Source organism: Gemmatimonas aurantiaca (assembly GCF_037190085.1).
GTDB lineage: Bacteria > Gemmatimonadota > Gemmatimonadetes > Gemmatimonadales > Gemmatimonadaceae > Gemmatimonas > Gemmatimonas aurantiaca_A.
Genome location: NZ_JBBCJO010000012.1, coordinates 229471 through 344813, shown reverse-complemented (window position 1 = coordinate 344813; position 115343 = coordinate 229471). Strand labels below are relative to the sequence as shown.

The 115343-nt window shown below is 65.2% G+C and carries 87 protein-coding genes, 2 tRNA genes and 1 riboswitch (2 of these 90 only partly in view); of the genes, 53 read left to right on the top strand and 36 right to left on the bottom strand.

Annotation, left to right across the window (positions count from 1 at the left end; all coding sequences use genetic code 11):
* From WG208_RS16120 to WG208_RS16110, 3 genes are all read left to right on the top strand, one after another.
* Window positions 1-491, top strand: the 3' end of a protein-coding gene (locus WG208_RS16120; RefSeq protein WP_337172403.1) for an ATP-binding cassette domain-containing protein. It extends 1408 nt beyond the left edge of the window; the window shows 491 of its 1899 coding nt (coding positions 1409-1899); its start codon lies off the left edge, out of view; the stop codon is at window positions 489-491.
* A gap of 89 nt (window positions 492-580) precedes the next feature.
* The gene (locus tag WG208_RS16115) at window positions 581-2569 is read left to right on the top strand and encodes a DUF885 family protein (protein ID WP_337172402.1); all 1989 of its coding nucleotides are present in this window, start codon (window positions 581-583) and stop codon (window positions 2567-2569) included.
* 75 nt (window positions 2570-2644) lie between these two features.
* Complete coding sequence (locus tag WG208_RS16110; RefSeq protein ID WP_337172401.1) at window positions 2645-3010, top strand: GxxExxY protein; 366 nt, start codon at window positions 2645-2647, stop codon at window positions 3008-3010.
* Window positions 3011-3334: 324 nt separating this feature from the next.
* Here WG208_RS16110 and WG208_RS16105 read toward each other — a convergent pair whose 3' ends face one another.
* Window positions 3335-5443, bottom strand: a complete 2109-nt coding sequence (locus WG208_RS16105) for a prolyl oligopeptidase family serine peptidase (RefSeq protein WP_337172400.1) — start codon at window positions 5441-5443, stop codon at window positions 3335-3337.
* 336 nt (window positions 5444-5779) lie between these two features.
* On the opposite strand from WG208_RS16105, the gene rplS reads away from it, so the two are divergent.
* The 10 genes from rplS (at window position 5780) to WG208_RS16055 (ending at window position 16292) form a co-directional block, all read left to right on the top strand.
* Window positions 5780-6142 (top strand): 50S ribosomal protein L19, encoded by a 363-nt coding sequence (gene rplS / locus WG208_RS16100; protein ID WP_337172399.1) that lies wholly within the window; start codon window positions 5780-5782, stop codon window positions 6140-6142.
* Between the two features lie 34 nt (window positions 6143-6176).
* Window positions 6177-6848: a ribonuclease HII gene (locus WG208_RS16095; RefSeq protein WP_337172398.1), complete on the top strand. Its 672-nt coding sequence runs from the start codon at window positions 6177-6179 to the stop codon at window positions 6846-6848.
* Complete coding sequence (locus WG208_RS16090; protein ID WP_337172397.1) at window positions 6841-7698, top strand: SDR family oxidoreductase; 858 nt, start codon at window positions 6841-6843, stop codon at window positions 7696-7698. The genes WG208_RS16095 and WG208_RS16090 overlap by 8 nt, the downstream gene beginning before the upstream one ends.
* A gap of 544 nt (window positions 7699-8242) precedes the next feature.
* Complete coding sequence (locus WG208_RS16085; RefSeq protein WP_337172396.1) at window positions 8243-8908, top strand: OmpA family protein; 666 nt, start codon at window positions 8243-8245, stop codon at window positions 8906-8908.
* A 224-nt stretch (window positions 8909-9132) separates the two neighbouring features.
* Window positions 9133-9205: transfer RNA gene (locus WG208_RS16080), tRNA-Lys, on the top strand.
* A 24-nt stretch (window positions 9206-9229) separates the two neighbouring features.
* Window positions 9230-10936 (top strand): mechanosensitive ion channel family protein, encoded by a 1707-nt coding sequence (locus WG208_RS16075; protein WP_337172395.1) that lies wholly within the window; start codon window positions 9230-9232, stop codon window positions 10934-10936.
* A gap of 48 nt (window positions 10937-10984) precedes the next feature.
* Window positions 10985-12916 carry a histidine kinase gene (locus WG208_RS16070; RefSeq protein WP_337172394.1) on the top strand — a complete coding sequence of 644 codons (1932 nt, stop codon included), beginning with the start codon at window positions 10985-10987 and terminating at the stop codon, window positions 12914-12916.
* A gap of 76 nt (window positions 12917-12992) precedes the next feature.
* Window positions 12993-13640, top strand: a complete 648-nt coding sequence (locus WG208_RS16065) for a response regulator transcription factor (protein WP_337172393.1) — start codon at window positions 12993-12995, stop codon at window positions 13638-13640.
* Window positions 13641-13829: 189 nt separating this feature from the next.
* On the top strand, window positions 13830-14342 hold the full coding sequence (locus WG208_RS16060; protein WP_337172392.1) for a hypothetical protein: 513 nt from the start codon (window positions 13830-13832) through the stop codon (window positions 14340-14342).
* Window positions 14343-14510: 168 nt separating this feature from the next.
* Window positions 14511-16292 (top strand): transglycosylase SLT domain-containing protein, encoded by a 1782-nt coding sequence (locus WG208_RS16055; RefSeq protein WP_337172391.1) that lies wholly within the window; start codon window positions 14511-14513, stop codon window positions 16290-16292.
* Between the two features lie 30 nt (window positions 16293-16322).
* Here the strand turns inward: WG208_RS16055 and WG208_RS16050 are convergent, their stop codons facing one another.
* The 3 genes from WG208_RS16050 to WG208_RS16040 all read right to left on the bottom strand — a co-directional run bounded on the left by WG208_RS16050 (window position 16323) and on the right by WG208_RS16040 (window position 18794).
* The gene (locus tag WG208_RS16050; protein WP_337172390.1) at window positions 16323-17045 is read right to left on the bottom strand and encodes a transglycosylase SLT domain-containing protein; all 723 of its coding nucleotides are present in this window, start codon (window positions 17043-17045) and stop codon (window positions 16323-16325) included.
* 133 nt (window positions 17046-17178) lie between these two features.
* Window positions 17179-17694, bottom strand: a complete 516-nt coding sequence (moaC, locus tag WG208_RS16045; protein ID WP_337172389.1) for a cyclic pyranopterin monophosphate synthase MoaC — start codon at window positions 17692-17694, stop codon at window positions 17179-17181.
* A gap of 8 nt (window positions 17695-17702) precedes the next feature.
* Window positions 17703-18794, bottom strand: coding sequence for a hypothetical protein (locus WG208_RS16040; protein WP_337172388.1), 1092 nt, complete (start codon window positions 18792-18794; stop codon window positions 17703-17705).
* 153 nt (window positions 18795-18947) lie between these two features.
* Between WG208_RS16040 and WG208_RS16035 the strand changes: the two genes are divergently transcribed.
* Entirely contained in the window at window positions 18948-20117 is a 1170-nt protein-coding gene (locus WG208_RS16035; RefSeq protein WP_345787015.1) for a P1 family peptidase, read from the top strand.
* 133 nt (window positions 20118-20250) lie between these two features.
* Here the strand turns inward: WG208_RS16035 and WG208_RS16030 are convergent, their stop codons facing one another.
* From WG208_RS16030 to WG208_RS16000, 7 genes are all read right to left on the bottom strand, one after another.
* A complete protein-coding gene (locus WG208_RS16030; protein WP_337172386.1) occupies window positions 20251-22428 on the bottom strand; it encodes a homoserine dehydrogenase in 2178 nt (725 codons plus the stop codon).
* Complete coding sequence (locus tag WG208_RS16025; RefSeq protein WP_337172385.1) at window positions 22425-23798, bottom strand: O-acetylhomoserine aminocarboxypropyltransferase/cysteine synthase family protein; 1374 nt, start codon at window positions 23796-23798, stop codon at window positions 22425-22427. Before WG208_RS16025 ends, WG208_RS16030 begins: the two co-directional genes overlap by 4 nt.
* Before the next feature lie 62 nt (window positions 23799-23860).
* Window positions 23861-23936, bottom strand: a riboswitch (SAM riboswitch).
* A 268-nt stretch (window positions 23937-24204) separates the two neighbouring features.
* Window positions 24205-25452 carry an acetate kinase gene (locus WG208_RS16020; protein ID WP_337172384.1) on the bottom strand — a complete coding sequence of 416 codons (1248 nt, stop codon included), beginning with the start codon at window positions 25450-25452 and terminating at the stop codon, window positions 24205-24207.
* 60 nt (window positions 25453-25512) lie between these two features.
* On the bottom strand, window positions 25513-25890 hold the full coding sequence (locus WG208_RS16015; protein WP_337172383.1) for a hypothetical protein: 378 nt from the start codon (window positions 25888-25890) through the stop codon (window positions 25513-25515).
* Between the two features lie 81 nt (window positions 25891-25971).
* Window positions 25972-27174, bottom strand: coding sequence for a 5-(carboxyamino)imidazole ribonucleotide synthase (gene purK / locus WG208_RS16010; RefSeq protein ID WP_337172382.1), 1203 nt, complete (start codon window positions 27172-27174; stop codon window positions 25972-25974).
* 25 nt (window positions 27175-27199) lie between these two features.
* Window positions 27200-27679: a 5-(carboxyamino)imidazole ribonucleotide mutase gene (purE, locus tag WG208_RS16005; protein WP_345787014.1), complete on the bottom strand. Its 480-nt coding sequence runs from the start codon at window positions 27677-27679 to the stop codon at window positions 27200-27202.
* 94 nt (window positions 27680-27773) lie between these two features.
* Window positions 27774-28532: a hypothetical protein gene (locus tag WG208_RS16000; RefSeq protein ID WP_337172380.1), complete on the bottom strand. Its 759-nt coding sequence runs from the start codon at window positions 28530-28532 to the stop codon at window positions 27774-27776.
* A 232-nt stretch (window positions 28533-28764) separates the two neighbouring features.
* Here WG208_RS16000 and WG208_RS15995 point away from each other — a divergent pair, with 232 nt between their 5' ends.
* Both WG208_RS15995 and WG208_RS15990 read left to right on the top strand, forming a co-directional pair.
* Window positions 28765-34098 carry an RHS repeat-associated core domain-containing protein gene (locus tag WG208_RS15995; RefSeq protein WP_337172379.1) on the top strand — a complete coding sequence of 1778 codons (5334 nt, stop codon included), beginning with the start codon at window positions 28765-28767 and terminating at the stop codon, window positions 34096-34098.
* Window positions 34098-34736: a hypothetical protein gene (locus WG208_RS15990; protein ID WP_337172378.1), complete on the top strand. Its 639-nt coding sequence runs from the start codon at window positions 34098-34100 to the stop codon at window positions 34734-34736. Before WG208_RS15995 ends, WG208_RS15990 begins: the two co-directional genes overlap by 1 nt.
* Window positions 34737-34881: 145 nt before the next feature.
* Here WG208_RS15990 and WG208_RS15985 read toward each other — a convergent pair whose 3' ends face one another.
* Window positions 34882-35250 carry a bifunctional ornithine acetyltransferase/N-acetylglutamate synthase gene (locus tag WG208_RS15985; RefSeq protein WP_337172377.1) on the bottom strand — a complete coding sequence of 123 codons (369 nt, stop codon included), beginning with the start codon at window positions 35248-35250 and terminating at the stop codon, window positions 34882-34884.
* A gap of 95 nt (window positions 35251-35345) precedes the next feature.
* On the opposite strand from WG208_RS15985, the gene WG208_RS15980 reads away from it, so the two are divergent.
* Together WG208_RS15980 and WG208_RS15975 are read left to right on the top strand one after the other, a co-directional pair.
* The gene (locus WG208_RS15980) at window positions 35346-35945 is read left to right on the top strand and encodes an RHS repeat-associated core domain-containing protein (protein WP_337172376.1); all 600 of its coding nucleotides are present in this window, start codon (window positions 35346-35348) and stop codon (window positions 35943-35945) included.
* A 162-nt stretch (window positions 35946-36107) separates the two neighbouring features.
* The gene (locus WG208_RS15975; RefSeq protein ID WP_337172375.1) at window positions 36108-36383 is read left to right on the top strand and encodes a hypothetical protein; all 276 of its coding nucleotides are present in this window, start codon (window positions 36108-36110) and stop codon (window positions 36381-36383) included.
* 748 nt (window positions 36384-37131) lie between these two features.
* On the opposite strand, the gene WG208_RS15970 is transcribed toward WG208_RS15975, so the two are convergent.
* The gene (locus WG208_RS15970) at window positions 37132-38121 is read right to left on the bottom strand and encodes a serine hydrolase (protein ID WP_337172374.1); all 990 of its coding nucleotides are present in this window, start codon (window positions 38119-38121) and stop codon (window positions 37132-37134) included.
* 516 nt (window positions 38122-38637) lie between these two features.
* Between WG208_RS15970 and WG208_RS15965 the strand changes: the two genes are divergently transcribed.
* From WG208_RS15965 to WG208_RS15920, 10 genes are all read left to right on the top strand, one after another.
* Window positions 38638-38985, top strand: a complete 348-nt coding sequence (locus tag WG208_RS15965; RefSeq protein ID WP_337172373.1) for a hypothetical protein — start codon at window positions 38638-38640, stop codon at window positions 38983-38985.
* Between the two features lie 628 nt (window positions 38986-39613).
* The gene (locus tag WG208_RS15960; protein WP_337172372.1) at window positions 39614-40171 is read left to right on the top strand and encodes a hypothetical protein; all 558 of its coding nucleotides are present in this window, start codon (window positions 39614-39616) and stop codon (window positions 40169-40171) included.
* Between the two features lie 129 nt (window positions 40172-40300).
* Window positions 40301-40576 (top strand): hypothetical protein, encoded by a 276-nt coding sequence (locus tag WG208_RS15955; RefSeq protein ID WP_337172371.1) that lies wholly within the window; start codon window positions 40301-40303, stop codon window positions 40574-40576.
* Between the two features lie 220 nt (window positions 40577-40796).
* On the top strand, window positions 40797-41075 hold the full coding sequence (locus WG208_RS15950; protein WP_337172370.1) for a hypothetical protein: 279 nt from the start codon (window positions 40797-40799) through the stop codon (window positions 41073-41075).
* Window positions 41076-41211: 136 nt separating this feature from the next.
* Window positions 41212-41556 (top strand): hypothetical protein, encoded by a 345-nt coding sequence (locus WG208_RS15945; protein ID WP_337172369.1) that lies wholly within the window; start codon window positions 41212-41214, stop codon window positions 41554-41556.
* 7 nt (window positions 41557-41563) lie between these two features.
* A complete protein-coding gene (locus WG208_RS15940; RefSeq protein ID WP_337172368.1) occupies window positions 41564-42049 on the top strand; it encodes a hypothetical protein in 486 nt (161 codons plus the stop codon).
* Window positions 42050-42106: 57 nt separating this feature from the next.
* Window positions 42107-42511 (top strand): hypothetical protein, encoded by a 405-nt coding sequence (locus WG208_RS15935; protein ID WP_337172367.1) that lies wholly within the window; start codon window positions 42107-42109, stop codon window positions 42509-42511.
* Window positions 42512-42883: 372 nt separating this feature from the next.
* Window positions 42884-43336 (top strand): hypothetical protein, encoded by a 453-nt coding sequence (locus WG208_RS15930; RefSeq protein WP_337172366.1) that lies wholly within the window; start codon window positions 42884-42886, stop codon window positions 43334-43336.
* Entirely contained in the window at window positions 43296-43850 is a 555-nt protein-coding gene (locus tag WG208_RS15925) for a hypothetical protein (RefSeq protein ID WP_337172365.1), read from the top strand. The genes WG208_RS15930 and WG208_RS15925 overlap by 41 nt, the downstream gene beginning before the upstream one ends.
* Window positions 43851-44165: 315 nt before the next feature.
* Window positions 44166-44759, top strand: coding sequence for a hypothetical protein (locus tag WG208_RS15920; RefSeq protein ID WP_337172364.1), 594 nt, complete (start codon window positions 44166-44168; stop codon window positions 44757-44759).
* Between the two features lie 26 nt (window positions 44760-44785).
* On the opposite strand, the gene WG208_RS15915 is transcribed toward WG208_RS15920, so the two are convergent.
* Window positions 44786-46267, bottom strand: coding sequence for a pitrilysin family protein (locus tag WG208_RS15915; RefSeq protein WP_337172363.1), 1482 nt, complete (start codon window positions 46265-46267; stop codon window positions 44786-44788).
* Window positions 46267-47694: a pitrilysin family protein gene (locus tag WG208_RS15910; RefSeq protein WP_337172362.1), complete on the bottom strand. Its 1428-nt coding sequence runs from the start codon at window positions 47692-47694 to the stop codon at window positions 46267-46269. The genes WG208_RS15915 and WG208_RS15910 overlap by 1 nt, the downstream gene beginning before the upstream one ends.
* 64 nt (window positions 47695-47758) lie before the next feature.
* Between WG208_RS15910 and WG208_RS15905 the strand changes: the two genes are divergently transcribed.
* Window positions 47759-49174 carry an amino acid permease gene (locus WG208_RS15905; protein ID WP_337172361.1) on the top strand — a complete coding sequence of 472 codons (1416 nt, stop codon included), beginning with the start codon at window positions 47759-47761 and terminating at the stop codon, window positions 49172-49174.
* Complete coding sequence (locus WG208_RS15900) at window positions 49171-50067, top strand: MOSC N-terminal beta barrel domain-containing protein (protein WP_337172360.1); 897 nt, start codon at window positions 49171-49173, stop codon at window positions 50065-50067. The genes WG208_RS15905 and WG208_RS15900 overlap by 4 nt, the downstream gene beginning before the upstream one ends.
* A 36-nt stretch (window positions 50068-50103) precedes the next feature.
* Here the strand turns inward: WG208_RS15900 and WG208_RS15895 are convergent, their stop codons facing one another.
* Window positions 50104-50955, bottom strand: coding sequence for an alpha/beta fold hydrolase (locus WG208_RS15895; protein ID WP_337172359.1), 852 nt, complete (start codon window positions 50953-50955; stop codon window positions 50104-50106).
* A gap of 129 nt (window positions 50956-51084) precedes the next feature.
* On the opposite strand from WG208_RS15895, the gene WG208_RS15890 reads away from it, so the two are divergent.
* Complete coding sequence (locus WG208_RS15890; protein WP_337172358.1) at window positions 51085-51975, top strand: SRPBCC domain-containing protein; 891 nt, start codon at window positions 51085-51087, stop codon at window positions 51973-51975.
* A 35-nt stretch (window positions 51976-52010) separates the two neighbouring features.
* Here WG208_RS15890 and WG208_RS15885 read toward each other — a convergent pair whose 3' ends face one another.
* The gene (locus WG208_RS15885) at window positions 52011-53495 is read right to left on the bottom strand and encodes a S41 family peptidase (RefSeq protein WP_337172357.1); all 1485 of its coding nucleotides are present in this window, start codon (window positions 53493-53495) and stop codon (window positions 52011-52013) included.
* Window positions 53496-53891: 396 nt separating this feature from the next.
* The gene (locus WG208_RS15880) at window positions 53892-54224 is read right to left on the bottom strand and encodes a YegP family protein (RefSeq protein ID WP_337172356.1); all 333 of its coding nucleotides are present in this window, start codon (window positions 54222-54224) and stop codon (window positions 53892-53894) included.
* Between the two features lie 254 nt (window positions 54225-54478).
* On the opposite strand from WG208_RS15880, the gene WG208_RS15875 reads away from it, so the two are divergent.
* From WG208_RS15875 to WG208_RS15865, 3 genes are all read left to right on the top strand, one after another.
* A complete protein-coding gene (locus tag WG208_RS15875; RefSeq protein WP_337172355.1) occupies window positions 54479-55627 on the top strand; it encodes an NAD-dependent epimerase/dehydratase family protein in 1149 nt (382 codons plus the stop codon).
* 8 nt (window positions 55628-55635) lie between these two features.
* Window positions 55636-56370 (top strand): DUF305 domain-containing protein, encoded by a 735-nt coding sequence (locus tag WG208_RS15870; RefSeq protein WP_337172354.1) that lies wholly within the window; start codon window positions 55636-55638, stop codon window positions 56368-56370.
* A 65-nt stretch (window positions 56371-56435) separates the two neighbouring features.
* Entirely contained in the window at window positions 56436-58202 is a 1767-nt protein-coding gene (locus WG208_RS15865; RefSeq protein WP_337172353.1) for a hypothetical protein, read from the top strand.
* Between the two features lie 92 nt (window positions 58203-58294).
* Here the strand turns inward: WG208_RS15865 and WG208_RS15860 are convergent, their stop codons facing one another.
* From WG208_RS15860 to WG208_RS15840, 5 genes are all read right to left on the bottom strand, one after another.
* Window positions 58295-59686 (bottom strand): RagB/SusD family nutrient uptake outer membrane protein, encoded by a 1392-nt coding sequence (locus WG208_RS15860; protein WP_337172352.1) that lies wholly within the window; start codon window positions 59684-59686, stop codon window positions 58295-58297.
* A gap of 2 nt (window positions 59687-59688) precedes the next feature.
* The gene (locus WG208_RS15855) at window positions 59689-62673 is read right to left on the bottom strand and encodes a SusC/RagA family TonB-linked outer membrane protein (RefSeq protein ID WP_337172351.1); all 2985 of its coding nucleotides are present in this window, start codon (window positions 62671-62673) and stop codon (window positions 59689-59691) included.
* A gap of 55 nt (window positions 62674-62728) precedes the next feature.
* Window positions 62729-64633, bottom strand: a complete 1905-nt coding sequence (locus tag WG208_RS15850; protein WP_337172350.1) for a CocE/NonD family hydrolase — start codon at window positions 64631-64633, stop codon at window positions 62729-62731.
* A gap of 170 nt (window positions 64634-64803) precedes the next feature.
* Complete coding sequence (locus tag WG208_RS15845) at window positions 64804-67422, bottom strand: serine/threonine-protein kinase (protein WP_337172349.1); 2619 nt, start codon at window positions 67420-67422, stop codon at window positions 64804-64806.
* A 151-nt stretch (window positions 67423-67573) separates the two neighbouring features.
* Window positions 67574-68200 carry an ECF-type sigma factor gene (locus tag WG208_RS15840; protein WP_337172348.1) on the bottom strand — a complete coding sequence of 209 codons (627 nt, stop codon included), beginning with the start codon at window positions 68198-68200 and terminating at the stop codon, window positions 67574-67576.
* Between the two features lie 129 nt (window positions 68201-68329).
* Here WG208_RS15840 and WG208_RS15835 point away from each other — a divergent pair, with 129 nt between their 5' ends.
* Both WG208_RS15835 and WG208_RS15830 read left to right on the top strand, forming a co-directional pair.
* A complete protein-coding gene (locus WG208_RS15835) occupies window positions 68330-69553 on the top strand; it encodes an FIST N-terminal domain-containing protein (RefSeq protein WP_337172347.1) in 1224 nt (407 codons plus the stop codon).
* Between the two features lie 13 nt (window positions 69554-69566).
* Window positions 69567-71489: an EAL domain-containing protein gene (locus WG208_RS15830; protein WP_337172346.1), complete on the top strand. Its 1923-nt coding sequence runs from the start codon at window positions 69567-69569 to the stop codon at window positions 71487-71489.
* Window positions 71490-71534: 45 nt separating this feature from the next.
* On the opposite strand, the gene coaBC is transcribed toward WG208_RS15830, so the two are convergent.
* The 7 genes from coaBC to WG208_RS15795 form a co-directional block, all read right to left on the bottom strand.
* Window positions 71535-72746 carry a bifunctional phosphopantothenoylcysteine decarboxylase/phosphopantothenate--cysteine ligase CoaBC gene (coaBC, locus tag WG208_RS15825; RefSeq protein ID WP_337172345.1) on the bottom strand — a complete coding sequence of 404 codons (1212 nt, stop codon included), beginning with the start codon at window positions 72744-72746 and terminating at the stop codon, window positions 71535-71537.
* Window positions 72747-72889: 143 nt separating this feature from the next.
* Entirely contained in the window at window positions 72890-73273 is a 384-nt protein-coding gene (locus tag WG208_RS15820; RefSeq protein WP_337172344.1) for a cupin domain-containing protein, read from the bottom strand.
* A gap of 46 nt (window positions 73274-73319) precedes the next feature.
* A complete protein-coding gene (locus WG208_RS15815) occupies window positions 73320-73859 on the bottom strand; it encodes a DUF2249 domain-containing protein (RefSeq protein WP_337172343.1) in 540 nt (179 codons plus the stop codon).
* The gene (locus WG208_RS15810) at window positions 73823-74122 is read right to left on the bottom strand and encodes a metal-sulfur cluster assembly factor (protein WP_337172342.1); all 300 of its coding nucleotides are present in this window, start codon (window positions 74120-74122) and stop codon (window positions 73823-73825) included. The genes WG208_RS15815 and WG208_RS15810 overlap by 37 nt, the downstream gene beginning before the upstream one ends.
* Window positions 74119-75354, bottom strand: coding sequence for a hypothetical protein (locus WG208_RS15805; protein ID WP_337172341.1), 1236 nt, complete (start codon window positions 75352-75354; stop codon window positions 74119-74121). Before WG208_RS15805 ends, WG208_RS15810 begins: the two co-directional genes overlap by 4 nt.
* The gene (locus WG208_RS15800; protein ID WP_337172340.1) at window positions 75345-75989 is read right to left on the bottom strand and encodes a hypothetical protein; all 645 of its coding nucleotides are present in this window, start codon (window positions 75987-75989) and stop codon (window positions 75345-75347) included. The genes WG208_RS15805 and WG208_RS15800 overlap by 10 nt, the downstream gene beginning before the upstream one ends.
* A 185-nt stretch (window positions 75990-76174) precedes the next feature.
* Complete coding sequence (locus tag WG208_RS15795; RefSeq protein WP_337172339.1) at window positions 76175-79453, bottom strand: BTAD domain-containing putative transcriptional regulator; 3279 nt, start codon at window positions 79451-79453, stop codon at window positions 76175-76177.
* A gap of 226 nt (window positions 79454-79679) precedes the next feature.
* Here WG208_RS15795 and WG208_RS15790 point away from each other — a divergent pair, with 226 nt between their 5' ends.
* The 5 genes from WG208_RS15790 to WG208_RS15770 are packed head-to-tail and all read left to right on the top strand — an operon-like array spanning window position 79680 to window position 86960.
* Complete coding sequence (locus tag WG208_RS15790; protein ID WP_337172338.1) at window positions 79680-82289, top strand: TonB-dependent receptor; 2610 nt, start codon at window positions 79680-79682, stop codon at window positions 82287-82289.
* Window positions 82286-83854 carry a class I adenylate-forming enzyme family protein gene (locus tag WG208_RS15785; RefSeq protein WP_337172337.1) on the top strand — a complete coding sequence of 523 codons (1569 nt, stop codon included), beginning with the start codon at window positions 82286-82288 and terminating at the stop codon, window positions 83852-83854. The genes WG208_RS15790 and WG208_RS15785 overlap by 4 nt, the downstream gene beginning before the upstream one ends.
* Entirely contained in the window at window positions 83851-84714 is an 864-nt protein-coding gene (locus WG208_RS15780) for an alpha/beta hydrolase (protein WP_337172336.1), read from the top strand. The genes WG208_RS15785 and WG208_RS15780 overlap by 4 nt, the downstream gene beginning before the upstream one ends.
* Window positions 84711-86087, top strand: a complete 1377-nt coding sequence (locus WG208_RS15775) for an MFS transporter (protein WP_337172335.1) — start codon at window positions 84711-84713, stop codon at window positions 86085-86087. The genes WG208_RS15780 and WG208_RS15775 overlap by 4 nt, the downstream gene beginning before the upstream one ends.
* A 45-nt stretch (window positions 86088-86132) precedes the next feature.
* Window positions 86133-86960 carry an SDR family oxidoreductase gene (locus WG208_RS15770; RefSeq protein WP_345787013.1) on the top strand — a complete coding sequence of 276 codons (828 nt, stop codon included), beginning with the start codon at window positions 86133-86135 and terminating at the stop codon, window positions 86958-86960.
* Between the two features lie 173 nt (window positions 86961-87133).
* Here the strand turns inward: WG208_RS15770 and WG208_RS15765 are convergent, their stop codons facing one another.
* The 3 genes from WG208_RS15765 to WG208_RS15755 are packed head-to-tail and all read right to left on the bottom strand — an operon-like array spanning window position 87134 to window position 92207.
* Complete coding sequence (locus WG208_RS15765; RefSeq protein ID WP_337172333.1) at window positions 87134-89818, bottom strand: DUF5916 domain-containing protein; 2685 nt, start codon at window positions 89816-89818, stop codon at window positions 87134-87136.
* Between the two features lie 23 nt (window positions 89819-89841).
* Window positions 89842-91815 (bottom strand): M56 family metallopeptidase, encoded by a 1974-nt coding sequence (locus WG208_RS15760; RefSeq protein WP_337172332.1) that lies wholly within the window; start codon window positions 91813-91815, stop codon window positions 89842-89844.
* The gene (locus tag WG208_RS15755; protein ID WP_337172331.1) at window positions 91815-92207 is read right to left on the bottom strand and encodes a BlaI/MecI/CopY family transcriptional regulator; all 393 of its coding nucleotides are present in this window, start codon (window positions 92205-92207) and stop codon (window positions 91815-91817) included. Before WG208_RS15755 ends, WG208_RS15760 begins: the two co-directional genes overlap by 1 nt.
* 233 nt (window positions 92208-92440) lie before the next feature.
* Here WG208_RS15755 and WG208_RS15750 point away from each other — a divergent pair, with 233 nt between their 5' ends.
* Window positions 92441-92869 carry a hypothetical protein gene (locus WG208_RS15750; RefSeq protein ID WP_337172330.1) on the top strand — a complete coding sequence of 143 codons (429 nt, stop codon included), beginning with the start codon at window positions 92441-92443 and terminating at the stop codon, window positions 92867-92869.
* Between the two features lie 67 nt (window positions 92870-92936).
* Here WG208_RS15750 and WG208_RS15745 read toward each other — a convergent pair whose 3' ends face one another.
* A complete protein-coding gene (locus WG208_RS15745) occupies window positions 92937-93791 on the bottom strand; it encodes a class I SAM-dependent methyltransferase (protein ID WP_345787007.1) in 855 nt (284 codons plus the stop codon).
* A 167-nt stretch (window positions 93792-93958) separates the two neighbouring features.
* On the opposite strand from WG208_RS15745, the gene WG208_RS15740 reads away from it, so the two are divergent.
* From WG208_RS15740 to WG208_RS15695, 10 genes are all read left to right on the top strand, one after another.
* Entirely contained in the window at window positions 93959-95941 is a 1983-nt protein-coding gene (locus tag WG208_RS15740; protein WP_337172328.1) for a pyrroloquinoline quinone-dependent dehydrogenase, read from the top strand.
* 1 nt (window position 95942) lies between these two features.
* Complete coding sequence (locus tag WG208_RS15735) at window positions 95943-97100, top strand: histidine kinase (RefSeq protein ID WP_337172327.1); 1158 nt, start codon at window positions 95943-95945, stop codon at window positions 97098-97100.
* Window positions 97097-97894: a LytTR family DNA-binding domain-containing protein gene (locus tag WG208_RS15730; protein WP_337172326.1), complete on the top strand. Its 798-nt coding sequence runs from the start codon at window positions 97097-97099 to the stop codon at window positions 97892-97894. Before WG208_RS15735 ends, WG208_RS15730 begins: the two co-directional genes overlap by 4 nt.
* A gap of 474 nt (window positions 97895-98368) precedes the next feature.
* Window positions 98369-101536, top strand: a complete 3168-nt coding sequence (locus WG208_RS15725) for a protein kinase (protein WP_337172325.1) — start codon at window positions 98369-98371, stop codon at window positions 101534-101536.
* A gap of 283 nt (window positions 101537-101819) precedes the next feature.
* Complete coding sequence (locus WG208_RS15720) at window positions 101820-104918, top strand: metallophosphoesterase (RefSeq protein WP_337172324.1); 3099 nt, start codon at window positions 101820-101822, stop codon at window positions 104916-104918.
* Window positions 104919-105056: 138 nt separating this feature from the next.
* Window positions 105057-105209 carry a hypothetical protein gene (locus WG208_RS15715; protein WP_337172323.1) on the top strand — a complete coding sequence of 51 codons (153 nt, stop codon included), beginning with the start codon at window positions 105057-105059 and terminating at the stop codon, window positions 105207-105209.
* Window positions 105210-105475: 266 nt separating this feature from the next.
* On the top strand, window positions 105476-105841 hold the full coding sequence (locus WG208_RS15710; RefSeq protein WP_337172322.1) for a hypothetical protein: 366 nt from the start codon (window positions 105476-105478) through the stop codon (window positions 105839-105841).
* A gap of 211 nt (window positions 105842-106052) precedes the next feature.
* On the top strand, window positions 106053-108242 hold the full coding sequence (locus tag WG208_RS15705; RefSeq protein ID WP_337172321.1) for a TonB-dependent receptor: 2190 nt from the start codon (window positions 106053-106055) through the stop codon (window positions 108240-108242).
* Window positions 108243-108292: 50 nt separating this feature from the next.
* A complete protein-coding gene (locus tag WG208_RS15700; protein WP_337172320.1) occupies window positions 108293-109156 on the top strand; it encodes an MbnP family copper-binding protein in 864 nt (287 codons plus the stop codon).
* Entirely contained in the window at window positions 109156-110355 is a 1200-nt protein-coding gene (locus WG208_RS15695; RefSeq protein ID WP_337172319.1) for an MbnH family di-heme enzyme, read from the top strand. Before WG208_RS15700 ends, WG208_RS15695 begins: the two co-directional genes overlap by 1 nt.
* A gap of 155 nt (window positions 110356-110510) precedes the next feature.
* Here WG208_RS15695 and WG208_RS15690 read toward each other — a convergent pair.
* Together WG208_RS15690 and uvrA are read right to left on the bottom strand one after the other, a co-directional pair.
* A tRNA-Asn gene (locus WG208_RS15690) sits at window positions 110511-110583 on the bottom strand.
* A 101-nt stretch (window positions 110584-110684) separates the two neighbouring features.
* The gene (uvrA, locus tag WG208_RS15685) at window positions 110685-113609 is read right to left on the bottom strand and encodes an excinuclease ABC subunit UvrA (RefSeq protein WP_337172318.1); all 2925 of its coding nucleotides are present in this window, start codon (window positions 113607-113609) and stop codon (window positions 110685-110687) included.
* 43 nt (window positions 113610-113652) lie between these two features.
* Here uvrA and WG208_RS15680 point away from each other — a divergent pair, with 43 nt between their 5' ends.
* A protein-coding gene (locus tag WG208_RS15680; RefSeq protein WP_337172317.1) for an ABC transporter ATP-binding protein crosses the window boundary here: on the top strand, window positions 113653-115343 show its 5' portion. 262 nt of this gene lie beyond the right edge of the window; 1691 of the gene's 1953 nt are visible here — the first part of the coding sequence; the start codon lies at window positions 113653-113655; the stop codon falls past the right edge of the window.

The window sequence follows — 115343 nt, the reverse complement described above, 5'->3', positions numbered from 1 at the left end:
ATCTCGACATGGAGACGCTGGACGTGCTCGAGTCGCTGTTGCTGGGGTTCGGTGGCACGCTGCTGCTGGTGTCGCACGACCGTGCCTTTCTCGATGCCGTGGTGACGAGCACCCTGGTGTTCGAAGGACGGGGAGAGGTGCACGAGTACGTCGGTGGGTACTCCGACTGGATCCGTCAGCGTCCGGTGCCCGCGGAGGCGGTGCTGGCGCCCGCCCGCGCATCGGAAGCCGCCCCGGCACGGCCATCCGCCGCACCAGTCAAAGAGAAGAGGCGCAAACTCTCATTCAAGGAGTCCGCCGAACTCGATGGACTTCCCGACCGGATCGCCGCCGCCGAGGAGGAGCGTGACGGGTGTTATGCGCAACTGGCCGATCCAATGGTCCTGCGCGATGGTGCGCGCGTGGTGGCGTTGCAGGCGCGGGCGGCGCAGTTAGACGAGGAGGTGCTGGCGATGATGGAGCGGTGGGAGGTGTTGGAAGCGCTGCGGTGATCGTTGCCGCTGGTGCAACGCCGGATGGCGCGACAAGTTCATCGCCACTCGCTTGGTCGTTCCCTTCCGTGATGCCGGAGTTCTCCGCAATGTCTGCTCGCTCGACCGTCGCTTTTCCCGTGACCGTACTGGCAACGGTTTCCATGCTCCTTGCGCATCCGGACGTCGCGACGGCACAGAGCGCCGGCATCCCGCCCACCACGCGACAGATCTTCCCCGCCGATCCCAAGGCCAGTGTACCGGTGCTGGGCTCGGTCATGACCAGCACCACGAGCGAACTGGCGGACATCGTGGTGCGCTATTCTGCCGATGCGGGGTCGCTGCAACGTCGTTATGACACGCCGGATTCGCCTTCGCGTCGTGCGCGTCTGAAGAACTTCTACGGCACATGGCGTCAGCGGCTGGCCGAGTTCGATTTTGGCAAGCTGTCGCAGGAAGGAAAGGTGGACTATGTCCTGTTGGACAACCATCTGCGATATCAGCTCGAGCTGATGGGCCGCGAGGACCAGCAACTGCGTGAGACGGCGGCGCTCACTCCCTTTGCGCCGACGCTGCTCAAGTTGCAGGAAGACCGTCGTGAGTTGCTGTCGGTGGATGGTCAGAAATCGGCCCGTCTGCTGGCCGATGTGACGAAGCAGGTGGACAGTCTGCGCGCGCTGCTCGAACCGGCGCCCGCGCGGCCGGCCGGGGACACGGCCACGCGAGCGCGTCCCGCCGTGCCGCGGGTGTCGCGCACGGCGGCCAATCGTGCGGCCGATGAGGTCGATCAGGTGCGGTCGGTGGTGACGAACTGGTATCGCTACTACAACGGCTACGATCCGCTCTTTTCGTGGTGGGTGACGAATCCCTGGCAGCGTCTCGACGAGTCATTGCGGCGCTATGCGCAGACGGTACGCCAGCGACTCGTGGGGATCCAGGTGGCAAACGCCGCGCCGGCCGGTCAGGGTGGGACGCCCGGTGCACCGGCAGGAGGGCAGCAGGGCGGTGGCGCTCCGGGCGGTGGCGGAGCGCGCAACGCAGCGGCGGCCAATGAACCGATCATCGGGGATCCCATCGGTGCCGAGGGGCTGGCGATGGATCTGCGTCACGCCATGATTCCGTATTCGGCCGAGGAACTGATCGCGATCGCGGAGAAGGAGTATGCGTTCAGCGAAGCCGAGGCGAAGAAGGCGGCGCGGCAGATGGGGTTTGGTGACGATTGGAAGGCCGCGATGGAGAAGATCAAGGATGCGTATGTGGAGCCGGGTAAGCAGCCGGATCTCATTCGTGATCTCGCCAATGAAGCCGAGTCTTTTTTCGACAAACACGACTGGGTGACCATCCCTGCACTGGCGCGCGAGGACTGGCGCATGGAGATGCTCTCGCCCGAGCGACAGCGGGTGAGTCCGTTCTTCCTCGGGGGCGAGAACATTCTCGTGTCCTATCCCACGGCGGATATGACGGAAGAAGAGAAGCTCATGAGTTTGCGGGGAAACAATCCGTACTTCTCCCGGGCGGTGGTGTTTCACGAGCTCAATCCCGGGCATCATCTGCAGGGGTTCATGTCGGCGCGTTACAATCCGCATCGCCGGATGTTCTCGACGCCGTTCTGGAACGAGGGGCAGTCGTTGTACTGGGAGATGTTCCTCTGGGACCGGGACTTCCATGTGCGTCCCGAAGACCGGCTCGGTGCGCTGGCGTGGCGCATGCATCGCAGCGCGCGCATCGTCTTCTCGCTCAGCTTCCACCTGGGCAAGATGACGCCGGAGCAGTGCATCGAGTATCTGGTGGACAAGGTGCCGTTCGAACGCGCGAACTCCGAAGCCGAAGTGCGGCGTTCTTTCAATGGCAGCTATTCGCCCATTTATCAGGCGGCCTACATGCTGGGCGGGCTGCAGCTGCGGGCGCTGTACAAGGAACTGGTGATGTCCCGGAAGATGACGGACCGGCAGTTCCATGATGCGATTCTGCAGGGTGGTCCGATGCCCATCGCGATGGTCAGAGCGCGTCTGGCGAAGGTGCCTCTCACGCGCGATGGCGCGGCTCCCTGGCGTTTTGCGGACGAACTGCCGGCGCCGAGGCCGTTCCCGGTGAAATGATGAAGCGCGCGTCGATTCGATGACACGTTCCGGGGGCAGTGTGCCGACTTTGTGGCACCTGTCCCCGGAGTGTTCATGACGCTGCCTTCCGATGAAATCACGGGCGTCATCATCAACGCCTACTATGTCGTGTATAACCTGCTCCCTCGCGGTCTCACGGAGGTGCTGTATCAGCGGGCGCTCGCCATCGAGCTGGCGGAGTACGGTCTGCTGCTCGAGCGGGAGCGTCCGTTTGAAGTGCGATACCGTGATCAGTGCATCGGGATCTATCGCGCGGATCTGATGGTGAACGACCTCGTGCTCATCGAAACGAAGTGTGCGGAGAGACTGGGGCAGGCGCATCGGGAGCAGGTCACGCGGTATCTCCGCGTGTCGGGACTGCCGATCGGGTTACTGCTCAATTTTGGTGACCGGGCGGAGGTGCGGCGGATCTCTCCGTGAGGGTGAGCTTGCGGCTGGCATTCGGGCGAGCCGAGGGTGTTTGGGGGCCGCCTGCGGCGGCGATACCGGCAGGATGAACTGCGGGATAACTGCAGGATATTCCTGCGAATGGGGCAAACGATTTCGCGTGACGGACAGGTGGGGTTTTTGTAGTTGAACAGCGGGAGGAACAACGGTCGTGTGGGGACCGCACGATCTTTGTCTCCGTAGTTCATTTCAAAAAATGGGACTGTCCCCAGCGCGACGTCCTCATCGCCTGCACGGGACAAATCCTGCAGTTATCCCGCAGTTCATCCTGCCGGTATCGCCGCCGCAGGCGGCCCCTCAGACTTGCCGAACGCCCAGATCCATCACGCCAGCCTCGCCAAACGTCGGCACCACACCCATCTGATCGAACAGGAACGCGTACACGTCGGCTGTCTCTTCGATCTGCTTGCCGAGTGACGAACTGCCGTGCCCGGACTTTGTTTCGATGCGGATGAGCACCGGGCGGTCACCGGCATGCGCTTCCTGCAGCCGAGCCGCGAACTTGAAGGAGTGCGCGGGCACCACGCGGTCGTCGTGATCGGCGGTGGTGATCAGAGTGGCCGGGTAATGCACGCCGTCGCGCAGATTGTGCAGCGGCGAGTAGGCGTGGAGATACCGGAACGCCTCGGGATCGTCGCTCGATCCATAGTCCGCGATCCAGTTCCAGCCGATCGTGAAGGTGTGGAAGCGCAGCATGTCCATCACCCCGACGGCCGGCAGTGCCACCGCGGCCAGCGTGGGACGCTGTGTCATGATCGCCCCCACGAGCAGACCACCGTTCGATCCGCCCTGAATGGCCAGGCGTTCGCTGCGCGTATACCCGTTCGCGATGAGCCACTCGGCCACGGCCACGAAGTCGTCGAAGACGTTCTGCTTGCGCTCCTTCATGCCGGCCTGATGCCACGCTTCGCCGTACTCGCCGCCGCCACGCAGATTGGCCTGCACGTACACGCCACCCTGTTCCAGGAATGCCACACGCAGCGCACTGAAGGCGGGCGGCAACGAGACATTGAACCCACCGTAGCCGTACAACAACGTCGGATTGTTGCCGTCGAGCACCAGCCCCTTCTTCGCCACGATGAAGGCGGGCACGCGCGTGCCGTCCCTGCTGGTCACGAACACCTGTCGCGTCTCGAAGCGTGACGGATCGAATGGCAACGTCACCGCGCGATAGACCGTGCTCACACCCGTGTCGATCGCATAGCGATACACCGTGGCCGGCGCGGTGAACGACGTGAACGTGTAGAACACCACCCCGGCTCCACGTTCTCCGTCGAAGCCGACCGCGGTACCCAGCCCCGGGAGTTCCACATCGCGCTCGTGACGACCGTCGTAGGTGTACACGGACACACGCGAGGTGACATCGCGGAGATATTGCGCGAAGAGCCGTCCTCCCCCGGCGTGCACGGCTTCGAGCGGCTCGTCACGTTCGGGGATCACCGTCTGCCAATGGGTCTCGTCGGGCCGCCGCGGATCGATGCGCACCACGCGCTGATTGGGCGCGCCGCGATTGGTCAGGACGAGCAGGGTGTCGTCATCGTTGTCCAGCACGTGCATCTGATCGTCGAACGCCGACCAGATGGATTGCCACCCGACTTCGGGACGCCGGGCGTCCAGCAGGCGGACCGCGTTGCCATCCCTCCCCTGTCCACGGTCGCTGATCTCGAGAATCGCGAAACGCTCGTCTTCGGTGGTGCAGAGCACATGGAAACGCAGCGGATGCGCCGGATCGTGATAGACGAGACGGTCTTCCGACTGATCTGTGCCGAGGGTGTGATAGTAGACCTGGTGATCCCCGTTCTTCGACGAAAACGCACCCTCGTCTTCGCGTGGCTCGGGATAACGGCTGTAGTAGAACCCGTCGCCCTGCCAGGCAATCGCGGAGACTTTCACCCAGTCGACCACGTCGGGCAGGAGGGAGCGACTCTCCAGGTCCAGCACGCGGATCTGCTGCCAGTCGGATCCGGCATGGCTCACCATGTAGGCGATGCGCCGGGCGGTGCCGTCGAACGTGAGCCCGGCCACCCGGGTGGTGCCGTCCGCCGAGAGGCCATTGGGGTCGATGAGCACCTCGGCGGGGCCGTCCTCGCCCCGCTGCAGGTAGTACACCGGCTGGTTCTGCAGCCCCTCATTGCGGGCGAAGAGCAGCCAGGGGCCCCGTTGCTCGGGCGCCGAGGTGCGCTGGTAGTCCACCAGCGCAGTCAACCGGTCCCGCAGGGCCTCGCGGAAAGGGATGCCGGCCAGATGGGCAAAGGTGACGGCGTTCTGGGCCTCCACCCAGGCGGCCGTTTCGTCGGACCGGTCGTCTTCCAGCCACCGGAAGGGGTCGTGGACCCGGGTCCCGTGGTAGTCGTCGACCGTCTGGTCTTTTCGCGAGACGGGGTAGTTGAACCGGCTTGCCATCATATGGACAAATCATAAAGGAGGGCCACGGAAACAGGGTGTGAGACCTTGGCCTACGGGGAATTGCCGACCACTGGCTTTTCTTCCCCTGTCCGGGCTATTTTTTCAAGCTCCCCCGGAATTGGGGGATCGGTTACAGTCCTGGGCGCTTCTCACGGCCCGGTGGCGATGCCACGATGATCCGGTCCGGAAGACTTCGCTTCCGGGTGCCGCGTCGATGGCCTCTCGCAACGAAGTCTCTCGTCATTCATCGGTGCGGTGGTGTTGCGATCGATGGGGCGGAACCTCGCAGTCGAAGGACCTGAGTGGGCCCGCGGTGTCGGTGCCCTGGAGCGTACGATGCATCCGTTTATCGAAACCCAGAAGGAGTGGTTGAAGGAAGTGCCGCCGTTTCGTCCCGGCGACACGGTGCGTGTCAATGTCCGCGTGAAGGAAGGCGACAAGGAGCGCATCCAGGCCTTCGAAGGGATCTGCATCGCGCGTCGTGGCGGCGGTGTCAGCGAGACCTTCACGGTCCGCAAGGTGTCGAACGGTGTCGGGGTCGAGCGTATCTTCCCGCTCCACAGCCCGCTGCTGGCCAGCATCGTGGTGGTGCGCCGTGGCGCCGTGCGCCGCGCCAAGCTGTACTACCTGCGCGACGTGACGGGCAAGGCTGCCCGCATCAAGGAGCGCAAGGTCGTTCGTCCGACGTCCGCGAAGTAATTCGCGACGTCTGTATCGAGAGTCTGGCGGCGCGATGGCGCGCTGGAGCCCGATCGAACGCAACCTGCGTGCAACGTATGGTCCGCTTCTCGTCGGAGTGGATGAAGTGGGACGGGGCCCCCTCGCGGGCCCCGTCGTCGCATGTGCCATTGTCATGCCCCCAGACCGGCGGGCCATTGCCGGTGTCGACGATTCCAAACGCCTCGATCCCGCCACACGGGTGATCCTGGCGGCGCGCATCCGCGAACAGGCGCTCGCGCTGTCGCTGGGCGCCGCGAGCGTGCGCGAAGTCGACCGTCTCAACATCTATCACGCCACCGTGCTGGCCATGCAGCGCGCGCTGGCGCGCATTCCCTCGCGCCTCGCGACACCGCCGGACCACGTGGTGGTCGATGGCAAACCGCTGCGCACACTCGGCGTGCCGCACACCGCCGTCGTGAAGGGAGACGCCAAGTGTTACGCCATCGCCTGCGCGTCGATCGTCGCCAAAGTCACGCGCGACCGGCTCATGACGGCGCTGGCCGAACGGTATGGGCAGTACGCGTGGGAGCGGAATGCGGGGTATGGGACGACCCAGCACCGGTCGGGCATTGTCGATCATGGGCTGACGGCGCATCATCGACGGAGTTTCTGTCTCAACGTGCAGACGTCGCTGGCACTGGACGACGTCGCGCTCACGCTTCACGCCGAGGGGGCCGATGATTGATCCGCACCAGGTGTCCGTGTTTCGTCCCGGGTTGCTCGACGGTCAGGTGGTGTTCATCACCGGAGGCGGGACGGGTATCGGTTTTGGCATCTCGGAACTGTTGGCCGAGCTTGGCGCGCATGTGGTGATCGCGAGCCGCAAGGCCGATCATGTGGAGCACGCCGTGCAGACGCTCGCGGCGCGTGGTCACCGCGCGAGTGCCGCCGTGCTCGATGTGCGCAACGCGGAACAGGTGAAGGCCGTGGTGCAGGAGATCGCCGACCGGCACGGCCGCATCGATGTGCTGGTGAACAACGCGGCCGGCAACTTCTATGCGCCCAGCGCGACACTCTCGCCGAATGCCTGGAAGAGTGTGGTGGAGATCGATCTCTACGGCACGTTTCATTGCTCCCAGGCCGTGTATCCGGTCATGGCGGCACAGGGTGGCGGGCGCATCGTCAGCACGTCGATGACGCTGCACTACCGTGGCTGGCCGCTGATGGCTCACGCCACGGCCGCGAAGGCGGGTGTGGACGCGCTGACGCGTACCCTGGCGGTGGAGTGGGCGCCGCAGCGCATCCGTGTGAACGCGATCGCACCGGGCCCGATCCCCACCGAAGGCGTGAAGAAGGCGTTCACGCCCCCCGCCGACAGCGGTGCGGCGGATGTGTTTGCCACCGCCGAGGAGAAGATGGCGGAGTATGCACGCACCGGGATCCCGTTGGGTCGGTGGGGGACGCCGCGCGACATCGCGAACATGGTGGCGTTTCTCGCGTCGCCGGCCGGCGATTGGATCACCGGCGCGATCTTCGTGGTGGACGGCGGCGAATGGCTGTCGAAGGGCGGGCGGCAGGGGATGGGGGACGGGTGACGGCACTCCTGGGTGCAAAGGCGACTGAGCGCGCCATGGCTATTGATCTCCTCCCTGAGCAACTCCGGCCTGCTTCCTCTTGATATCGTGAGGCCGGGGCGCCGAGTGTGTCCGGATGACGCACGGGGCCTGTCAGATATCAGACGTCGGATATCAGATCATCTGATTTCAGACTTCTGATCGTCTCGGGCATCCGGACAGGACCGGTTCCACGGCGTCAATATTTCAAGAGGAAGCAGGTGGGAGCTGGTCAGGGGGGAGTTCAATGGAACGACCGTGAAGCGAGTGTGAAACGCGCGTCACCATTCGGGAGATCGACTGAAAAATTCCCGGCTTCTCCCCGTGACTGGTGTCACGAATGACACAAAAAAGTGGAAAATTGGTGATTTGAGGCACTTCGCGACCCCCCTCATTCTGATGACCTTCACCTCGTGGTTCGCACCCGACCGAGCGCGCGAATGCGCGAGCGATGCCGGCACGAACCAGGTCACACCAGAGCACTGAGTCGGTGTGCAGGTCTTACACGAAACGAGGAGGAAGTCACATGCGGCACGTCAAGTTTGTGGCCACGGCGATTCTGGCGGCGAGCACGCTGAGCGCGTGTGCCACGAAGGGCTTTGTCCGTAAGGGACTGGAAGAGCAGCGCGTCGCGCTGTCGTCGGAGCGTACCGAACGCGTGGCGGGCGACGATGCCCTGCGTGGGGATGTGAACGGCTTGCGTGGGCGCGTGGACAGTCTGCGCACGGACCTCAACGCACTGCGCACCGATCTGCAGACGCTCCGTACGGAATACGGCGCGAAGATCTCGGCGCTCGAAGGCGCCGTGAAGTTCGCGATGCCGGTGCACTTCGGCTTCGATGACGCCGCGGTGCGGCAGGAAGATCAGGCGGCTCTCGAGAAGTTCGCCGAAGTGGCGCGCCAGCACTATCCGGGCGCCACGATCACCGTGGAAGGTTTCGCCGACCCGGCGGGCAGCGCGGCCTACAACCTCCGCCTCTCGCGCGAACGCGCCGATGCGGTGCGCGACTTCCTGGTGACCAAGGGGCTGGATGGCACGCAGCTTCGCACCGTGGGATATGGCAAGACGCGTCTCGTGCGTCCCGGCGCCAAGGGCAGTGAAGACGGCGCGGAACTCAATCGTCGCGTGACGTTCGTGATCGAAACGCCGGCCACGGCGGCCACGGTCGCGGTCATGTCCTCGAACGACTGAGACGCACGGTAGCAGAGGCGTACCAGCACGACCTGCGGATTAACAGTCCGTTGCTCCCTCCGGCCAAGTCCGGAGGAAATCCGAACGGCGCGAGAGGGGCCAGCCTCCCGCGCCGTTCGGATTTTTTGCACCGGTTCCCGCCCGTGTTCTCCGCAGACAGTTGACCCCCACCGGCAAACCGGTGATCCTTCCTCGGCGCATAGGCCACATGTCGCGCGCCGTACGACCGGGTAGCTCAGTCGGTAGAGCAGCGGACTTTTAATCCGTAGGTCGTGGGTTCGATCCCCACCCCGGTCACGGTCGCGGCGCCATTTTCTCCCCATGTCCATGCCAATGTTTCGCCGGTCGTTCCGGGTGCTGATCGCGGCAGCCCCCGCGGTACTGCTCGCGGCACTGCACATGGTCGCCGCCCGCCCCGCGGCGGCCCAGCTCGGCCTCGGCAAGATGGCCGGGCCCGCCGACTCCGCCTCGGCCGTCTCACCGGCTTCGCCTCGCGCCGCCGTCCGCGATTTCCTGCGTCTCGCCAATGGCGGGGACTGGACCGCCGCGGGCGACTACCTCGCGGTGCCCCCGGCCGAACGTGAGCGCGCGCCCGTGCTGGCCCGCCGCCTCAAGGCGGTCATGGATCAGCGGCTGGCGCTCGATCTCAACAGTCTGTCGCCTCTGGTGGTCGGAGACACCACCGACGGGGACGCCAATGGCGACCGGATTGGCGTGATCGGCAGCCCCAGTGGCCACGAAGAGCCGGTGCGGCTCGTGCGGATCACGGGAACGCCCACCCGCTGGGTTTTTTCCCAGGCAACGGTGGCCAACATCGATGCCTGGTTCGACGCGCTGGGCGCGCCCTGGGTGCGCGAACGTGTGCCGGCGTCGCTGATGCGGGAAGGCCCGCTCAATGTGTACTGGTGGCAGTGGATCGGGATCGGGGTCGCACTGCCGATCCTGGTCCTCATCGCCTGGTTGCTGGGGGCACTCCTGCGACAGGTGCTGGCGCGTATCGCCTCGCACACGGTCACCACGTGGGACGATCAACTGCTCGAACATCTCCGCGGTCCGTTTCGCCTGTGGGCGGCGGCCGTGGTGGCCGAGCCCCTGCTGTCGGTGCTGGATCTGAATGCCCGCGTGGCGGGGTTTCTGGGTGCGGTCACGCGGGGCATGGTGCTGCTGTCGTTCTTCTGGGCGCTGCTGCAGATCATCCGCATCGCGCAGTCGCGTATCGAGAACGCCGCCTGGGAAACGGGGCAGGGTGCGCAGGCACGCACGCTGGTACCGCTGCTCGGCAACTTCCTGCGTGTGGCCCTCACCGTCATCGCCCTGCTGGTGGCGCTGTCGCAGTTCGGGTATCCCGTGGGCACGCTGCTGGCCGGTCTTGGCATCGGCGGTATCGCGGTGGCGCTCGCGGCACAGAAGACCATGGAGCATCTCTTCGGCAGTGTGAGTCTCGCCGCCGACAAGGTGATGCGCCTGGGCGACTGGGTGAAGACCGGGACGACCGAAGGGGCGGTGGAGCGCATCGGACTCCGTTCGACGAGTATCCGCACGATGGACCGCACCGTGGTGAAGGTGCCCAACGGGCGACTCGCCGACGACCGGATCGAAATCGTCAGTGAGCGCGACCGCATTCTGTTCCGCACCGATCTCGATCTCACATACGATACGAGCCGCGAGGAGCTGACCCGCATCCGCGACGAAGTCGAAGCGCTGATACGGGCGCACCCTCACACATGGCCCGATGCGGTGCGTGTGAACGTCACGGCGTTCACCGATTCGGCCATCCGCATGAGCGTCGTGATGTGGATCAAGACCACCGACTACAACGCCTATCTGCGGATCCGCCACGATCTGTTCCTCGAGTTCATGCGGATCATCGAGGAGCATGGATCGTCGTTTGCTTTCCCGTCCCGCACGGTCTATCACGTGATGCAGAACGACAGCTCACCGACCGCGGGCCCGCCGAGCAACCCGCCCAGCAGCGTGCCGGGCGTCGATCCGTCGGGTCCGGGCTCTCCGCCGCCACCCGCCACATAACCAGGGGCGCGTGACGGTTCCTGTCGTGACGGCGTTCGCCGTTCGGTGATGTCGATGCCGTCGTTCTTCGTGGTGTCGTTGCTGCCATCGCTGCTGGCCTTGCGCGCCTTGCAGGCCGATGTGCAGGTGCCTCCGATGGCACTGCTGGCGTCGGAGCTCGCGGCCACACTGCTCCAGGCGGTGGTGACCACCGGCGTGGCCGTGCTGTGCGCGCATCTGTACGTACGATACCGGCGCTCCTGGTTCGGATGGTTCGCGGTGGCGTGGAGCGTGTATGTCGCGCGTCTCTTCTGCATTCTGAGTTTCCTGCTCACCGGCGAGCGTGTCTGGCTGTACTGGCATCAGGTCACCACGGGCTGGACGGCGCTCGCACTGTTGTGGGCTTCGTTGGTGTTCTCGAAACAGTTGCGGTTCCGGCCGGTGTATCTGTGGATCGGATTGTTCCCGCCGCTCTGGTCGTACATCGCGATCTATCAGCTCGATCATTTCCTGTGGGCCGCGCTGCCCGCGGTGCTCTTCCTGAGCGGCGCGACGGCCTGGACCGGCTGGGTGTTCTGGCGGCACCACCGCATTGCCCATTCGTCGGGAGCGCGATTGCTCGCCATTTCGTTCGCGCTGTGGGGGCTGCATCATCTCGACTATCCGTTCCTGCGCGCGCAGGGGGCGTGGACACCGTGGGGGTACTACCTCGACATCAGTTTCGTGCTGCTCGTGGCGGCCGGACTGGTGCTGCTGGTGCTCGACGATCTGGGGCGCGGGGTACAGGCACTGAGCGCGCTCTCCGGCGATCTGCAGCGCCGTGCGTCGGGGCAGCGGCAGGAACGCGATCCGGTGGACACGCTGCTGGTGCGTCCGCTCGCGCTGCCGGGTGTGCGTGGCGCGGCGATGTTCCTCTTCGATGCGGTATCGTCGTCCGAGGACGAAGCTCCGGCCGATATGATGGAGCGGGTGCTCGCGCGGGCCCATGCACGCGGCGAGGCACCACCGCCCGCCGATGCGTTGGCGCGTGGACGGTTCATCAGTGGCGCCGGGGTGTGCAGCAGCTGGACCGGCGGCACGGCACAACACGAAGTGCACGATGCTCTTGGCCGCATGCGTGTCACGCGCCGTCCACAGATCGTGGCCGCGGCGGGGGCGCAGCCCTTCGTGGCCGTGTTGCCGGTGGGTTCCGGCGCGCAGCTCGTGGGCGCGCTGGTCATGGCCGGTGATGTGCGCAATCCGTTCACCGCGCTCGATGACGACTTCCTGCTGGCGCTCGGGCAGCAGGTGGGCGCGGCACTCGATCAATGGGCGCTGGACCGGCAGTTGGCGGCGCGCACGCAGGCGCTCGAACGGCTTTCCGCCCGCATGGTGCGGCAGCACGAAGAGGAACGGCGGCGGCTCTCACGCGAACTGCACGACGAGACCGCGCAGGTGTTCTCGGCGGTCAAGATGCAACTCGAAGCCCTGCGTCCGTTACTGGCTCCCGATGCGTCACCCCGACTCGATCGCACCCTGTCGTTGGTGGATACCGGCATCGCGTCCATCAGGCAGGTCACGAGCGATCTGCGTCCCATGCTGCTCGACGATCTCGGACTGCGCCCGGCGCTGCATTCGCTGGTCACCGATTTCACCGAACGCACCGGATTGCTGGTGGTGTTCGGAGCCCCGCCCACGCTGCCGGCGTTGCCGGACGACGCCGATCTGGCCGTGTTCCGCGCGCTGCAGGAGGCGCTCAGCAACATCGTGCGGCACGCCGACGCCCAGCGGGTGGACGTGACCGTGGTGGTGGACGACACGACACTCACGCTCGTGGTGCGCGACGACGGACGCGGATTCCCGACATTGCACAACGGCCGGCTCAAGGAGACCGAGCATCGTATGGGGCTGACCGGCATGCGGGAGCGATTGCTCGCGGTGGGCGGCGCGCTGGCGACCGCCAATCGTGCGCCCGGCGCCGAACTCACGATCTCCGTCCCGCGCCTCACGAACGGCAACTGAGTCGATATTTTCCGATGTCCTTCGCTATGATTCGGGACGGAATCTGTCACTCATGAACGCCTCTGCCGTATCCACCATGCCCATTCGGGTCCTGATCGCCGACGACCATGCACTCGTCCGCGAGGGGCTGCGGTACGTCCTCGACGCCGATCCGGGGATCGAGGTGGTGGGAGAGGCCTCCAACGGACGGATTGCCGTGGAGCTGGCGTTGCAGCATGTGCCCGATGTGGTGGTGCTCGACATCACCATGCCCGAGGAATCGGGGCTCAAGGCGGCCGCCCGCCTCCGTGAGGCGCTGCCCGAGACGCGGGTGCTGCTGCTCAGCATGCACGATCAGGGCGAGTACGTGCGCGAGGGGATGCGCATCGGGACCCACGGCTATCTGCTCAAGGATTCGGCCGGCGAGGAGTTGCGGGCCGCCATCCGTGCCGTGCACGCCGGCGGGACCTTCTTCAGTCCCGCAGTGGTGAGGCGTCTCACCTCCACCGAGGCCGTCCCGGAGGGCGCGCCGGTCGCGCAACTCGACCTGCTCACGCCCCGCGAGCGCGATGTCCTCGCCGGTGTGGCCCGCGGGCTCACCAACAAGGCCATCGCCGCGGAATTGGGCATCAGCCGCCGCACCGTGGAAGCGCACCGGGAAAGCCTGATGCGGAAGCTCTCCATTCACTCGGTGGCGGGACTCACGCGCTTCGCGCTCGAGACCGGGATCATCACCGACGCCTGAGCCGCGCCCCGGTGTCTGCCGAACGACACCCGGGCCCGCCGTGTTGCGTGACCGGCCGTCATTCGTCCGCCGGGAAAGGCCTGGAAAAGGTCCGTTGAGTGTGACGATGGAGACCACGGTCATGCCTTGCTCAAGGCCTGGCCGTGTCCTCCCGCCGCACGCTGCCCATATCCCGCCGAAATCCTGTCCATGTCGCTTCCCGAGCTGATCGATCTCGATGTGTATGGTGGCGCCACGTTGCGCGGCGGAGGCGACTACGCGCCGCCGGCGGCCCCTCACACGAGCGCGCCGCGTCTGCATTTCGTGGGGTGCCATCTGGAGCGCGGCCCGGCCGCGTACACCCGGGTGACGGTGCATTTTGCCGGGCCGTTCTTCCCCGATGGCCATCTGGTCTGCCGGCAGGAAGGGACCACCTGTGAGGGGGGCGACCTGCGTCTTGCGGTACTGGCCACGTTCGACGCGCTGGCCCGGGCCTCGGGTGGCGCGCTGCGGTTCGAACTCATCGGCGTCAAATCGGTGCGGGCCTTCGATACCGCGGTGATGATGGTCGCGGTTCACTGGCGTACGGGCGATGAGACACAGCGGCTGGTGGGGGTCGCCATCGCCGACGGGGACGCCATGGCGGCCACCGTCCGGGCCACGCTGCACGCGGTCAACCGGGTGGCTGCGCCACTATTGGGCCCCCTGGGCGGCCCAGGGTGATCGATTTCACCGGAATGGGGATCTGATGGGTATCCCTCGGCGCCGTCCGGGGTTATAAAACGTCTGCAACGGCTGACGACCTCGCGGTGTCCCAGGGGTGTCGGTCTCTCCGACGACGGGCCGCCGGGAAAGCCGGCCGCCCTCTTTGCTCCCTTCCCGCGCAGGCGCATGTATCGTCTCTCCCTGCCAACCCTGCGGACGGCGCTTCTCGCGTGCAGCATGGCCGCCCTGTCGGGTTGCCTGACCGCGCCGTGGCGTGGACCGGTGAAAAACCCGGAACCCATTGCCGGCCAAACCGCCGGGATCGTCACCGGTGTCGACGTCGCGTCGGCCGCGCATTCCTCGCGGGCTTCTTCACGCGACAGCGCCACGGTGGACGAAGTGGTGCAGACGGCCGTGGCCGTGTTCGGTGACACCATGGCCGTGGCGCTGGCCGATCCGGTGGCCGCCGAACCCGAGTGGGACATCGATGTGCGCTCGTACGAAACGCACGATCGGGTGGCGCACTACGTGGGACTCTTCAGCACCACGGCCCGCGAACGTTTCACCGCCCGTCTGTCCAAAGGCACGCGGTACGAGCCCATGATCCGCGCCAAGTTGCGGGCCAGCGGCATGCCGGAGGATCTCACCTATCTCGCCCTCATCGAGAGCGGCTACGATCCCCATGCGTATTCCCGCGCCGCGGCCGTGGGCATGTGGCAGTTCATGAGCAGCACTGCGCGCGACATCGGTTTGCGGGTGGACTGGTGGATGGACGAACGTCGCGATCCGGCGCGGGCCACCGACGGGGCCATCAAGTTCCTCGGGTATCTGCAGAAGCAGTTCGGCTCGTTCTATCTCGCGGCGGCCGCATACAATGGCGGTCCGGGGCGGGTGGCGCGCGGGCTCACGCGATTCGCCGAGGAACTGGAAGGGTTCGAAGGGGAAGACCGCTTCTTTGCGTTGGCGGATCAGGACTATCTGCGGGCCGAGACCAAGAATTACGTCCCGCAACTCATCGCCGCGGCGCTGATCGCCAAGACGCCAGACCGGTACGGCATCGCGCTGGATTCGCTGCCGCTCTACCAGTACGACTCGGTGTTCGTGGCGCCCGGCACCAGTCTGGCGGCGGTGGCCCTGGCCAGTGGCGCGACCAGCGCCGAACTGCGCGATCTCAATCCGGCGTTGTTGCGCGGCATGGCGCCACCCGATGCGTCGGTGTGGGTACGCCTGCCCATGGGCATGGCCGACGTCACGCGCGCCACAATGGACACGCTGCCCGAGGTGCGCGGATTCTCATCCGTGAAGGTGGCCAGTGCCACCTCGGCCACGACGTTCGCCGGCAAACACGGCGTCACGGTGAAACAACTGCGCTGGTTCAACCCCACGCTGAAGGTGTCGTCGAAGGGACAGCTCACGGCGGGGCAGACGGTGCGGGTTCCGGACCGTGCGACCCTGGCGTATGCGATGGAGATCCCGGACCCGTCCATCGAACGGTACGGCACCGGGACCACCACTTCGCTGCAGTCGCGCGGTGTGCACGTGGTGCGGCGTGGGGAGACGCTGGGGGCGATCGCCCGCCGCTACGGCCTCACGACGGCGCGGTTGCAGGCCATGAACGGCATGCGCGGCACGAAGCTGATCGCCGGGCAGACTCTGCAGGTGCGGGGGGCCACGCCGGCGAAGACGTCGACCGCCACGGCGTCCGCGGCAAAGACGACAACGACCAAGGCTTCGGCGGCCAAAGCCTCGACCGCAAAATCCTCCCCGGCCAAGGCTCCCACAGCCAAAGCGGCCTCCGGCAAGGCCTCGCCCACCAAGGCTTCGGCGGCCAGAAAGACGTCGGCAAAAAAACCGGTCGCCAAAAAGAAGACGGCCTCCGCTTCCGCGAAGACCGTTTCCAAGTCTGCTGCCAAACCGGCCGCCAAATCCACTCCCAAATCCACCGCGAAGTCGAAGACGGCGCGCTGACCGGGCCGCGACGACGTCGGGGACGCCTGGTCAGTCGAGCGTGCCGCGTCCGCGATAGCCGCGCGTGATGATGCTCTCGTAGCCGTTGGCGGGGCTCATGCCCATGGCCAGGGCCGCATGCACGGCGGTGGGTCCACGATTGTAGACGAGCAGGGCGAGCTTGAGATCGCCCTTGTACTCACGAATGAGCGTCCGGAGATACCGGAAGCCGATCCGGAGATTGACGTCGGGATCGAGCAACTGCTCGCGGGTGACGCGGGGTTCGAACTCCCGCGCCGTGCCCAGCATGAGTTGTGTGAGGCCGACCGCGCCGACCGGACTGATGGCCCGGGGGTCGAACACACTTTCCACGCGCACCAGACGGAAGCCGAGTTCCGGTTCGATGCCGGCCACGATGGCGGCGTCGTAGATGCGCCGCGCGAGATCGGGTTTGATCCGGTACTTGGTGCTGTACGAGAAGATGTGGTGCCAGCGGCTCAGTGATTCCCGCTGTTCGCGTTCCCGCGGATCGGGGGCGAAGGCGAACACCTGCGGGTTGGGCGTCTGCTTGGCGCGCTTGAGCACTTCACCGGCGGGACGCCAGAGCGGCTGCACGTTGAGCGGCGCCACCCGCGGACCGGTCACCGGGATCTGCGGACCGTTGCCGGCCATCGCCGCTTCCGAGACCAGCACCCCGGGATGGGGAGCATCCGCGGGTGTCGGCTCCGGCTTGCCGTCCGGCCGCAGCATCACCGCTGCCGCCAGAACGATCATTCCTGCGGTTCCGACCCGGGAGAGGCGGCGACGGGCCGACCGACGGGACATCCGTCGACGACGAGCCACCGCTTCATCCCGGCTCGGTACAACATCTATGGGGTCGTGCATGGGCCCTCCTCTTCAACGGTCGCTACGGACTGTCGATGACATCTCCCGATGTGCCGCCGCGTTTTTCGCGCAGCACGATGTTCGAGATCATCATGGTCCGGTCGATCGCCTTGGCCATGTCGTAGATCGTCAAAAGAGCCACGGACACGGCGGTCAGCGCTTCCATCTCCACCCCGGTCTGGGCGGTGGTACGGACGGATCCCTCCACCACACAGCCGGGAAGAGATTCATCGAGACTAACCCGGACGTCGATCCCCGACAACGGGAGCGGGTGGCAGAGGGGGACGAGCTCAGCCGTTCTCTTGGCTGCCTGAATTCCGGCCAGTCGGGCCACCGGAATGACGTCGCCTTTTTTCAAGTCATTGTCCCGTATGGCTTTGAAAGTCTCCACTTGCATGGAGATCTGCCCGCGGGCGACGGCGGACCGTACGGAAATCGGTTTGTGACCTACGTCAACCATTTGGAAATTTCCGCTGCCATCCAGGTGCGAAAACTCGCGCGCGGTTTCCGAGCCGGTGTCTGAAACGGCGTCCGACATGAGGGATTTCAGGGGTTGAACGTGCGGTGCAGGGAGGCGAGCAGTGAGGCGCTGAGCAGCTGCGGACTCACGTTGCCCTGGGCTTTCGTCTTGGCTTCTTCCACGATCACGAGTGTCGATGCGGTGCGTCGTGCATCGATCTCATATCCGCTTTCCGTGAGCTGTCGCGTGCGTGCATGCAACAGCAACGTGAGTGCATCGAGCGTGTCGCTGAAGGAGCCGCGCGCACCGGCCACGCCCTGACGGGCCGCCGCCTTGATGCGATCGGCGGTGCCATCGGGTGACGTGGGCGCGAGCGCGGCTTCGAGCAGACGACGGGCCGATGCGAATGCCGCGCTCATGGAATCACCGGCCAGCAATTCACCGGGCGCCCCATTGGCGCGCGCCAGCAATTCCTCCCGCGGTGTCCGCGAGAATTTCCGTTCGACCACCGCATCGTCGAGAAAGGCCTGCATGTCCTGCGGGGTGAGCGGCGGTACCCGCACCGAGACCACCCGCGATTTGATGGTGGGCAGCAGCGCCCCCGGTTCGCTGGTGGTGAGCAGGAGCGTCGTGCCGGCGGGAGGTTCCTCGAGCAGTTTGAGGAAGGCGTTTGCTGCCTGATCGGCGCCCTCCTGACTCACCATCCGTTCGGCATCACCCACGACGAACACCTGACGCGCCGCCATGGCCGGACGCACCGCGGCCATGTGCACGAGCGCGCGCACGGTGGCCACGTACAGCCCTTCCGTGCCGGGCGTCGGTCCCCAGAGCCCCTCGGCTTCCATGCGCTCGGTGATGGCCTCCGCCAGATCGGCCTTCACATCGTCCGTCGAGGCGTCGCCGTCCTTGAGACGCGGGCGCGGAAAGAACCAGTGCAGGTCGGGGTGCATGGCCCGTTCCGCATACCGGCAGTGCTGACAACTGCCACACGGCTCCGGCAGGTGCTCGCGCATGGCCCGATCGCACAGCAGATACTGACCCAGCCACAACGCAAGCCGCTGCTTGCCCACGCCCCGACGTCCCTGCAGCAGCACACTGGCCGGCAAACGACCGTCGGCCGCCGCGGCCGTCAGGCGATGGCGCAGCGAGTGGTGACCATAGAGCGGGCGATGAGACATATCTTTCCAATCTAACCCGCCCTTGCCTCACCTCGGCCTGCCATCCTGCTCGCAGGCCCCGCCATCGCTCCGACCCGGCCGACCTCCGTGCGACTCTCCCGCTTCTTTTCCGGCGCGCTGCTCCTGCCGCTGCTGCTGTCCGCTGCGCCGTCCATCGGTGTTCAGCCGGCCGGTGCCCAGTCTGCCGGCGCTCAAACGACCGGCGCGCCCGTGCGTGCCCGCGCCATCGGTCTTGCTCCGGGCATCTTCACGCCCGGCCGGCACAACGCCATCACCGATGTCGCCGGGGTCAGAGTCGGACAAGTCACCATCAGTGATGGCGACTCGTTGCGGACCGGCGTGACGGCCATTGTGCCTCACGGCGGAGACCTGTTCCGCGAACGGGTGCCGGCCGCCCTGCACGTGGGCAACGGGTTCGGCAAGCTGCTGGGGGTCACGCAACTGCGCGAACTGGGCGAGATCGAGACGCCCATCGTGCTCACCTGCACGCTCTGCATCTGGCAGGCCGGCGACGCGCTGGCGCAGTGGATGCTCGCCCGGCCGGAGAACGCCTCGGTGCGATCGATCAATCCGGTGGTGGGCGAAACGAATGATGGCCAGCTCAACGCCACCCGATCGCGGCCGGGCATCGGCGCCGCCGTGAATCGGGCGCTGGCCATTGCCGACAGCGGACCGGTGACCGAGGGCAGTGTGGGCGCCGGCCACGGGACGGTGATGTTCGGCTGGAAGGGCGGTATCGGTACGTCGTCCCGCGTGTTGCCGGCCTCGCTGGGCGGGTATTCGGTGGGCATTCTCGTGCAGGGCAACTACGGCGGTGTGCTGCAGATGATGGGTGTTCCCATCGGTCAGCAACTCGGACGGTATGCCTTTCAGCGTGACGTGGCGCCGGCCGGCGCGCGGCGATCGCCGGGAGGAGCGGGTGGCCCTGGTGATGCCGGCGCCGAACATGGTGACGGCTCGTGCATGATCGTGATCGCCACCGACGCGCCGATCCTCTCCCGCAACCTCGAACGCCTGGCCGCGCGTGCCGTGATGGGACTCGCCCGCACCGGATCGAGTGCGTCGAATGGATCGGGCGACTATGTGCTGGCGTTCTCCACGTCGCCGCGTGTGCGACGGAGTCCCGATGCGGCGTTGAACACCAACGACGAACTGGGCAACGACCAGATGTCGGCGCTGTTTCAGGCCGTGACCGAAGCGACGGAGGAAGCGCTGTACAATGCGATGCTCATGGCGACTCCGGTGTCGAGTCGCGCATCCCGGGTGAATCCGTTGCCGGTGGACTCGGTGCGCATGCTGCTGCGGGCGAGGGGGATTCGGTAAGAGTTTCGGGTTGTGGGTTCACGGTGTGGGGGTGAACAACCGGGGTTCGGGTGACGGGTCCCGGGACGCGCGACCCGTTACTCATCACCCGGCTGTTTCACGCCACACCGTGAACCTCCAACCCACGACCGCGTCAGCCCAGGAGATCGGCCAGCACCGCCCCCGCCGTCGCCGGCCCTCCCGCGCCCGGTCCCTGAAACACGAGCGAACCGGCCGACTCGCTTTCGATCACCACGCGGTTGAAGGGGCCGTTCACGGCCGCCCACGGATCGTCGCCGCGCACGCGCGTTGGCAGGATGCGCGCCACGATGTCCTCGCCATCGCGTTCACAGGTGGCGACCAGCTTCACCCGGTCCCCTTCCAGCGCGACCTGCGCCGCCCACAGCGCAATCTCGGCGTCGATCCCGCGACGGGTCACCTTGAGGGAAGCCGGTTCCACGCCGAATGTCAGCCAGGCCAGCACCCGCAGTTTGTCTTCCACGTCCTGGCCGTTCAGATCGCGCGTGGGATCGGCCTCGGCATACCCCAGCTCCTGCGCCGTCGCGATGGCCGCGGCGAGCGTCCTGCCTTCGGCGACCTGGCCGAGCACGAAGTTGCTGGTGCCGTTGAGAATGCCGCTCACGCGCGTGATGCCGACACCCGCCGCGCCGGACCGCACGCAGCGTACGATGGGAATGGCGCCGCACACCGCGCCTTCGAAATCGAGACGGGTCGCATGTGCCTGTGCGAGTCGTTGCAGCGCTTCACCACGTGCACCCAGCAGAGCCTTGTTGGCGGTGACCACCCGGATGCCGCGCGCCAACGCCGACTCCACGAGCGTGCGTGCGACATCGGTGCCGCCGATGGCTTCCACCAGCACGTCGATATCGTCGCCGAGCAGGTGTGCGGGGTCGGTGATGCACGCGGTGGCCGACGTGATGCCTTCGCCGATGGCGCGGGTCAGCGCGGGGCGTTCGCGTGTGGCATCGCGCACGAGGATGCGCGCGACATGCACATCGGGGGCATCGGTGATCCGACTCGTGCCCTCCACGTGCCGGTTGCTCAGCAGTTCGAGCAGACTGCCGCCCACGTGTCCGCAGCCGGCCAGCGCCACCCGCAACGGACGTACGGCGGGGGGAGCCGACGGTGTGCCGTCCGGGCGTGCAACCCGCGGTGGGACAGACGGTGCAGCACCTCGCGTGACGCGTGGTGCCACACGGGATTGGACAGGGCGGTCGACATCATGTCTTGCCCCAAATGCGACAGCATGTGACACACCGTGTGTGGCACCATACGCGGCACCGAGCGTGACACGGGGCGCAATACGGTGGGTCACACGCGCCTCCGCCTCGAGCAGCGCCTTGCCGAGAATCTGCGAGACCCGCTCGACCTCAAGAAGAAACGCATCGTGGCCGTGCAGCGAAGGCAGGTCCACATACGTCGCACCGGTGGCCGCGGTCCATTCCCGCACACATTCGGCGGGGTAGAGCAGGTCACCGGGAATCCCGACGCCCGTGAGACGATCGGCGACCGGTTCGAGTGCCGCCGAGAGGCCGCCACGACCGCGTCCCACATCGTGCACGTCCATGGCATCGATGAGCGCCCCGTAGCTGGTGGCATCGAACCGGGCGACGAGGCGTTCGCCATGCACATCGAGCCACTCGTTCACCTTGAAGCCATCGTTGACGCTGCGCGCGCGTCCGAAGCGCCGTTCGAGACTCTCCGGTGTGCGATAGCTGAGCATGCCGATCATGCGGGCGAGTGCGAGGCCATCGTGCGTGCCCCCGATGGCGATCGCCCGGCGCATGAGCGCGTTCCAGGCGAGCCCCTGCGCCGTTTGTGCGGCGGGGGCGGCAAAGACCACCGCCCCGCGCACACGTTTGGGAAAGCTCGCGGCAAATTCGAGCGTCACCATGCCGCCCAGCGATCCACCGCAGATCAGCAGTGGTGTGTCCACGCCCAGCGTGTCGAGCAGACGCGCGAGCACGCGCGCCTGATCGCGCGTGGTGATCGGAGGCAGTGCATCCGGGTCCGCATTGCTCGGCCCCGTCGTGCCATCACATCCGCCCAGCAGACTGGCCGACAGCACCGCATGGCGCGTGAGATCGATGACGCATCCCTCGCCGATGACATCTTTCCACCACGTACTCGCGTCGGCCGTGCCCGTGAGTGCGTGGACCACCAGCACGACGTTGTCCGCCGTGGCGTCGATCGTGCCTTCGAGACGGAAGTGCACGTCGATGTGCTCCAGCCGCTCGCCGCTGTCGAGTGGCACATCGTACAACGTGATGCACTCGTCGGTGCACAGGGTGGCCGCGGGCGCGGGACTCATGCGGCGCTCTCGACCCGCTGCGGGTCGGCGGTCGGTGTGCGCGTGCTGTCGGGTGCCACGGCCAGGGTGAGTGCGCGATCGAGATCGGCGATCAGATCGTCGGCGTCTTCGAGCCCCACGGAAAGACGCACGAGGTCGGGCGTGACACCCGCCGCATGGCGTTCGGTGTCACTGAGCTGTTCGTGCGTGGTGGTCCACGGATGAATCACCAGACTCTTGGCGTCGCCGACATTGGCGAGCAGCGAGAAGAGTTTCGTTTCCCTGATGAACCGTCGTGCCGCGGCTTCGCCCCCGCGGACACCGAAGGTGAGCACACCGCCGAACCCGCCGGCGAGATACTTCGTGGCGTTGTGGTGCGTGGGGTGCGACGCGAGTCCGGGGTACTTCACCCAGGTCACCGCCGGATGTGCTTCGAGATACTGCGCCACGCGCAACGTGTTCGCGCTGTGCTGACGGATGCGCAGCGGCAGCGTTTCCAGCCCCTGCAGGAAGAGAAACGCGTTGAACGGTGAGAGCGCCGCGCCGATGTCACGCAGCAGCAGAACGCGGAGACGGATGGCATAGGCGATGTTCGCGCCATTCAGATTGCCGAACACATCGGAGAACACGAGGCCGTGGTACGCCGGCTCGGGTTCCTTGTAGAAATTGCGGAAGCGCGCGGTAGCACCCCAGTCGAAGTTGCCGCTGTCGACGATCACGCCGCCGATGCTGGTGCCATGTCCGCCGATCCACTTCGTGGCGCTGTGCACCACGATGTCCGCGCCATGCGCGATGGGGCGGGTGATCACCGGCGCGAACGTGTTGTCGACCACGAGCGGCAGATTGTACTGATGCGCGAGGATCGCGAGCGCTTCGAGATCGGGCACGTCGAGCGCCGGATTGCCCACGGTTTCCACGTAGATGGCGCGCGTCTGATCGTCGATGGCCGCGGCCACGGCTTTGTGATCGTGGATGTCCACGAACCTGGTGCGGATGCCGAGCCGCGGCAGTGTGTTCGACAGCAGCGACACCGTGCCGCCGTAGAGCGAGCGCGACGCCACGATGTTGTTGCCGGCTTCGGCGAGGTTCAGGATGGCCAGGGTCTGCGCCGACTGACCGCTGGCCGTGGCCACCGCCGCCACACCGCCTTCGAGCGCCGCGATGCGCTTTTCGAAGACGTCGGTGGTGGGGTTCATGATGCGCGTGTAGATGTTGCCGAAGGCGCGCAGGCCGAAGAGATCCGCCGCGTGTTCGGGGCTGTCGAACACGTAGGAACTCGTGGCGTAGATGGGCACGGCCCGGGAGCCGGTGGCGCTGTCCGGCGATTCCTGGCCGGCGTGCAGGGCCAGCGTGTCGATGGACAGCGGACGGGCGGTATCAGAAGCGGACATCGGGGCACTCTCCAGAAGCGGGTGAGTGCCGCCCAACAATACGAACGCGCCCGGACGGACAGGCCGCCGGGCGCTATCGCTGTTTAGCTCCTTGTTTTACGTGGCGGCAATCGGCGGCAAATCACCACGGACGGAGGTCGCTGCCCTGTGCGGCGACACGTCTTCCCTTCGGTTGTATCCTTCGATTGTGAACGACTGCTGCGGGCCGACCGCGGTACGACGGCCGCCAATACGACGGCTGAAACGACTGACGGCCCGCGCCGATTTCTCGTCGCAGGCCGTCAGGGCCTCGACTTAGACGGATGGACAGCGCCATCGGCGCTGAGTACGCGGCCCGTCAAATCGGGGAAATCGCCGCGCACAACCCAGTATCGGCATAGCCGGGAATTTTTTCAAGTGCCCTGTATCACGTTTTTGGCGCGTCGACCGCACACACGACCCGATAGGTGTCCCGGGCGATGAGCAGTTCCTCGTCGGTGGGAACCACCCAGGCCTCGAGCGGAGCGTCAGGCGTCGAAAAGCGCCCTTCGTGGCCACCCACCAACGCCTGGTTGGCCGCGGGATCGATGCGCAGCCCCGCCCATTCGAGTCCTTCGCAGATACGGGCCCGGATTTCCGGGGAGTTCTCCCCCACGCCGCCGGCAAACACCACCGCATCGGCGCCGCCCATGCCGGCCAGATAGGAACCCACGTACTTCCGGGCCCGGTAGCAGAACATCTCGATGGCCAGGCGTGCCCGGCGGTCGTGCAACTCGTTCGCCTCCGCCAGCAGATCCCGCATGTCGTTCGTGAGACCGGAGATGCCGAGCAGACCGGACTGGTTGTTGAGCATGGTCTCGACCTGCGGCAGCGACATGCCTTCCTTCGCGCCGATGTAGTCGAGCAGCGCCGCATCGATGTCGCCGGCGCGGGTGCCCATCACCAGGCCCTCCAGTGGCGTGAAGCCCATGCTGGTGTCGATCGACTCGCCGCCGAGGATGGCGCACGCGGAGCAGCCGTTGCCCAGATGCAGCGTCACGATGCGCACATCGGCCCGGGCCCGTCCGGTGAGCTTGCGGAAACGGTACGCGATCGATCGGTGCGACGTGCCGTGAAATCCGTACCGGCGCACCTTGTGCCGGCGGTACAGCGGATACGGAATGGCGTAGAGATACGCGTGTTCGGGCAACGTCTGATGGAAGGCCGTATCGAACACGGCCACCTGCGGCACGCCATCACCGAGCGCGGCGCGTGCGGCTTCGATGCCGCGCAGATTGTGCGGGTTGTGAAGCGGCGCGAGTTCGACATTCTCCTCGATGCCGCGCAGCACCGCCTCGTCCACCAGCACACTATTGCGGAACTGCTCGCCGCCATGGACGACACGATGACCCACCGCATGCAGATCCGCCCGGGCCGTGAGACCGGTGCCGCTGTCGGTGGAGGTGACGAATCCCACCAGCCAGTCCACCGCGGCCCGCAGATCGCGCAGGGCCGCCGTGCGTTTGCGGCTGCTGCCATCGGGCAGGCGCAACGTGATGACCGACTCACCGCCGATGCGTTCGATCTGACCGCGGATGAGTTTTTCGTCGTGATCGGTCGCGATGCGATCGGCATCGGTGACCACGACCTGGAACTTGAGCGTCGCCGAACCGGCGTTGAGGACCAGGACGTTCATGGGGATCGTCGCGCCGGTGTCAGGCTGGTGTGAGGCGGATGGGCCGGTGTCGGGCCGCGGTCAGAACGGCTTGTAGAGCACCATGTACACCGCCACGGCCGCGAGCAGCGGCAACAGCAGCAGGAACGGCTGGGCGAGGGCGGGCTTGCGATAGGGCAGCAGCGCCAGACCACTCAGCAGGATCCAGACGATGATCTTGACCCAGAGCCAGCCCGGGAAATTGGTGCCGTGCTGGAATCCCATGCGCGCGAGCATGCCGAAGCCGCCCACGAGAATGAGCAGCACGCCGATGCCGTGCACACTCGCCACCAGCGGCCGTGTGGTGCTCGTGGCTTTTGTGCCGCCGTTGGCCGCATGGACGGCCACGCCACCGATGGCGGTGAAGAGCAGCGCGATACCGACGATGTGCAGGATCTCGTAGAGCTGATGCGGAAACATGAATGCGGGATGGGAGTGAGAGACGATGCGTGTGTCGCGTGATGTGACGTGACGTCACGTGCGGCGCGTGTCGCGTAACGATCAGGACGTGATGTGCGCGAGCACGGGTTCGTGCACGTCGAAGCTGCCGGTCGTTCCGGGCGAGAGTCGGCGATAGCTCTCCAGCACACGTCCCAGGGCGTCCTGGGCGTCGGTGCCGATGGCGGAGAGATGACCCATCTTGCGACCGGCACGGGCGCCGGCCTTGCCGTACAGATGGAGACGCACGCCCTCCACGTCGAGCGCGTGTTCGATCTGCGGCGGCGTGTCCTGCAGCCACACGTCGCCCAGCAGGTTCACGATGGCCGATGGGGCATACACCTGCGGATCGCCGAGCGGCAGATCGCAGATCGCGCGCACGAGCTGTTCGAACTGACTGGTGGCCAGTCCACGCTCGCTGTGGTGATAGGTGTTGTGCGGGCGTGGGGCGAGTTCGTTCACCAGGAGTTGGTCGTCACGGGTGACGAAACACTCCACCGCCAGCAGACCCACGATACCCAACCGTTCGGCGATATCCCGGGCCAGTGTCTGCGCACGCTGCGTCATGCTGTCGGAGATGACGGCCGGCACCACGGCCCAGGTGAGGATGCCGCTGGTGTGGTGATTGCGCGATGGCGGGTACACCACCGTCTGACCGCTCGCCGATCGCGCCACGAGCACGGAGATCTCGTAGGCGATCTGCACGCGCTGTTCCACGAGACACTCCCGCTCACCCAGGGCGCTCCACGCGTCGGCCGCCTGATCGGGCTCGCTGAGACGCACCTGTCCACGTCCATCGTATCCCCCGTGCGTGGACTTGGCGATGCAGGCGCCATGCTGCCGCACCGCCTCGGCGATGTCGTGTGCCGACTGCGCGGCCACGAACGCGCCGAGTGGGAAACCCTGCGCCGACAGCCACTGTTTCTGCCGGATGCGGTCCTGGATGATGTAGACCGGTGCGCGTCCGGGATGCAGCGTGGTGCGCGCAGCCACCGCGTCGAGCACGTCGGGGTGGATCTGTTCGATCTCGAGCGTGACGACATCGCACTGCGACGCGAGCTCGACCGCGGCGTGCACATCGTCGAAGCGGGCCGTGATGGTGCGCGACGCGACTGGGCCCGTGGCGCAGGCCGCTTCGGGATCGAGCACCTGGATGTCGTAGCCCATCGAGCGCGCGGCGAGCGCGGTCATGCGACCGAGCTGACCGCCACCCAGAAATCCGATGGTCGCACCGGGCAGGATCGGCGTGCGCGGCGTGACGCTCACAGGGAGGTACTCACAGGAGAGACAGTCACGGGACGATGGCGTTGGGGGCGTTCAGCGGGCGGGCGAGCGCTTCGGCGGCTTTCACGCGCCGGCGGTTCAGGAGTTGCTCGCGCAGTGCCGGGTCGTGCGCGGCCAGCAACTGGGCCGCGTAGAGCGCGGCGTTGGTCGCGCCGGGTTTGCCGATGGCGAACGTGGCCACCGGAATGCCCCCCGGCATCTGCACGATGCTGAGCAGCGCGTCGAGCCCGTTGAGCGGGGTGGCCACCACGGGCACGCCGAGTACCGGCACCAGCGTCTTCGAGGCCAGCATGCCCGGCAGATGGGCGGCCCCGCCGGCACCGGCGATGATGGCCCGGAGTCCCCGTCCATGCGCCTGTTCGGCGTATTCGAAGAGCCAGTCGGGGGTCCGATGTGCCGACACGACCCGGGCTTCATAGGGCACGCCGAGTTCGGCAAGCACCTCGCAGGCCGGCGCGAGCGTGTCGTAGTCGCTCGCACTGCCCATCACCACGCCCACGAGGGGCGTGACGCCGGCAGGGAGCGGGCTGTCGGGTACGGCGGTCACAGAAGGCTCCGGGAGAAGGGACGGGTCCGTCAGCTCACAACTTACCGAGCCGGAAGGAGCCGTCCAAGGAGCGCGTCCTGGCGGGGGTGGGAATCGCCGGACGCCAGTGGAGGTGCCACCGCATGCGGTCTTCCGGCGACCAGCCGGCGATCTCGGCCTGCAGCGCTTCCCGCAGACGCGCAATCAGGCGCTGCAGGCGCTTCGTGAGTGCCGGTCTCTCGATCCCCAGCCACTGCGCCATATCCGCCGCAGGCATGCCCTCGGCGCGCTTCGCCAGCAGTTCCCGTTCCGGGAGCGTCAGGCTCGCGTCGATGCAGTGCGCCACCCGCGAATACAGAACACGCATGTCGTCGGCGATATCCACCGTGTCCTCGTCGACCGAGGGGCCGGCGACCAGGCGCCGGGTGTACGCCGAGATCGCGAGTATCGAGGTTTCGTCGCGCCGTTCCTCGCGGTCGGCCTCCTGCAGCCAGCGTCGCTCCCGCGCGCGGCGCCGGCGTTGCTGTCCATGACACCAGCGCGCCGCCTGGTGCACATAGGCAGCGAGATTCGATGGCAGTGGACGCGAAGGATCGAGCCACTGCTGGATCAGATCCGCCAACAGATCTTCGCAGCAGGTGCACTCCCCGTCGGGTGCCTGCTCCCGTCTGGACATCCTCCGCAACGACGGGAGAAAGCGCGTCGTGAGTTCGGACCAGGCCGACGCATCGCCGCGACGGAATCGCTCGATCAGTTCCCGGTCCTGCTGCTTGGTGTGCACCGCAGCGTCTGTCTTCTCGTCACGTGACTGCATTGGACGACTCCGATTGAACCAATGATCCATGTTCTGCACGGTGCCTTTGCTGATCGGCACCGCTCCGGGCCGGCCAGTACCGGTTGACTCACGATACATCACACGGCCCCATCAGCTTGTGGCCTGCGTCACACAATGTCCTGCCCAGGCAACTCCCTTCACGTGCACGCCGACGATCCCCGGCGCCGTCCGATCCGATAGGGTTGCGTCCTGTCATTCAGTGGAGGTTCTCATGCGATTGCGTTCCTGGCTCCCGATCCCGACCGCCCTGCTGGTCGGCGCGTCGCTGGTCCTGGCGAGTGGGGCGTCGCGTACACCTGCGCGTATGCACTCGCCTGGGCCTTCGCCGGTATTGCCTGAGGCCGTCGCGATGTCGCCGGTGTCGCCGGCCTTTCGTACGGCGTTCTTCTCCTGGCGCGCCGACAACTCCGTCACCGTCACGCCGACCACGAACACCATCAGCACCGGGTCGGTGACGGTCACGGTGATCTGGTGCGGGTATCCCACCGGGCCGACCACGTACATGGACATCGACTCGCGGGTGATCAAGGTCAACAACGTCGATGTCACCGGCGATTTTGATCTGCAGGCCAATCCCGCGGCCTGCGGCTTCACCGGATCGGTGGCCGACGAAGTGCTCTACACCTCCACCGGCACGGTCACCGTGAACAGCACGACCGGGCCCGTCACGGTGTACGCCGACGTGGGCAATGCGCTCAACTATCACTGGACCGACTACAGGACCTACTATCCGCTCGCCCCCCGGGCCGATGTGCAGGTGCGGGCCGACGCGCAATTCGCGCGCATCACCGGCAACGACACGGCGCGGTTCACCGTCACCAACGCGGGCAACGCCCCCGACACGATCAGTCTGGCCGTGGCCACGTGCACGGGCGTGGTGTCGAGTTGCACGGTCACGCCGTCGTCGACCATTCTGGCGTCGGGCGCAAGCGCCACCGCGAAGGTCGCGTTCAGTGCGTCGGGCAGCACCGGCCAGGCGGGCCTGGTGCGCCTGCGCGCCACGAATGCGGCGGCCACCGCGAAGGATTCGGCGTGGGCCGATCGCACGCTCGCCGCCACGCCGTCGGTAGGCGTCACGTTCGTGGGCGCGGCGCCGGGACGGACCGACAATGCGCTGCGCGACGCCTGTGTCACCGTGGCGCTCGTCGACGAGGCCGCGAGTGAATGCGGCGATCTCCGCCTCACACACGCGCTGCCCGGCGTCCGCACGATGGGCCAATGGCGTACGCCCACGTTGTTCTATGCGTCGCAGCACGCCAGGCCACGCCCCCTCGTGCTCGCCGATGTGCGCTTGTCCGCCGGCGTGGCGGTGCCGCCCAACGTGACCGCGTGCATCAAGGTGAGTGGCGCGAATCGCGGCTGCACCCAGTACAGCGGCAGCGCCTGGGGCGCGCCGGGCAACACGCGGCGGGTGGCCGTGCTGGCGGATACGGGCGGCTGGAGCACGGGCATCACCGACGTCACGCTCGAGGTGAGTGCCAGCAATGGCAATCAGGGCCCCTACACGGCCAGTGGGCAGGTGTTCGTGGTGGATCGTCGCAGCTCGCCCTTCGGGGCGGGCTGGTGGCTGGCCGGCCTCGAACAGTTGCAGGTGGTGTCGTCGACGGTCCTCGTGTGGATCGGCGGCGATGGCAGCCTGCGCAAGTACGTGAAGAGCGGCAGCGTGTGGCATCCCACGGCGTTTGGCGTCAAGGATTCCATCCTCGCCAACGGCACCGGGTACGTGCGGGTCACCGCGGCCAGCGCGCGCGTGTTTTTCAACAGCACGGGCCAGCACGACTCCACCGTGAATGTGCGCCAGCACGTGACGCGGTTCACGTGGGCCAGCGGCGCGCTCACGCGCATCCAGTTCCCGACGGTGAGCGGCACGGTGGAAGACACGCTCTTCTACAGCAGCGGCCGACTCGACTCGGCGCGCGCACCCAATGGCCGGACGCTGCGCGTGTTCCGCTCGGGCGTGCGGATCGACTCGCTGCGCGATCCCGACAACAGTGTGGTGCGCTTCGCGAGTGGCAGTGGCCTGTTGACCAACGTCGTCACCACCCGCACCGATCGCCTGGGGAACGGCACGACGTTCAGTTATGATGCCGGGAACCGCCTCACGCAGGCCGCGCGCCCGGTGAGCAGCACGATTGGGCTGACGCCGGCTGAGACACGCGGCCTCTCCACGCCCGTGCCGGTGGACTCGGCGTATGCGGTAATCGACGGCCCGCGCAGTGACGTAGACGATCTCACGCGGTACTGGGTGAATGGCTATGGCGCGCCCACGCGGGTGCGCGCCGCCGATGGACAGGAAACGTTCCTGCGCTATCACGGCACGTTCGTCGGGTTGGTGGACAGCACGATGGGCGCCGAGCGGCTCGTGTCGGTCGCGCACTACACCACGCGCGGGCTCCCGGACACGGTGCGGACGATCCAGCCGTTTGGCAGCGGCAACGATGCGCGCACGACCTATCTGTGGCACGCCACAACGAATCAGCTCACCAGTCGGCGCACGCTCACGAGCGGCGCCAAGACACTGGTGGATACGCTGGCCTACAACAGTGATTCCACGCTGCAGTGGACGCAGGTGGGCCCGGACAGTGCGCGGCGCGTGCGGTACACCTACACGGCGCAACGCCTGCCGGCCACGCTCGTGCTCAAAGGGGCCGGTGGCACCGAGACCAGCACGTTTGCGTACAGCACCGCCGGCAATCTGCGCAAGTCGGTGACGCCACTCGGCTACTTGTCGCTGCAATTCCAGGACGAGGTGGGGCGGGACACGCTCGTCTTCACGCCGCGCGGCACGGGCACCGGCGCCACCGATTCCGCCACGCTGCGCACGGCCGGCGTGCGCCAACACACCTGGTACGACCGGCAGCATCGCGACACGCTGACCCGGACCATCGGCCCGCGCGTCACGCTGCCCAACAGCCGCGTCGTGATCGCCGATACCGTGCAGGTACGCACCACGTTTGACGCAGAGGGCCAGCGCCTCACGGTCACGCGGGAGTTCACGGCACACGCGGACACGACGGGCGGCGGCCTCTATTCGTCGAACCCCACCGAGTGGGACTACGACGCGCTGGGCCGCGTCACGCGGTACAAGGAAGCCAGCGTGCCCGGTTCGGGCGGCAGCAACGGAACGCGGTTCGTGCTCGATGCGGCCGGCAATGCCACGCAGACCATCACCCCGCGCAACGACACCCTCCGCGCCACGTACGACGCCTTGGGCCGCGTGGTGCGGCGTATTGTGCCGCAGACCACGTTCAGCAGCCCGCTGTGCCATTACCCCGTGAGCGGCTCGTGTCTCTACGGCATGCCCGACGTGGAAGGCCCGTCGCAGTGCATCGCGGTGGACACGGCGCGGTTTGCGTACACCGAGGCGGGGCTTCTCCGCCGCGCCGAGAACAATTGGGCGAAGGTGCGCCGCACCTACTATCCGAACGGGCAGGTCGCGTACGACACGCTGCTGGTGCGGCGCTACGAGACCGACGCGCCGGCCTCGTGCGGCGGCTCGGACCGGCACGCGGCGGGCGAGAGTGCGGTGGTGAGTGACTGGAGCAGCCACACGTATGCGCTGCGGTATGAGTACGATCTCGCCGGCCGGCGCACCGTGTTGCATCATCCCGACCAGCTCGATCCCTGCACGGGGCGCTGCGCGCAGACGTACGCCTATCATGACCAGTCGGGCACACTGGACACGCTGGTCCATCCCAGCACGACGGGCGGCACGCTCACCACGCGCTTCACGTACGATGGCCAGGGCCGCTGGATCACGCGGTCGAGCCCGGGCAGCGTGTCGGCCACGCGCACGTTCGACGCCGACGGGCGCGTCGACACGCGCGGCGGCCCGCTCACGAACGATGCGCTCTCGTACGACGCCGCAAACCTGCTCACGGGCGGCAGCACGACCGTGCCGGCCACGGCAGCCTCCCTGAGCCCGGTGTTCGCCTACAGCGGCCTGGGCGCGCTGCAATATGCCAGCGGCCTCACGCCGGCCCTCACGTCGGAAGAGTTCAAGACGGACGCCCTGGGCAATCGCGTGTGGATCCGGGACGATCAGGCCATCGACAATGTGGACCGCACCCGGTACCAGGGCGTCGATGCCCAGACGGGGCAACTGGTGACGAGCACGCTGGGCACGAGCCCGTGTGGGGCGCCGGGGCTGGTGCAACGCTCCTGTCATCCAACATGGTACGTGTACGAGTTGGAGCAGGAACACGATGCCGCCGGGAACCAGATCGCGAACTGGGGCCGGGACACGCGGGGCTACAGCGTCGGCACGGCGCAGGTGGTGCCGAGCGAGACGCGGAGTTTCTACGACGCCGCGCAGCAATTGACCTACTTCAACCGGCACGTCGGCCCGCTGGCGAACAGCGAAGGCCAGGGGGTGTTCGAGGAGTACCGCTACGACGCACTGGGCCGGCGGGTGTTCGTACGGAGCCGGCGGCCGAGCACCTGTAGCAGCCCGTGCGAAGCGTACGTGCAACGCACGGTGTGGGATGGCGACCAGGTGTTGTACGAGATCCGGAGCTCGGGCGGCACGGGCGTGAACCCGGTGAACATGGAACTCGAAGGCGGCGCGCAGACCGGCGAGACCGTGGAGCTGTACGGCATCGTGGTGTACGCGCATGCGCAGGGCCTCGACGAGCCCGTGGGCGTGCTCAAGCGCTATGCCACGAGCGTGGGGGCGGGCAGCACGGCGGCCTACGTGACCCCCTACGCGAGCTATCAGGGCGCGTGGAGCTATGGCACGAATGCGAGTGGCACGACGTGTGTCGCGGCCGGCGCCGCGTGCCCCGCCTGGCCGGGCTATGTCGCCACGGTGGACGGGCGCGCCCCCGGCGCGGACGTGTCGACGGTGGCCGTGTGGTGGGGCGATCTGCTGCGCGGGCCCACGACAACCGGCGGGCCACAGTACCTGCGGAACCGGTACTACGACGCGACGACCGGGCAGTTCACGCAGGCGGATCCGATCGGGCTGGCGGGCGGGCTCAACCTGTACGGGTTTGGCAGTGGGGATCCGGTCAACTATCGGGATCCGATGGGGTTGTGTCCGGTGCCATCATTGTGTCTCGCAGCAGCAGGAGCGATCCTGGGTGGTGGTGGGCGCGTGCTGCTCAATCTCACCATCGACCGTCCGTGGAAGGAGGGGGTACTCGAGACCGCTGTTGGCGGTGCGCTTATAGGTGCTTCGTTCGGGCTCGCTGCGCCGGAAGCGGCCAGTGCGTTGTTTTCTCGCGCCGCAGGAAGTGCCGTGAGTGTTGCAACCGCTTCGGCAGGCACGACTGCGGGAGCGCTCAGACTTCCAGATGCCAACAAACTCCATCATGTATTCGCTTTCCCGAAACACAAATGGGCACTCACGGGGCTCAGTCGACAGGGAAACTTGCAGTTGATCAACGAAGTCGCGGGAGACGTTGGTAATCTGGTCTCTTCTGTTCCACGAAACGGAGGTCAGGTGTTGCGGTACCAGGCTGTTGTGAACGGCCATACAATCGGCGTAAAGGTCTTCGAGATGTCCGGTGCCCGGGAACTCTCCAACGCGTGGGTTGTCAAGTGATGCGTACGTCGAACGATTCTGACGAAAAAGCCATCGAGCAGTTGATCGAGGCCGAGCAGTTTGAGAAGGCGGAGACGCTGTGCGAACGCAGGATCGCCGAAGCTGCGATGGAGGAACAGCGTTGGCGCCGACAACTTGGCTTCGTCTGCTTTCTAGATGAGCAGAACGATGACGCGTACTATAGTCGCGCTCCCCGAATCTTTCGGGAACTGGTCAGCCAAGCCCCTGAGAGCGCGGATGCACACTTCTGGCACGGCTACCTGCAGAACATTATCGAATCAGATACCCGCGCTGCTCGCAAGTCACTACGTGAGGCAATTCGCCTCGACCCTACACTTCCGTACTCGCACCTCGTGCTGGCCGGCCTCGACGATGAAACCGATCCTGCCAGTGAGCTCGAAACGGTACTGCGCGTACAACCTGGCAACTTGCGTGCGTGGGAGCAGCTCGCCGAAGTGCGGCTACGCGCTGGCGACCGACGCGGGGGGCGACACGCGCTCCAGGAACTCATCAATGCTACGCCATATATCGAGACGGCCTATGGCATCATGAACACGTACATGAACGCCGTGCTGGTCGGATCGGCTCACGCAGAACGGATGAAGCGAGACGCGCAGGATCAGTTGGACTCGATGTAAACGATTCTGCCCTCATGCAGGATCGAGAAAGTATTTGTCGGAAGTGAACTGTCCTAGGGTTCATGGAACCTCCATTTCGTGAGAGACTGGGGGCATGGGGAAAGACGAGCTCGCACATCCTGCGTTCCGCACCAAGCCTACTGCATCACGACGAATAGTACGCCGCGTTCTCCTCGACATAGCCCTTGGTGAGATCGCATCCAAACGCGCGCGCCGAGGCGCCGCCAACACCGAGTGCAATCTCGAGATCCACGACTTCGCGTGGCAGCGTTTCCCGCACCACGGCATCGTCGAAGGCGAGACGCTCACCCTTGCCCACCAGCTGATAGCCGTTGATCCAGGCATCGGTGGTGGAGGGGCGGATGCTGCAGACGAAACACTTGCCCATGGCCAGGGGCAGGCGACCGACATTGGGATCGGCGCCGTGCACCATGGTCTTCACGAGCGGGGACGGAAAGGGCTTGAGGAACTCCTCATCGAGGGTACTCTGAAGAAGTGCCTTGTGGACCGGCACGTTCGTCAACTCCTCCGTTCACTGTCGACATAGTCGTTCCGTGATTCGCTGCTTCCTGGCGGCCGAGCACGTGCAGCAGCCCGTGTGAAGCGTACGTGCAGCGCACGGTGTGGGACGGGGAGCAGGTGATGTACGAGATCCGGAGTTCTGGCGGCACGGGCGTGAACCCGGTGCACATGGAGCTGGAAGGCGGGGCCCAGACCGGCGAGACGGTGGAGCCGTACGGCATCGTGGTGTACGCGCATGCGCAGGGCCTCGACGAGCCCGTGGGCGTGCTCAAGCGCTACGCGACCAGCGTGGGGGCCGGCAGCACGGCGGCGTACGTGACGCCGTACGTGACGCCGTACGCGAGCTATCAGGGCGCGTGGAGTTATGGCGCGAACGCGAGCGGCGCGACGTGCGTGGCGGCGGGCGCGGCCTGTCCGGCGTGGCCGGGCTATGTGGCCACGGTGGACGGCCGGGCCCCGGGCGCGGACGTGTCGACGGTGGCGGTGTGGTGGGGCGATCTGCTACGCGGGCCCACGACAACGGGCGGCCCGCAGTACCTCCGCAACCGCTACTACGACGCGACGACGGGGCAGTTCACGCAGGCGGACCCGATCGGGCTGGCCGGCGGGCTCAACCTGTACGGGTTTGGGAGCGGGGATCCGGTCAACTATCGCGATCCGATGGGGTTGTGCGTCCCCTTGCCTTAGTGTGCATTTGCTCCAGCGGGAGTGGGCAGTGGATCAGCCCTTATCGGAATTGACGCCGCGTCTGGTATGTTGGGGGGCACAGCCGTCGGAGCTACCGTCGCAGCTCCATTAGTGCTGGTTGGCGCGGCCCTGGCCTACTGGGTTGCACTACCAGTAACCCCGATGATGTCTGCCCAAGTCCAAGGTGGTGTGGCGCGTGATGCAACAGCAGTCGGTCCACTCTACAATCGCAGAGAAGAGCGCGAGATACGCGCCGCTATCCAACATGTGACAGGGCGCCCCGCAACTGCTCACCAGTACGACTGCATGTCGGAAGAAATCCATGAGTGCAAGGCGATGGGAGAAGGTGGCAAGAAGAACAAGCGAGGCGATTTCACCTGGGAAGAGTTGAAACGGATGGCAAGGGACATGTTCGGTGGTGACAAAGGCGCAAGGTAGGAGCAGATCCTGATGGGGACTGTACATGAAACAACTGGTCCCATTCACCTTCAACGTTTCCCTAAGAGGTGTTCCCGTGAGTAAGCAACCCAATATGCAGGAAACAGAGGACGAACCACCGGTCATTCGAGCGAGCCTTGTGCTCCGTCAGTTTGGCGAGGATCCGGACGAAATCAGTCGAATACTTGGTCTACTGCCGGCGCGATCGGGGCGTCGTGGTGACCGCCATCGAAACGTGCTTGGACGAGAGACAGGGCGTATTGTACCCAAGACATACTGGGCACTGAATTCCCAGGCGGGATCCCGTGATCCACTCGAGACCCAAATCGCGAGCATCCTGGAGCAGGTCCGAGATGTGCGGTCAGCGTTTGATCATCTTCCACCGGGTACGGAAGTGAGTCTGCGATGCACGGTGATCCCCAACGGGGACTTACCGCTCTTCCAGGTGGGAAGCCAGCAGATGTACGAGCTCGGCGCAATCGGAGCCTCACTCGAGATCGACATCATTAGCGTAGGTGCGGAGCCAGTTGAAGCGACGACGTGAGACCTGAGAGGAGATCCAACAGAAATGACCAGACGTCGCTCGTTGCAGGGCGGAGCCGTCGAGGCAGAGGGCCCCGATGCCATCGTTGCGCAACTCTCATCCGTGCTGGCGTCAGCCGATCGCGGGACCGATATGCTGGAGCTGCGTCGACAGGTGCAAATCTCGATTGCGCTCGCCCGGGTGAACCTCTCGCTGAGCCTCGGATCAACCGACCGGAGCGAGCAACGGCTTCAGAAAATCGAGATCACTGAAGGCCTGCCCTCCGCGCAGCCGGCCCAGGCGCACGATGACGAGCTCGCGTGACGGAATCACATAGAGGCGTTGTTTGCCCATGCCGGCGGCCATCACCAGATCGGCGGGGAGCCAGTCGGGGCGTGCCGTGTCCACCGACTGGGTCGCTGACTTGGCCATGAGCGTGCCTCCCACGAGCCACCACGACAGTCCGTAACTGGGGTTGCTGTGCGCGGGTGTGAACAACTCACGCACGAGCGACTCGGGGAGCAGGCGTTGTCCTTTGTACACGCCGTCCCGTCGCACGAATTCGCCGACCGTGGCCCAATCGCGGGCGGTCATCGCGGCGCCGCCGGCCAGTTGCGGCTTGCCGTCGGCGCACCGCGCGCGCCACTCCACGGTTACGCCGAGTGGCGTGAGGATACGGCGCGCGAGATAGGCGTCGAACGTTTCACCGCCGTTGACACGCTCCAGCGCGGCGCCCATGGCAATGAAGGGATAGGGGCCGTAGCGGAATCTGGTGCCGGGTTCGGCAAACGTGCCGGCGCGGACCGCGTCGTTCCAGGTCGCCCCACGTCCACCGCAACCGGTGCCGGGATTGCCGGTTTCGAGTCCGCTTTCGAGCGAGAGCAGTTGTCGTACGGTGATGCGCGATTTGCGCGCGTCCTGCTGCCACTCGGTGAGGTACCGGGCCACCGGAGCATCGAGGGACACCTTGCCGTCGGCCACGGCGGCAAGCGTAGCGAGACCGACGAAGCTCTTGGAGCCACTGGCGAGCAACTGGCGGGCGGAGACGCGTCCGCCCGCCATGTATGCTTCGTGAATGATCCTGCCGCGATACATGACCAGCACGGCCTGCCCGTCGGTGGACGCCGCATACGCCTTGGCACGCGCGAAAGCGGCGGAATCGGGCGGCGGCTGCAGCAACACCGCCGCCACGAGAGAGAAGAGGAACGCGGTCATGCCTGTCGGACGGCACGAAGCCACCGGCCGTTAAGGCATTGCCGGTCATGCATTCCCTACGGCGTCACCACCGGGCAGTTCACGCAGGCGAATCCGATCGGGCTTGCGGGTGGGCTCAACCTGTACGGATTTGGGAGTGGGGATCTGGAGCCATGGGACGTTCACGACCGCCGTGCCATGGAGGTAGACTCTGAGGGCCGTGCAATCTGGCCCGATGGACCCAGAAACAAGAACGGGACGCCATGAGTGGGAATCATCCCTACAAGGTGCAAGGCACTCGACGAGGCCGGGTGCCTCACTGGGGAAGCGCTTCAGCCGATCCGGGAGTAGCCTCAACATGACGCGCGCTGACTATCCGAATCTGGCACTGCTTCTTGGTGCCTACTTCCATGAGGACTGGATGCTCGAACGTGCGTCTTGCGATGATGTAGATGCTGTCGAGCTAGCCAGCTTCCTGCACGAGCCCGTGCGGCAGGCCGGGATTGGTGCAGTAGTCGTGTCACCTGACGTGGGCCGATGGAGACGATGATGGATGAACAGATGGCGATGTATCCAGCACTCGTAGACCTGGCACGAGCCATGCTCAATCGCGGAGCCGAGGTAGAGGAGGTGCTTGAAGCACTGCGCGAGAAATGTCCATCGATCATTCAGTCGATGAAGGTTGCGCGTGATGTCCTTGGCCTGCCGATGAACGAAGCAAAGGATCTCGTGCATCACAGCCGCGCCTGGAGCGATATGCGAGATCGACACTCCGAATTGCATGAGCAGGCGGAAGCTGCGGCATGGAGCAAACCCACGCAGAATGCCGATGGCAGCTTTCGGGTCGAACTTGATCTTGCGAGGGATGGCACTACGGAGCACTAGACGCGCTCGGTGTTGCTGAAAGTCTATTCTCTTCGGGGTGGGTATCCTGCATCGACTGAACGGCTGCTGCCTCTGCGGGTATGGTGTGGAGCGACAAGGGAAGGTCGTGCGGGATTGCCTTTCGGGTAGGCGGGTTGCCTGTTGGGCCGCCGTCAATCGCCAGGAGCACTCATGAGATCGCGAGCTACAAGCAAGTGGATCCACAGAGGCATTGCGGCATCTTTCGCACTGTTCCTGACGGCTTGTCCACAGAAGACGGCGGTGTGGGTTGAAGAGGGTTCAACCGCGGGTCACCTGGTGCTGGGCATCGGCAGTAGGCGTGGCCATCCAGGCGACGCCGATATCGGTGTCGTACGAGTCTATCGCTGTGACCGCACGAGCGACGGGCCCGGGGCATCGTGGCTGGTCGGTCCCATGGGGCGCACAGAACAGATCAAGCGCCTTGTCTATGGTGAGACCCCATCGGGATTCAGTTCTGAACAAGGACCTGAACCGCTGACACCGGGGTGTTACAAGGTGGCAACATCTGGCACCGGTACCACCGGATTCACCGTGGATTCGCTGGGGACAGTAACGGAGACTCGTCAGCGGTAGATGGATTGACTGCGCAGAGTGATACGACGCCGACATGACGACCGACAAGCTCGAGATAGCGCTTCGCCGCAATTCCGGCCGGCAGATGCTCACGCGGTTTCTGACCGAAACCAGCAGCGCACTCGGCCGGCCGTTCGCGGAGATCGAGCTCCTGGCGCTCCAAGAGACGGATGCCCTGTTGAAACGCTTCGAGGACGCGATGCAGTGTCTCGCCTCCCGAAAGAGCACAGGCGCTTTGGTGGTGGACTGCCACCTCCGGTCCGTGCATGACCTGAACGTGGAGGCGGCCAGACTGATGGAGCGCGTGTCGGACGGAGAGATCTTCCTGTACCGAGCCCGAAGCAAGTGGTGCGGCGCCATACGCACTTCGGTTCACGAAGTTCTGCGACACCTGCAGCATCTCGTGACTCCAGACCAGGACGATGTGATCGCTTGCAGCCAGACCGGCTCACCCGGAATGTTCTGTAGCTTGTCCATGGACAGGGACGGGCTTGGTGTCACATACCACTTGGTTGCCTGGGCCGATCATGCTTTGGCAGGCCCGGAGCCGTTCACGACGACCCGGCCGCCGATCGCATCTCCCTACCGGTGATCCGCTATGAAAGTGAAATATCTCGGACACCAACCCGGGTTGGAGAGAGATCCTTCGATTCCCAACGAAGGAACGAAATGGGATTCTTATATCCCTCTGACGGAGGGTCGGGTATACGTGGTATACGCCGTGGCTTTCCGCCGGACGGTGGTGCGTTTCTGTGTTTTCGCTGACGATGCACTGCCTTATCCACTCTTCTACGATGCCGAGCTATTCGTGGTGGTCGACAATCGAATACCCTCCCATTGGCACTTCGCGCACACACCGACCCACAAGGACCATCAGGCCATCATGAGCATCGAGGAGTGGGTTTCTGATCCGTTCTTCTATGATCGACTGACAGACGGTTCTTCGCGTGAGCGGATGCTGCTGGAAAATCCTCGGTTCGACGCCCCCGATTTGTAAGGCGAGGCCATCGGGCGGAACCATGATCAGACCTGAAGATCTGTCCCGGTTTGCGTGTCGCACGGGCCTCGTCGCGATTGCCGTGTTGGGGAGTTGTCGTTCGGAGGCCCGTGATTTCTGGATACCGGGCGCCAGCTACGATGCACAGCTCGAGGCGACACACCGCGTGGTGCGCGTCCCTGAATTGCCGCGACCGGCTACTGATTCGCTCCGACGCCGGATGATCATCGACTCCGTACACCGCGATTCGGTTTTTGGTCGGTATCTCGGCAGGCTGGACTCGTTGGGTCTGCCCGTCAGCGAGAGCGGCATCGCATGGGAACCCATCGGCGGCCGGATTGGCGGCGATTCTTTCACGCTGGTCGTGCCGTTTCGCGCGGTGGACGCGGAAGTCACGTTGCGTGGCAGGATTCAGTCTGGTGTTGCCATTGGAAACTGGATTGGTCCCATGTCCTTGGGCGATAGCGGTCTGTTCGAGATCCGGAGAGTCAGCCCATGACCTGGACCGTGCAAGTGCCTCGTGAACTGGCGCATGGGCCGGACCACGCTCCGAACGGAGTAGCGAGAGGACATGCGACGGAACCCGGGCGGATGGGGATGGTGCCTTCTGCTCCCCCCTGCACCAATCTGAGACGATGAGCTCGTCGATACTCCCCGACCCGTACGTTCTCGATGCGCTTGCAAATGACATCGAGGATCTGGAGGGCATACTGCGGATGCTCAACAGTGATACTCCACTCGGCTGGTATCGTGAACGAGGGTGCCGCTTTCAACGCGAGGAAGTGGTGGAAGCGCTCTGCCGGATGATTCGTGGTCGGGAGGTCCGCGGCTACCTGTTGCACGAGAGCGGCACGGAACTGGTTCCCCTCGCGGAAGGTGAACTGCCCTCCCTCAGTTTCGACGAGGCCTGGTTCGAAATGACCGACCGGGGGAGGCTGCGACATGCAGATTGGCGTCCACCAACCATCGATATGCTCTGAGGCGCCCATGGCCATCTGGCAATTCGACGTGCTGATCGCGCCACGCGAGCCCATCCGCCTTCTGACGGCGGCGGGCAGCGACGAACTGCCCGGCGACGCAGTGGAGTCAACCAGCTTCTGGATCGGTCACCAGCTTCCGGCCGCCTATGAACATCAGTTGGAGGCGATACTGCCATGGAGCCCGTCATGGGATCCCGAGTGGACGTTGTTCGGAAGCGAGGACGGGACACGCGTCGATATCATCAGCGACGAAGGCAGGCGGGATGAAGTGAAGCTGCGTGTCGACGCGCGGACCATCGAGCCGGAACTCATCGAGCGACTGATGGATTTCTTCCACGCCGTCGACTGCGTGCTCATCACCCCGTCCGGGCGCGTCGTCGATCCCGACCCGATGGCGTTCTGGGTGGAGCTCCAGATGTCCTCGGCCATGGCGTTCGTTCGTGATCCGAGTGGCCATCTGGGCCGGTTCCAGCGGCGGCGTGACAGGGAGTGAAGACGTCGACCGTGTGGGGTACCTACGGAGAGCATCTGGATATCCCCAGTCTGGTGCATGATGTCGAAAGACGATGAGATCGCGAATATCGTTTTCGCGAACCTGAGATGGCTCGTCTGCATCGTGCTTCCCGCCGTCGCGGTCCTCTTTGTGCTGCGGGAGGGCGTGCAGGAGGGCATGTCATATGGCGCCGTCGGGTTGGTCGCGCTCGTCTACGTCACGCCACTGATCCCGGCGATCGTGGGAGCAACTCTTCATAGCCTGACGCTCGCTGCTCTCAGTCGCCGGATTCACGTGACGCGGCTCATCGCGATTCTGACGAGCCCAATCGCACTCGGCGTCATCCTCCTGATGGTCGACTTCAACTACCTGCTGATACAATGGATCCCGATCACGATCGGGGGGCTCTTGTATATGGGGTTGATACGACTACCTCCGAGTCGCCTCGTACCGGACAGGTGATGAGCGAATACGAGATTCTCTTTACCGTCGAGCTCGGGCCCGGAAACGCCCCGACAGGTCGCACGATACATCATGCTGGTTCCACCGTGTTCCCCAAACCGCATGCGCTTGCGATCGTACAGTATCCGGGCGATCAGGGATGCTACCTCCTATATTTGGACGACGCAGGGGAGGAGCAGACGGATACGTACCACGATTCTCCGGCAGCCGCGATGGCGCAAGCCGCGTGGGAATTCACAGTCGAACCCCACGAGTGGAAGAGCACGCTCCGGTAGCATAGGGCTCGCGCCTTCGATGTGGATTGGCGCCTGGGTCGAGCGACTGCCTGTGCCATAGATGGACCGGGAAACATTGCGACCTCCAGGCGAGATCATGGACGGATTCAAGCGGGACAACTTTCAGCGGCGCTACCCAGGAAGCGCATTCCCCGTGGTTGATGCCATGGAGCCATCTGTTTGTGACGAGGTTCGGCAACAGGTCGCCATGCGCCTCGGAGGAAGTCCCGTCCGAACCGGGGCTGCGCTCGTGCGGGAAATCGCTGAGGATGCAACGCCGATCCCTGGAGTTGATGCCGAGAACGATGACTTCGACCTGTTTCGGGTGTTGGACTCTCTGGCATTGCCGTATTCGGAGCATGTCCTTCTCAACTGGGAGCGATTCGACAGGCTCGACCGTATCCGACTTCGAGACCTGCGCGAGTATTTCAGCGATATCTGGTATCCCGGCTCCGACGATCTCGATGTCATCGACTTGGATGCCGGTTGGATTCTCTCGATCCGGCACGATGGCGGCGTCCTCGTACTCCGGCTTCCACATGACACCTGAAACGAACAAGCTGGCGTGCATCGAGGCGTGGGCAGTCGAAGTCATCCGACATCAACGGATAGACGACTTCGACGACCTGCACGTGGACGAGATCAGTGAGGAGTTCCGCGCGCGAGATACGTGGATTGCAGCTTCGGAGCAGTGCCTGGAACTCGGTGCCCGGCTCATGGAGCAATACTCCGGAGAGTACGCAATCGTCGTGGGCATGTCACTGACGGCCAACGACAGGCCTGTGGGGATCCGCGTCGATGAGCTCGATGCGCTGGGTACCGAACTTGATGGGTCACCGCCTTCGCTGTACGTGGTGAGAAGGGTAGCGCCACCATGGGCCGATGCCGGGCAGGAGGGCTGTATCGAGTTGACGGAACCATTCCGGCCGCGGGTGAAAGGCGGGCGCGCATTCTTCTGCGAGTGGTGGCATGCCGCCGACCGCGAGTATCGCCGGTCCGTGTGGCTCACGCATGATCCGATCCACACCGCTGCAACATCAGAATGCCAAGGCGAGGCCATATGACGACTGGAGCATCCGAAACCGATGGCTCCAATGCCATCGTGACGCAACTGTCATCCGTACTGGGTTCAAATACCAAGGGGAACACAACCGTTCTTGTCCGACTTCTCGACGAGGGCACGGAAGTATATCGGCCAGTGGACGCCGTCAGGGTTGGAGAGAATACCTATGTCCTCCTGGCAACGGTGGGCTACGCCCCCGACGACGAGACATGGGAGTTCGTGCCTGGGAGTCACGTGCGTTGCGAACTCCGTGACTTCGGTGGCGTCGGCGAACCTGTAGCGATGGAGTTGGTCGTTTCAGTCTCGCATCGTTCAGATGCCGATGATCGACCCCGCTAAAATCGTGGAAGCACTCGAGTGGGCCGAGTCGCGAGATGCATCGGCCGCAGAGCTCGATGCTCTTCTGGCTTCTGTCGACACCGACGCGCTGCTCTGGAGCATTGCGGATCGTGTCGTGGCCTACCCGGCTATCATGGGAGCCATATATCGGCGAGCCACGCAGGGCGACCTGAATCGCGAGAGGGCCCTCGGGTACCTGGCGCTTTCTCACGCCAGCATGGGTGACCTGGAATCAGCGGTCGCGCTGCTGGGGCGTCTGCCCGAGGAGAGTCACGACGAGGTCGTACTCAGCGCGTGGGCTCTTCTGAGTCCGACCGCGTCAGAAACGATTGCCAGGCTGAATGTCGGCACGCACCGTCTGCCACACTCACTTCGATTGTGGAGACAGCTCGCAAATGTGGCGCTGCACGAGGGATTCATTTCTGATGCGCAGCGGGCATATCTGATGTTTGCCAAACTTGAAACGACCGCCGAACAGCAGGCGCGAATTGCCCGGATCCTGGATGAACGGGGCTGGAGAGCACAGGAGCCTCGCGAGGGCCGGAGCCACGGGACCCGCAGCTCCCCGTAGTTCCAGCTCCCGTAGTCCCAAGGCCGTTACGGCGTCACCACCGGCCTCCCCTGTGCATCCCGCACTTCCACCGGCGCGATCTTCGTCGCCTTGAGCGCCGGTTCGATGCTCGCCCGGTCGCCCGCGATCACGATCGTCAGCCGCGACGGATCGATGTAGCGGGTGGCCACACGCTGCACGTCGGCGGCGGTCACGCGCCCGATGCCCGCGTTGAAGGCGCCCAGCGTCGTGAGCGGTAGGCTCGACGGAATCAACGCCGAGATCTGCGCGGCGATGTCGCGTGTGGATTCGAAACCTTCCGCGTATCCGAGCTGCAGATACCGCTTCGTCTTGGCCAGTTCGGCCGCGGGCAACGGTGCACGCACGCCCTTGAGTTCGTTCATGAACTCGATGAGCGCCGAGTCGGTCTTGGCCGACACCACTTCCGCCGATGCGGTGAACGGTCCCGCTTCACGACGCATCGTGAAGCTCGAGCCCGCACCGTACGTGTAGCCCTTCTTCTCGCGCAACGTGTTGTTGAGCCGCGAGGTGAACGACCCGCCCAGGGCGGTGTTCAGCACCATCAGCGGATAGTAGTCGGTCGTGTTGCGGGCCACACCGATGCCGCCGATGCGGAACGACGATTGCGCGGCCTTGGGCTTGTCCACGATGTAGATCGTCGTGGGCCGCGGCGCCATGCGCGTGGACGCATACACGGGGGCTGCCGGCAGCGTCGCCCGCTCCCACCCACCAAACGCCCGCGTTGCCAGCGACTCGGCCTGCGCCACCGTGAGATCGCCCACGATCACCAGCGTGGCATTGTTCGGCCGGTACCAGGAACGCCAGAACTGCTTCACGTCGTCGAGCGTGATCGATTCCACCGTCTGACGCGTGCCGTTCGGACTACGGCCGTAGGGATGCTGCTCCCCGAACACCAGCGATGCGAACGCCCGCGAAGCCAGCGCCGGTCCACGATCCTGTTCCTGCAGCAACGCGGTGAGCCGTTCGTTCTTGAGACGCGCGAACTCTTTCTCGGGGAAGGTGGGGCGTAGCGCCACATCGGCCATCAGCGTCATGGCGCTGTCGAGCGTGGCGCGTGTGGTGTGCAACGAGATCGAACTTGATTCGAACGCCGCATTCGTGCCCAGTCCGATCGCGAGATAGCCGATCTCCTCCGCGATCTCCAGTGCGTCGCGCCGGCCGGCGCCTTCGTCGAGCATGTTGGCGGTGAGCGTGGCGAGTCCCGCCTTGGCCGCGCCATCGGCTTCCGCACCCGTGCGCACCACCAGCACCGCGTCCACGATGGGCAGTTCATGATGCTGCACCACCACCAGCTTGAGTCCATTGGGCAGCGTGCGTTCCGTCATGGTCGGCAGCACGAGTGCCTTGGGCGCACCCAGCACCGGTGGTGTCGTGCTGGCCGGTCGCGGCGCCGCCTGCGCATGCAGCGGGGACGGCGTCAGCGCCGGCATCAATGCCGGTACGAGCGCTGGCGCGAGCAGGAGACCTGCGAACAATCGTGTGCGCATCACTCGTTCCCTCCCGATGCCGACGTCAGTGCGAGTTCCTTCTTGCCTTCCGGCACCACGGTGAGCACGATCTTCGGCTGCAGCACGTATTGCTGCGCCACGCGCTGGATGTCGGCCGAGGTGAGTCGTTCGTAGCGGGCCAGATCCTGGGCCATGTAGTCGGGATTCCCCGTGAAGTAGTTGTAGTAACTGAGCTGCGTCGCCTTGCCCAGCACCGACGAGAGACGGTCGAGCATCGACGCGCGCATGCCATTCTTCACGCGCGTGAGTTCACGGTCCGTCACGCCCGACGTGGCGATGTCGCGGAGGGTCTTCGCGATCTCGACATCGAGTTCGCGGGGATGCACGCCCGGCTTGGCCGTGCTGGTCAGCATGATGAGACCGTCGAGCTTCTGCGACGAGTTCCCCATGCTCACGTCCTGCGCGATCTGCTTCTCGTACACCAGCGTGCGGTACAGGCGGGAACTCTTGCCGCCGGCGATGATGTCCGTGAGTGCATCCAGCGCCGCATCGTCGGGCGCGAACGCTTTCACGCCATGCCAGGCATAGTAGACCCGGGGCAGTTGCACCCGGTCCTCCATCATCAGCACCGTGTCCTTCGCGATGCGCACCGTCGGCACGGTGGGGCGCACCACCGGCTGCGCGCTGCGCGGAATGCTGCCGAAGTACTTGCTCACCTGCGCCTTCACCGAATCGGGATTGAAGTCCCCCGCGATGGTGATGGTCGCGTTGTTGGGCGCGTAGTACTGCCGGAAGAAGTCCTTCACGTCCTCCAGGGCGGCGGCACTGAGATCGGCCATCGATCCGATCACCGGCCACGAGTAGGGGTGGTTGGACGGAAACATCACCGGCAGAATGGTTTCGAATGCGCGCCCGTAGGGAACGTTGTCGTAGCTCTGCCGGCGTTCGTTCTTCACGACGTCCCGCTGCAGATCGAGCTTCTGCTGATCCATGGTCGGCAACAGCCAGCCCATGCGATCGGCGTCCAGCCACAGCATGAGGGGCAGGGCATTCGACGGCCCTGTCTCGTAGTAGTTCGTGCGATCGAAGTTGGTGGAGCCGTTGTTGCTCGCGCCTGCAGCTTCGAGCCATTCGTCGAATTTGCCTACCGGGACGTTCTGCGAGCCCATGAACATCACGTGCTCGAACAGATGGGCAAATCCCGTGCGACCCGGCTTCTCGTCGCCCGAACCGACTTTGTAGAAGTTCTCCACCGCGATGATGGGCACCGAGCGATCCACGTGCAGGATCACTTCGAGGCCGTTGGGCAGTGTGTACTTCTCGTGCGGAATGGACGGGGCCTGTTGTGCCCCGAGTGCCGGACCGGTAGCCAGGCCGGCACTCAGACCGGCGAACACGCCAACCATGGCGACCTTCGCCAGGCGGCTGGCGCGGCGTCGTGGGCGCGGAGAATCGTGGACGATCATGGAATCGGTGAACGGGGAAAGAGGCGGGTAGCGGTTCAAATGTACAGGCGGCACTTTGCCGCCCATGGCGCTTCATGATGCTAGGGATTCTACGCCGGCCGGGGGGCCTGAGGTTCATTATGCGGCCCGGCTGGGCACCTTCTCCGGGACGATGCTGGTGGTCGGCGGTATCATCGGCGCCGGCATCTTCCTGTCCCCGGCCGTGGTGGTCCAGCGGGTCGGCACCACCCCACTCACGCTGGGGGCCTGGGGACTCGGCGCACTGATCGCCATCATCGGCGGTTTTGTGTACGCCGAACTGGGGGCGCGACGGCCCCGCGCCGGCGGTACCTATGTCTATCTGCGGGAGGCGTTCGGCACACTGCCGGCGTTTCTCTATGGCTGGGCGCTCTTCCTGATCATCGGCACCGGCGCCATCGCGGCGGTGGCCATGACGGGGGCCAACTATCTCGCCGAACTGCTCGGGCTCTCCGCCGACACCGGACGTCCCATGGCCATCGCGCTCATCGTGGGACTCACCGCACTGAACATCCTCGGCGTGCGCATCGGAGCGACCACCGGCAATGTGCTCACCATACTCAAGCTGTCGGCCATCGCCCTGCTGGTCGTGGCCGCACTGCTGCTGGTCCCCCGGTACGCCGCTCCGGTCGTCGCCGCCCCCGTGACGCCCCTCGCCGGACCGACATCCCTCGGTGGCGCGATCGGTGCCATGGGTGCCGCGCTCGTGCCGGTGCTCTTCTCGTTCGGGGGCTGGCAACAGACCAACGCCGTGGCCGAGGAACTGGTCGATCCGCAGCGCACGCTGCCGCGCGCGCTCATCCTGGGCGTGCTCATCGTGGCCGCGACCTATCTGCTGGTCAACATCGCCTATCTGCGGGCGCTGGGCCTCGAAGGACTGGCCGCGTCACGGGCGCCGGCCGCCGATGCGATGCAGGTCTACCTCGGCCCGGCCGGGCGTACGGTGATCACGTTCGGGATCGTCACGTCCACCGTGGGATTCCTGGGCATGGTCATTCTCATGTCGGCGCGGGTGTATCAGGCCATGGCCGCCGACGGTCTGTTCTTCCGCAGCATGGCCCGGCTGCATCCGCGGACGCAGACACCGGTGGCCGCACTGGTGGGGCAGGGGCTCGTGGCGCTGGTGCTGCTGCTGTCGGGCACGTATGGCCAACTGCTCGACTACGTGGTCTTTGCCGACTGGATCTTCTTCGGCAGCACCGCCGCCACGCTGCTCATCTTGCGGAGTCGGGACGACGCACGCGGCGTGCACATTCCGGTGCGGGCGCCATGGCATCCCTTCAGCACGCTGCTGTTCGTGGCCGCTGCCGGGTATGTGGTGGTGGGCTCCATTCTCTCCAATCCCGGCAATGCCCTGCGGGGCGCCCTGTTGCTTGCCCTGGGGCTTCCGGTGTATGCGTACTGGATGCGCCAAAGAGAACGGGATGAACGACAGGGTGAGCACAGAAGGACATCCGAGTGAACATCGATGACCCCTCACGCCTGCAGACGGAGACCCGGTCGGTGAGCGGCGCCCATGTGGCCGCACTGACCATCTATCCGGTCAAGTCGACGGCCGGTATCGACGTGTCCACGATCGAACTCGATGCGCGTGGCGCGACGGGCGACCGGCGCTGGTTGCTGGTGGACGAAGCAGGCGCTGCGATCACGGCGCGTGAGTGTCACGCCATGTTGCGCATCGTACCGTCATTTCTCGACGTGGCCGATCGCGATGGCGGCCTGCAACTGGCGGCCGACGGAGAGCCGTCGCTGCCGGTGCACGTGCCGCCACCCGATGCGGAACGCCGCCAGGTGGTGGTCTGGGACGATGCGGTGATGGCACACGATGCCGGTGACGAGGCGGCAACGTGGTGTACACGCGTGATCGGACGCAAAACACGAGTCGTTCGGTTGTTCGACGAATCGCGGCGGCCGCTCAAGGCCAAGTACGCCGGCCCGTTGCCACATGCGGGGCGCGACGTGGCGTTCACCGATGGTGCACCGCTCATGATGCTGGGATTGCCGGGCATCGCAGCGCTGGAGGAACGCCTCGCGGCGGGAGGGCGCGTCCTTGCGATGGACCGTCGTCGTTTCCGCGCGAATGTGTGGTTGAGCGGTCTCGAGCCGCACGCCGAGGATCGCTGGCTGCGCCTGCGCATCGGCGACGTCGCGCTCGGCGCCGGCACACTCTGCTCGCGCTGTGTGCTCACCACCGTCGATCCCGACACACGCGAGCAGGGTACGGAACCGTTGCGCACGCTGGCCGGTTATCGCCGCATCGACGGACTGGTGATGTTCGGCGTCAATGTGACGCACGCCGCACCGGGGCGCATTCAGGTGGGTGATCCCGTGGTGGTGGAGGCGTTTCGGACGTAACCGTTCAAGCCCCACGGCACAGCGATCGAAGCCGGATTACCGGGCTTCCTGTTCCTGTGTCCCGCGCAGGAAAGCCACGGCCGCTTCGATCACTGCCGGATCGCGCAGAATGCGTCGGTGACCCAGTCCCTCCACCGGCATCAACCGTGCCCGCTGCCAGTGCGCGACGATGCGTTCGCCATGATCGAAGGGCACTTCCCGGTCGTCACGCGCATGAATGACCAGGGCGTCCGTCGTGACATCGCGCAGCAGTTCCAGCACGTCCACCGGCCGATGGCCGCTTTGCACGATGTGCCGATGGAATCGCTCCCGGAATTGCGACGTGGCCTGCGGCGGCAACTGCATCACCTCGGCGTAACGATCGATCACGTCGCGCAATGAGGCCGGGCTCGCGATGCTCACCACACGCCGGGCCTCGAGTCCCGCCGCGAGCGCGATCGCGATACTGCCCCCACCCATGGAGTGGCCCACCGCGCCGTGCAGCGGTCCGAATGTGTCCGCCACCACACGCAGCGCATCGGCGAAGCGATACGGATCGGCGCGACGACCGCGCGAGTGACCATGCGCCGGTCCGTCGATCGCCACCACGTGATAACCGGCGTCGAGCAGCCGGGGCACGAAGGCGGCAAACTGCGTGGCCCGTCCCTCCCAGCCGTGAATGAGCGCCACCGTGGGCCCGTCGCCTGCTTCGAGCACCGACAATCCACCGGCGAGTCGTCGCCGTCTGCCGGCGGCTTCGAGCGCCAGTTCCCAGTCACGCGGGGCGTGCCGACGTGGCGTGGAGAACAACCGCTGGTTGAGTCGCGCGGCCAGCGATGGCGCCACCCGACCCAGCGTGCGATTGGCCCGGCGGACGATGCGCAGGGACGCGGGAATGGACTCGGTCACCCCTGAAGTATCGTCAGAACTTCCCCTCGATGGCACTGCGCGCAGTCATCACTTAAGTAAGCGGTTGACAATGAGTCGCTTCGGACGCAAGCTCAAGTGGATAGTTTAGTTTTTCAACCGGATCTGCTCATGCCTTCACGCCCCATTCTGCACAGCTCGTTCACGATCGAACGCCAGTATCGGGCCGATGTCGCCCGGGTCTTCGCCGCGTGGGCCGACATCGAAACCAAGGCCCGTTGGTTCATGGGGCCGCCCGACACCTGGACGCTGGTTGAACGCGGGCTCGATTTTCGCGTGGGAGGCGCCGAGCGACTTCATGGTCGTTTTGGCGGCGGACGTGAGAGCCTCTATGAAGCGCGCTTCCACGCCATCGAGCCGGGAGTGCGCCTCGCGTACGTGTACGACATGTTCGTGAACGGCACGCATCTGTCCGTCTCCCTGGCCAGCGTGGAGTTTCACGCCGGCGATTCGGGCGGAACGCGCATGGTCTACACCGAACAGGTGGCCTTTCTCGATGGTGAGGACGGCACGCGTTCCCGCGAACATGGCACCGATGCGCACTTCGATCGTCTCGGCTCCATCCTCGACGATGCACACGACATCGTTTCCGCACGCACGTTCGCGGCGCCACTGGCCCGTGTGTATGCCGCACACAGCACGTCCGAACAACTGGTCTCGTGGTGGGGGCCGGCCGGATTCGTGAACGAGATTCACCAGTACGATCTCCAGGCCGGAGGTCTGTGGCGTCTCTCCATGCGGGCGCCCGATGGCAGCGAGCATCATCTCACCAAGCGTTTCCTCGAGGTGCGCCCCGGCGAACGCATCGTGTTGCGGCAGGAAGTGCCCGCCGGGCATGCATTCACGATGACGATGACGTTTCTGCCGATGGGTGACACCACCCATGTCGTCTGGGCGCTGCGATTCGACTCCGCCGATGAAGCCGCCGCCGTGCGCCCGTTCGTCGAGGCCGCCAACGAACAGAACTTCGATCGACTCGCGGCCTTTCTGTACGTTCTGTAGCACGATCCACGTGCCTCTCCGTTGCCTATGGTCCGCTATCGCGCAAAGCGCCGTTCGACCTCGACAATGGCATCGGGGACTTCTTCCCAGCGGATGACCACCTCGGGGGCGATTCCCTTGCCGCGCATGCCGCGGCGCGGAAGATCGGCATGCGCGGTGATCGTGGGATAACCCAGGGCCCACTGCCGATCTCCGGTGCCGAGGGAAAGTCCCTGCGTGCTCTGATAGTCGAGCGCTCCGGCCGTGGGTTGACCCACCACGGTCGCACGCGTGCTGCGCAAGGCCTTGAGCACCAGGACTTCCGAGGCACTGACCGTGCCGGCGTCCACCAGCACCACCACGCGCCAGTCTCCCGGGGTGCTCGGTTCCGGGGCGAGTGGCGAGGGCAAGCCTTCCAGCGGCACCAGTGCTCCCGTTTCACTCTCGAGACGTTGCAGGATGCGTCGGGTGGTGGCGCTCGTGTCGCCACCCACGATGCGTCGGGCATAGGCGAGTTGCGCGGGAGATGCGAGCATAACCGGCGTGCCCGAATCGTAGGGCGTGACGCGGCGGGTGGTGCTGGCGATGTAGGGATCGAGCGCACGCGTCGTACCGGATCCGCCCCCTTCATTGCCGCGCAGATCGATGATCAGCAGCGGGCGTGAGCGGATCGCGTCGGCGTTGGCGGCCACGAGACTGTCGAGACGTGGCGTGAATTGCGGGTCGTGCGACGGGATGGAGAACACGACGGAGCGCTCGCGCACGACGACCGTGGGACGATGGGCGTCCACACTGTCGAGCATGCCCGCGCGTGAACGTTGGGCAGGATGGGCGCGTCCCCAGACGCCCGGCGAGAGACGCAGCAGATCGCCGCGATACAACTTCGCCAGCAGATATGTCTCTCCGAAGTGTCTGGTGAGCAGACGCATGTCGTAGGCGGGGACACCGGCGCGTATGCCGGAAGTCGGTCCGGCGTCATTGCGCACCCGCCGAAGTTCGGCTCGCACCGTGCCGACCGGCCAGGCCGTCGTATCGGATCGAAGCACCACGGCCACGAAGCTGCCGGAGGGCCCCGCCGGATCGGGAATCACGCCCAACTGCAATGGACCATCGAACCAGATGCCCTCGATGGGATCGTGCGTCGCGCGGCGGGTCAGCGCCCTTCGGATGTCCGTCTCCGTGGTTCGTACGTGGCGCAGTGCCGCGGCACGCCGGCGCGCCGTCGACGAATCGGGAGTCGTGCTCTGGAAGACAAAGAGATGCGGATCGTCGTACCATTGCACGTACGATGCGAGTACCGGATAACACGCGTGCAGCGGCACGGTGTCCGCGCGGTTCCTGAGCCGTTGCAGCATGGCGCGATGTGCGTCCTGGCGACTGCCCGTCACTTCGAGCAGGTGACCGGCGTAGTTCTCCCGGACCTTCGCGTCGAGAGAGTCCAGGGAAATGCGGCAGGTGGCCGGCGACGACGGCGATGGAGCCTGGGCCGTGATGTGCGCCGTCCACGGACCGATGAACAACGCCGACAGCGGCACCAGCATTGGCCGGATACACCGACGCATTCCGGCGGGAATGAACGAACGCATTGGACGTACGCGAAAAGAATCGGCAGGGGACAAGAGGGCCTCCGGAGGGTGGGACGGACGGCGCGGAACGGCGGGGGGACGCAATGGCTCCTTCCATCCGTACGGCGGCCTCAGGTCTCGCGTTTCCGGAGGTGCCGGTGAAGATCGTCCCCACCCGGAGAGACATCACGGGGCATTGAATGGTTGCTGATCGGCAGCAGGCCAACGAAAGGAAGAACCCCATGCCGAGCGGCATTGAACTCGCTGAACTCGCTGTATTCGTCGAACTCCCGGAAACGACAACAGCCCGGTGCTTCGTCCCATGCACCGGGCTGCCATCGTTTCATACGGTTCCCTGCGTGAGCGACGGGATCAGGTCTGATCCTTCACTTCGGTGCTGCTGCCGTTGGTCTTCACCGAGGCAATACCGTTGTCGCGGCTGGCTTCGGAGGCATACATCTGACTCGTGCCGATGACCTGACTGTTCGCGGCCTTCAGGTTGAAGTAGAACTTGCCGTTCGATGCGGTCTTTTTTTCATAACGCTCATCCTGTCCTGAATTTGTCTGGACCGAGGCGATGCCGTTCTGGGCGGATGCCCTGGCCTTGTAGAGCTCACTGGTCAGGATCGTTTCCGCGTTGCCCGCTTTGAGAACGAAGCGGAACTGTCCGTCCGATGCCTGGCTGAGTTCGAACCATCCGGCCATCTGGTGCTCCTGGAGTGTGGGAAATCACGGGGAACGCGGGAAAGTTAGTGCGTCACCGCCGGCAACCATACGGTGAGAAGAGTGGTACCCGCGCCTCCGCTACGGCGGCGCTCTGGTGGCCGGGGGCTGTGTGGCCACGGTGTAGGGGGAGAAGCATATCAAGTGGAGCCGGAGGGAGTCGGCTAACGTTTCCGGGTGCGCCGTCGTACACTGGGGAGCGGGACAGCGCCCGTGATCCCCACGCCCCCCTCCTCATGTACAACCGCCGCGAGTTCCTCGGCACAGGGCTGGCCGCCCTCGGCGCCGCTTCCGCTGCCACGCTGGTTCCGGGTCTGCTGCGTGCCACACCGGCGGAGGCGCCGCGGTGGCTTTCGGCTCCCAGGAAGCTCCTCATCCTTGGCGGCACCGGCTTCGTCGGTCCACACGATGTCCGTGAAGCGCTCGAGCGCGGACATGAGGTCACGATCTTCAACCGCGGGCGCAGTGCCCCGGGCATGTTCGGCAAGGATGTCGAGGAGCTGGCGGGCGATCGGGCCAACGATCTGCGTGCGCTCAGGGGGCGCAAGTGGGATGCCGTCATCGATGAATCGGCATCACTCGCCAGCGCACCGGAGTGGGTGAAGCTCTCCGCCGAGACACTGCGCGACGCCGTCGATCAGTATCTTTTCATCTCCACACGCTCGGTGTACCACGACCTGAGCGCGGTGCCGATGCACAGCAACGCGCCCGTGCTGACGCTCGAAAACTCTCCCGTTCCGGCGGGGCAGCCGCTCAGCTATGGACTCGCCAAGGCCTACGCCGAAAAAGCGGCGCATGCGGCCATGCCGGGGCGTGTCACGGTCGTGCGCCCCGGACTCATCGTCGGTCCGGAGGACGACACCGATCGTTTCACCTACTGGCCCGTGCGTGTGGCGCGTGGCGGCGAGATGATCGCACCGGGTGATGGCAGTGACCACGTGCAGATCATCGACGTGCGCGATCTCGTGAAGTTCTGCGTCACACTCTGCGAGAATCGCACATTCGGCGTGTTCAACGGCATCGGTCCGCAGGGCGGCATGCCGTTCCGCGAATTCCTTTCGCGCGTGCAGAAGGGCGTCGGTGGCAATCCCACGTATACGTGGGTGGATGCCGATTTTCTTCGTGAGCAGGGCCACAACCCCTATGGTCGGGAGCTGCCGGTCTTCCAGGTGATGCGTGGTCGCACCGCGGGCTTCGCACGCTTCGATCTCACGCCGGAACTCAAGGCCGGCCTCACCATACGCCCCATGGAAGAAACCGCCCGCGACACCCTGGCGTGGTGGAAGACACTGCCCGCCGAACGGCAGGCCGGCATCAAGACCGGATTCAGGCCGGAGCGCGAGGCCGAACTGCTGGCGCTGTGGAAGACACGCAAGTCCAGGTGAGCGCATCCATGACATTCACGTCCTTCACCACCTTCATGACCGATACCCGGGCTCATCGCAATTCCATTGGTTTCGCCACGTGGCGAGCTACCCACGTCGGCGCCCTGCTGGCCGCGTTCCTGCTGGTTGGGGGATGCGCGTCGACCGGCGGTGGTTCGCGTCCGCTCACGCCGGCACAACTTTCGGCCCGCGACGGCGGCATCCCGCCGTACACACCGGCCGACGTGGCGTTCATGCAGGGGATGATCGGTCACCATGCGCAGGCGGTGACGATGTCTTCGTTCGCCGAAGGCAATGGCGCCAGTTCGGAGGTGCGGGTACTGGCCGGGCGAATCGCCGTTGCGCAGACCGACGAGATCGCATTCATGCAGAACTGGCTGCGTGTGCGCAAGCAGACCGTGCCCACGGGCGACATGAGCGAGATGGCGCATGCGCATCATGCGGGCATGGACATGTCGTCCGCGGCCGCTGGTGGAGCGGCGGGCGGCATGATGCCCGGGATGCTCACCCCCGCGCAGATGGACACACTCAAGGCCGCCAGGGGATCTGCGTTCGACTGGTATTTCCTCACGTTCATGATCCAGCATCATCGTGGGGCGATCAGCATGGTGGACGACCTCATGTCGGCCAAAGGTTCGGCCAACGACGATGACGTTTTCAAGTTCGTTTCCGATGTGGTTGCCGATCAGACCACGGAGATCGACCGCATGGAGCTGCTGCTCCGCACACGCCCGAAACCCTGATGCCTCCTCTCACGTCCCTCTTTCCCCCTCTCATGCGCCTCTCGCCCCGATCTCTGCCTCGTACGATGCCTCGTACGATCCCTTTGCTGGCCGCTGGCGCTGCGGTGGCGCAGTTGGCGCTGGCCCAGGCAGCGCACGCGCAGCCTTCTCCGGATCGCCGCGTCGGACTCAAGGCCGGCTGGTTCGACGCCGGAACGGCCGAGTGGAACATGAAGCTCGTGTCCACCACCAAACCGTCGGATGCCTTTCTCAATCCGGCGGCCCCTGATCCACGCCTGAAGAACTCCGATCTGGCGTTCAGTGGCAATCTGTTGTTCCAGGGCAACTACAGCGGCTGGCAGGTGTGGGACATCGGCAATCCTTCCAAGCCGAAACTGCGCACGGCCTTCGTGTGTCCGGGGTCGCAGAGTGACGTCACCGTGTACGCCAATCTGCTGTTCGTATCGGCCGAGGCGGTGGCCGGTCGCATCGATTGTGGTCTCGAGGGCGTGGAAGCCGAGGTGAGCAAGGACCGTGCACGCGGCATCCGCATCTTCGACATCAGCAATGTCGCCAAGCCCAAGTCGGTCGCCATGGTGCAGACCTGCCGCGGCTCGCACACGAACACGCTGGTGACCGATCCCAAGGATCCGGACAATGTGTACATCTACGTCTCGGGATCGGCCGGCGTGCGTTCGCACGAAGAACTCGCCGGTTGCTCCGACCGGGCCCTGGATGTCGATCCGAACACGGCGTTGTTCCGCATCGAAGTGATCAAGGTGCCGGTGAAGAATCCGTCGGCGGCCGCCATCGTCAGTTCGCCGCGCATCTTCGAAGGACTGAGTGAAGCCACCCGCCACGGTGATGCACCGGAAGACCGGCGCGAACGTCCGGCCGGTGCACCGGCGCGCCCCTCGGTGGCGGGACGTGGCCCCACCCAGTGTCATGACATCACCACCTATCCGGCGGTCGGTCTGGCGGGTGGGGCATGCAGCGGCTACGGGTTGTTGCTCGACATCAGCGATGTCAAGAATCCGAAGCGCCTCTACGCCGCGGCAGACACCAACATGTCGGCCTGGCACTCGGCCACGTTCAGCAACGATGGCAGCAAGGTTCTGTTCTCCGATGAATGGGGCGGCGGGACGTCGCCACGTTGCCGCGCCACGGACAAGAAGGAGTGGGGAGCGGACGCCATCTTCGTGCGCAACGGCGACAAGCTCGATTTCAAGAGCTACTTCAAGATGCCCGCCGCACAGACCAGCCAGGAAAACTGCGTCGCGCACAACGGGTCGCTCATTCCCATCCCGGGGCGCGAGGTCATGGTGCAGTCGTGGTATCAGGGCGGCATCAACGTCTTCGACTGGACCGATCCCAACCACGCGTTCGAGATCGCGTATTTCGATCGCGGCCCGCTGGACGCGAGCGTGCTCACCAGCGCCGGTCACTGGTCGGCGTACTGGTACAACGGCTACATCTACGGCTCGGAAATCGCCCGCGGTCTCGATGTGCTGGAATTGACCCCCAGCGAATTCCTGTCGAAGAACGAACTCGAAGCGGCCAAGCTGGTGAAGTTCACCTACTTCAATCCGCAGGAGCAGCCGCGTCTCGTGTGGCCCGCGGCGTTCGTGGTGGCGCGGGCGTACACCGATCAGATGGCACGCAACAGCGCGGTGCAGAAGTCCTGGCTCGATGGCGTGGTCGCTCAGCTCGATGTCGCAGAGAAAGCCAAGGGCTCGGCGCGCGCCAACGCGCTCACGAAATTGGCGGCCCAGCTCGATCAGGATGCCGGCGGCAGCCCGGAGTCGGCGCGTGTGAAGGCGCTGAGCGAGGTGGTGAAGGGGCTGGCGAAGTAGGCGATAGGCGGTAGTCGCTGGTCGGTATGAAGAAGGCGGAGCGATCCTCGGATCGCTCCGCCTTCTTCATACACTGGTCCCGCGTCCTGCTGTCAGCTACCCAGCACGTTCACGCAACCGCGGGGCAGGGCGTTGGTGCGCTGGTTGCACTCGTCCACCGGAATCGGTACGAGCGGGAAGACGCGATGTGTCGGCAACTGCTTGCGCAGGTCACCAAGACGGTTGTAACGCCGCGAGTCGACCCAGCGATGGCCGTACTCGAAGAACAGCGAATACCGGCGGTCATACAGCAGCTCGGTCACGAGATCACCGGCGTAGTCGCTGGCCAGCGCCGGCAGACCACCGGCGTTGGTGCGTACGAAGTTGAGATCGCTGATGGCGGCTGCCCGATTGCCCAGTCCGATGTTCGCTTCGGCACGGATCAGGATGAGTTCCTCGTTCCGGATGATCGGCACCGGCGTGACGTTGGTGGGATACACGGTGGGGCGCACGTTCGAGCTGATCCCCTGCGTGGCCAGTGTGACGCTGCCCACGACGGCCTTGGATGTGGCGCGGAGATCGCGTGATCCATCGGCGCGCAGACGTGCTTCCGTGAGAAACTCCGGAACCACCACCAACGCCCGCGGCGTGGGATCGTACATCGGATTCACCGCATCGCCCGAGGAGGTGCTGTACACATGGAAGATGCCCGTGTTGAGCGATGCCGCCGAACCCGATGCCGTGCTGATGAACGATTCGTTCACGGCCGCGAGGGCTTCCGCCCAGCGTCCCCGATAGATCTCGAGGCGCGCCTTGAACGCCCGGTTCACACGGAGGAACGTGGCCGGTGTGTTGAAGCCCGCAAACCCCGTGGTGAGCGTGAACGGGAAAGCCGCCCCGCCGGCCGCCAGGTCGGTCCGGGCCTCGTCCAGCAGCGCGGCGGTCTTTGTGTAGCCTTCCTCACGGGATATGAACGCACCCTGTTCGGAGGGATTTTTCGGGACGTCGAACACCAGTCCGAACGTATCGCGCACCCGCAACTGATTCGCGTACTCCTGCGCGATGAAGGTCTTCACGAATCCCTTCACGGCGCTGCGCTGCGCCGCGGAGTAGTCGGGCACCTTGTCGACCACGTCCAGGATGGTGTAGGCCGTGCGCAGATTGCGGTACGTATTGGTCCAACCCACATCCACACCGAAACCGCCGGGCTCCAGCGGTCCGATGAGCAACGCGAGCACGTTGCGGGGCTCGGCGCCATCGAGATTCATGATCTCGCGACCGAACACTCCCAGGGTGCTGGCCCAGGTGCCGGCACTGGCACGGGAGCCCGCGAGCACACCGGCCACGGCCGTGTTCACCGTGGACGCGTCGGGCGAGCCTTCGAGCTGCGAGGTGTTCGGGTTGTTGAAGTTGGCGATGTCGGCGGCATTGCAGGCCGCGGCAGCAGTGGCACAGACGGCGACCAGGAACAGTGCGCGCGTCTTGCGAAGACGGGAGGCGGTCATGGTCAGAAGTCCACGCTGAAATTGAGCCAGTAGCTGCGGCTGGCAGGATAGGCGGCCAGTTCGCGATTGCGCTGGATGGCATCGGGCACGCCACCCTGTCCGAAGTTCTGCGCCTCCGGATCACCGCCGCGGAACTTGGTCCACCAGTAGAGATTGCGGCCACTCAACGACAGCTTCGCGCCGCTCGCGCCCGACCACAGCGCCGTCGTCCACTTCTGCGGGAGATCCCACGAGAGCGTGACTTCACGGAGCTTCACGAACGAGGTGCTCTGATAGTAGATGTCCGTGACCTGGAGGTAGCTCGTGCGCCGCACTTCGCCGACCTTCCGGCCGTACTCGTCGAGATCGTCGTAGTCGCGCGAGTTCTGACCGAGGTCGTAGTGACGCCATGTGCCGTTCGCGAGCATGCCGCCTTTCTGTTGATCGAGCAGCGCGTACAGCGAAAGCCCCCTGTAGCGCACCTCGTTGCCCCAGCCGGCGGTCCAGAGTGGATTGCCATCTCCCATCACCACGGGCACCACCACCCGGCCACCCGCCTGCGGCAGGGTGTCGTTGCCGATGAGCTGTGTGGCGGACTTGCCTTCCTCGATGCGAACGGCGCCGGTCTGCGGGCTGCCGAGCAGGAAGGTGGGGACGGGCAGCTTGGTCACCCGGGAACGATTCGTTCCCCAGTTGAGCCGCGATGTCCAGCCCCAGGTGGCGGTCTGAACGGGGAAGGCGTTGATCGAGACTTCGGTGCCCGTCACCTGCATCTCGGCGCCGTTCGATGTCTCGCTGCTGAAACCGGAGGTCGGCGCCAGCGTGCGGGTGATCAGCAGATCGGAGATGTTGCGGCGGAAGTTGGTGACCGCGAACGTCGCACGATTGCGGAGCAGGTTGAGATCGAGACCCGCTTCGAACTCCCGCTGCCGTTCGGGACGGAGATCGGACGCCGCACGCACCGTGCCCACGCGGAAGGCGCCGATGCCACCCACACTCGACAGATCGAGGTTGGTGAACTTCTGTCCGTAGAGCGGCTGGTTGCCCGTCTCGCCGTAGGCCACACGCAGCTTGGCTTCGTCGATCATGCCGGGCATGAAGTTCGCGAACCGATACGACGTGGCGGCCTTGGGGAAGAGGAAGAACTTGGCCGGATCGCCGTTGTTGCTGCTGCGGTCGGCGCGGGCGCCCACGGTGAGCAGCAGCTTCTCGCGCCAGAGCGCTTCGGTCTGTGCGAACACGCCGAAGTCCTGAACCTCGAGACGCGATTCGTCCACGTCACGGACGGTGCCGGACGTCACCACTTCCAGGCCGCCGAGCAGGTTCTGCGCCGACGCGCGTGTCTGGTTGAACTGACGCTGCTCGAACTGCGTACCCACCTGCGACGTGACCTTGAGCGACGAGCCGACGTTCCAGCCGTGCACGAGGTTGAGATTCAGATTGCGCTGCAGGTTGGTGGTCTTCGAATTGGCGCTCGTGCCCGGCAGCCCGTCCACCGGCTCGAACTGCAGCGTCGGCGGAGAGTAGATCAGGTTGGTCTGGTTGAGCAGATCCACGCCACCGAACGCGATGAACTGCAGGGTGTGACGGTCACCGGTGAGCAGATCGGCCGTCAGGCGCGACGTGGTGATGTTGCGCCACACGTTCTCGTTGTTCTCGAACTGATCGATGGTCTGCAGCGGGTTGGACGGATAGAACGGGTTCACCGGCCAGGAGCCGTCGGCATTGCGGCGCAGATCGAGGAAGCTCGGGATCTTGGTGAGCGCGTAGGCGATCGAGTTGCCGGCGTTGTCGTTGCCGAACAGGCCACGATCGCTGACGTTGTTGAGCACCTCGTTGCCGACCTGCAGGTTGATGCGCGAGGAGATGCGCTGGTCGAGGTTGACACGCACGTTCGTCTTGCGGGCGAACGTGTTCTTGACGATGCCTTCCTCGTTGCGCCGGCTGGCCGACACGAAATAGCGCGTGTCGTCGCTGCCGCCACTCACGCTGAGCGAGAGATCGGAGTTGATCGGCCGGTTGCCGTAGGCCAGCGTCTCGTAGTCGAGCACCCGATTGGAGTCGTAGTACGGCGTGATGCCGGTGCCGAAGACGGCGATCGCATCCTGGAGCGACTGGAAGTGCCGCGAGCCGTTGCGGTACGCGAGTTCGGACGTGCCGGTCCCCATGCGCAACGAGAACTTCGGCTTGCCGGCCTTGCCGCGTTTGGTGGTGATGATGATGACACCACCCGACGCCTTGGAACCATAGATGGCCGCCGCTGCCGATCCCTTCAGGATGTCGACGTTCTCGATGTCGTTCGGGTTGAGGTCGGCGATGCGGTTCACCGGCGCCTCCTGATTCCCCACCGAGATGCCGCTGCCCGAGGCCCGTGTCACCTTGTTGGTGCCGGAGCCGATGGCGACGTCGGTCACGATCACGCCATCGATGACGTAGAGCGGCTGGGCCGATCCGAGAATGGAGGAGATACCGCGGATGCGGATGCGGTTGCCGCCGCCCGGCGCACCCGTGGACTGCGCGATCTGGGCACCGGCGATCTTGCCCTGCATGGCGTTCTCGATGGACTGGGCCGACACCTTGTTCATGTCGGCTCCACTCACGCTCGCCACGTCGTTGGCCAGGTTGCGGCGGGAGATGCCGGTGGCCTGACCGGTCACCACGACCTGGTCGAGATTGAGCACGTCCTTCTTGAGGACGATCTCGAGCGTGTTGCGCGAGGCGTCCACCGGGATGCGGGTCATCGGATATCCGAGTCGGCGCACCACCAACACGAGGTCCCCGGCTGGAGCGCCGGTGATGGTGAATCGACCGTCTTCGCGCGACAGGGTGCCGATCGTGGTCCCCTGTACCTGCAGTTGCGCCGCGGTGATCGGTGCCCGGGTGTCCTCTTCGAGCACCTGGCCGGTGATGGTACGGGTCTGCGCGAGCAATGTACTGGCTGACAGCGTGAGCACGGACAGTGCGCACGCCGCCGCCCGTAAAGCGCGGCGCGTGAAAACTCCTGTCATGCGGGTCTCCTGCAGGTGGAGGGGAGAGAGAGCAGAAGGGAGAGGAGCGGAGGTGCTACGGCAGGACGTTGAGTGTGAGGTGGGAGGGGCGCGCGGCGGTGCGGAACACCGTCATGGTCGCGGTCTGGAAATCGGAGTCCTTGGCCTTGTAGATGTTGGGAACGAACCGTTGGGGATTGCGGTCGACGGCCGGGAACCACGTGCTCTGCACGTGCACGACGATGCGATGACTCTTGCGGAAGGTGTGCATGACATCGTCGAGCGGTACGCGCACCGTGTCCGCGACGTTGGCGGTGAGGGGCACGCTGCGGGAATACCCCCGGCGCCAGCGCGCGCGCGCCACACCGGGACGCACCAGACGCTCGTATGCGTCGAGACGCGGGCCGCCTTCGAACTCCGGCGGCGCATCGTCCGGATACTGATCGATGATCTTCACCACGAAATCGGCGTCCGTGCCGGTGCTGGCTACGTGCAACAGCGCGGACACCGGGCCGGCCACGGTGATGTCCTCGGTGAGCACCTCCGAGCGATAGACGAGCACGTCGGGGCGCCGCGATGCGAAGCGCTGGTCTTCGGTGGGATACATCGCGTTGAAGCCGAACGTGTTCCCCATGGTGTACGGCACCGGCTTTGCCGGATCGCTGACATACCGGTCGGAACCCGTGGCGGCGGTGGGGGCGGCGAACGACGCCACGCCCTGCTCACGCAGGTACAACGAGCGGGGACGCGCCGTCTTCGGCGGCCAGGCATCGAAGCGCTTCCACTGATTGGTGCCCGGCTCGAAGACCAGCGCGCCTCCGAACTGGAACGATCCGCAGTCGTCCTTGAGGAGGCACCGGAACGCCGGTGCGCCCACGGAATCCCGGAAGAACTTCCCGGTGGGGCTGCCATTCGTGAACGCGCCGAATGTCGGGAAGTCGGCACGGTTCCAGCCCCCATGCGACCAGGGCCCAATCACCAGCATCTGCTTCGTCGAGCGACTGTCGGCCTGCATGCTCTGGTTGAGACGCAGCATGCCGTAGGGATCTTCCACATCGTACCAGCCGCCGACGAGCAGCACGGCGGGCGTGATGTTCTTCGCATGTTTCCAGAGCGAGCGGGCCTGCCAGTACGCATCGTAGTCCGGGTGCGCGACGATGGAGTCCCAGAAGGCGATACGGTTCTGCAATGGCCCGCTGCCGTAGTTGGACAGCGCTCCCATCTTCAGATGCCACGCGTACCCGTCGGTGGTTCCCGCATTCGGTCCCGCGGGATACTGCGTGACCGGCCCCGGACGCGGTTGATCGAACCCCTTCAGGAAGTTGTAGGTCTGCGACAGCTTGAAGAGTCCGTTCATGTGACGGTCGTCACCCAGCCACCAATCGATCATCGGTGCTGACGGATACGAAAACTTGAGCGCGGGATGTGCGCCGATCATGCCGGCCGCCACGAAGAATCCGGGCGCCGAATTGCCCCACATGCCCACGCGGCCGTTGTGGTGACCGATGTTCTTCAGGATCCACTCGATGGTGTCGTACGTATCGGTGGACTCGTCCACGGCGCCCGCCTTGCGATCGGGGCCGAGATGCGGCGTCATGAACGAGTAGTACCCTTCGCTCATGTAGCGACCGCGCACGTCCTGATTGACGAAGATCCAACCTTCCCGATCGATATCGGGAAAGGGCCCCAGCTGCCCCGCGTACTCGTTCGGCCCGTAGGGCGCGACGCTGTACGGTGTGCGCATCAGCAGAATGGGGACGGCTTTGCTGGTGTCGCGCGGCACATAGATGGACGTGAACAGCTTGGTGCCGTCGCGCATGGGGATGCTCACCTCGCGCTTCGCATACTGTGCGCGGACCCGCGCCACCGCGGCGGGATCGGGACCCGGACGTTGTGCCTGTGTCTCACTCACACCGAGTGTGGCGAGTGTGGCGAGAGCCAGCAGATGGGAGGAGAGACGGTGCAGATGGAGGCCGGCCATTGGAGTACCTTGGCGTACCGATGGAGGGGGGACGTCCATGGTGAGAACACCGGGTGTTCATCACCGACTACGTGCTTCCATCGTACAATCTGGAGACCAGGACCACCGCTTCACTAGAGAGGTGACCGTGCCGCGCTGCCATGCAGCGCTTCACGAAACGTCAGCGTATCTCAGGGCACATCCGGACAACCATTCCACACACCACCTGGTGTGCAGGGTGCAATCGGTCCGCGTGTCGGCACCGACCGGCGCAGACTGTCGGCTTCATTCGTCCGTCCCAATGCCTTGAGAGCCACATACTCTTCGCGACGCAACAGCGGCAGGACACTTTCGAGATCCGGTGTGTCGGCAATCCATCGCCTTCCGTCCCGCACCGCTTGCAATGCTTCTTCATGATGACCGCCGGCGTTTTCTCCGCGCGCGAGATGCCAGTATGCCAACCCCAGCACGAGTGGGGATTCCCCGGGGAGCAGATCGCGGACGCTGCGGCGGACGATGGTCACCGCGGCCAGCGTGTCTTTGCGCGCGAGGGCATCGTCGAGCGCGGTCGCATACGTGAGCAGTTTGGTCGTCTGGGTGGCGACCGCGCCCTGTTCGATGGCCTGAACGGCCGAGGTCGCTGCGATGCGGCGGGCAGCGGTATCGCCGTCCACACTGGCGAGAAACGCCTGCTGCTGCAGCAAGGGCACGTTGCCCACGCGTCCATCACGACTGACGTCGGCATACGTGGTCCGTACGCGCTGCAGCACCTCGGCTGCCGCTTCGCTGCGCCCGAGAACCAGCAGGGCTTCGAACTCGGCATTGAACGCACGCCACTGCTCGTTACTGCCGGCGAGTCCCATGGAGTCGGCCAGGGCACTCGCCGCACGGGCGCGCTTGAGGTACAGTCGGGGATCGCGGTCCACCCAGGTCGACGCCGACATGCGCAACAACGCGGCGCGCAGGGCGAGCACACCGCGGTCGCGCGGAGAGATGACGGCGAGCACGTGCGACGCCATGGAGTCGGCCTCCCGCACACGCCCCAGCAGCAGCGCCTGTCCCGAGCGGACCAGATCGAGACGCTGATGCAGTTCCTGATCCTCCGGGTGGGCGAGGACGATGTGTGTGACGTCCGCAATGGCCTGCCGTGATGCGGGGAGGCCTTCGATATCCAGACACAACGCCGCCCATTCCAGATTGGCGCGCGCGAACTCCACACTGCGCATCCCGTATCCCTGCGCCGTGAGGATGCGCGCCGAATCGAGGACGGTGAGTGCCCGGTCGAGACGGCCCTGCGAGGCGAGATTGGCGCCGATCGCGCCGTACAACCGCCCACGAATGCGACTGTCGTCCGCGAATTCGCGGGGAATGCGGACCAGTGCGCTGTCCAGCAATTGCGCCAGCGTGCCTTCACGACCGAGACGGATCAACGGTTCGTAGGATGTGGCATTCGATCCCATCACGAGGCTGGAGAGAAACGTCGTGGCCCGTTCGGCACGTCGCGCCTCGGCGCGCGCCAGCACGGCCTGTCGCCAGGCGAGGGCACCACCACCCGCCACGGACAGCACGAACGCGACGAAGGTGATGCTCGCGGCCGGTCGACGACGCACGAAGCTCCACAGGCGGTAGGCGGCACTGTCCGGACGCGCCAGCACCCGGTCGCGCCGGAGATACCGACGCACGTCATCGCTCAACGCTTCCACGCTGGCATATCGCCGGTCGGGATCGCTGCGCAGCGCCATGCCCGCGATCGCATCGAGCTCACCGCGCAATGTGTCGGCGAGTCTGGCCGGTGACGAAAATCCGCGCGCCGTCGCCACGGCGGGGGATGCGGATGCCGCGAGCGCACTGGGGGAACGGGGCGGTGCGGCCACCGCCGTACGCAGACGCTCGATCGACATGCGTCCTGCAAGGATACGGGGCGGTGCCCCCGCGAGTAGTTGTGTGAGGATCGCGCCCAGTGAGTACACATCGGCGACGGTGGACACGGGCCCGTCTTCCAGCTGTTCGGGCGCCGCCCACGCCGCCGTGAACGGCGACAGTCCCGCGCTGGTGAGCGTGCCATCCACCTCGGTCGGTGAAAGCAGTTTCGCCACGCCGAAATCGAGCAGCTTCACGACGCCGTCCGGCGTCACCAACACATTCGACGGCTTGAGATCACGATGCACCACGAGCCGCTGATGGGCATGCTGCACCGCCGCGCAGATCTGCCGGAAGAGATCGAGACGTTCGGTGATGCCCAGTCGCCGCTCGTCACACCATTGATCCACCGGTGTGCCTTCCACGTACTCCAGGGCGAGCCACGGCGTGCCTTCTTCCGTCGACCCCCCGTCGAGCAGCGGCGCGATGTTGGGATGATGCAGGCTCGCGAGAATCTGTCGTTCCGAACGAAAGCGCTGCAGCAGCACCGCGCTGTCCGCTCCGCGCCACAGGGTCTTGATCGCCACCCGCTGCTGATACGACTGATCGGCACGTTCGGCCTCGTACACCGCGCCCATGCCACCGCGGCCGATGAGCCGCAGCACCCGATACGCCCCCAGTCGACGGCCGATCATTGCCGCGGAGGCGCGTTCCTGGGCGTCGTCGGGCTGACGGGGGGCGGCCATGCCCAGCAGGTCGGCGGCGGAACGATCGACATCGGCCAGGCCGCGCTCGTCCACCGTGATCAATGCCACCAGCACTTCCCGCAGATGATTCGGCACGGCCTCGCTGACCAGCAGGGACTCCCGCTCACTGGCGCTGCCATCCTCGTATTCCAGCCAGAGCCCTTTGAGCCGTGCCCAGTCGTCCGGGGTCAGATCGTGGTGCATCGGTCGTGGCAGAGGGCAATGGGAATGGAGGGTGCCTGATGTGACAGCGAAGGAGCCATGTGTGACAGGCGCAAACCCGGCATCGATTCCCTCACGGAAACAGTCGAGGGATCATGCGGTCGCCACGGCCTCTTCTCCTCTCGCCTCTCTTCTACGACTTCAGGGCATGGAGACGCAACCAGCGACGGGCCAGCGCCCATTCGCGGCTCACCGTGGCCGGAGAGATGGAGAGGGCTTCCGCGATTTCGTCGAGGGACAACCCCACGAAAAACTTGAGTTCCACGATGTGCGCCTGGCGGGGATCGAGCTGCTCCAGTCGTTCGAGCGCATCGTGCACTTCGAGGACCTCGAGAAACCCGGCCGGTGTGGCCGGAGCGGCGTCTTCCAGCGTCACCGTGAGTCGGGCGTCACGCCGGTCGGCCATACGGCGGCGCGCATGGTCCACGAGAATGCGCCGCATCGTGCGACCGGCGATACCGAAGAACTGCGCCCGATTCTCCCACGGCGATTCGTGGCCCAGCAGGCGCAGGTACGCCTCGTTGACGAGGGCGGTGGGCTGCAGTGTGTGATCATCGCGTTCACGGCCCAGATACGCCTCGGCCAGTTGATGCAGCTCCCGATACACCAGACTCGCCGCGGCCTCGTGGGCGGCCGTGTCCCCGTCCTGCGCCGCGCGCAGCAGGTCGGTGAGGGACTGCGGATCGGGGGCAAACGCGTCGGGCACGAACACAAGATCCACCGAGCCTGGGGGATTCCGCCAGTCGGGAGCGGAGGGCATGCCTCCGGGGGCCTCCACCGGAGAGGCATGTCCGGCCGTTACCGGCGACTGATCCCTTCGTCTTTGGGGTGTCCCCGGCATCGTCCGTTTCCGATGCCGGGAATTCATGCATGCCCCTCAGTGAATCCCATGGTATCGCTCACGTCGTTCGTCGTCGCTCACGAATCCACCACCTCCGCCCTCGAAGCGCTCGCCCGGGACATCGACAGGACCCAACCGCAACCCAGTCTCGTCTGCGCATTCTATGACGCCGATCATGATGACCGGCAACTTCACGAATTCCTGAAGACCCGTTTCCCGTTCGCGGCCTTGTTGGGAGGGACCTCGTGCGGTGGTGCCATGAGCGAAGTCGGCCTCGGAGGCAGTGGCTCCATCGGGCTGCTGGTCATCGATGATCCCGATGGCGACTACGGCACGGCGGCCGTGGAACTGGAGGGGGATGCGGCCGATTGCGCCGAGCGCGCCATCCACGCGGCACTGGAGAACGCCGGTTGTCCCGGCGAACTGCCGGAGCTGGTGTGGCTGTATCAGGCGCCGGGGCAGGAAGAGGCGGTGATCGAAGGGCTCCGTCGGGTGGTGGGCGATCGCTGCCCTATCATCGGTGGCAGTTCCGCCGACAATACCGTGTCGGGCGGATGGCGTCAGCTGGGCCCGGACGGTCCACAGCGAAACAGCGTGGTGGTGGGCGTGCTCTTCTCGTCGGGCGGCATCGGCTATGCCTTCCAGGGCGGTTATGAGCCCACCGGCCCGAGCGGCGTCGTCACGCGCATCGGATACGATCCGTCGGGGGAAAGCGGAATCGTGACGAAGGTGCGCAGCCGGCAGATCATGGCCATCGACGGCGAACCCGCGGCCCAAGTGTACAACCGGTGGCTTGGCGGTACGCTGTCGGAAAAGGTGGCGTCGGGAGGAAACATTCTCACCGACACGACAATGTTCCCGCTGGGCATCGATGCCGGTCGCATCGACGACCTCACGCACTATCTGCTCATTCACCCGGAGCAGATCACCGCCGACGGAGCGCTCTCCACCTTCGCGTCCATCGAAGAAGGCACACGTCTCTACAGCATGCGGGGCGACAAGGCGCGCCTCGTGGAACGCGCCGGTCGTGTGGCCTCCGCGGCGGTGAACTCCCTCGGTGGCTCCGACAATCTGGCCGGTGGCCTCATCGTGTACTGCGCGGGATGCATGCTGGCCGTGGGCGATGAAATGCCCAGGGTGGCCACGGCTGTCTCCACGAGTCTGGGGGGCAAGCCGTTCGTGGGCTGCTTCACGTTCGGCGAACAGGGGCTCGTTCTCGATCGGAACGCACACGGCAACCTGATGATTTCCGCGATCGTGTTCGGCAAGTAGGGATCGCGAGACGATGGAAGGGTCCGAGGAGCTACGCGAAACCATCGTGGGCATGCGTCGCGAGATCGACGCACTGCGCATGGAGAACACGCATGCCAACCTGCTGCTGCAGGCGCTGGATGCGGTGTTGTGCGTGACGGGTGATGCCGATCCGTTCGCCAACGTGTTCTCGGCGCTCCTGCCGGTCTTCGATGCATCGCATGCCATCGTGCTGGTGGAGGATGCCACACCACGTGATGCCCTCCATTGTGTGGCGGCGAACGCCGATGCCCTGGTCGATTCCCGCTGGCGCGGCGGGCGCACCTTCGCCAAGGTGCTTTCCGGGCGCGTGGTCACGACGGTGACCGGCGCCGACTGGGAGGAATGGCCGGAAGGCGCCGTGGCAGGGCTCACGCGGTCGCAGCCCACGTTGTATCTGCCGCTCGGCGTGCGGGGGCGGCGCGGACTGCTGATGATCCTGCGTGAGGAAGGACGCACGGGATTCGATCGGGCACACGTGACGCTGGCCCGCAAGTTCTCGGTACTGGCCTCACACGCCCTGGCAGCCAAGCGGGCGAGCCAGACGGAAGCCGAGAGTCATCGGTTGAAGCACCTCACCGAACAACTCGAGGCCAGCCAGGAGGCACTGACCTTCCGGGCCAACCATGACCAGCTCACCGGGTTGCCCAATCGTTCGCATGTCCGCGAACTGGTGGACTATGCGGTGTCGCGCAAGACACCGGGGGAGAAGCTCGCGCTGGCGTTCATCGATCTCGACAACTTCAAACAGGTCAACGATCTCTACGGACACGCCGCCGGGGATGCCCTGCTGAAGGGTGTGGCCGAACGCATCACCGCCCAGCTACGCCGGACGGATGTCCTGGGCCGCATCAGCGGCGACGAGTTCGTCATCATGCTCGATCCCGTCCGTCAGCGCAGTGAGACCGCGGCGGTCATCGACCGTGTGCGTGAGCAGTTGCAGCAGCCGTTCCGTATCGATGGCATCGATGTACGCACTTCGGGCTCCATCGGGGTCGCGTTCTATCCGATGCATGGCACGGACTACGATACGCTGCGTCATCACGCCGATACGGCCATGTACCGGGCCAAGAGTTCGAGCAAGGGCAGCATCACGTATTTCAGTCAGAAGATGGGGCAAGAGGCCAAGGAGCGTCTCTCGCTCGAGTACCGGCTGCGCAGGGCCATCAACGAACGTCAGATCCAGTGCGCACTGCAGCAGAAGGTCGATATCCACCGCCAGAGCGTGGTGGGATTCGAAGCGCTCGCGCGCTGGACGGAGAGTCACGGTATCGTGCACCCGCCGGGACTGTTCGTGCCCATTGCCGCCGAGATGGGATTGCTGGACGAGATGACCGACATCGTACTGGATGGACTCATTCAGGCCATGCCGGATCTCACGGCCCGTTTTGGCGAGGACATCACGTACAGCCTCAATCTCTCGCCCGGTCAGACGGCCCGTCTGCCGTTCATGCAGAAGGTCATCCAGCGTATCGTCGATACCGCTCGTCCGCGCAATTTCATTCTCGAGTTCACCGAGGATGCGCTGGTGGCGACGGGGCCATTCCAGTCGAAGGTGCTGCCGTTGCTCAAGGAAGCCGATATCGGCGTTTCCATCGACGACTTCGGCATGGGCTATTCCTCACTGGCCGTGCTGGCCGACATCACGGCCGACGAGATCAAGGTCGATCGTTCGCTGATCAGCGGTATTCAGGACCGGCCGCGCAGCCAGATCATCCTGCGCGCCATCGAATCATTGAGTTCCGCGCTCGGGGTCTCGGTGGTGGCCGAGGGCATCGAGGAACATGCGGAGAAGGACTATCTGCAGCGTCACTCCAATATCCGCATCGGCCAGGGCTTTCTGTTTCACAAGCCCGAACTGGTCACCGAACTGATGGACGACCACCTGCCGATGCTGTTGGCAAAACACGTGGCGTGAAGCGCGTGTCCGCCGGTTGTCGATAGGAGACGGGACGGCCGCCGATCAGGCGTGCGCGACCGGTGTCCCCGTGCCGGCTCCGGCGCGCAGCAGGCGACGGTGCAGGAGTTCGCTCAATTCGTCGATGTTCGCGAACGTGGGCGCTTCGTCGTTCGCGACCAGTTGACCGGGGTGACGATCGCCGTCGATGTGTGACCAGTCATTGGCCACGATGGCATCGACCGTCGAGCCGAGCAGACCGCGCGCGATTTCCTCGGTGCGTGAGGCGGTCTGGTTGAGCGTGAGCTTGAAACCGATCACCTGCATGGCCCCGTTCGCGGAGTATCCGCGAAGACGCGGCAGAATCTTGTGGTTCGCTTTGAACCGCAATTCGAGCGATTCTCCGCTGCCGAGCTTCACCTGACCATCGGGCTCTCCACCGTTGACGGAGGCGATGGAATAATCACTGACGGCCGCGGCGTGAATCACGGCGGTGTACGCCTGCGCGGCCAGTTCCCGCTGCAGTGTGGCATCGAGATCCGCGAACGAACCATACGGTACCCGTGTCGTGCGCGCGTTGGGCAGCGCCGAGGATTGTCCGTGCACGAACGTGACGTCCCATCCCTTCGCGGCCAGGCGATCGGCAATGGCGGCACCGGTGCGACCCGTACTCACATTGGAAACGAACCGGATGCCGTCGATGGGTTCGCGGGTGGCGCCCGCGGTGACGAGGACCCGACCGAGGCGGGGTGGGGTGATCAGCGCCACGATCTCATCGGGCTCGAGCAGACGGCCGCCGCCCACTTCCCCACAGGCCAGATTGCCACCGGCCGTGGGATGCACGATGACACCCGCCCGACCCACTGCCGCCAGATTGTCCATCGTGGACGGATGACTCAGCATCTCGCGATTCATCGCGGGAAACAGATGCAGCGGCTTCTCCCGCGGCCACGCCAGCGCGAGGGCACCGACGAGATCGTCCGCCAAACCATGCGCCATGTGGGCGATGGTGTTGGCGCTGGCCGGACAGATCATCCCCATGTCAGCCCATCGACTGAGATGGATGTGATCCATCGCCCGTCCCGGCTCCCAGAGATCGGAGAGCACGGGATGGCCCGTCAGCCCTTCGAACGTGGCGGCGCCGACGAATTGGAGTGCCGCAGGCGTGGCCACCACGCGCACGGTGTGTCCATCCTGGACCAGGCGCGACACCGCCTGTGCGGCTTTGAATGCCGCGATCGAGCCGGTGACGATGAAGACGATTCGGGAGTTCGGCATGGTCCACGCAAAGGCGGGTCGGAACCACATGAGACTCCCTGAAAGTTAGCGGTCTGCGCACCGCAAGGCAGGTCAGCGGGTCCAGGTCCCGCCGAGGCTCCGCCAGACCCTGGTGCGCTGCAGACGGACTCCGTTGAAGCCGTCTACGACTCCCGACAGACAGCCAGGAGCATGTCGCTGGCCTCGGCTGCCAGCACGGCGTGACGTACACCGGGCGCGAGGGTCACGAGGTGGCCGACGGGTAACTCATACGTTGCCTCGTCGACCACCACCGTGAGCCGGCCCGACAAGGTCTGGATGGTCACCGTGCCTTCGGCCTGGTGTTCCTTGAGTGCCCCACCCGCTTCGAAGGCGAAGACGAGGAGCGTCAGCGGGCCCCGACGAAACAGGGCGATCTGCCGATGACCTCCAACCGAATGGTGCGGCTCCTGTCGCAGCGCGGCGGCGGTGGCCGGCAAGTCGAAGTGATGGACTGGTCCTGCGAAGCGATCTTCGGGGTGTTGCCGGAGTCTGGGCGCGTCGGTCATCGGTGTCTCCTGTTCCTGAATGGCCTGTGATGTCCTGTTGAATATTTCACTGAATGCCTTCATACACCGGACGGCGCCTGATGAACACGTGCACCCGATCGGGGGAGACTTCGCGCACGTGAAACAGGAATCCCCGTTCGGCGAGCCTGGGAAGCAGGAATTGCGGAACCCGGACATTGAGTTGCACCAGGGCGCCGTTTTCGGGTAACGCCTCGGCGGCATTCAGCGTGTGGGCCAATGGTTCCGGAGGATCCATGTCGCGTACATCGAGCACGGGAATATCCCGGTAGAACCAGACACACCAGTCGTCGGCGGCCAGACACTCGGTGTGATGCGCCCAGCCGTCCCTGCCCATCACCCGATAGAGCGGTGCGGGTTCGAAGGTGGCCCGCACGAGGAGCGCACCCCACTCGGGCACGTCCGCGCGGGCGGCCATGATGCGCTGGAACGGTTCGCGACCGGCCCGCAGATCCTCGCGGACATCGGCTTCGATGACGGTGACCGGGTCGACCACCTGCAACGCGAGAGGAAAGGATGCATCGAGCAGATTCACCATGACGGCTCCTGGAGCATGCCGGGATGCCATCGTGGTTCCCAGACCAGGTGGAGATCGATATCGTCGACGCCCGGCACATCCGACAGCGCGTGGACGATGCCATTGGAGATGTGTCGCTCCATCGGACAGCCCGGCGTGGTGAGCGTGTAGGTGACATGCACCAGACCGGCATTGTACGTGATGTCGTAGATCAGTCCGACCGTCACGATATCGAGTCCGATCTCCGGATCGATGACCATACGCAGTGCGTCACGGAGCTGCGTCTGGGACGGTGCCGCGGGATCATCGTTCATGGGCGTCTCCGCGATACGCTCCAGAGCTGCCTCGCCTGCATGAGTGCGCCTACGCTGAGCAGTACGGCGCCGATGCGCAGCAGACCGGTCGAGGCCACGGCCACACCGCCCGGCACCAGGATGGCGCCCGCCGCCAGCAGCAGGATGACGATGTTCGCCTCACGGGCGGCGTACAGATCGGCAACGCGCGGCAGCGGACGGGTGCCGGCCAGCGGACCGAAGTACCGGTTCCAGATGAGGAAGGGGACGATCTTGTAGTACTGCGCGGCCACGAACAGCGTGCAACCAAGCACGGCGATCCCTATGTAGAGCACGCGCGATGCCGGGGTCGCGCCCGGAAGGAGCAGTCGTATCAGGGCCAGAGGCGTGAGCGCGAGCAGTGCGATCGCGATGGCGCTCAATCGGAGTCCGGCATCGAGTTGCGGGCGGTGTCGACGACGGAAGAAGATCCGCGCTTGCATCACCCAGGCCAGCAGCCCACTCATGAACAGGAACAGCGGGAGTTCGCGTCCGACGATGGGAACGTGATGAAACAGCGCGAGCAGTATGGTGCCGGCGCCGAGAAGTCCCACCGCCCACCAGCCGAATCGCTCGTCGGCACCGTGACTGAGGAGAAACATCGGCAGGAGTCGATGCGACACGCCTACGATGACCAGCAGCACCCAGCCGAAGAGGCCGGCGTGGAGATGCACGCGCAACGCGAGATCGTGTATGGTGCCGAGTATGCCGGTGAATCGGTGGATGCCCAACATCACGCCGAAGAGCAGGGCGATGGCGAGTGCGAACAGGGCGCCACTCAGGGCCCACCAGGTGAGTTCGCGGCGGGTGGCGCGCCGCAGCGTCACCAGCAGGTTGCCAAGGAAACCGGTGATGCCTAGGGCAAGCAGTACCAGTCCCGCACTCAGTATCGTCGCGCGATGCAGACCGATGCCCGTGGTCATCAGCACGACACCGGCGAGGTGCAGTCCGAACGTGATATGCGCCAGCCGCTCCGAAGCGATCGCCTGACCCAGCGCCACTGGCAGGAACTGATAGAGCGCGCCCATGATGGATGTCGTCAGCCAGCCCAGCGTGAACAGGTGGGTGAGAACGACCACCGAAGCGGCGGGATAGGCGCCTGCAACGAGCGTGGGCGCGATGGACCACAACCCCACCGCGCCGGCGATGAAAAAGAGCTGCGCCGCGAGGAAGTGCTCGCCCGGCAGACGGAGCGGCGGAGAGTTCACCGGCATACCGGTTCCGTGTCGATCCGATAGGCGCAGGCCGCATCGCCGCGCGGCATGTGCGTCACCCGGACCAGCGGGCCGCCCAGCAGTTCGCGAAGGAGGCCGATTTCTTCCCGGCAGGGGAGTTGTGTGGCTTCCACCAGATCGCGCAGTGGACAATGACAGAGTCGCAGCGTGGTTCCGGCTTCTTCGAGGACGGGCATGAAACCCATGTCATCGAAGAGGCGCACGACTTCGCGCAGACGTTTCCTGCCGGTGAGTCCTGCGACCCGGGCCAGCGCCCGCTCGCGCCGTTCCGCGGCATGCTCCCTGAAAAATTCGCGGAGCAGCGGCGTCTGACCCTGCGCCACCAGATAGCGGGCCAACGCCTGGAGCATCTCACCTTCGCGGCGTGGAAACAGCGCCTCGGCTTCAGGCGTGAGTCCGAAGAGTACCTCCGGTCTGCCCGGGCCCTGCTGCTGTGTGCCCTCGCGCCGCACGAGCATGCGGGCTTCGAGCGTGCGGAGATGTTCGCGGATGGTCTCGACGTTGAGGTCGAGATCCGCCGCCAGCTCCGGTACGGTGGCGCGCCCCCGGTACTTGAGGGCGTCGAGCAGCGACCGGAGGCGATCCTTGAGCAGTGAAGGCCCCGATGGTGTCATGCACGTATCCGCCGAACGGTGTGTGCACCGGGACATGGCAGAGCCCTGTGGAACCGGTGGTCAGCGCGTGTGGATGCAAGATGGAACCGGTGCGATGATAGTCAAGGGAAAAGCCTTGAAAATTGGGCCGCTCTGCCCGGGGCCGGCATCGTCCAGCATCGACATCGGTATCGGCATCCACCCGGTCAGACGCTGGAGCGGCCGTCCCGGGGAGCGGCCAGGCGCTCGAACAGTGTGGTGATGGCTTTCGAGGGAGCAACGCCCAGCGCCTTGTGCAGGCGCTTGCGGCAGCGGTCGTAGGTGCGGGCCACCAGCACGCGGTTTCCCTGTTGCCAATGAGCCTCCATCAGCAGCGCGTAGGCCGACTCCCACAGCGGGTCGAACTGCAACAGGGTTTCAGCCACACGCACGACACGATCGAACTCGCCCTCGGCGAGCAGAAGATTCCCCAGTCGCTCGCCGGCCTGGAACAGTTCACGGCGATGCAGGAGCCTTTCATCTTCGGCCCAGGCGTCGTAGCGTTGTTCCGGAAGAAAATCGCCCTGATACAGCGCCATGGCGGATTCGTACATCGCGATCGCACTGTCGGGACTCGAGCGTTCGGCGGCACGGGCAAGACGGATGCGGCGTCCGAGTTCGTCGGCGTCCACCCGGATACTGCCATCGCGCGCCAGGTGGATCACGTCCCCGTCACGCACGACGAAGCGCCCGTCGGTGCCACGCACCCGCTCGGGTTCCAGCACATTGCGCAGGGTGCTCAGCACCACGCGCAGCCCGGTGCCGGCGGCTCCGGGCGCTCCATCGGGCCACAACGATTCGATGATCTGCTCCCGATGCAATCCATGCGCACGATTGCAGATCAGCAGTTGGAAGAGATGGAGCGCCTTCTCTCTCGCCCACGCTGACCGCTCGATTTCCCGACCGTCGTGCCAGACACGGAATGCACCCAGCGTCTGGACATACAGTGCCGCCGACATGGGGGCGTCCGCGGTGACATCGCTCCTCGTGGAGTCCGTATGGGATTCGAGCTGAGTGGCCACTTCGCGGGCGTAGGCGCCCACTGCTTCGTGTTCCTGCACCCGACGCAGCAGTCCGCGCCACAATGCGATATCACGGGGCGCAAAGGGTGCTGTGCCGTGAAACAGGGTGTCGTATCTGCACTCTCCGGCGACCGACAGCGCGTCGATGAATGCATGTCGCGCATCCGCGGTTGCCGCGCGACGGGTGTGATGACAGACACGCCAGAGATGAGCGAGGCAGGTGCTGTATCGATCACCGCACCGCCGGCTGCCGGCGAGCGCCTGCTGCAGTACCGCATCGGCCCGGTCGTCACCGGCCATCACCAGGACGGCCCCCGTCACGAGCAGGGCGATGGCGTGGATGTAGGTGTCACCCACTTCGCTCGCGACCTCAGCGGCCTCACTTGCCGTGCCACGGGCCATCTCGAACTGACCTTCCATGGCCTCCAGTATCGCGAGACCGAGCAGGCTCTCCACACGAAAGCGTGGCACGGCGATGCGATCGGCCAGACGTAACGCTTCGGCATAGTACGTGCGGGCGCGTCCGATATCCCGATCGTGGCCGGTGATCCATCCCAGGCCGAGGCGCGAGAGCGCCACACTCTCCACGGTGGGTGCGCCCAGCAGTCGACCGATATCCAGTGCCTCCGTAGCATGGCGGCGGGCGTCGACTCCATCACCCAGCATGGCATCGCACCAGGCCAGCAACGCCGTCGGCTCACGATGCGATCGCGGTGCGCGACGATGATCGCTCACCGTGGTGGCGTTCCGGCTTTCCTGGATGAGAGTGCGCGCTTCGGCAAAGGCACCTTGTCGCACGCAGACCCGTGGATCGCGCGGGGCCTGTCCAGCCAATCCCATCGTACGGTGCAGGGCATGCAGGCGGCGTTCGGCCACACGCGTCGCGCCGGCATTGAGGGTATTCTCGGCCAGCAGGAGATACAGGGTGCGGCGTTCGGAGGGCACGCCGCGCGCCAACCGGAGTCCCTCGCGCAACAACGGCTCCGCACGCGTCGGCCGGACGGTATCGAGATACACCAGCGACATTCCGCGGATGGCGTGCAGTACGCCATCACGATCGGCTGCACGATCGAAGAGTGTCCTGGCGGCGGTATATGCCTCGAGCGCTTCATCGAAATGGCCGGCAAGACGATGCGTTTCCCCACGCGCCATCAACAGATCGGGTGACGCACCGAGCACGGGGGCGGGGAGTGCCTGCAGCCACCCCGCCAGTGTCTGGTGGCGGCCTCCGGCGGCCATGGCCGGTGCAATGCGCGCCAACACTGCGGCGGCGGCATCGTAATCGCCCGCCATCAGCAGATGATGCACCGCCTCTTCCTCGTCGCCCTGGGCGGCATGATATGCCGCGGCGCGCTGATGCAGTGTGGCCTGTCGGGCCGGAGACACGCCGGCGCGGCGCAGGAGAAAATCGCGGAAGAGATTGTGGTAACGATAGGAGCCGTCGTATGCCACGAAGAGCGAGCGTTGCTCGAGCGCCCGGAGCGTCTCCGCCGAGTCGTCGGTGCCCAGCACCGCGTCACAGACCTCGGAATCGAGGCGACGCAGAATTGCGCTCTCGCCCAGAAACTGCCGCGTCACCGGCGGTTGCCGGAGAAAGACCTCATCGGCGAGATAATCGAACAGCAGGTCGGCCGGGCCGGGCATGTGCTGCAGCAACTGTCCCAGCGAGTCCGCTCGCGTGGCGCCCATCGAGTCGCTGAGCATCTGCAGCGCAATGGGCCAGCCCTCCGTTTCGGCCACGATGGCCTGTGCGGCTTCCTCGGAGATCGGCTGGGGAGCGCGGGCCGCGAACAGCGACATGGTTTCCGCTGGCGTGAAAGCCAGGTCGTCACGCGACAGTTCCAGCAATTCTCCACTGGCGCGCCAGCGCGAACGGCTCCGGAGACTGGGGGTGGTGCGCGCCGTGATGACCACATGCAAGGCGGGAGGCATCGTCTCCACCAGTCGTTCGGTGATGGCGTTGATCTCGGCCGTGTTCACCCGGTCGTAGTCGTCGAGCAGCAGAATGGTATCGGAAGCAACCAGGTCGAGCAGTTCATCGCTCAGCAGATCGACCGCCTGGGCGAGCAGACGGGGCGAACGCTCGGCGACCTGCAGCGCCTGCAGTGCGGCCTCGCCGGCTCCCGGGTGCAGCGTACGCAGGGCGTGCACGAGATGCAGCAGGTAGCTGCGCGGGTCCGTGTCGGTGTCGCCCAGGTGATACCAGGCATACGGCAGGCCGGCGTGCGCCAGGTGGTCGGCCACGGCGGTGGTCTTTCCATATCCGGCCGGTGCGCGCACGATGGTGAGCGGCACATCGACCGCACGGGCCAGGGTGGCGGCAATCCGCGGCCGTTGCAGAATCCGCGCCCGCACCTTGGGCGCGACGAACCGCGTACGGACGATCGGATCGAAGGCGGAGGGCGGGGATGGGGGCAGGGACATCGCGGGCGGAAAGAGGAGCATGCGGACGCATGCCCGGGTGGCGACAATGCGTGGCGACAATGCCGAAGGACGGGCACCACGTCAACCCATGGGCCTCCGTCCGTCCCGGCGTTGCAACGGGTACCGGGGCAACGCTGTAACGCACTTGTAACGTCCGGTGCGTACGCTTTTGGCCTCTCCAGGGCTCACCTTCCCAGCCTTCGCAACAAAAAAAGAGGACTTCCGCATGTCGAAGCACGCACGTGTCGCGGCGCGAGTCGCGACGTGGGTCGCGACGTGGGTCGCGATGTGGGTCACCATGTGGGTCGCGCCGCTGACCATCGCAGTGGCCGCGCCCCTTCCGCTCCGTGGACAACAGGCTTCAGGTCGATTGACCGGCGTCGTCACCGATGATCAGCAGGCACCGGTCGCCGGCGCGCAGATCACCCTGGTCGGTACCGCGCTCACGACCGTGAGCGAGTTCGACGGGCGCTATCGGCTTGGCAACATTCCCGCCGGCAGCTACGACATGCGCGTGCAACGCATCGGGCAGCAACCCAAGGTGGTGAACATCGTGGTCCGGTCCGGTGAGGAAACGGTGGCCAATGTCTCTCTGGCGTCGTCGGCGGTGTCCATTGGCAGTGTCGTCATCTCGGCATCGCGGCGTGTGGAGAAGCTCACGGAAGCGCCGGCCACCATCACGTCCGTCGGCACAGACGTGCTTGATCGCACCGTGGGCAATGGCTTTGCCAACGCACTCAAGGAGGCGAAGGGGGTCGACTTCATTCAGGTCGGCATGACCAGCATCGCGATCAATGCGCGCGGCTTCAATTCATCGTTCAACAATCGTTTTCTGATGGTCGAGGACGGCCGGATCGCGGTCCTCCCGGAGAACGGGCTGCCCGTGGGTCAGTTCACACCCACACCCAAGGTGGATCTGGCCGGCCTGGAGGTGCTCGTGGGACCGGGATCGGCGCTGTACGGCCCCGATGCCTCGAGTGGTGTGCTGTCGCTGCGCACCAAGGACCCGAAGCAGTTCCCCGGTCTCACGCTCGAAGTCACCGGCGGCAGCCGCTCGTACAAGGACATCCAGGCGCGTTATGCCGGCGTCACGGGCAATGTGGGCTACAAGGTGTCGGGCGAGTACCAGGACGCGAACGACTGGGAGAACTATCTCTGCTACAACTCGGGCGGCAGCATCGTGGCGAGGCCCGGCGTGCGCCCGAGCTGCGCAGCCACGGAAGTGCGTGAAGACGCCATGAAGGCGCCCATCGACTGGACCGCCCGTGTGGCGCGCGGCACCGGTGCGGTGGTGTACTACATGGGGCAGAACCGGCTCGAAGTGAACGCGGGATTGAGTCGCACGGATGGTGTCGGGCAGACGAATGTCGGACGCAATCAGCTGGCGGGGTGGGGCTACAACATCCAGCAACTGCGGTATACCACGCCGCACTGGTACCTGAATGCCTACCGCGCGCAGTCACAGTCGGGCACTTCGTTCGCACTCAATCGGTTTGCCGGTGCGCAACTCACGCCGGCCAACAGTGCGCTCAGCACGGATTCGCTGCGCATGCTCTCGGACTGGCCCAGTGACGGACGCATGTACGCGGCGGAAGTGCAGGGCAACTATCAGATCCAGCCGCTGCTCAACACGCGTCTGATCTTCGGCGCCCAGTACCGCAACGATGTCGTGAGCAGCGACCGGCAGTGGCTCACCGACCGCATTACTGGCAAGGATATTTCCAACGACCAGACCGGCGTGTACGCGCAGAGCACCACGTCGCCGGTGCGCTGGCTCGACATCGTCCTGGCCGGCCGTCTCGACAAGCCGAACGTCTACGATCAGCAGTGGAGCCCCAAGGCCGGTGTCGTCGTCAAGCCGATCAACGACCAGGCGTTCCGCGTGACGTTCAATCGTGCGTTCAAGTCGCCGACCATCCTGCAGACCAACTTCTTCATCCCCGACTGGACGTCGATCATCTCGATCTTCGGCAACACCACCGGCTTCAAGACCGTCGATGCGTCCGGCGCGGTGAAATCCAGCTACAGCCCGATGGTGCCGGAGTCGAACAAGACCTGGGAGTTCGGCTACAAGGGCGTCATCGGGAATCGGCTCCTTCTCGACGGCACCTACTATCGCTCGGACTACAGGAACTTCATGAGTCCGCTCACGATCGTGGGCAATCCGTTCGCCACCGCGGCGGCGGGAGGCCCCACGTTCGCCGTGCCCACGGTCAATCCCGGCAACAACATCCCGGTCAACGCGCAGGGGCGCATCGTGAACCAGGCGGGAATCACGCCCATCACACTGATCTACTACAACCTCGGCGACGCCAAGGTGTCCGGTGTGGATCTGGGAGCGAACCTGATCGCGTCCCGGCATGTGGAAGTCCGCGCCAATCTCTCCACCGTGGGCATCGACGAACTCACCACGCCCACCGGCGCCGCGCCGGAAGCCACCTCGCTCAATGCACCCTCCACCAAGTGGAGCCTGGGTGTCAACGCCAACGACATCGGACGTTTTTCGTTCGGCACCACGTTCCGGAATGTCGTGGGGTACTACTTCCGCTCGGGCTCGAATGCGGGCGTGATCCCGACCTTCGGCACGCTCGACGCCAACGTGTCCCTGCGGTTGCCCACCACGCAGAAGGCGCTGCTGAATGTGGGCGTGGCGAATCTGTTCAGTTGCACCGGACAGAACGTGCGCTACGAAGCGGTGTCGGCCACGTATCCGCAGCCGAATCAGCGCATCGCCAGTGAAGACCGGAAGTGCGGCTTCAACCGCCGGCATGTCGAGATGATCAACATGCCGGAGATCGGCACCATGGTCTTCGTGGGCATTCGGTATACACGGTGAACGTCGGAAGCCTGCTGCCGCGACACGCCGAGTCGCGGCCCGAACATCTGGCGGTGGTTTGCGGCCCCCACCGCCAGACGTTCCGTGAACATGCCGCGCGGGTGAACCGGGTGGCGCACGCGTTGCTCTCGCTTGGCCTGGGCAAAGGCGATGTGGTGGCCATCATGCTGACGAACCGGGTGGAACTGCTCGAGATCTATCGGGCCTGTGCCCTGCTCGGCCTGGTGAGTGTGCCCCTCAGTCCACTCATGCGCGGAGCGGGTCTCGCGACGCTGCTCCGGGACTCCGGCGCGCGGGCGATCGTCACCGCTCACGAAACCCTGCCGGTGGTCGACGAAGCGCGCGCCGATCTCGCCACCTTGCCCGTCGGGCGCTGCATCGTGGTCGACGCCGCGCCCGGCAGTCCGTACACCGACTACGCGACGATGACGGCATCGGCGAGCGCCGAGACACCGGTGCCGCCCGACATCGGCGACGACGATGTGTACAACATCATCTATTCCAGCGGCACCACGGGCGAGCCCAAGGGCATCGTCCACACCCACTACGTGCGTGCGTTGTATGGCGCCCTGTTCGCCAGTCAGTTCCGCTTCACGCCCGAAAGTGTCGTCATGCACGGCGGCTCCCTCGTCTTCAATGGAGCCTTCGTGACGTTGATGCCGGCGTGGTTTCTGGGCTGCACGTTCGTGCTGCAGGAACGCTTCGATGCCGAGCTCTTCATCGAGACCGTCGCCCGTGAGCGCGTCACTCACGTGATGATGGTGCCCTCCCAGATCGTTGCACTGCTCGGCGCCCCCAACTTTTCGCGTGAGAAGCTGCAATCGCTGCAGATGCTGTGTTCCGTGGGGGCCCCATGGCACCGCGAACACAAGGAACGCCTGCTGGCCGTGCTTCCCGACGCACTGTATGAGCTGTACGGGCTCACGGAGGGTTTCATCACGGTGCTCGACCGGAACGACTTCACGTCGCACATCGAATCGGTGGGGCGTCCGATCCCCTTCAGTGCGATGCGCATCGTCGGTGACGACGGACGGACGCTGACGCCGGGGGCGATCGGGGAGATCGTCGGTCGTTCGCCGCTGATGATGCAGGGGTACCACGGACGTCCCGATCTCACGCAGGCGGCCGTGAAGGACGGCTGGTTGCACACGGGCGACGTAGGCTACGTCGATGCCGATGGTTTCCTGCACCTGGCCGATCGCAAGAAGGATCTGATCATCTCGGGAGGCGTGAACGTCTACCCGAAGGACATCGAGGAGATCGCGGTACAGCATCCGGATGTCAGCGAAGTGGCCGTATTCGGGGCCGTTCACGACAAGTGGGGTGAGACACCGGTGGCCGCAGTGGTGCTGCGGGCCGGTGCCGTGGCCGACGCCGACCGGATCCGCGCGTGGGTCAACGCCCGGGTTTCGGCGCGCTATCAGCAACTGCACGCGGTCATCCTCGTCGACGAGTTCCCGCGCAGCACCGCCGGCAAGACGCTGAAGCGGGTGCTCCGGGATCAATATGCCAACATGTGCCGATCGCCCGACACATCGGAAAGACCGGAAGGAGCTTCGATATGAGCGACCACCTGCACCACGTCGTGTTCGACGATGTGGATCTGTTCTACCTCGACATCCCGGGTGGTTCCGGCGACGCCATGCCGCTGGTGCTGCTGCATGGGTTGTCGGCCAACGCCAATACTTTCGGCGGCGTGATCGCCGAGGGCCTCTCGCCGGCGTTTCGTGTCATCGCGCCGGATCTGCGTGGGCGAGCCCGCAGCAGCAAGCCGTCGGTGGGGTACACGATGGCCGATCATGCCCGGGATGTCATCCGACTGCTGGATCATCTCGGACTCGATCGGGTGATCCTCGCCGGGCACTCCTTCGGTGGCTATCTGTCCATCTATCTCACGGCCAACTTCCCCGAGCGGGTGGAGCGGCTCGTGGTGATCGATGCGGCGATCACCGGGCACCCTCGCATCGGCGAGATGCTCAAGCCCTCCCTCGAACGACTCACGCGCGTCTCGCCATCCGCCGAGGCGTATCTTCAGGAGCTGCGTGCGGCGCCTTACTTGGGCGGCATGTGGGACGATGCGCTCGAGCAGTATTTCCGGGCGGAAATCGAGCAGGTGGGCGACGGAACGGTGCGATCGGCGACCAGTGCGGCCGCCATCGGCATGGCCAGCTATGGATTGGCGTGTGAACCCTGGTTGCACTGGGTGCAACACATCGCCCAGCCCACGCTCCTGTTGCATGCCAACGAGGCCTATGGACCGCCGGGAACGCCGCCATTGATGGACGAGGTCTCGGCGCGTGCCACGGCGAAGGCTTTTCCCAACGCCACCTATGTGCCGGTGCCCGGCAATCACATGACGATGCTGTTCGGCGCGAACGCCCCCGTCATCGTACGGGAGATCACGCGATTCGCACGGTCGTCATGACGGCGCCCCTGACCGCGTCCACGACCATATCGTCACGCTACGGCTGGTATGTGGTCGCCGTGCTGACGCTGGCGTACGTCTCCTCGTTCATCGACCGCCAGATTCTCAGCCTGCTCGTCGCGCCGATCCGACGGGATCTTGGCATCAGCGATACCGGCATGAGTCTGCTGATGGGGCTGTCGTTCGCCGTGCTGTACACGGTGCTGGGACTCCCTATCGGCCGTCTGGCCGACGGACGGAGTCGACGGGGCATCATGGCGTGGGGGATCGCCATCTGGAGCGTGATGACGGCCCTGTGTGGCGTCTCACGCACCTTCTGGCAGTTCTTTCTCGCCCGTGTAGGAGTGGGCGTGGGCGAAGCGGCGCTCTCCCCCGCCGCGTATTCGATGCTCACCGACACGTTCCCCCGCGAACGACTGGCGACCGCGCTGAGCGTGTATTCGGCGGGTATCTACATCGGATCGGGGGCGGCGCTGATCCTCGGTGGTGCGGTGCTGCAATGGGTGTCCGGTACGGCGCAGTGGACTTTTCCCGTCATCGGGACCGTACACGCCTGGCAGACCATGTTCTTCGTGATCGGCCTGCCCGGCTTGCTGCTCGCCCTGTGGGTGTGGAGCCTGCGCGAGCCGGCCCGGCGTGCCGCCACCGCCGAGGCATTGCCTACGCGGGAGACGGCAAGATATGTGCGCGACAACCTGCGCACCTTCGTATGCCATAACGTGGGGATCGGCATGATCTCGCTTTCGACGTACGCGGCGTCGGCGTGGCTGCCGACGATCTATGTCCGTCAGTACGGATGGTCGCTGCCGAAGATCGGCTTGGTGTACGGCATTCTCATCGCCGTGTTCGGCACCTCCGGTATCATTGCCGGTGGGCGGTATGCCGACCGGCTGCTGGCGCGCGGGCAACCGAATGCGAAGCTCAGGACCTGTCTGGTGGGGGTGTCCTGTCTGCTGGCTTCGTGTCTGCTGCTGCCGTTCGCGAAGGACAACGCCACGATCGGGACGCTGCTCATCATCCCCACCAACTTCTTTGCGGCCTTTCCCTACGGAGCCGCGGCGGCAGCGGTGCAGGAGCTCTCACCGAACCGCATGCGCGCCCAGATCTCGGCGCTGTATCTCTTCGCCGTCAATCTCATCGGACTGGGTATCGGCCCCACCGCCGTGGCGCTCATCACGGACTATGCGTTCGGACGCGATGACGCGGTCGGCATATCTCTCGTGATCGTGCTGTTCGTGTCCCTGTCCGTCTCCACGATCCTGTTGACGCTCGGGCAGTCTTCATACGTCCGCACCCTGGCGTACCGCGATCGCTGGATTGTGGCACACGCAAACGCACATGCAAATGCACACGCGAATGCGCAGGCGTACTGACACCAACATCGTTTCCGGTATCGTTCCCACTCATCATCCATCGTCATCGTGAAACTGCAAGGACGTGTCGCACTGATCACCGGAGCGGGGCGGGGCATCGGTCGCGCGATCGCGCTCAAGCTGGCCCGTGAAGGAGCCCGCATCGTGCTCAATGACCTCGACGAAGACCCGGCCCGCGAGGTGGCTGGCGAGATCGTGGCACTTGGCGGCGAGGTGGCCACCTGTGTCGGCAGCGTGATCGACGACGGGTTCGCGGAGCGATTCATCTCCACCGCGCTCGATGCATTCGGTGGACTCGACATCATCGTGAACAATGCGGGCTTCACATGGGACTCGGTCATCCAGAAAATGACCGACGAGCAGTTCCAGGCCATCATGGACGTGCACGTCACCGCTCCGTTTCGCATTCTGCGGGCCGCCGCCACACCCATTCGTGAATTCGCCCGGCGGGAGCGGGAAGCCGGCATCGAGCACTACCGCAAAGTGGTCAACATTTCGTCGCTGTCGGGGCTCGACGGCAACGCCGGGCAGGTCAACTATGCGGCCGCGAAAGCCGGCGTGATGGGGATGACCAAATCCCTCGCCCGTGAATGGGGGCGATATCGCGTGACCGTCAATTGTGTCGCGTTCGGTTTCATCCAGACGCGCATGACCCAGCCACTCGACGGAGAAGCCAGCACGGTCGCGGTGGGCGACCGGCAGGTGCGGTACGGGGTGCAATCTTCGGTGCTGGACAGTCTCGCGCAGCAGGTGCCGATGGGGCGGATCGGTACACCGGAGGACGCGGCCGACGGTGTGTATCTCATGTGCGCGCCGGAATCCAACTACATCACCGGACAGGTGCTCCGTGTATCGGGGGGCATGAACTTCTGATCGGTGTCGGGACTTTGGACGCCGGTGGCACGGGACGGTAGGTCAGGGGAATCCGGTGGAGGCAACGGTGCAGCGCAAACACGCCGACGCGAATATCCGTCTGTTGCTCGGGGGCAGCTTCGCACGGGTGTTGACGGCCGTCCGGAAGTGAGCGCCGCGATGCTCCGACACCGTCATCGCCAGGACAGCGGCAGCCAGTAGCTGGCTTTGAGGGCGATCACCTGTGTGCCGTCGGCGCGCAGCGCATCCCACAGGGCCCCCGGTTTCGCGGTCAGGCCAGGTGTCCGCTCTGCGGATCGGTCCTGCTGCCACACCACGAACAGGGTGCACCCGGGTCGCCATTCCCACCGCATGACCGCGTTGCTGCGGAAGGACCGCAGATTGAAGTCATTGCCGGGAAGCGTGAAGTAGGCCGCGCCGTCGTTGACCAGGCGCGCCCCGGTGCTGTCGGGCGCCGAGATGGTGGTGCCCTGTGTCCCGTAGGTGCGCAGATCCCGACTCAGACGCGCGGGCAGCTCTCCGTATTCGTGATATCGTCCGCTGGCGGCGAACGGTTCGGCATAGGTCTCGAACGTCAGGTTCGGCGTCAGCGCATAGTTGAGACGGAACCGGACGCTGTACTGCACCTGGTCCACGTGGGCGAAGATGTAGCGGGAGCCATATGTGGCGGCCGTTCCGCCGGAGCGCGTGGTCACGTACTGACGCGCGTTCTCGTTACCCGAGAAGGCCGGCGTGATGGAGAGCTCCATGCGCGCCCCCGGCCGCAATGTGAGTGCGCCATTCAGGTTGACGGAGTTGCCGCCATCACCCCGCGTGGATGCGCCCGTGGAGAACGACCAACTGGTGCGGGCTCCGGAGCGGCTGGAGATCCCGGCGTTCACCCAATGCTCGCCATACGTGCGCATGAGCGGGCCACCGCGGGTGAGATCGTCCGACGTGGCGGGCAACCCGATGCCCACGTTCATCCACGACCGCAGGAAATTGCGCAACGTCTGATTGCTGTAGAGCTCGAACCCACTGTAGTTGTTCACGCCCCCGAAATTCCAGCCGGCGTATTGCGACAGCCCGATATCCCAGTTGTGGAAGTAGCGTCCCCGTCTGGTCTGCCGGTACCGCAGGTTCGACGACTGACTCAGATCATCGGTGCCACCCAGCCGGCCGGCGTCGTTGATCTCGTATCCGGGAGACTCGGCCGACAGATCAATGTCCCACAGCCACGAGCCGCTCATCTTGCTGTGATTGATGCCGGCGATGTAGCCGTTCATGGACGTCAGACCCGAGTCCACGTGGACATAGTGGGCGTCGGGACGCTGAAAGAAGCGTCGACTCGATCGCTGCTGCGCCAGCATGGCCAGTGAATCGCCGGAGATGTGACTGAAGCCGACAAAGGCGCTCATGTCGTACTTGCCGCCGGCCCATCGGAGACGGGTATCCGCCAGGCCACTGTATGCCCGCTCCGCGAGGGCGCGCTGAGCTGGCGTGCCGTCTTTCAGATTGCGTTCGACCCCGGTGAACATGGCATAGGCGGTCGACCCATCCTTCCCGAATTCCTGCTGTACCACCCCCACGCCGTAGAGCGTGCGCGGCGCCACTTCCACCTCGCGTGGGATCTGCTGGCCGGCGTCGATCACCTGCGCGTTCTCCTGCGCGCTGAGGGCAGTCAGTCCGGCAAAGGACAACTTCGATGGCAGGCGGCCCGACACCTTTGCCGCCCCGAGAATCGTGGTGTTGTGTGGAACGTCGGCGTAGGTTCCACCCGGATTGAGTGGCGGCGGTGCGCCGATGCGCCGGGAGTAGAAGTTGCCGCGGGCGTTGAGCAGTTGTGTGCCCTCCGTGAAGAACGGCCGGCGCTCGTCGAAGAACACCTCGAACGCCGAGAGATTCACCACGGCCGGATCGGCCTCCACCTGGCCGAAGTCGGGATTGATGGTGGCTTCGAGCGTGGCGTTCGGCCCCAGGCCCACCTTCAGGTCGGCGCCGGCCCGCACTTCATTGCGCTGTTTCGCATCGAAGGGGTTGGCCGGGTTCACCGCGCTCTTCGTGCGTGTGTCGCTGGCCACGTACGGCAACACTTCGATGCGCTGCCGGGAGCGCAGCCCTTTGAGCCCCGTCAACTGCCCCATGCGTGAAGACCAGCCGGTCTCGCTGCGCCGCACGAGCATCCAGTAGGCCGATTCGTTGCGCTCCGGAATCAGACGCACGATGTTGATGCCCCACGTCTGTTCGTCGGCCGCCGAGAAACGCAATTGCGAAAACGGAATGCGCATCTCGGCTGTCCAACCCTCCGCGTCCACGGTCGTTCGCACCTGCCACACCGGATCGAACGTATAGTCGCGCGAGTTCTCGAAATCCGATCCGTGATAGTAGTCGACCCGGACACCGCCCGATGTCACAGAGAAGGTGTACGCCGTGCGACGATCGCCGAAGGTATCGAACGAGAGAATGAGCTGTTCGGCACTGCCTTCCTTGTCGCGTCGGGCCACGAGCGGCCGGATGCTTTCGGGGTGACTGCTGTTCATGCGGGCGCCGATATACAGCGCCTGATCGTCGTATACGAACGCCACGCGCGTGGAATCCGAGGCCGCGGCTCCTTCATTGGGCTCACGCTGCGTGAGACCGGTCACGTAGCGCGCCGTCTGCCAGGCGGCTTCATCCAATCGGCCATCGAGGTGGATGCTCATGTCCGTGCGCATGGCTTCGGCGCGGCCTGGCTCGCGAATGAACGACAACGGTGCGGGCCGCGCGGGGGCCACCGGCGACGGCGACGACGGTCCGCCCGGCTGCGCGGTGACGTCTGAGCCGACCACAGTGGTCAACGCCGCGAGCAGCGCGGCCGTGCGCATGAAGAGATTCGACATGGAGAGGGAGGAGGGGAGCACGTCTACGGTCGTTCGCCCAGCGCTTCGGCGGCTTCGCGACGCACGGCTGGATCGGGAGAGGCCAGTGCTTCGCGGAGTGCGGTGCGCGCTTCCGCGCTGCGGAAACCGGCCAGTGCCTCCACGGCCTGTTGACGGACCCGCGCGTTGCCATCGTCGAGCAGTCGACGGATGATGGTGACTTTGGCCAACGATGGGGTCCGTTCCGCATATTCGAGCGCCGATCGACGGACACCGGCCGATGTGTCGGCCAGCAGCGTCGTCAGATCGCGTGCGGGGATGAGGATCCGATGTTTCGTGAGTGATTCGAGAGCGGCCACACGCACACTGGCAATCGGGTCGCCGAGCAACCTCAGCAACGAGGTGCCGAAGTTTCCCTCGGACATATAACCCAGCGCCTCGGCCGCATGCTCGCGTACGCGCGCCGAAGAATCGCTCAGCATGCGGGTGAGTGTCGGCACGGCACGCGCATCGCCGAGGTGGCCCTGCGCCTCGGCCACGGCCGAACGCACGTCGCTGCTCCGGTCACCGGCAATGGCCAGCAGGGCGGGAACCGCGGTCACGCTGCCCAGGCTGCCCAATGAAGTGGCGGCCGCAGCGCGAACGCTGGCTTCAGTGTCCTGCAGACGTTCGATGAGTGCGGCCACGATCGTCGGATCGGCAACATCGGCAACATCGGCTGCGTCGTGCGCATCATCCTGATCGTCCGACGTGTCGAACTCCTGCTCGCGGTCCGTCGCATCGTTCGCGCTGTCATTTGTGGTGTCCGCGGTGACGTCCACGCTCCTTCCCACGATGACCTGCGGCTCCATCGATTCCGGCGTGGTGGGTTCGCCTGCACGCGATGAGGGCGTCGCGATACCGCGCACACCTGGCATCGCGGCTACGATGGCAGAGAGCAGCACCGTGCCAATCGCCACGGTGAGGACGCGTGACATGGGTAGACTGGCCCGTCGACCTTCGATGAGCCGGGCGATACGCGTCACCAGCAGCGATCGCTGCTCCGCCATGCCGGCCACGGGCACGCCCAGGGGCGAGGCTTCGATCCAGTCCGCGACACGTGCCAGGCAATGCGCCAGCGGCAGCCCCGAGCCGGTGCGTTCCGCTGCCCAGTCGTCACAGAGAAACTCCGCATTGCGCTGGAGCTCCCGACGGGCGAGACGATTGAGCGGCTGGAAGAAGAAGATCCGCTCCATCAACGAGGCGAGATCGAGCCAGAGAGGATCGCGGCGCGCCAGATGGGCCAGTTCGTGTGCCAGCATGCCGCGCTGCTCGTCCGCGGTGAGTTCGGTGAGCGCCGCCTCGGGTACGCAGATCTCATGCAGACCGAGTGCGACCGGACTCGCAATGGTGTTCACCGATGTGAGCCTCACAGGCGACCGGAATCGCACGGTGCGGCGCAGCGTGGCGAGCATGTCGGGGAGGGCACCGCTCGTGACCTGCTGACGGTTCGCCAGCCGACCGGCCAGCAGCAGGCGGCGCGCCACGTACATCAGCACCAGCGTCAGCGCAACGAGCGCCCATATCCCCACGAGGGCCGATGCGATCGTCCGTGAGGAGAATGATGCGAGTAATGATGCGAGTGGGGAGGCAGATGGGGCCTTTGACGATGCAGGGGACGAGGCAGACATCCCGGCAACGGCAGGGGTTGCGATGCCTGCCGGCAGGGGCGCCCGCGCCTCGGCCACGAAGTGCTCACGGCGTCCCGCGTTGTTGAGTTCCGATTCGACGGATACCGCGCCGAGTGTCGTGTGTGAAGGTGTGAGCAGCAAAAACGATCCGGATGGACTCACATGCAGGGCCATCTGCACGGGCGTCGTGAGCAACCCTCCAACGAGCGCGAGTTTCCAGAGGAAGTCCATCGTACCGATGGAAAGCCGCCCCCACCGCGCCAACAGCCAGGTGATACCCAGGAGCGCCGAGCTGTGGATCGCGTAGGTCAGCAACCAGGCGAGTGCCGTCGTGACGATCGATTCCATTACTCGGTGTCCTCCGGGTGAGGTGTCGCGGCATCGAGCATGGCGCGAATGCGCTCACGATCACCGGGTGTGATGTCCTGCGCGGTGAGCAGATGACTCACGAGCGCTGGCACGTCTCCCTCGAAGAGGCGGGCAGTGAACTCGCTGACCATGGAGTGGCGCGCCGCGTCCTCGGTGATCAGGGCGCGATACACGAATTGCCGCGCACTCGTGCGATGTGCGACCGCGCCGCGTTTTTCGAGACGGGACAGCATGGTCGCCAGCGTGGTCTGGGCCAACCCGCGCTCGTCGTGCAGCGCTTCCCAGATTTCGACGACCGTGGCTTCACCGCGCGCCCAGAGCACGCGGAGAATGGCCAGTTGCAGTGCCGTGAAGTTGTGCTGCTCTGACATGGAAGCCCCGGAGTTTTACGACACATGTAGTTCTACATGTGTAGTAGAAGCCTGTCAAGAGACCGAAGCCGCCGGAAACGGGGGGAACGGGGGAAACGGGAACACCTACGGCGTCCGACACACATTGGTGTCGGCCCGGCAATTCGCGAAACCGCGGACGGGACGCGATACTGTCGGCATCGCAGAGTCATAGGGCATCATGCTGCTCCATCACGATTTCACCGCGATGTGCCATGTCATTGTCTTCCCGTCGGGTAATCATCACTCTCGTGTTCTGGATCGCCGTCCTGGCGGTGCCGTTGCTCTCCTTTCGATTCGGACTTGGAAAGGAACTGCTCTTTGGAAGAGAACTGCTCAAATACGGCGTCGCAGTGTTTGCCGGTGCGACCCTTGGTCTCCTACCCTGGGCGTTTCTGCTCTATCGCCGTCAGGGCAACACCGCCGTGGGGCTGGCGACGTGCGCGACATTGGTCGCGTTGCTGGCGACCCTGCCCCGGGGACTGCTGACATTCCTGCTGGGAATGTGGCCGATCTCTGCCGTGGCGGCTGTCGGCACATTCGCGGCGCTCTATGTTGCCGGAGGTCGTGCGGAACGACTCGCCCAGGCCGAAGCGCGTGCGCGCCTCGACGCCGGTGAAGAAGACGAGAATCGGTTGCGCTGAGAGACCAGGAGGACGCCGGAGAAGCACGCCGGCAGAGCCGCCGTCGGGTACGTCAGCCGTTCATGCGCTACACCGTCGCCACCAGCAACTCTTCCGAATTGTCAGGTGGGCGCAGGCCATCGGTTCTGTCGGCGAAATAACGCGCGGCGAGTTCCGCTGCCGACACATGACCAACGGTCGAGAATCCCGCGTCGCGGGCAAGGTCCATGATCTCGTCGGGCATGAAGAAGCTGATGAAGGGCGTGCCGCTGGCCCGTGCCCCCTCCATTGCGCGCTCGACACCGATTCGTATATCGGGTGCCAATCGACCCGGCGGAAGCATGAACGACATCACGAGTGTCGTGCCCGGCGCGAGCGACGCGATGTGTTGCAACGTGGTCGTGATCGCGGTGCGGGTGAGATACATGCTCACGCCAGTCGACGCCACCACTGCGGGACGTACGGGGTCGAACCCCGCGGCCATGAGACGCTCCCACCACCGATCGCCGGCCTCGAAATCGACCGGTACGAAGTGCAGATGTGGCGGGACGCCGAAGCCGAGTTCGAGGAGGCGTTGATGTTTCCACGCCTGCGGTCCCGGCTGGTCGATTTCGAAGACGTGCATATGGGTCGCCAGCTCCGGTCGACGCTGAACGAAGGTGTCCAGCCCCGCACCCAGGATGACATACTGTTGGACACCCTGTTCCGCTTGCTTCATGACGAAGTCTTCGACGAAACGCGCCCGTGCCAGAATGGAGGCGCGAAACGGTCGTGTGAAGGGACCCATGTCCGGACGACTCTGCCACTCCGCATCGGGAGCGGCGAGAACGAGGCCGACCCGATCCTCGAACACATGAGGCAATGGATCGACTTCGACATGCAGTGCGCGCCACAAGGCGGTGCGCACCGCGGTCTGATCAGGTGTTGCTCTCTCCTGGTTCATGATGCGTGATGAGATGTGTAGGGAGGCATGTGCACAAGGTATCACGGTCGACGGAGGATGGCTCCGAATCCCGCTGGACACGCCGACGGTCCCGTCCGGCACGGTATCCTTGGGATCGCGGCGCAACACGGACAATCTGCGGCACTTCCCGTTCTGCCGGAGCCTTCATGATCGCATCGTTTCGACCACGTCATTGTTCGTTTCTTCCCGCCGTTGTGGCTTTCACATTCATCGGCGGATCGATGGTATCGGCGTCGCGGCTATCCGCCCAGTCGAAACCCCCGGTGGAGTGGCCAACGTACGGCGGTGACGCCGGAGGACAGCGATACTCGCCGCTGACGCAGATCGACCGCGCCACCGTCGCCCGACTGATACCGGCATGGACCTTTCATACGGGCGAATTGTCCGAAAAAGTCGAACGGGGTGCGCCACCGTCGCTGGAGGTGACGCCACTCATGGTGGACGGCACCGTGTACGTCAGCACGCCGTTGGGGCGGGTGTTCGCGCTCGATCCGGCCACCGGGGCGGAGCGGTGGCGTTTGGATGCCCGGGTGCCGGTGAACGCCGGTTATGGTGACTTCACGAGTCGTGGCGTGTCGTACTGGCGGGACGCGCGCGCCGGCACGTCACGCCCCTGCGCGCGACGCATTCTGGCGGTGAGCATCGATGCCCGGCTCTTTGCCCTCGACGCCCGGTCGGGCGCACCGTGCCGCGATTTTGGTGTGGCCGGCGTGGTCGATCTGCGCAAGGGACTTCGCACGGCGCCCTTCGAGTTCCCTGCGTATCAGCAGACATCGCCACCGGCCGTCATCGGCGATGTCCTGGTGATCGGATCATCCATTGCCGACAACTCTCGCCTTGATCCGGCCAGCGGTGAGGTGCGGGCCTTCGATGTGCGCACGGGGCGTTTGCTGTGGACATTCGATCCCATTCCGCAGCATGCGAACGATCCGCACCGCGCCGCGTGGCAGGGACACGAGCGCACCACCGGCGGCGCCAATGTCTGGTCGGTCATCGTCGGTGATGCGGCGCTCGGTCTCGTGTATCTCCCCACGTCGAGTCCGGCGCCCGACTATGTGGGCACCCAGCGCCCGGGCGACAATCGGTATGCCAATTCCCTGGTGGCCCTGCGTGTGCGGGATGGATCCGTGGCATGGCATTTCCAGACCGTGCATCACGATCTGTGGGACTACGACAATGCATCACCGCCGGCGCTGACCGAGGTGCGCGTGAATGGGGTCGGTACACCGGCGGTGGTGCAGGCCACCAAAACCGGGCAGCTGTTCGTGCTGGACCGCCGCACCGGCGTGCCGCTCATTCCCGTGGAGGAACGTGCCGTGCCGCGGTCGGATGTTCCCGGTGAACACGCATCGCCCACGCAGCCCTTCAGTGCCATCACCCTGTCGCCGCATTCGTTCGCACTGGACAGCGTGTGGGGCGTCACCGAGGTCGATCGGATGGCCTGCCGCGAAATCCTTGCGCCCTTGCGCAACGAAGGCATCTTCACGCCACCCAGTCTGCAGGGCACGCTGATGCTGCCATCCAACATCGGCGGGGCGCATTGGGGTGGAGTGGCTATCGATCCCACGACGCGCACGGCCTATGTACCGGTCAATCGCCTGATGGCGCTCGTGCAACTCATTCCGGACTCGCTGCATGATCCGAAGGCGATGGCCAGCAGCCGCACGGACGATCAGTTCACGCGTATGCGAGGCACGGGGTACGTGATGCGACGACGCATGGTGCTTGCTCCCAGCGGTCTGCCGTGTTCGCCGCCGCCGTTCGGTACGCTCGTGGCGGTGAGTCTCGACAATGGGGCGATGCGCTGGCAGGTGCCACTCGGGGCCATGCGGCGTGACGGTGGACCGGAGACTCCCGAAGCCTGGGGGTCTCCCAATCTGGGCGGACCCCTGGTCACGGCCGGCGGTCTGGTGTTCATGGGCGGTTCGATCGATCGCACCATACGGGCTTTCGACAGCGCGTCGGGAGACGTGCTGTGGCGTGGGGCGCTGCCGGCAGGTGGGAAGGCGACCCCCATGACCTATGCCTTCGAGGGACGGCAGTATGTGCTGATCGCGGCCGGCGGTGGTGGTCCCTGGGGGGCGGGCGACGCGATCGTGGCATTCGCTCTCCCTCGGGAGTCGCGTTGACGTGAACGACCAGACGCGGCTCGGCGGTCGTTGGCAGGCGTGGGCATTCGGTGCTGTCTTCTGGACGATGCTGGGGCTGCTGTCATTCAGCTATCGTTTTCTCGATACCGTGACGCGCGGGCACGATCAGCCTTTTCAGATCACGCTCATCGAGGAGCTCACCGGTGCGTGGGGGGCGGGGCTGCTGGCGGTCGGCGTGGCCCGCGTCACCCGTGTCCTGCGTGGACGTGGTGTGCTGTTCCTGCTGCATGTGCCGGCGATGCTGGTCTATTCGGCGCTGCACACGACCTGGAACTGGGGCACGCGGGCCGTGGCATTTCCATTGGCCGGTCTCGGGGCATACGACTACGGCACCATGGGGTGGCGCTATCTCATGGAGCTGGGCAACGACGTGTTCGGGTATGGCGTGATCGTGCTGGCGGTGACCTTCCTCGATCAGCAGCGCGAGCGTCAACGGCAGGCGTTGCAGGTCATGGCGCTCGAAGCCGAGGTGTCGCAGGCGCGCTTGATCGCCCTGGAAGCCCGGCTGCAACCGCACTTCCTGTTCAACGCGCTCAATACCATTTCGGGCGTGATGTACGAGGACGTCACCGTTGCCGATCGCATGCTGCACCGTCTGTCGCGTCTGCTCCGCCGGACGCTCGACAGTTCGGCGGGTCTGGTCACTTTGCGTGAGGAACTGGCAACGGCCGAACTCTGGAGCAGCATCATGACGGCGCGCTTTGCGGATACCCTGCGCTTCGAGCAGCAGGTGGAATCGCAGGCGTTCGACGTGCTGGTGCCCACGCTGCTCCTGCAACCGCTGCTGGAAAATGCGGTGCGTCACGGGTCCGGAACGTCGGGAGATGCGGCCGTCGCTGTCCCGCTGATCGTACGCATCGTGGCCCGTCGCCACGGTGATCATCTGGAACTGGCCATTCACGACAATGGTGTGGGATGGCAGAGCCGCGAATCCACCGCGCTCACCAGTGGGGTGGGGCTCAGCACCACGGTTCGCCGGTTGAGGACGCTGTACGGAGACGACGCGTCGTTGAATCCGGAGACGGCCGTCGATGGTGGTGCGGTGGTGTGCGTGCGGATTCCGTGGCAGGTCGATGCATCCATCGACACCGCCGTCGAAGCCCCTGTGGACGCATCCAGAGAGATCCGCGCTTCGTGAGCGGCGCGGACGGTGGGGCAGGGCCGTGGCGTGTGCTCGTGGCCGACGACGAAGCGCCGGCCCGGGCCAAGCTCCGGCGTTTCCTCGAGCAGGTGCCGGAAGTGGGCCGCATTCTCGAGGCACGCGACGGCCCGGCCGCGCTCGGCATCCTGCGTGACGATGCCGTGGATCTCGTGTTTCTGGACATTCAGATGCCGGGCATCGATGGCCTCGCCGTGGCGGATGCCATCGCACGACTGCCTCAGGCATCACATCTGCTCGTCATCTTCGTGACGGCCCATGCCGATCGGGCGGTGCGGGCCTTTGCGTTGTCGGCGCTCGACTATCTGCTCAAGCCGTGGGACGGCGACCGGTTTGCCGCGACCATCGATCGTGTGCGTCGCACCATGCAGATCCGGAACGATGCCGAGGAACTGGCGTGGCATCGTCGCAATGTCGTGCACGAGACGGCGCCATCCCCGTTGCCGGACCGTCTCGTCATCGGCGAGCGTGGGGTGAACGGGACACGGGGCACGCAGCAGGTGGTCCCCACCCGTGCGGTGATCTGGATCGAAGCCGATCGCAATCACGTGGTGCTCCATGGTGTGGACCAGCAATGGCGTACACGCGGCCCACTGGCGGCACTGGCGGCTGCCGCCGATCTGCGGCGCTTCCGGCAGGTCTCACGCAGCGCCTATGTGAACCTCGATGCCATCGTGCGAGTGGAATCCATCGGGCATGGCGATCAGCAGGTGCATCTGGCCGGCGGACATGTCGTGCGTGTCAGCCGACGCTATCCGCTGCGGTTGTCGTGAACAGTCGGGCACCGTAGTGCGATCGTGCCCCCGCCTGGAGGTGCGTGCAGGTACCCGGAGCATCCCCACGAGGAGCACGCTTCGGCTTCTGGAGACTTCCAGTCGGTGCATCATGAACTTCGAGACGCAACCATATCTCGGTGGGAACGGAGCGGGTATTTTGCGCCGCGATAACCGATGAATCGCTCATGACGCAGGACCACGCGCGATGATTCTCGCGCAGGTTCGCGCAATCGGCATGCCGCGGCGCAGGTCCGGAGGGGCGTGCGGATCTGGTCGGTCACCGACGCCTGGGTGGTGACGATGGGCCGCCAGGGCCCGTACTCGCGGGCGACGCGATCGTCGTAGACCGTCTCCGGGCGATGCCGATGATCCGACACCAACCAAAACTCCAATTCCGACCCTATTATCCCTCTTGCTGTTTCGCTCCACGGTACACACTATCCCGGCTTACCCACACCTCAGCCCAAGATCATGGATGCGCTGCGCGCCAGGTTGGAAACGGCCCTGGCAGCCCGATACACCATCGAGCGCGAACTCGGCGGTGGCGGGATGTCCCGGACGTATCTGGCTCGCGAAGTCGCGCTGAATCGACGCGTCGTCGTCAAGGTGCTCGCGCCTGAGCTGCTCGCGAATATCTCCGTCGAGCGTTTCCGGCGCGAAGTGTTGCTCGCCGCGCAATTGCAGCATCCGCACGTCGTACCGGTGCTTGCCGCCGGCGACACGGACGGCATTCCGTGGTTCACCATGCCCTACGTCGCCGGCGATTCGCTTCGCCATCGGTTGGAGGGCGGCCCGCTTCCGCAGGCAGAAGCGGTCAGCATTCTGCGCGACGTGGCGCGAGCGCTGGCATACGCACATGGGCAGGGCGTCGTACACCGCGACATCAAGCCGGACAACGTTCTGCTGTCGAGCGGCAGTGCCACGGTCACCGACTTCGGCATCGCCAAGGCCATCAACGCCGCGCGAACCGATGGCGGCCATGCCAGCGGCGACACACACGACACAGCGCTTACGCAGGCGGGCATGTCGATTGGCACGCCCATGTACATGGCGCCGGAACAAGCATTCGGCGATCCTGCCATCGATCATCGCGCCGATCTCTATGCCTTCGGCGTGATGGCGTACGAAATCATTGCCGGCCATCCGCCCTTCCAGGGGAGTACGCCCAGCAAGCTGCTCGCCGCGCACATGGGGGAACCTCCGCGCGATCTGCTCGAGCTGGCACCCGATTGCCCGAAGGCGCTGTCGGCGATCGTCATGTCCTGTCTGGCCAAAGATCCCGAGCACCGGCCGCAGGGGGCGCGGGACGTGGCCAAAGTGCTCGACTCGATCACCACCACTGGCAGCGGCGCCGTGACGCCAGCCATCCTGCAGGGCGGCCAGATCCATCTTGCGCGCGCTACCGGCGTCTGGGCAGCGGCAACGGCATTCGTGACGCTCACGGCATGGGCAGCCACGTCGGTGGTCGACCTGCCCGACTGGGTGCTTCCAGGTTCGGTCGTCGTCATGCTGGCCGGCCTGCCACTCATCGCATTTACTGCCTTCACCCAACGCACGGCCCGGCGTGTTTTCAGCGCTACCCCTGGACGGGCCGCTCCGCAGGGCACGATGACCACGATGGCGATCTCGGCCAGTCCTCACCTGTCGTGGCGGCGAGTCTGGCTGGGCGGTGGTGTGGCCGTTGGCGCGTTTGCCGCACTGGTCGTCGGCTTCATGGTCATGCGGGCCATGGGAATCGGCCCGATGGCGTCGCTACGGAGCAGCGGAACGTTCGGTTCGCAGGAAACGGTGATGGTGGCTGATTTCACCTCGCCCGCCAGTGATTCCACCCTGGGCGCTACCGTAGCCGAAGCACTCCGCACCGATCTCGCGCAGTCGTCATCGCTCAAGGTGCTGACCCGCGCTGCCATTCGTGACCTGCTGTCGTGGATGAAGCGCCCCACGGATGTGCCCCTGAATTTTGACGTCGCTCGCGAAATTGCCACACTTGAAGGCGCCAAGGCCGTGCTGGATGGCAGCATCCAGCAGCTTGGTTCGAGCTATGTCGTGTCGGCGCGATTGGTGGGCGCGCTTGACGGACGTGAGCTGGCGCTGTTCCGGCAGGAAGCGGCCAGCCCGGATGCGCTGCTCGTCGCGGTGGGGAAACTGTCGCGTCAAGTGAGAAGCAAAGCAGGCGAGTCACTGCGGACGATTCGTGCCAGTCGGGAGCTCGAGCGCGTCACCACGTCATCGTTGCCAGCACTCAGAAAGTATGTGGAAGGTTCACGGCTCGCGGATGAACAGGCAGAACCCGAACGCGGTGTTGCTCTCCTGCGCGAGGCCGTAGAGATCGACAGTTCGTTTGCCATGGCCTGGCGCAAGCTCGCTGTGTTGCTTGGCAATGAAGACCTCGATCGCACCGGGCGTATCGAGGCCATCAGCACCGCCTGGCGTCATCGGGAGCGGTTGACGGAAATGGAGCGGCTGCTGACCGAAGGCTACTACCACCTGAATGGTCCGACGCGCGATCTCGACAAGGCCGCGGCAGCCTATGGCGCGGCCGCAGCCCTCGATTCCACCAGTGCCTCTGCCCTCAATGCCGCCGCTGTGGTCCTCGTCATGAAACGCGATTACAAAGGGGCCGAAGCGCTGTTCCGGAAGGTCACGAAACTCCCGCGCACGTTCGGTGGAGCGTTCACCAATCTGCTGCTGATGCAGATTGGCACCGGACGGACAGAAGCGCTCGATTCCACCGTACAGGCGTTTCGCGTGGCCTTCCCACAAAGCAACAACATCTGGGAGGCGGAGGCATGGGCTGCCTTTGGGAAGGGCGACTACGCGCGGATGGACAGTCTGAGCCGATCCATCGCCACTCGGCCAAAGACGCTTCGTCAGGCAACCGTTTCGGCGTCTACCGTGGCCCAGGTGGCCGAACTGCAGGGTCGCATTCGTGAAGCCCGGCAGTGGCAGGCCAAAAGCGGCGAAGCATTGCTCCAGGCACAACCGACGGTGGCCAACCGGCTGGCTGTCGCCCTCGACACCGTCTACTTCGAAGCGGCATATGGCGACAAACCCAGCGCACTGGAGGCACTCCAGCGCGGCCTCAAGCGCGCGCCGATGGCTGACATTCCGGCCACTGAGCGTCCGTGGGAGTTACTGGGCACAATAGCCCTCGCGCTGCGCGATCCGAAGTTGATGCGAACGGCGGTAACCGGCGCCGAGCAGGATCTTGTGTCCTCCGCCTCCGACCTCGCCGGCGTGCGCTCTGTGTTGAGCGCCGGTCTTGCCTATACAGAGGGGCGGTGGAATGACGCCATCCACGAGATCACCATCGCCGATCGACGGTTCGAGACCAGCGAGCGATTTGCGGACGTGATCCGGGGCGTGTCCTGGAAGGAGCTTGGTCGAGCCGACTCTGCAATAAGCGCCTTCGAACACTTTCTTGCTACGCCAAGTGTGGACCTCGATATCGATGCGCGATGGCGGGTGACGGTGCTCCGGAGTCTTGGTGAGCTGTACGAGGCGAACGGCCAACGTCAGAAGGCGATCGATGTGTACAGCCAGATCACGCAGCTTTGGATGAAGGCGGATCCAGCGCTGCAGCCCTGGGTGCAGGAGATTCGCACGCGGGTCGACAAGTTGCTGCGGCAGTCGGGGTGAGCGCGGCCGACGGGATCAATCACCCGACCTGCTCGCGCCGGGGCCGGTGGGGCACGCCAGCGGGTCGACTTCGAAGATCTGCTGGAGCACCGCACCATCACCCGCTGATCCGGCAATGAAGAACATCTGCCGAACGCACTGACCGGTCGCCACTCCCGGGCGGCATCGCGCCGCCCCGGAGATGCCCCCTGATGCATTCCGTGATGTCCATCACGGAAACAACCCCCGGTCGCCGTCACTATTGAAGGTCTCGCCCTTGGCGCCCCCTCTTCAGGACCGGACAATGTCTGCAGCAAAGATCACGGAGCACTGGAATCTGCTCCGCAAGCGCGGCTTGGATCTGGGCACCGCGGCAGCTCCCGCGCAGGACGCGGGGTACGGTGGCCTTCTGCAACGGTTTCAGCGCGGCACCATCTATTGGCACCCCAACACGGGGGCGCATGAAGTGCACGGCGGTATCCTCACCCGCTACAACAACGGCGGCGCGCAGGGACCCAATCCGGCCACCGGCGAGCGGGAGCTGGGGTTCCCCACCAGCGACGAAACAATCAGTGAGGATGGTCGGTTCCCCTACTCCGTCTTCGAATGGGGAACGATCGGCTGGGTGCGGGGCACCGGCGGGGTGCGCCTCTTCGGCACACTCTACAACGCCTGGAAAGCAGCCGGCGGAGTGCACAGCTCGCTCGGTCATCCGCTGCAGGACGTGGTGCGCATCGGCGGCGGCCGCGCCGCGTATTTCGAACGGGGCGTGCTCTGGCATGCGGACAACAGCACCGCCGTCCTGCAGGGGGATCTCATCCCGCCGCTGCTCGGCTGTCCCCAGCTCATCGATCCGGACAATCCGCCGCAGTTGCCCTGGATGCGCTTTCGCGGGGCCGTCGCGGCGCTCGACGCACATCCGGAGCTGGCCACCACCCTGTGGAAGCAGCGACTCCGCCTCATCCCGGTGGGAAGCACCGTCATCCCGCAGGTCGAACTCAAGCCCGGAGCGCTGACCACCGACGGCGGCATACGCGTGCTGTCGTTCACGGTGGCACGCTCCACGACGGCCGGCGGCACGCACGGCGTCGACGTGCACACCAGTGCGACAACCGCCTTCGCCGGCACAACCGCCACCGGTCCGGCCTCCACCAGCACTGCCGGCGCATCGACCGGCGAGATGTCGACCTCCACAGGAGGCGGGAACACGACGGTCACCACCGGCGGCCTCACGCGACGGACCCTCTACTCCCTGGCGTTCTGCGTCCCCGGGATCGCTCCGATCATCATCGCGCCGCACGACATCTACGCGCGAAGCGACTGGGAATCGTTCAACATCGCCCACATCACCGACATCCATTCCAGTCGCCGCGTCGAGAAATATCGTGCGCAGCTCCGGAAGGCCGGCGTGCCCGCAGCCGACCTCGCGCTGTTCAACAACTGGAATGACAGTTTACGCGAGTTCATCCGGTTCGCCAACAAACAGCACGCCGCCGGCCAGCTCGATGCCATCATGGCCACCGGCGATCTGGTGGATTACGTCCATGAAGTGGGGGACCATCCGCATGGCCCCGGCAACTTCGAGTTCTTCGAGAATCTCGTGCGCGGCACGGCGCAGTCACCCGATCCGGAATCCCCCTCCGCCGAGCCGCTCCGCGTGCCCATCTTCACCAGCCTCGGCAATCACGATTACCGGGCGTGGCCGTATGCGCTCGCGTTCAAGATCAAGGTGTCGAGCGGTGATGTCGTCGGTTCGTTCCTGCATGACATCACCGGTGGCGCGATCGATATCGTCGTCGATGCTGTGGGGTCGGCACTCGACATGGTACCGGGAATCGGACTGCTCGGCCTGATCGATCCGATCTCCGCGCTCTCGCTGAGCCTCATCGATGCGCAATTTCAGTATTCCGGGCTGAATGTCACCCGCGCCGAGGCCCTCAAGCTGATCGGGCTCCGCGGCAAGAACCAGAACGAATGGTTCATCCCCGTGCTGACGCCGGAGAGTGCCGCGAAGCAGGTGCTCGTCGAACCGTCGATGCTGAACGAATCCAACTACTACTTCCGGCACATCAACCGCAACCGGTCGTACTTCGTGCGGATGGGACAGCACCGGCTGCTCATGCTCGACACGCGACAGGACAAGGACATCACCGACACGCTGACGGAAACCGTCATCACGAAACTCGGCTTCGGCAGCGAGAGCAGTGAACACTTCCTCGACGGCAGCCCCGATTCGACCGGAGTCAACACGGACGAACTCGCCCTGCTGCGGGCCGCACTCGACAGCGCCGGTGAACGGGGGCTCGTGCTGGTGGGGATGCATGCGCCGCCGATCAATCCGGCCGGCAACATGATGCTGCCGCATTTCCGGGAAACCATGCACCCCGGTGCATCGCCCGAACACATCACCTCGTTCCTGTTCCACAACAAGCGATCGGCCGTGATGCAGCAGGAGAACAGCGTGATGGTGCCGCGTCCGGATGCGCTGACCAACACCCCCAGTTGGCCGCGCAACGGCACGCCGTACTTCCACATCGGCACCGTCGAAGATCTGATGGACATGGGAATCGCCGTCGGTCATCAGGAGGAGCTGATGAAGATCGTCTCCGGCGGAGACGGACGGCGTCCCGTGACACTGCTCCTCTGCGGGCATGGTCACTACCGCTTCGATTTCCGCACCCGCTGGAACGCGGCGAAGCAGCAGCTCGAGATGTACACCGATCACTATTTCGAGAATCCGACGTCCTACTATCCTGTGTCGCTTCCCGGTCAGTGGTGGAAGGAGAGCAGCTACAGGCGGCGTCTCGTGAACATCAAAGCCGGCACACCGGCAGAAGGGGCCGAGCAGATCGTGAACGACAACCGGGCAGGGGCCACGTGGAAGGATCTTTCCACGTTCAATACGCCGCCGTATGCCCGTCCCCTTTCCGATGCAACCGACCCGGCCCAATGGTGGCGCGATCATCAGCCTGTCGTCGTGCAGACGGCAGCGCTGGGCCCCGCCTCCAACACCCGTCGCGACAAGGACACCAACGAAAATGCGCCCGGTCCCAACTTCCAGGGATTCCGCATCATCGAAATCGCCGACAATGTGATCCGGAGCGTCCGCTACATCACGATGGACCTGCTGCGTAGCGGCAACCTGAACCCGACGAGGCCTCCGCTCTCCACACAGCCGCCCGTCGTCCTCGGCGACCCGCCGACTCCCAGTGGCAACGCACCAGCCCCCATCGGTGGAGCCAGTGGTGGAAACAGCAGTGGGGCAAGCGGTGGGACCAGCGGTGGAGATGGAAAGCCAGTGGTGCGTGATCACCGGAAGCCTGCCGCGGGCAGCGACGAAAAAGACAGCAGCACGCCGAAAGACACCAACAAGCCGGTGATCCGCGATCATCGGCAGAAGTGACCGTTGCTGAAGCAGCGCTTTCGCGTATTGCCGGACCGATCGCGCTGTCCCACGATGGGGCAGCGCGTTCGTGTTTGCCGACCGGCAACCGTTCGCCGTTCCCGGGCAATGACATCACCTCAGGCAACGGAGGGTCACATGCGGGTGCCCATCGTCGTCGTCACACTGATCGCGCAGTGGACTGCACAACTCGTCACGCCGGCCATCAAAAGAAGCCAGGGTGGTCGATACGCCAAGACCATCGACCGGGATCAGGGCTCGAAGGTCAATGCACCCAACCAAGTCGCATGATCGCGTCCTTCCGAGCACGCGGGGGCGGACAAGTCGTAAAACAATGCCCCATCGTACATGAGGAGGGACCACCGGAGTCCCCTCCTCATGCGGATCGCCACGGCAGACTGTCGGAGAAGGGCTTCGCAGTGCCACGGAGGCCGCGCCCTTTTGACGGAACAGCCCGAGCCTGTTTATGATGGAGTGTGCTCCGGATTTTCCGCTCTCTCGGCGTTTGGCGGCGCCTCGGTTCCGCGTGTCTCGGGATTTGGTTCATCGCGTTGACGATGAATCTGGTTTCCGCGCACGCCTGTCCGATGCACGACATTGCGCCGGTGGCGACGGATGCAGCCGCGGCTCAGCCAGATGAGTCGGGGAATGGCCATGCGACGCATGGCGCGCATGGCCACGAAGCGGAATCCGAACGCGCGACGCCTCCTGCGGAGCATGATTCGCGCCATGATTGCCGTTGCATCAGCCACTGCTGTACATCGGCCGTGTCCCTGCACGCCATCGTGCCAGCGGTGAGCTTCACCACGATTGTGGCGAAGTCGGTGATCCTTCCAGGCCGCTCCCAGCAGGAGTTCATGGCGGCTTGGATCGATTTTGTCCTTCCATTCAGCACGGCGCCGCCAGCCGACGTCGTCGCCTGACCACAAGCAGCGACTGAACGTCGGCGACTCACGTGCGTGAGTCCGCTTGGCGCTCCGATGTCATCGAGCATCGGTGGCGTATTGGTACAGGCCCCATGACAGCCCACAGATAGCGCTGTCCACAGCCGCATTCTGACGTACGATCGCGCCATCTGATGCGCGTCTGTCGTGGAATGTCGCGCTGACACATTCTCACTCCCGACATCCCGTGATGCACCACGCCGTATCCGGTGTGGTCTGTCGCTTCGCACGCGCAGCGCGCTCACTGATTCTTCCGGTCGCCATCACCGGCGCCGTTGGGATTGCTGTACCGGCGATCGAAGCCCAGGCACGCCCACAACCTCCCAGTCGCACAGACTCCATCGTGCGCGCGGACTCCATGCGCGTCGATTCGCTCGCGCGTGTGCGTCATTCGACGACGTTGCAGTCGGTGAACGTCACGGCGGAGCGCGCGCGCGCTGCGCCGCCACCAGTGGCACGCATTGACGTCGATACGGCCGTCCTGCTCTCGACACCGGCTGCGAATGCCTATGACCTCGTTCGCCGGGCCACCGGCCTCGAGGTGCACGAGCAGGGGCAGGGACCCGGCTTCACGTCGAATGCCGTCATCCGGGGCTTCAATTCGGATCATTCCGCCGACGTGCTGCTGGTCGTGGACGGTGTGCCGATCAATGCGCCGGTGCATGGTCATGTCGAGGGGTTTGCGGACTGGAATGTGCTGTTTCCCGGCGCCGTGAACTCCATGCGCGTCATCCACGGCACGGCGAGTCCCCTGTATGGGGATTTCTCGCTCGCTGGCGTGGTCGAGGTGTTCACCGCGGCCGACGCCAGCGGAACGAGTGGTGCAGTGTCCACATCCAGCCTTGGTGACATCGGCATCTGGACGCGCACCGGCGCACGCGCAGTGCGTGGGGGCTGGATGGCCGCAACCGATCTGCGACGCAACCAGGGCTGGCAATCGAACAGCGCATATCTGCTTGGCAATGCGCTGATCAGAGGGTGGCGTGCGGTGGGCGCCGGCCGCGTCGAAGGTGGTGCCCAGTTCTATCGAAGCGGATGGGATTCCCCGGGGTTCGTGAGCGTGGCGCGCTACAACACCCGTGATTTGCGCGCCGCTGTCGATTCCACGGACGGTGGCGGTTCCTCGCGCGTGATTCTCAGCACCCGGTACTCGCGGCCGCTGCCCCGTTTGCGTTCACGTCCGCTGGCGCTCGAGCTCACCGCCTGGGCGCAAGGTTCGACGCAACAGATGTTCCTCAATATCCCCGGCGAAGGCAACGTCGCGCGCCAGAGCGGCGAGCATGACGATCGACGCGGAGCCGGCGGACAAGCCCAACTGGTATGGCTGGTGCCGTTGGGGGAACTGGTGGCGGGGACCTCGTTCCGTGGCGATCGGGCGGCATACACGCTCGAAAATACGCTCGCCCGGCAAGCCTCGTCGATGCAGCATTCCTACGACGCACGGTTCTGGTCCAGCGGATCGTATGCGCGGTGGCGTCGACTGGTTGCTGGTCGACTGGCGCTGGATGTCGGCGCACGATTGGATGTGCTGCACCACGAGTCCGAGGATCGACTCGCCAACACGGGCTGGCGGGCGGCCACCACGAGTATCGTCAGTCCCAAACTGGGTGCGCGCTACCTGCTGCCGTGGTCGATCGGAGGAGCCGGTCTTTCGGTGCTCGCCTCCTCCAGTCACGGATTCCGGAGTCCCCCGGGCGTAATCGCGGAACCGGGACGTGCACCGTATCTCGCGTGGTCGCACGAATCCGGTCTGGAACTGGAACGTGATGATCTCTCGGCGCACGTCTCGCTGTTCCGCATCGACACGCGCAATGAACGGATTTTCAATCCGGTCACGCTCGGTGTGTCGAGTGCCGGCCGCAGTCGACGCCAGGGCTTGGATGCACGCATCGCGTGGCAGGTTCCCGCCACGCTGGTGCAGCATGGGAGGTTGTCCACTTTGGCGATCGATGGCGCCATCACCCTGAACGACGCGCGTTTCCTGGGGGCGGCTCCCTCCGATACATCACGGGCCAGCGATCCCAACGCGGGGCATGATCACAACGTGCCCATTTTCCCCGGTGATCCCGTGCCGGGTGTCGCGCGGTACACGGCGCGTGTGGGTGCGGATCTGGAGATCGCCACGCCGCTGCTTCGCAGTGTGCGTGTGTCCTATCGCATTCTCGGACCCTTCACCCCGATCGGCGAGCCCGGCGTGACCACACGCGTGGCCAGTGTCTTCGATCTCGGGGCCAGTGTGCCTCTGCGCGCACTGGGCGCTTCCCTGGATCTCGACGCGCAGAACGTCTTCGATCTCCGCTATGTCGAGAATCGCGCGTCGCAGTTCATCACTCCCGGAGTGCCGCGTGTGCTCCGCGCATCGCTCCGCTTTCCGCAGTAGTTCACGCCAACCAACTCCATCTCATCATGACCTCACTACTCGCTCGCTCCGTGCGTTCGTTTGTACCCGCCGCGCTGGCCGCTCTTGGTGCTGCGTGCTCGTCCACCGATGGCCCCACGGCCAACAATGGCCCACAGCCGGTGAATATCCGCTTCGCGGCACGTGTTGGGACGGCCACCTTCGTCTGCGGACAGAATTTCACCGGAATGGGCACCTCCTCGTCCGTCGCGACGCCCACGGAATTCATGATGTACGTGCACGATGTGCGGCTACTGAAGGCCGATGGAACCGAGACGCCTGTGACACTCACCGTCGACAACAAGTGGCAAGTGGACAACGTAGCCCTTCTCGATTTCACGGCGGGTGGCACCGGCACCGCATGTCCGAGCGCCTCGGCCGACGTGAATACTCAGGTTGTCGGAACCGTTCCCGCCGGTACGTACACGGGTGTGCGGTTCGTGCTCGGATTGCCGTTCGCCAAGAACCACAGCGACCAGTCCACCGCGACGGGGCCGCTGGCCTCGTCGCGCATGTTCTGGTCGTGGAACGCGGGATACATGGCACTTCGTGTCGACATGAACACCACCGGCAAGCCGGGCGGTTGGTTCATGCACCTGGGCAGCACGGGGTGCACGCCGAGCACCAACGCAACGACCGTCCCCACATCATGCGCGCAGCCGAATCGGGGCACCATCACGCTCCCGGGATTCAATCCCGCCACCAATGTGATCGTGGCCGACCTCAAGGAACTCACCGCGACGACGAATCTCGATGTCGATCTCGGTGGCATGCCCGGTTGCATGAGTGGCACCACCGATCCGGAGTGCGCGACGCTGTTCAATGCCGTTGGCCTTGCGTTCAACGGTGGCGCCGCGCCCACCACGTCGGCCTTCTTCCGCGTCGGAACGCCGTGATGTCACACACCGCCAGACCGGCGTCTCTGCACCGACTCCTCATGGCGGTGGCCTGCCTGACAGGCATCGCGTCATGCGGGGGCGACGAGATGTTCGGCCCCCGTGGCGCGACAGCGTCGGGAAACTACGTATGGAATCTGCCGCCGGGCTTTCCCACACCGGAGGTGCCGGCGGACAATCCCATGTCCGTCGAAAAGGTGGAGTTGGGTCGTCACCTGTTCTATGACACGCGTCTGTCCGGCAACGGCAGCATGAGCTGCGCGAGCTGTCACGAGCAGGCACGCGCATTCTCCGACGGTCGTCTGGTGGGCATCGGCAGCACCGGCGAGGCCCACCCGCGCAACAGCATGGCTCTGTCCAATGTCGGCTACGCGTCGGTGCTCAACTGGGCGAACCCGAATATCATCGAACTCGAGAAGCAGGCACTGATCCCGATGTTCGGTGAACACCCCGTCGAGCTTGGCTTGTCGGGGCGCGAAGCCGAATTGTTGCGTCGTGTCCGGGTCGACACCACGTATCTGAGGCTGTTTGCCGCTGGTTTCCCCGGCGAGGCGGAACCCGTGTCCGTGGCGACGATCACCAAGGCGCTCGCGTCCTTCGAGCGTGCGCTAGTTTCCGGGAACTCACCGTACGATCGCTACAAATTCCGCAACGAGCGTACCGCCATCAGCGAATCGGCCAAGCGTGGCGAGGCATTGTTCTTCAGCGAGAAGGCGGAGTGCTTTCACTGTCACGCGGCACCGATATTCACCGGCTCGGTGAGCTACGTCGGCAAGACGTTCCGGGAGCAGGAGTTCTTCAACAACGGGTTGTACAATCTCGGCGGGACGGGTGCATATCCCGCCAACAACGTCGGCATTCATGAATTCACCGGACGTCCGGAAGACATGGGGGCATTCAAGGCCCCCAGTCTTCGCAATGTCGCCGTGTCCGCTCCCTACATGCACGACGGCAGCATCGCCACGCTCGAAGAGGTGGTCGATCATTACGCCCGGGGGGGACGACTCATCACGACCGGCCCCAATGCCGGTGATGGTCATCTGAGCCCCTACCGCAACGGCTTCATCACCGGATTCGAGGCGACGGCACAGGAACGTCTCGATCTGGTGGAGTTTCTCCGAACGTTGACCGATTCCACGTTCCTGACCGATCGGCGCTTCAGCAATCCGTGGCCGAACGGACGCAATCCCGCCCCCTGAGGCAGAGACCATTCACTGGATCTTCCACGACGGAGTCTCCTTCGGAGGCCTCCAGAGTGGTCGTACCCATCCGCGGTTCTTCAATCCGTCCGCAAACAAAAGCAGGCGTCCGGTTTTCCGGGCGCCTGCTTTTGTAACTCCTGGTATTTCAACAGCTCCCGGGGAGGGACTCGAACCCCCGACAGGGTGATTAACAGTCACCTGCTCTACCACCTGAGCTACCCGGGAATGACACCTCCGCAGTCCCGCGAGGAACGCGCCAGAGCCTCCAATAATCGCCCCTGCCATCGTCTCCGTCAAGCGCCCGGCCGGTAGAGGAATTGCCCCGTCTAGCGGGCGGCGGCACCAGCGGCCGTGCCGGGAGCGACACCGGAACCCTCGGGCAACACCGTCCTCAACCACCTCCCAGTGTGCGAGGCCGCCACGGTCACGATCTCCTCCGGCCGGCCCATGGCCACCACCCGGCCGCCGCCGTCGCCGCCGTCGGGGCCCATGTCCACGATCCAGTCGGCCAGCTTGATCACATCCAGGTGATGTTCGATCAGCAGCAGCGTATGTCCCTGCGACAACAGTCGCTCGAATACCTGCGCGAGTTTGCGGATGTCCTCCAGGTGCAGCCCCGTGGTGGGTTCGTCCATCACGTACAGCTTTCGCGCTTCACCACGCGCGGTCAGCGCGAGTTCACGGGCGATCTTGAGGCGCTGCGCTTCACCGCCGGACAGGGTCGTGGCGGGCTGACCCAGACGCAGATAGCCCAGTCCCACCTGCTGCACGTGCCAGAGCGCCTGCGCGAGTTTGTCCTCCCGCGGGAAGAACCGGATGGCTTCATCCACCGTGAGTTCGAGGACGTCGGCGATGTTCTTGCCGCGCACCCGCACTTCGAGCACCTCGGGCTTGAAACGTTTGCCGCCGCATGCATCGCAGGGCACGAACACATCGGCCATGAACACCATCTCCACTTCGATGGCGCCCGCGCCTTCACAATGCTCGCACCGCCCGCCGGCCACGTTGAACGAAAAATGGCCGGCGGTGAAACCCTTGGTTTTCGACACCGGCGACTCGGCGAACAGGCGCCGGATTTCGTCGAAGGCTTTCACATACGTGACCGGATTGGAGCGCGGCGACCGGCCGATGGGACTCTGGTCCACGAGCACCACATCATCGAGATGCTCGAAGCCGGTGAGGGCGGTGAAGCTGCCCACGGTTTCTCCGAGATGCTCCTTCGCGGAGTGTTCTCCATGCAGGCGCGCTTCGAGCGCATGAAAGAGCACATCGTGCACCAGCGTGCTCTTGCCCGACCCTGAGACGCCGGTGACCACCGTCATCGCACCCAGCGGAATGCGTACGTCCACGCCGTGCACGTTGTGCGCCGTGGCGCCGCGCAGTTCGAGCCATCGTGGCCCCACCGGCCGACGCCGGGCCGGTACCTCGATGGTGCGCGCGCCGGTGAGGTACTGACCGGTGAGTGGGCTCTGCTCCACATCGCGCATGGGACCCGCAAACACCACCTGACCGCCATGTTCGCCGGCGGCCGGGCCCATCTCCACCATGTAGTCGGCAATGCGCATGGCGTCGAGATCGTGCTCCACCATCACGACCGTGTTGCCGAGGTCGCGCAGACGGCGCAACAGCGACAGCAGACGATCGAGATCGCGCGGGTGCAGGCCGATGCTGGGTTCGTCCAGGACATACGTGGCATCCACGAGCGCCGCGCCCAGGGCATTGGACAGGGTGATGCGCTGCGCCTCACCGCCCGAGAGCGTGCGCGTGGCCCGGTCGAGCGTCAGATAGGTGAGTCCGACATCGGCGAGGAACCGCGTGCGGGAACGTGCTTCGCGCAACACGGCATCGGCGATGAGGGCCTCACTGCCGGTGAGCGACAGATCGTCCAGCCAGGTGCGCAGGTCGCGCACGGGCCACTGCGACACCTCCGCGATGGTCCGGCCGTCCACACGCACCTGCAGCGCCTCGGGCTGCAGTTTGGCGCCGCCGCAGGACGCGCAGGGGCGGGCGCTCTGATATTTGCGCAGAAAGATGCGGATGTACTGCTTGTACTTCTTCTCTTCGAGCGCTTCGAGAAACGGATAGATGCCCGTATAGGTGCGCGTGCGGGCGTGCAGGAACTTCTCCCGCACGTCGGCGGGCAGCGTATTCCAGGGCGCATCGGGGGACACACCCAGCGTCCGGGCGAACTCCACCACCAACCGTCGCTGTTTTTCGTAGCGCGGCGCGGTCCACGGATCGATGGCGCCATCGCGTACCGATCGCTCGGAGTTGGGGACGATGAGGCCGAGATCGTAGTCCAGCGTGGCGCCGAATCCGTTGCAGGTTGGGCAGGCGCCGCGCGGATTGTTGAACGAGAAGAGCTGCGGCGTGGGCGTGGGCGCGCGCGTGCCGTCGTTGGGACACTCGAATCGTTCGGTGAATGCCAGTTGCCAAACACCGGCTCCGGTTCCCGCGCGTGTCGCGCCGGACACCTCGCCCAGACGCGCGGCGACGCTGGCCGGTGGCACCAGCGGCTCGGTGAAGAGAATGCGGACATCCCCGTCACCCTCGGTGAAGGCCGTCTGCACCGCATCGGCGATACGACCGCGCGCCGAGGGTTCCACCCGCAGCCGGTCCACCACGATGGACACCCCTTCGCGCGTGGACAGATCCAGTGTGGCCTCCGTCACATCGTCGAGATGCAAGATCTCCAGACCGAGCGGCGACGGCACGGCCACGCGCACGAATCCCCGTGCGCGCAAATTCTCGACGATCACGGCGTGTGACACCTTGCTCGATCGTACCAGGGGGCAGGCCACGAGAAACCGGGTGCCCTCCGGCAATTCGAGCACCGTATCGGTCACCGACTGCACCGTATCGGGTCGCAGTTCGCGGCCGCACTTCGGGCAATAGGTGTGTCCCACACGGGCCCAGAGCAGGCGCAGATAGTCGTAGATCTCGGTGGCCGTGCCGACGGTGGAGCGCGAGGTGCGCGTGGGATTCTTCTGCTCGATCGCCACGGCCGGCGAGATCCCCTCGATGGCATCCACGGCCGGCTTCTCCATGCGCTCGAGGAACTGGCGCGCATAGGCCGACAGCGATTCCACATAGCGGCGCTGTCCTTCGGCATACAGCGTGTCGAACGCGAGCGACGATTTCCCCGACCCGGATACCCCGGTCACCACGGTGATCGCGCGACGGGGAAGGGTGAGGTCGAAGCCTTTGAGGTTGTGCTGGCGGGCACCGAGGATGCGGATCGAGTCCTTCATTCCCTGAAAACTATCCGCGTCGACAACTAGATTGTCGGGTCGCATGCCACCAGGAACCCGAGGGGCGCCTGCCGGCGCTCACGTCGACGACGACAGCACCACCCCGGCGTACGACGCACGACTCGTGCGCCGTCTGCTCACCTACGTGCGTCCCTACCGTGCGCTCATGGTGGCGGCGCTGGGGTGCATGGCCATCACGGCGGGGATGCAACTCGCCGGCCCCATGCTCACACGCTGGGTGATCGACGGGGCACTGCCCGCGCGGGACACGACGCTGGTGCTGCGGGCGGCGCTGGCCTTTGCCGGCTTGCTGGTGGTGCAGTTCGCGTCCTCGTATGGCGAGACCGTGCTGACGGCGCTCATCGGGCAGCGGGTGATGCGTGATCTGCGTCAGGAACTCTTCACGCGCCTGCAGCAGCTGCCCATCAGTTATTACGATCGCACGCCGGTGGGACGCCTCGTCACGCGGGTCACGAGCGATGTGGAAGCGCTGAACGAACTGTTCACCGCCGGCGTGGTGGCCGGCGTGGGCGATCTGTTCACGCTCGGCGTCATCGGCGTGGTGATGCTGTTCATCGACTGGAAGCTGGCGCTGGCGGCATTTGCCGTCATTCCGCTGGTGCTGCTCGTGTCTCGGCTGTTCCAGCAGCGGGTGCGCTCGAGCTACCGCGTCATCCGCACGCGGGTCGCGCAGCTCAATGCCTATCTGGGCGAACGCCTCTCGGGCATTCGCATCGTGCAGCTGTTCGGACGCGAAGCCGACGAGATCGCGCGTTTCGATACGCTCAATCGTGGGCATCTCGACGCGCAGCTCACTTCCATCACTTGGTACGCGCTGTATTTCCCGGCCATCGAGTTCCTGACCACGCTGGCGCTGGCCAGTCTGCTGGTCACGTCGGGGGTTCTGGTGGAGCGGGAGGCGCTGACGGTGGGCACCGTCGCGGCCTTTCTGCAACTCGTGCGACGGTTCTTCCAGCCGCTGCAGGATCTCTCCGAGAAGTACAACATCCTGCAGGCGGCCATGGCTGCGTCGGAGCGCATCTTCGCGCTGCTGGACACTCCACCCGCCCCGGGGCTTGCTCCCACGCCGGACCTGGCCGCGCGTGTCGCACGCATCCGACGCGACGGGGTGACGATCACATTCGACGGTGTCTGGTTCGCCTATCCCACCGAGGGTGGCATCAGCGAAGATCGGGTGCATGGGCGGGAGCAGGCCGGCGAATATCACCAGGCCTCGGCAGGCGGCGGGGCGGACGACCACGCCGCCGGCGACCGCCGGTGGGTGCTCAGGGATGTGCGATTCACGGTGGAGCCCGGCCAGTCCCTGGCGCTGGTGGGCCACACGGGGGCCGGAAAGACCACCATCGTGAGTCTCCTGCTCCGTTTCTACGAACCGCAGCGAGGGCGAATTCTCCTCAATGGGGAGGATATCCGCGGCGTGCCGGTGGACGTGCTCCGCTCGGTGATGGGGTATGTCCAGCAGGACATCTTTCTTTTTGCCGGCGATATCGCGTCGAATCTGCGGCTCGGATCCCATCTCGACGATGCCGCTTTGCATCGCGCGGCGGCGCGTGTCGGCGCCGACCGCGTGATCGAACGATTGCCCGGTGGCTGGCATCATGAACTGGGCGAACGTGGCGGCGGCATAAGCGTCGGGGAGCGCCAGTTGCTCGCCTTCGCACGCGCTATTGCGTCTGATCCCTCATTGCTCATTCTCGATGAGGCCACGAGCGC

What these genes read in the sequence shown, in the direction of transcription:
- WG208_RS16030 (WP_337172386.1), bottom strand. Translation starts at nt 22,428, where the DNA reads ATGAGTCCCGCGCCCGCGGCCACCCTGTGCACCGACGAGTGCATCACG.
- WG208_RS15760 (WP_337172332.1), bottom strand. Translation starts at nt 91,815, where the DNA reads ATGGAATCGATCGTCACGACGGCACTCGCCTGGTTGCTGACCTACGCG.
- WG208_RS15815 (WP_337172343.1), bottom strand. Translation starts at nt 73,859, where the DNA reads ATGGCATCCCGGCATGCTCCAGGAGCCGTCATGGTGAATCTGCTCGAT.
- WG208_RS15975 (WP_337172375.1), top strand. Translation starts at nt 36,108, where the DNA reads ATGATGTCTGCCCAAGTCCAAGGTGGTGTGGCGCGTGATGCAACAGCA.
- WG208_RS16050 (WP_337172390.1), bottom strand. Translation starts at nt 17,045, where the DNA reads ATGATCGTTCTGGCGGCAGCGGTGATGCTGCGGCCGGACGGCAAGCCG.
- WG208_RS15710 (WP_337172322.1), top strand. Translation starts at nt 105,476, where the DNA reads ATGAATCTGGTTTCCGCGCACGCCTGTCCGATGCACGACATTGCGCCG.
- WG208_RS15740 (WP_337172328.1), top strand. Translation starts at nt 93,959, where the DNA reads ATGATCGCATCGTTTCGACCACGTCATTGTTCGTTTCTTCCCGCCGTT.
- WG208_RS15840 (WP_337172348.1), bottom strand. Translation starts at nt 68,200, where the DNA reads ATGCCCTCCGCTCCCGACTGGCGGAATCCCCCAGGCTCGGTGGATCTT.
- moaC (WP_337172389.1), bottom strand. Translation starts at nt 17,694, where the DNA reads ATGTCGGACGCCGTTTCAGACACCGGCTCGGAAACCGCGCGCGAGTTT.
- WG208_RS15865 (WP_337172353.1), top strand. Translation starts at nt 56,436, where the DNA reads ATGCCTCGTACGATCCCTTTGCTGGCCGCTGGCGCTGCGGTGGCGCAG.
- WG208_RS15860 (WP_337172352.1), bottom strand. Translation starts at nt 59,686, where the DNA reads ATGACCGCCTCCCGTCTTCGCAAGACGCGCGCACTGTTCCTGGTCGCC.
- uvrA (WP_337172318.1), bottom strand. Translation starts at nt 113,609, where the DNA reads ATGAAGGACTCGATCCGCATCCTCGGTGCCCGCCAGCACAACCTCAAA.
- WG208_RS15990 (WP_337172378.1), top strand. Translation starts at nt 34,098, where the DNA reads ATGCGTACGTCGAACGATTCTGACGAAAAAGCCATCGAGCAGTTGATC.
- WG208_RS16020 (WP_337172384.1), bottom strand. Translation starts at nt 25,452, where the DNA reads ATGAACGTCCTGGTCCTCAACGCCGGTTCGGCGACGCTCAAGTTCCAG.
- WG208_RS15905 (WP_337172361.1), top strand. Translation starts at nt 47,759, where the DNA reads ATGGCGCTTCATGATGCTAGGGATTCTACGCCGGCCGGGGGGCCTGAG.
- WG208_RS15745 (WP_345787007.1), bottom strand. Translation starts at nt 93,791, where the DNA reads ATGAACCAGGAGAGAGCAACACCTGATCAGACCGCGGTGCGCACCGCC.
- WG208_RS16055 (WP_337172391.1), top strand. Translation starts at nt 14,511, where the DNA reads ATGTATCGTCTCTCCCTGCCAACCCTGCGGACGGCGCTTCTCGCGTGC.
- WG208_RS15805 (WP_337172341.1), bottom strand. Translation starts at nt 75,354, where the DNA reads ATGCCGGTGAACTCTCCGCCGCTCCGTCTGCCGGGCGAGCACTTCCTC.
- WG208_RS15890 (WP_337172358.1), top strand. Translation starts at nt 51,085, where the DNA reads ATGCCTTCACGCCCCATTCTGCACAGCTCGTTCACGATCGAACGCCAG.
- WG208_RS15910 (WP_337172362.1), bottom strand. Translation starts at nt 47,694, where the DNA reads ATGATCGTCCACGATTCTCCGCGCCCACGACGCCGCGCCAGCCGCCTG.
- WG208_RS15725 (WP_337172325.1), top strand. Translation starts at nt 98,369, where the DNA reads ATGGATGCGCTGCGCGCCAGGTTGGAAACGGCCCTGGCAGCCCGATAC.
- rplS (WP_337172399.1), top strand. Translation starts at nt 5,780, where the DNA reads ATGCATCCGTTTATCGAAACCCAGAAGGAGTGGTTGAAGGAAGTGCCG.
- WG208_RS15790 (WP_337172338.1), top strand. Translation starts at nt 79,680, where the DNA reads ATGTCGAAGCACGCACGTGTCGCGGCGCGAGTCGCGACGTGGGTCGCG.
- WG208_RS15855 (WP_337172351.1), bottom strand. Translation starts at nt 62,673, where the DNA reads ATGACAGGAGTTTTCACGCGCCGCGCTTTACGGGCGGCGGCGTGCGCA.
- coaBC (WP_337172345.1), bottom strand. Translation starts at nt 72,746, where the DNA reads ATGCCGAACTCCCGAATCGTCTTCATCGTCACCGGCTCGATCGCGGCA.
- WG208_RS15795 (WP_337172339.1), bottom strand. Translation starts at nt 79,453, where the DNA reads ATGTCCCTGCCCCCATCCCCGCCCTCCGCCTTCGATCCGATCGTCCGT.
- WG208_RS16065 (WP_337172393.1), top strand. Translation starts at nt 12,993, where the DNA reads ATGCCCATTCGGGTCCTGATCGCCGACGACCATGCACTCGTCCGCGAG.
- WG208_RS15930 (WP_337172366.1), top strand. Translation starts at nt 42,884, where the DNA reads ATGGACGGATTCAAGCGGGACAACTTTCAGCGGCGCTACCCAGGAAGC.
- WG208_RS16015 (WP_337172383.1), bottom strand. Translation starts at nt 25,890, where the DNA reads ATGTTTCCGCATCAGCTCTACGAGATCCTGCACATCGTCGGTATCGCG.
- WG208_RS16090 (WP_337172397.1), top strand. Translation starts at nt 6,841, where the DNA reads ATGATTGATCCGCACCAGGTGTCCGTGTTTCGTCCCGGGTTGCTCGAC.
- WG208_RS16040 (WP_337172388.1), bottom strand. Translation starts at nt 18,794, where the DNA reads ATGTCTCATCGCCCGCTCTATGGTCACCACTCGCTGCGCCATCGCCTG.
- WG208_RS15715 (WP_337172323.1), top strand. Translation starts at nt 105,057, where the DNA reads ATGCGGGTGCCCATCGTCGTCGTCACACTGATCGCGCAGTGGACTGCA.
- WG208_RS16060 (WP_337172392.1), top strand. Translation starts at nt 13,830, where the DNA reads ATGTCGCTTCCCGAGCTGATCGATCTCGATGTGTATGGTGGCGCCACG.
- WG208_RS15705 (WP_337172321.1), top strand. Translation starts at nt 106,053, where the DNA reads ATGCACCACGCCGTATCCGGTGTGGTCTGTCGCTTCGCACGCGCAGCG.
- WG208_RS15945 (WP_337172369.1), top strand. Translation starts at nt 41,212, where the DNA reads ATGAGCTCGTCGATACTCCCCGACCCGTACGTTCTCGATGCGCTTGCA.
- WG208_RS15835 (WP_337172347.1), top strand. Translation starts at nt 68,330, where the DNA reads ATGGTATCGCTCACGTCGTTCGTCGTCGCTCACGAATCCACCACCTCC.
- WG208_RS15850 (WP_337172350.1), bottom strand. Translation starts at nt 64,633, where the DNA reads ATGGCCGGCCTCCATCTGCACCGTCTCTCCTCCCATCTGCTGGCTCTC.
- WG208_RS15880 (WP_337172356.1), bottom strand. Translation starts at nt 54,224, where the DNA reads ATGGCCGGATGGTTCGAACTCAGCCAGGCATCGGACGGACAGTTCCGC.
- WG208_RS15755 (WP_337172331.1), bottom strand. Translation starts at nt 92,207, where the DNA reads ATGTCAGAGCAGCACAACTTCACGGCACTGCAACTGGCCATTCTCCGC.
- WG208_RS15875 (WP_337172355.1), top strand. Translation starts at nt 54,479, where the DNA reads ATGTACAACCGCCGCGAGTTCCTCGGCACAGGGCTGGCCGCCCTCGGC.
- WG208_RS15995 (WP_337172379.1), top strand. Translation starts at nt 28,765, where the DNA reads ATGCGATTGCGTTCCTGGCTCCCGATCCCGACCGCCCTGCTGGTCGGC.
- WG208_RS15820 (WP_337172344.1), bottom strand. Translation starts at nt 73,273, where the DNA reads ATGACCGACGCGCCCAGACTCCGGCAACACCCCGAAGATCGCTTCGCA.
- WG208_RS15940 (WP_337172368.1), top strand. Translation starts at nt 41,564, where the DNA reads ATGGCCATCTGGCAATTCGACGTGCTGATCGCGCCACGCGAGCCCATC.
- WG208_RS15950 (WP_337172370.1), top strand. Translation starts at nt 40,797, where the DNA reads ATGATCATCGACTCCGTACACCGCGATTCGGTTTTTGGTCGGTATCTC.
- purE (WP_345787014.1), bottom strand. Translation starts at nt 27,679, where the DNA reads ATGGGCAGTGCGAGCGACTACGACACGCTCGCGCCGGCCTGCGAGGTG.
- WG208_RS15780 (WP_337172336.1), top strand. Translation starts at nt 83,851, where the DNA reads ATGAGCGACCACCTGCACCACGTCGTGTTCGACGATGTGGATCTGTTC.
- WG208_RS15925 (WP_337172365.1), top strand. Translation starts at nt 43,296, where the DNA reads ATGGCGGCGTCCTCGTACTCCGGCTTCCACATGACACCTGAAACGAAC.
- WG208_RS15810 (WP_337172342.1), bottom strand. Translation starts at nt 74,122, where the DNA reads ATGAACGATGATCCCGCGGCACCGTCCCAGACGCAGCTCCGTGACGCA.
- WG208_RS15695 (WP_337172319.1), top strand. Translation starts at nt 109,156, where the DNA reads ATGTCACACACCGCCAGACCGGCGTCTCTGCACCGACTCCTCATGGCG.
- WG208_RS15765 (WP_337172333.1), bottom strand. Translation starts at nt 89,818, where the DNA reads ATGTCGAATCTCTTCATGCGCACGGCCGCGCTGCTCGCGGCGTTGACC.
- WG208_RS16085 (WP_337172396.1), top strand. Translation starts at nt 8,243, where the DNA reads ATGCGGCACGTCAAGTTTGTGGCCACGGCGATTCTGGCGGCGAGCACG.
- WG208_RS16110 (WP_337172401.1), top strand. Translation starts at nt 2,645, where the DNA reads ATGACGCTGCCTTCCGATGAAATCACGGGCGTCATCATCAACGCCTAC.
- WG208_RS16095 (WP_337172398.1), top strand. Translation starts at nt 6,177, where the DNA reads ATGGCGCGCTGGAGCCCGATCGAACGCAACCTGCGTGCAACGTATGGT.
- WG208_RS15885 (WP_337172357.1), bottom strand. Translation starts at nt 53,495, where the DNA reads ATGCTGGTGCCGCTGTCGGCGTTGTTCATCGGTCCGTGGACGGCGCAC.
- WG208_RS15845 (WP_337172349.1), bottom strand. Translation starts at nt 67,422, where the DNA reads ATGCACCACGATCTGACCCCGGACGACTGGGCACGGCTCAAAGGGCTC.
- WG208_RS15830 (WP_337172346.1), top strand. Translation starts at nt 69,567, where the DNA reads ATGGAAGGGTCCGAGGAGCTACGCGAAACCATCGTGGGCATGCGTCGC.
- WG208_RS15970 (WP_337172374.1), bottom strand. Translation starts at nt 38,121, where the DNA reads ATGACCGCGTTCCTCTTCTCTCTCGTGGCGGCGGTGTTGCTGCAGCCG.
- WG208_RS15720 (WP_337172324.1), top strand. Translation starts at nt 101,820, where the DNA reads ATGTCTGCAGCAAAGATCACGGAGCACTGGAATCTGCTCCGCAAGCGC.
- WG208_RS16115 (WP_337172402.1), top strand. Translation starts at nt 581, where the DNA reads ATGTCTGCTCGCTCGACCGTCGCTTTTCCCGTGACCGTACTGGCAACG.
- WG208_RS15960 (WP_337172372.1), top strand. Translation starts at nt 39,614, where the DNA reads ATGACGACCGACAAGCTCGAGATAGCGCTTCGCCGCAATTCCGGCCGG.
- WG208_RS15965 (WP_337172373.1), top strand. Translation starts at nt 38,638, where the DNA reads ATGGAGACGATGATGGATGAACAGATGGCGATGTATCCAGCACTCGTA.
- WG208_RS15870 (WP_337172354.1), top strand. Translation starts at nt 55,636, where the DNA reads ATGACATTCACGTCCTTCACCACCTTCATGACCGATACCCGGGCTCAT.
- WG208_RS15775 (WP_337172335.1), top strand. Translation starts at nt 84,711, where the DNA reads ATGACGGCGCCCCTGACCGCGTCCACGACCATATCGTCACGCTACGGC.
- WG208_RS16105 (WP_337172400.1), bottom strand. Translation starts at nt 5,443, where the DNA reads ATGATGGCAAGCCGGTTCAACTACCCCGTCTCGCGAAAAGACCAGACG.
- WG208_RS15935 (WP_337172367.1), top strand. Translation starts at nt 42,107, where the DNA reads ATGATGTCGAAAGACGATGAGATCGCGAATATCGTTTTCGCGAACCTG.
- WG208_RS16070 (WP_337172394.1), top strand. Translation starts at nt 10,985, where the DNA reads ATGTCGATGCCGTCGTTCTTCGTGGTGTCGTTGCTGCCATCGCTGCTG.
- WG208_RS15750 (WP_337172330.1), top strand. Translation starts at nt 92,441, where the DNA reads ATGTCATTGTCTTCCCGTCGGGTAATCATCACTCTCGTGTTCTGGATC.
- WG208_RS15920 (WP_337172364.1), top strand. Translation starts at nt 44,166, where the DNA reads ATGCCGATGATCGACCCCGCTAAAATCGTGGAAGCACTCGAGTGGGCC.
- WG208_RS16025 (WP_337172385.1), bottom strand. Translation starts at nt 23,798, where the DNA reads ATGTCCGCTTCTGATACCGCCCGTCCGCTGTCCATCGACACGCTGGCC.
- WG208_RS15800 (WP_337172340.1), bottom strand. Translation starts at nt 75,989, where the DNA reads ATGACACCATCGGGGCCTTCACTGCTCAAGGATCGCCTCCGGTCGCTG.
- WG208_RS16075 (WP_337172395.1), top strand. Translation starts at nt 9,230, where the DNA reads ATGTCCATGCCAATGTTTCGCCGGTCGTTCCGGGTGCTGATCGCGGCA.
- WG208_RS16000 (WP_337172380.1), bottom strand. Translation starts at nt 28,532, where the DNA reads ATGCAGTCACGTGACGAGAAGACAGACGCTGCGGTGCACACCAAGCAG.
- WG208_RS15915 (WP_337172363.1), bottom strand. Translation starts at nt 46,267, where the DNA reads ATGCGCACACGATTGTTCGCAGGTCTCCTGCTCGCGCCAGCGCTCGTA.